Annotated in this window: 84 protein-coding genes and 2 pseudogenes (2 of these 86 cut by a window edge); 39 read left to right on the top strand and 47 right to left on the bottom strand. The window is 71.3% G+C overall.

Going from position 1 to position 115,343, the window contains the following annotated elements; all coding sequences use genetic code 11:
- The 3 genes from WMF27_RS47010 to WMF27_RS47000 form a co-directional block, all read left to right on the top strand.
- Window positions 1–3,883 carry the 3' portion of a cellulose synthase gene (locus WMF27_RS47010; protein WP_437762342.1) on the top strand. The gene continues 1,643 nt to the left of window position 1, outside the view, so only the last 3,883 of its 5,526 coding nucleotides appear in the window; the start codon falls outside the window, past its left edge; it ends in the stop codon at window positions 3,881–3,883.
- 609 nt (window positions 3,884–4,492) lie between these two features.
- Entirely contained in the window at window positions 4,493–6,034 is a 1,542-nt protein-coding gene (locus WMF27_RS47005; RefSeq protein WP_437762343.1) for a serine/threonine-protein kinase, read from the top strand.
- A gap of 137 nt (window positions 6,035–6,171) precedes the next feature.
- Window positions 6,172–8,580: a hypothetical protein gene (locus tag WMF27_RS47000; protein ID WP_437762344.1), complete on the top strand. Its 2,409-nt coding sequence runs from the start codon at window positions 6,172–6,174 to the stop codon at window positions 8,578–8,580.
- Between the two features lie 96 nt (window positions 8,581–8,676).
- Here the strand turns inward: WMF27_RS47000 and WMF27_RS46995 are convergent, their stop codons facing one another.
- The 5 genes and pseudogenes from WMF27_RS46995 to WMF27_RS46975 form a co-directional block, all read right to left on the bottom strand.
- Window positions 8,677–9,609 carry a Uma2 family endonuclease gene (locus WMF27_RS46995; RefSeq protein WP_437762345.1) on the bottom strand — a complete coding sequence of 311 codons (933 nt, stop codon included), beginning with the start codon at window positions 9,607–9,609 and terminating at the stop codon, window positions 8,677–8,679.
- Between the two features lie 131 nt (window positions 9,610–9,740).
- A pseudogene (locus tag WMF27_RS46990) lies at window positions 9,741–10,127 on the bottom strand (pesticin C-terminus-like muramidase); the annotation flags it as partial.
- 73 nt (window positions 10,128–10,200) lie between these two features.
- On the bottom strand, window positions 10,201–10,692 hold the full coding sequence (locus WMF27_RS46985; RefSeq protein WP_437762346.1) for a hypothetical protein: 492 nt from the start codon (window positions 10,690–10,692) through the stop codon (window positions 10,201–10,203).
- A gap of 103 nt (window positions 10,693–10,795) precedes the next feature.
- Window positions 10,796–15,598, bottom strand: coding sequence for a hypothetical protein (locus WMF27_RS46980; RefSeq protein WP_437762347.1), 4,803 nt, complete (start codon window positions 15,596–15,598; stop codon window positions 10,796–10,798).
- A 65-nt stretch (window positions 15,599–15,663) separates the two neighbouring features.
- Window positions 15,664–16,599, bottom strand: a complete 936-nt coding sequence (locus tag WMF27_RS46975) for a hypothetical protein (RefSeq protein ID WP_437762348.1) — start codon at window positions 16,597–16,599, stop codon at window positions 15,664–15,666.
- A gap of 656 nt (window positions 16,600–17,255) precedes the next feature.
- On the opposite strand from WMF27_RS46975, the gene WMF27_RS46970 reads away from it, so the two are divergent.
- The 17 genes from WMF27_RS46970 to WMF27_RS46890 all read left to right on the top strand — a co-directional run bounded on the left by WMF27_RS46970 (window position 17,256) and on the right by WMF27_RS46890 (window position 37,344).
- Window positions 17,256–17,753, top strand: a complete 498-nt coding sequence (locus WMF27_RS46970; protein ID WP_437762349.1) for a type VI secretion protein — start codon at window positions 17,256–17,258, stop codon at window positions 17,751–17,753.
- Between the two features lie 79 nt (window positions 17,754–17,832).
- Window positions 17,833–19,176: a type VI secretion system baseplate subunit TssK gene (gene tssK, locus WMF27_RS46965; protein WP_437762350.1), complete on the top strand. Its 1,344-nt coding sequence runs from the start codon at window positions 17,833–17,835 to the stop codon at window positions 19,174–19,176.
- Between the two features lie 20 nt (window positions 19,177–19,196).
- Complete coding sequence (locus WMF27_RS46960; protein WP_437762351.1) at window positions 19,197–19,973, top strand: DotU family type IV/VI secretion system protein; 777 nt, start codon at window positions 19,197–19,199, stop codon at window positions 19,971–19,973.
- On the top strand, window positions 19,970–23,977 hold the full coding sequence (locus WMF27_RS46955) for a type VI secretion system protein (protein ID WP_437762352.1): 4,008 nt from the start codon (window positions 19,970–19,972) through the stop codon (window positions 23,975–23,977). The genes WMF27_RS46960 and WMF27_RS46955 overlap by 4 nt, the downstream gene beginning before the upstream one ends.
- Before the next feature lie 28 nt (window positions 23,978–24,005).
- Window positions 24,006–25,064, top strand: a complete 1,059-nt coding sequence (tssA, locus tag WMF27_RS46950; protein ID WP_437762353.1) for a type VI secretion system protein TssA — start codon at window positions 24,006–24,008, stop codon at window positions 25,062–25,064.
- Between the two features lie 134 nt (window positions 25,065–25,198).
- Complete coding sequence (gene tssB, locus WMF27_RS46945) at window positions 25,199–25,705, top strand: type VI secretion system contractile sheath small subunit (protein ID WP_437762354.1); 507 nt, start codon at window positions 25,199–25,201, stop codon at window positions 25,703–25,705.
- 32 nt (window positions 25,706–25,737) lie between these two features.
- Window positions 25,738–27,225, top strand: a complete 1,488-nt coding sequence (gene tssC / locus WMF27_RS46940) for a type VI secretion system contractile sheath large subunit (protein WP_437762355.1) — start codon at window positions 25,738–25,740, stop codon at window positions 27,223–27,225.
- 121 nt (window positions 27,226–27,346) lie between these two features.
- Window positions 27,347–27,835: an Hcp family type VI secretion system effector gene (locus tag WMF27_RS46935; RefSeq protein WP_437762356.1), complete on the top strand. Its 489-nt coding sequence runs from the start codon at window positions 27,347–27,349 to the stop codon at window positions 27,833–27,835.
- 53 nt (window positions 27,836–27,888) lie between these two features.
- Window positions 27,889–28,350 carry a type VI secretion system baseplate subunit TssE gene (gene tssE, locus WMF27_RS46930; RefSeq protein ID WP_437762357.1) on the top strand — a complete coding sequence of 154 codons (462 nt, stop codon included), beginning with the start codon at window positions 27,889–27,891 and terminating at the stop codon, window positions 28,348–28,350.
- Entirely contained in the window at window positions 28,347–30,149 is a 1,803-nt protein-coding gene (gene tssF / locus WMF27_RS46925; RefSeq protein ID WP_437762358.1) for a type VI secretion system baseplate subunit TssF, read from the top strand. The genes tssE and tssF overlap by 4 nt, the downstream gene beginning before the upstream one ends.
- Window positions 30,113–31,195 carry a type VI secretion system baseplate subunit TssG gene (gene tssG, locus WMF27_RS46920; protein ID WP_437762359.1) on the top strand — a complete coding sequence of 361 codons (1,083 nt, stop codon included), beginning with the start codon at window positions 30,113–30,115 and terminating at the stop codon, window positions 31,193–31,195. The genes tssF and tssG overlap by 37 nt, the downstream gene beginning before the upstream one ends.
- Window positions 31,196–31,287: 92 nt before the next feature.
- Entirely contained in the window at window positions 31,288–32,319 is a 1,032-nt protein-coding gene (locus WMF27_RS46915) for a DUF2169 family type VI secretion system accessory protein (RefSeq protein WP_437762360.1), read from the top strand.
- On the top strand, window positions 32,319–33,371 hold the full coding sequence (locus tag WMF27_RS46910; RefSeq protein ID WP_437762361.1) for a hypothetical protein: 1,053 nt from the start codon (window positions 32,319–32,321) through the stop codon (window positions 33,369–33,371). The genes WMF27_RS46915 and WMF27_RS46910 overlap by 1 nt, the downstream gene beginning before the upstream one ends.
- Before the next feature lie 32 nt (window positions 33,372–33,403).
- Window positions 33,404–33,784: a DUF4150 domain-containing protein gene (locus WMF27_RS46905; protein WP_012241942.1), complete on the top strand. Its 381-nt coding sequence runs from the start codon at window positions 33,404–33,406 to the stop codon at window positions 33,782–33,784.
- 209 nt (window positions 33,785–33,993) lie between these two features.
- Complete coding sequence (locus tag WMF27_RS46900) at window positions 33,994–34,977, top strand: hypothetical protein (RefSeq protein ID WP_437762362.1); 984 nt, start codon at window positions 33,994–33,996, stop codon at window positions 34,975–34,977.
- Window positions 34,978–35,165: 188 nt separating this feature from the next.
- Window positions 35,166–36,551, top strand: coding sequence for an IS4 family transposase (locus WMF27_RS46895; RefSeq protein WP_437943692.1), 1,386 nt, complete (start codon window positions 35,166–35,168; stop codon window positions 36,549–36,551).
- A 502-nt stretch (window positions 36,552–37,053) separates the two neighbouring features.
- Entirely contained in the window at window positions 37,054–37,344 is a 291-nt protein-coding gene (locus WMF27_RS46890) for a DUF4150 domain-containing protein (RefSeq protein ID WP_437769919.1), read from the top strand.
- A 208-nt stretch (window positions 37,345–37,552) separates the two neighbouring features.
- Here the strand turns inward: WMF27_RS46890 and WMF27_RS46885 are convergent, their stop codons facing one another.
- The 5 genes from WMF27_RS46885 to WMF27_RS46865 all read right to left on the bottom strand — a co-directional run bounded on the left by WMF27_RS46885 (window position 37,553) and on the right by WMF27_RS46865 (window position 44,240).
- Window positions 37,553–38,107, bottom strand: coding sequence for an imm11 family protein (locus WMF27_RS46885; protein WP_437762364.1), 555 nt, complete (start codon window positions 38,105–38,107; stop codon window positions 37,553–37,555).
- Window positions 38,108–38,125: 18 nt separating this feature from the next.
- Window positions 38,126–38,977 carry an AHH domain-containing protein gene (locus WMF27_RS46880; protein ID WP_437762365.1) on the bottom strand — a complete coding sequence of 284 codons (852 nt, stop codon included), beginning with the start codon at window positions 38,975–38,977 and terminating at the stop codon, window positions 38,126–38,128.
- Between the two features lie 300 nt (window positions 38,978–39,277).
- Window positions 39,278–40,858 (bottom strand): ATP-binding protein, encoded by a 1,581-nt coding sequence (locus WMF27_RS46875; protein WP_437762366.1) that lies wholly within the window; start codon window positions 40,856–40,858, stop codon window positions 39,278–39,280.
- Window positions 40,859–40,991: 133 nt separating this feature from the next.
- Window positions 40,992–42,233 carry a TIGR02270 family protein gene (locus WMF27_RS46870; protein WP_437762367.1) on the bottom strand — a complete coding sequence of 414 codons (1,242 nt, stop codon included), beginning with the start codon at window positions 42,231–42,233 and terminating at the stop codon, window positions 40,992–40,994.
- 48 nt (window positions 42,234–42,281) lie between these two features.
- Window positions 42,282–44,240, bottom strand: coding sequence for a type VI secretion system Vgr family protein (locus WMF27_RS46865; RefSeq protein WP_437762368.1), 1,959 nt, complete (start codon window positions 44,238–44,240; stop codon window positions 42,282–42,284).
- 275 nt (window positions 44,241–44,515) lie between these two features.
- Between WMF27_RS46865 and WMF27_RS46860 the strand changes: the two genes are divergently transcribed.
- The 5 genes from WMF27_RS46860 to WMF27_RS46840 all read left to right on the top strand — a co-directional run bounded on the left by WMF27_RS46860 (window position 44,516) and on the right by WMF27_RS46840 (window position 50,571).
- On the top strand, window positions 44,516–45,289 hold the full coding sequence (locus tag WMF27_RS46860; protein ID WP_437762369.1) for a hypothetical protein: 774 nt from the start codon (window positions 44,516–44,518) through the stop codon (window positions 45,287–45,289).
- Between the two features lie 356 nt (window positions 45,290–45,645).
- On the top strand, window positions 45,646–47,730 hold the full coding sequence (locus WMF27_RS46855; protein WP_437762370.1) for a serine/threonine-protein kinase: 2,085 nt from the start codon (window positions 45,646–45,648) through the stop codon (window positions 47,728–47,730).
- Window positions 47,731–47,826: 96 nt separating this feature from the next.
- The gene (locus WMF27_RS46850; protein WP_437762371.1) at window positions 47,827–48,930 is read left to right on the top strand and encodes a serine/threonine-protein kinase; all 1,104 of its coding nucleotides are present in this window, start codon (window positions 47,827–47,829) and stop codon (window positions 48,928–48,930) included.
- A 7-nt stretch (window positions 48,931–48,937) separates the two neighbouring features.
- A complete protein-coding gene (locus WMF27_RS46845; RefSeq protein ID WP_437762372.1) occupies window positions 48,938–49,561 on the top strand; it encodes a hypothetical protein in 624 nt (207 codons plus the stop codon).
- An 8-nt stretch (window positions 49,562–49,569) separates the two neighbouring features.
- Complete coding sequence (locus tag WMF27_RS46840; protein ID WP_437762373.1) at window positions 49,570–50,571, top strand: MBL fold metallo-hydrolase; 1,002 nt, start codon at window positions 49,570–49,572, stop codon at window positions 50,569–50,571.
- 5 nt (window positions 50,572–50,576) lie between these two features.
- On the opposite strand, the gene mobA is transcribed toward WMF27_RS46840, so the two are convergent.
- The gene (gene mobA / locus WMF27_RS46835; RefSeq protein WP_437762374.1) at window positions 50,577–51,332 is read right to left on the bottom strand and encodes a molybdenum cofactor guanylyltransferase; all 756 of its coding nucleotides are present in this window, start codon (window positions 51,330–51,332) and stop codon (window positions 50,577–50,579) included.
- 202 nt (window positions 51,333–51,534) lie between these two features.
- On the opposite strand from mobA, the gene WMF27_RS46830 reads away from it, so the two are divergent.
- The gene (locus WMF27_RS46830; protein ID WP_437762375.1) at window positions 51,535–52,593 is read left to right on the top strand and encodes a hypothetical protein; all 1,059 of its coding nucleotides are present in this window, start codon (window positions 51,535–51,537) and stop codon (window positions 52,591–52,593) included.
- A gap of 319 nt (window positions 52,594–52,912) precedes the next feature.
- Here the strand turns inward: WMF27_RS46830 and WMF27_RS46825 are convergent, their stop codons facing one another.
- Window positions 52,913–54,799, bottom strand: coding sequence for an FAD-binding oxidoreductase (locus WMF27_RS46825; RefSeq protein ID WP_437762376.1), 1,887 nt, complete (start codon window positions 54,797–54,799; stop codon window positions 52,913–52,915).
- A gap of 232 nt (window positions 54,800–55,031) precedes the next feature.
- Here WMF27_RS46825 and WMF27_RS46820 point away from each other — a divergent pair, with 232 nt between their 5' ends.
- Window positions 55,032–56,363: a CapA family protein gene (locus WMF27_RS46820; protein ID WP_437762377.1), complete on the top strand. Its 1,332-nt coding sequence runs from the start codon at window positions 55,032–55,034 to the stop codon at window positions 56,361–56,363.
- 184 nt (window positions 56,364–56,547) lie between these two features.
- Here WMF27_RS46820 and WMF27_RS46815 read toward each other — a convergent pair whose 3' ends face one another.
- Window positions 56,548–57,513, bottom strand: a complete 966-nt coding sequence (locus WMF27_RS46815) for an NAD(P)-dependent alcohol dehydrogenase (RefSeq protein WP_437769920.1) — start codon at window positions 57,511–57,513, stop codon at window positions 56,548–56,550.
- A gap of 363 nt (window positions 57,514–57,876) precedes the next feature.
- Complete coding sequence (locus WMF27_RS46810; RefSeq protein ID WP_437762378.1) at window positions 57,877–59,001, bottom strand: glycoside hydrolase family 11 protein; 1,125 nt, start codon at window positions 58,999–59,001, stop codon at window positions 57,877–57,879.
- A 25-nt stretch (window positions 59,002–59,026) separates the two neighbouring features.
- Here WMF27_RS46810 and WMF27_RS46805 point away from each other — a divergent pair, with 25 nt between their 5' ends.
- Window positions 59,027–59,299 (top strand): hypothetical protein, encoded by a 273-nt coding sequence (locus WMF27_RS46805; RefSeq protein ID WP_437762379.1) that lies wholly within the window; start codon window positions 59,027–59,029, stop codon window positions 59,297–59,299.
- Between the two features lie 278 nt (window positions 59,300–59,577).
- Here the strand turns inward: WMF27_RS46805 and WMF27_RS46800 are convergent, their stop codons facing one another.
- The 5 genes from WMF27_RS46800 to WMF27_RS46780 all read right to left on the bottom strand — a co-directional run bounded on the left by WMF27_RS46800 (window position 59,578) and on the right by WMF27_RS46780 (window position 65,817).
- Window positions 59,578–59,826, bottom strand: coding sequence for a hypothetical protein (locus WMF27_RS46800; RefSeq protein ID WP_437762380.1), 249 nt, complete (start codon window positions 59,824–59,826; stop codon window positions 59,578–59,580).
- Window positions 59,827–59,859: 33 nt separating this feature from the next.
- Complete coding sequence (locus tag WMF27_RS46795; protein WP_437762381.1) at window positions 59,860–60,702, bottom strand: hypothetical protein; 843 nt, start codon at window positions 60,700–60,702, stop codon at window positions 59,860–59,862.
- Between the two features lie 60 nt (window positions 60,703–60,762).
- Window positions 60,763–62,607, bottom strand: a complete 1,845-nt coding sequence (locus WMF27_RS46790) for a vWA domain-containing protein (protein ID WP_437943691.1) — start codon at window positions 62,605–62,607, stop codon at window positions 60,763–60,765.
- A gap of 274 nt (window positions 62,608–62,881) precedes the next feature.
- Window positions 62,882–63,853: a type II secretion system protein GspC gene (gene gspC / locus WMF27_RS46785; RefSeq protein WP_437762383.1), complete on the bottom strand. Its 972-nt coding sequence runs from the start codon at window positions 63,851–63,853 to the stop codon at window positions 62,882–62,884.
- A 404-nt stretch (window positions 63,854–64,257) separates the two neighbouring features.
- A complete protein-coding gene (locus WMF27_RS46780; RefSeq protein WP_437762384.1) occupies window positions 64,258–65,817 on the bottom strand; it encodes a BNR repeat-containing protein in 1,560 nt (519 codons plus the stop codon).
- A 425-nt stretch (window positions 65,818–66,242) separates the two neighbouring features.
- Here WMF27_RS46780 and WMF27_RS46775 point away from each other — a divergent pair, with 425 nt between their 5' ends.
- Window positions 66,243–68,684, top strand: a complete 2,442-nt coding sequence (locus WMF27_RS46775; protein ID WP_437762386.1) for a TonB-dependent receptor domain-containing protein — start codon at window positions 66,243–66,245, stop codon at window positions 68,682–68,684.
- 73 nt (window positions 68,685–68,757) lie between these two features.
- Here the strand turns inward: WMF27_RS46775 and WMF27_RS46770 are convergent, their stop codons facing one another.
- The 8 genes from WMF27_RS46770 to WMF27_RS46735 form a co-directional block, all read right to left on the bottom strand.
- The gene (locus WMF27_RS46770; RefSeq protein ID WP_437762387.1) at window positions 68,758–69,735 is read right to left on the bottom strand and encodes a sialate O-acetylesterase; all 978 of its coding nucleotides are present in this window, start codon (window positions 69,733–69,735) and stop codon (window positions 68,758–68,760) included.
- A 550-nt stretch (window positions 69,736–70,285) separates the two neighbouring features.
- The gene (locus WMF27_RS46765) at window positions 70,286–71,530 is read right to left on the bottom strand and encodes a molybdopterin molybdotransferase MoeA (RefSeq protein WP_437762388.1); all 1,245 of its coding nucleotides are present in this window, start codon (window positions 71,528–71,530) and stop codon (window positions 70,286–70,288) included.
- 25 nt (window positions 71,531–71,555) lie between these two features.
- Entirely contained in the window at window positions 71,556–72,140 is a 585-nt protein-coding gene (locus WMF27_RS46760; protein WP_437762389.1) for a Uma2 family endonuclease, read from the bottom strand.
- Window positions 72,141–72,217: 77 nt separating this feature from the next.
- On the bottom strand, window positions 72,218–74,071 hold the full coding sequence (locus WMF27_RS46755; RefSeq protein WP_437762390.1) for a DUF2330 domain-containing protein: 1,854 nt from the start codon (window positions 74,069–74,071) through the stop codon (window positions 72,218–72,220).
- A 137-nt stretch (window positions 74,072–74,208) separates the two neighbouring features.
- Window positions 74,209–75,294 (bottom strand): ABC transporter ATP-binding protein, encoded by a 1,086-nt coding sequence (locus tag WMF27_RS46750; RefSeq protein WP_437762391.1) that lies wholly within the window; start codon window positions 75,292–75,294, stop codon window positions 74,209–74,211.
- Window positions 75,295–75,421: 127 nt separating this feature from the next.
- On the bottom strand, window positions 75,422–76,300 hold the full coding sequence (locus WMF27_RS46745) for an ABC transporter permease (RefSeq protein ID WP_437762392.1): 879 nt from the start codon (window positions 76,298–76,300) through the stop codon (window positions 75,422–75,424).
- A 13-nt stretch (window positions 76,301–76,313) separates the two neighbouring features.
- Window positions 76,314–77,408 carry a polyamine ABC transporter substrate-binding protein gene (locus WMF27_RS46740; protein WP_437762393.1) on the bottom strand — a complete coding sequence of 365 codons (1,095 nt, stop codon included), beginning with the start codon at window positions 77,406–77,408 and terminating at the stop codon, window positions 76,314–76,316.
- Window positions 77,409–77,480: 72 nt separating this feature from the next.
- Window positions 77,481–78,326 (bottom strand): ABC transporter permease, encoded by an 846-nt coding sequence (locus tag WMF27_RS46735; RefSeq protein ID WP_437762394.1) that lies wholly within the window; start codon window positions 78,324–78,326, stop codon window positions 77,481–77,483.
- Window positions 78,327–78,670: 344 nt separating this feature from the next.
- Between WMF27_RS46735 and WMF27_RS46730 the strand changes: the two genes are divergently transcribed.
- The 7 genes from WMF27_RS46730 to xylB all read left to right on the top strand — a co-directional run bounded on the left by WMF27_RS46730 (window position 78,671) and on the right by xylB (window position 85,112).
- Window positions 78,671–79,120, top strand: a complete 450-nt coding sequence (locus WMF27_RS46730) for a DUF2203 domain-containing protein (RefSeq protein ID WP_437762395.1) — start codon at window positions 78,671–78,673, stop codon at window positions 79,118–79,120.
- Between the two features lie 11 nt (window positions 79,121–79,131).
- Window positions 79,132–79,707: a GTP cyclohydrolase I gene (gene folE / locus WMF27_RS46725; RefSeq protein WP_437762396.1), complete on the top strand. Its 576-nt coding sequence runs from the start codon at window positions 79,132–79,134 to the stop codon at window positions 79,705–79,707.
- A complete protein-coding gene (locus WMF27_RS46720; protein ID WP_437762397.1) occupies window positions 79,704–80,390 on the top strand; it encodes an SDR family NAD(P)-dependent oxidoreductase in 687 nt (228 codons plus the stop codon). The genes folE and WMF27_RS46720 overlap by 4 nt, the downstream gene beginning before the upstream one ends.
- Before the next feature lie 123 nt (window positions 80,391–80,513).
- On the top strand, window positions 80,514–81,179 hold the full coding sequence (locus WMF27_RS46715; protein ID WP_437762398.1) for an LON peptidase substrate-binding domain-containing protein: 666 nt from the start codon (window positions 80,514–80,516) through the stop codon (window positions 81,177–81,179).
- 113 nt (window positions 81,180–81,292) lie between these two features.
- Entirely contained in the window at window positions 81,293–82,291 is a 999-nt protein-coding gene (locus WMF27_RS46710) for a hypothetical protein (RefSeq protein WP_437762399.1), read from the top strand.
- A 151-nt stretch (window positions 82,292–82,442) separates the two neighbouring features.
- The gene (locus WMF27_RS46705) at window positions 82,443–83,453 is read left to right on the top strand and encodes a zinc-dependent alcohol dehydrogenase family protein (RefSeq protein WP_437762400.1); all 1,011 of its coding nucleotides are present in this window, start codon (window positions 82,443–82,445) and stop codon (window positions 83,451–83,453) included.
- A gap of 102 nt (window positions 83,454–83,555) precedes the next feature.
- A complete protein-coding gene (gene xylB, locus WMF27_RS46700) occupies window positions 83,556–85,112 on the top strand; it encodes a xylulokinase (protein ID WP_437762401.1) in 1,557 nt (518 codons plus the stop codon).
- Between the two features lie 403 nt (window positions 85,113–85,515).
- Here the strand turns inward: xylB and WMF27_RS46695 are convergent, their stop codons facing one another.
- The 4 genes from WMF27_RS46695 to WMF27_RS46680 form a co-directional block, all read right to left on the bottom strand.
- Window positions 85,516–86,835: a DNRLRE domain-containing protein gene (locus WMF27_RS46695; protein WP_437762402.1), complete on the bottom strand. Its 1,320-nt coding sequence runs from the start codon at window positions 86,833–86,835 to the stop codon at window positions 85,516–85,518.
- A 313-nt stretch (window positions 86,836–87,148) separates the two neighbouring features.
- Window positions 87,149–87,958, bottom strand: coding sequence for a metallophosphoesterase family protein (locus tag WMF27_RS46690; protein ID WP_437762403.1), 810 nt, complete (start codon window positions 87,956–87,958; stop codon window positions 87,149–87,151).
- A 6-nt stretch (window positions 87,959–87,964) separates the two neighbouring features.
- The gene (locus WMF27_RS46685; protein ID WP_437762404.1) at window positions 87,965–88,930 is read right to left on the bottom strand and encodes a diacylglycerol/lipid kinase family protein; all 966 of its coding nucleotides are present in this window, start codon (window positions 88,928–88,930) and stop codon (window positions 87,965–87,967) included.
- A gap of 409 nt (window positions 88,931–89,339) precedes the next feature.
- Entirely contained in the window at window positions 89,340–92,009 is a 2,670-nt protein-coding gene (locus WMF27_RS46680) for a protein kinase domain-containing protein (RefSeq protein WP_437762405.1), read from the bottom strand.
- A gap of 58 nt (window positions 92,010–92,067) precedes the next feature.
- On the opposite strand from WMF27_RS46680, the gene WMF27_RS46675 reads away from it, so the two are divergent.
- Window positions 92,068–92,997: an FHA domain-containing protein gene (locus WMF27_RS46675; RefSeq protein ID WP_437762406.1), complete on the top strand. Its 930-nt coding sequence runs from the start codon at window positions 92,068–92,070 to the stop codon at window positions 92,995–92,997.
- Window positions 92,998–93,225: 228 nt separating this feature from the next.
- Window positions 93,226–93,882, top strand: coding sequence for a hypothetical protein (locus WMF27_RS46670; protein ID WP_437762407.1), 657 nt, complete (start codon window positions 93,226–93,228; stop codon window positions 93,880–93,882).
- Between the two features lie 67 nt (window positions 93,883–93,949).
- Here WMF27_RS46670 and WMF27_RS46665 read toward each other — a convergent pair whose 3' ends face one another.
- The 12 genes and pseudogenes from WMF27_RS46665 to WMF27_RS46610 all read right to left on the bottom strand — a co-directional run bounded on the left by WMF27_RS46665 (window position 93,950) and on the right by WMF27_RS46610 (window position 106,663).
- Window positions 93,950–94,234: a hypothetical protein gene (locus tag WMF27_RS46665; protein ID WP_437762408.1), complete on the bottom strand. Its 285-nt coding sequence runs from the start codon at window positions 94,232–94,234 to the stop codon at window positions 93,950–93,952.
- Between the two features lie 84 nt (window positions 94,235–94,318).
- Window positions 94,319–94,975 (bottom strand): hypothetical protein, encoded by a 657-nt coding sequence (locus tag WMF27_RS46660; RefSeq protein ID WP_437762409.1) that lies wholly within the window; start codon window positions 94,973–94,975, stop codon window positions 94,319–94,321.
- Window positions 94,976–95,282: 307 nt separating this feature from the next.
- Window positions 95,283–95,585, bottom strand: a pseudogene (locus WMF27_RS46655) (hypothetical protein); the annotation flags it as partial.
- Window positions 95,586–96,008: 423 nt separating this feature from the next.
- Complete coding sequence (locus tag WMF27_RS46650; RefSeq protein WP_437762410.1) at window positions 96,009–97,718, bottom strand: cytochrome-c peroxidase; 1,710 nt, start codon at window positions 97,716–97,718, stop codon at window positions 96,009–96,011.
- A 370-nt stretch (window positions 97,719–98,088) separates the two neighbouring features.
- On the bottom strand, window positions 98,089–98,364 hold the full coding sequence (locus WMF27_RS46645; protein WP_437762411.1) for a hypothetical protein: 276 nt from the start codon (window positions 98,362–98,364) through the stop codon (window positions 98,089–98,091).
- A 324-nt stretch (window positions 98,365–98,688) separates the two neighbouring features.
- Complete coding sequence (locus tag WMF27_RS46640) at window positions 98,689–99,555, bottom strand: carbohydrate ABC transporter permease (protein ID WP_437762412.1); 867 nt, start codon at window positions 99,553–99,555, stop codon at window positions 98,689–98,691.
- Entirely contained in the window at window positions 99,552–100,433 is an 882-nt protein-coding gene (locus WMF27_RS46635) for a carbohydrate ABC transporter permease (RefSeq protein ID WP_437762413.1), read from the bottom strand. The genes WMF27_RS46640 and WMF27_RS46635 overlap by 4 nt, the downstream gene beginning before the upstream one ends.
- On the bottom strand, window positions 100,430–101,737 hold the full coding sequence (locus WMF27_RS46630) for an ABC transporter substrate-binding protein (protein WP_437762414.1): 1,308 nt from the start codon (window positions 101,735–101,737) through the stop codon (window positions 100,430–100,432). Before WMF27_RS46630 ends, WMF27_RS46635 begins: the two co-directional genes overlap by 4 nt.
- A gap of 17 nt (window positions 101,738–101,754) precedes the next feature.
- A complete protein-coding gene (locus WMF27_RS46625; protein WP_437762415.1) occupies window positions 101,755–102,864 on the bottom strand; it encodes an ABC transporter ATP-binding protein in 1,110 nt (369 codons plus the stop codon).
- A gap of 9 nt (window positions 102,865–102,873) precedes the next feature.
- On the bottom strand, window positions 102,874–103,677 hold the full coding sequence (locus tag WMF27_RS46620; RefSeq protein WP_437762416.1) for an HAD family hydrolase: 804 nt from the start codon (window positions 103,675–103,677) through the stop codon (window positions 102,874–102,876).
- 250 nt (window positions 103,678–103,927) lie between these two features.
- A complete protein-coding gene (locus WMF27_RS46615; protein ID WP_437762417.1) occupies window positions 103,928–105,259 on the bottom strand; it encodes an aspartate kinase in 1,332 nt (443 codons plus the stop codon).
- 138 nt (window positions 105,260–105,397) lie between these two features.
- Window positions 105,398–106,663, bottom strand: a complete 1,266-nt coding sequence (locus tag WMF27_RS46610; protein WP_437762418.1) for a YkgJ family cysteine cluster protein — start codon at window positions 106,661–106,663, stop codon at window positions 105,398–105,400.
- A gap of 464 nt (window positions 106,664–107,127) precedes the next feature.
- Between WMF27_RS46610 and WMF27_RS46605 the strand changes: the two genes are divergently transcribed.
- Window positions 107,128–108,588 carry a DUF4215 domain-containing protein gene (locus tag WMF27_RS46605; RefSeq protein ID WP_437762419.1) on the top strand — a complete coding sequence of 487 codons (1,461 nt, stop codon included), beginning with the start codon at window positions 107,128–107,130 and terminating at the stop codon, window positions 108,586–108,588.
- A 75-nt stretch (window positions 108,589–108,663) separates the two neighbouring features.
- Here WMF27_RS46605 and WMF27_RS46600 read toward each other — a convergent pair whose 3' ends face one another.
- The 4 genes from WMF27_RS46600 to WMF27_RS46585 form a co-directional block, all read right to left on the bottom strand.
- Window positions 108,664–110,250 carry an MSCRAMM family protein gene (locus WMF27_RS46600; protein WP_437762420.1) on the bottom strand — a complete coding sequence of 529 codons (1,587 nt, stop codon included), beginning with the start codon at window positions 110,248–110,250 and terminating at the stop codon, window positions 108,664–108,666.
- A gap of 251 nt (window positions 110,251–110,501) precedes the next feature.
- Window positions 110,502–111,005 (bottom strand): hypothetical protein, encoded by a 504-nt coding sequence (locus tag WMF27_RS46595; protein ID WP_437762421.1) that lies wholly within the window; start codon window positions 111,003–111,005, stop codon window positions 110,502–110,504.
- 770 nt (window positions 111,006–111,775) lie between these two features.
- On the bottom strand, window positions 111,776–115,111 hold the full coding sequence (locus tag WMF27_RS46590) for a DVUA0089 family protein (RefSeq protein ID WP_437762422.1): 3,336 nt from the start codon (window positions 115,109–115,111) through the stop codon (window positions 111,776–111,778).
- A 159-nt stretch (window positions 115,112–115,270) separates the two neighbouring features.
- Window positions 115,271–115,343: the final stretch of an NAD(P)-dependent oxidoreductase gene (locus WMF27_RS46585; RefSeq protein ID WP_437762423.1), read on the bottom strand. It continues 569 nt past the right edge of the window; the window shows 73 of its 642 coding nt (coding positions 570–642); its start codon lies off the right edge, out of view; the stop codon is at window positions 115,271–115,273.

Raw genomic sequence — 115,343 nt, 5'->3', positions numbered from 1 at the left:
CAACAGCTCGGTCTTCGACGCGCTCTCCGCCCTGCTCACGCCGGACGCCCTGGCCGTCGAGGAAGATCCGCGCGGCGTGCAGGCGCGGCTCGACCTGTACACGCAGGCCGCGAGCGCGACGGAGGACCCCACGCGCAAGATCGGGCTGCTCGAGAAGCTCGTCTCCATCTGGGAGGACGAGCTCGCCCAGCCCGCCCGCGCCGTGGAGGAGATCGAGAAGATCCTCGCGATCGACCCGGAGCGGCGCGCCGCGATCCTCGCGCTCCAGCGCAACGCCGCGCGCGCGGGCGACGCGCAGCGGCTCGCGCGCGCGCTCTGCGCCGAGGCCGAGCTCACGAGCAGCCCGCGCGAGCAGCGCAGGCTCCTCCTGCGCGCCGCCGACGTCACCGAGCTCAGGCTCGGCGATCGCGACCGGGCCTCGTCGCTGGTCGATCGCGCGCTCGCGATCGATCCGGCCGACCCCGACGCGCTGCGCGCGCGTATCCGCCTCGACGAGCGCGCCGGCCGGTACGAGGAGGCGCGGCGCGCGCTGCTCAAGCTCATCCAGCGCGACCCCGCGGGAGACGCCGCGTTCAGCCTCTGGCTCGACGTCGCGGGGCTCGACGAGCGGCGGCTCAAGCGGCCGCACAGCGCCGTGGAGTCGTACCGCGAGGCGGCGCGGAAGCGGCCCGCTCACCCGCTGCCCCGGATCGAGATCGCGCGGCTCCTCCGCGAGACCGGCAACTACGAGAAGCTCGTCGAGGTGCTCAGCTCGCTCGCCGACGAGGCGCAGCGGCCCGACGACCACGCGCGGCTGCTCTTCCAGGCGGCCGAGGTGCAGGAGCTCGCCCTCGGGCGCGATCAGGACGCCCTCCGCCTCCTCGCCCGCGCCGACGCGGCGCTCGCCCCGGGCCAGCACGATCCGGCGATCCTCGACGCGATGGAGCGCATCTACGTCCGCGCCGGCGGCGCAGGCGTCGGCGTCGGCCTCGGCGCGCCCGTCGCGCAGCGGCCCGCGACCGGCGCCCGCGCGCCCAGCCTGCCGGGGATGTCCGCCTCGATGATCGCGAGCGAGCTCGCGGGGCTGTACGCGCGCTGGCTCGAGCGCAAGCCGCCGGCGCTCGTGGATCACGCGCTCCGGATCTCCCTCGCGCTGGTCCTCGCGGACAGCAGCCCGCGCCAGGCCGTCGAGATCCTGGAGGGGCTCGTCGGGGTGGTGCCGAACCACGTCCCGGCGCTCCGCATGCTGGAGCAGCTCTACCGGCACCTCGAGGCGCCGACGTCGCTCGCGACCGTCCTGCGCGCGGAGGCCGACGTGTTCACCTCCGCCACCGCGCGCGGCGGCGCCCTCTGGGAGATCGCGTCGCTCGAGGAGCAGCTCGGGCCGAGCGCCGCGCTCGAGGCGCTCGCGCGCATCGTGAAGGAGGCGCCCGACGACGCGGCCGCCCACATGGCGATCCTCCGCATCGCCGCCAAGGCGAGCCCCGCGGATCCGATCGCGCCGCGGGCGCAGGCCCTCTTCGCCAGCGCCATCCGCGACAGCCGGGAGCTGACGCCCGATCCCATCGCGCGCGCCCTCTACAGCGTCGAGGAGGCGCTCCTCGCGGAGGCGCAGGCCGACGCGGACCCCGCCGCCGCCCGCGCGGCGCTCGCCGGCTTCCGCAACGCCCTCGGGCTGTGGCCGGAGAGCGTCATCGCGGCGCGCGGGCTCGATCGGCTCGCGCAGCGCCTCGGCGACCGCGCGAGCGTGATCGCGGCCCAGCTGGCGCTCGCCGACCTCGTCCTCGGAGCGCCCGCGCGCGCGATGCACCTCGTGCGCGCGGCGGAGCTCACCGCCGAGGACGCGTCCCCCGAGGGCCGCGCGCGCGCGCTCGAGCTGTACGAGAGCGCGCTCCGCGCGGATCCGAGCTGCGTGGCCGCGGCGCGCGCGCTCGCCAGGGAGCTCGCGGGCGACCCCCAGCGGCTCACCGACCGGCTCGGCGAGGCGCTCGGCAAGGCCGCGAGCCGCGAGGCGATCTCGCTGCTCGGCACGGAGATCGCCCGGTCGGTGCTGCAGCACCACGGGCGCCCGGGCGCGATCGACGCCGGCGTGGGCATCGCGGCCGTCCGGCGGGTCATCGAGGCGATCCCGAACGACGCGGCGGCGCTGCTCCTGCTCGCGCGGCTGCTCACCGCGCAGCGCGTCTGGCTCGAGGCGCGCGACGCCCTGAAGCGCGCCGTGGCCGCGGCGACGGACGCCGAGACCAAGATCGCGGCGCAGTTCCTGATCGCCGACCTGTACGAGGGGCCGCTCGCGAACCCGGCGCTCGCCCAGGACGCGCTCCAGGCGGTCCTGTCGCTCGACGCGCAGAACCGGCCCGCGCTCGAGCGGCTGCACAAGCTCGGCGTCACGCGCGGCGACCACGCGCTCGCGCTGCGCGCGCTGGGGCGCCTCGTCGAGCTGTCGCCCGACCCGGGCTCCCGCGTCGAGGCCGCCCTGCGCCTCGCGGACGCCTACCGCGACGCCGGCGACACGGCCGGCATGGTCCGCACGCTGTGCGACGCGATCGTGAGCGCGCCCGGCGGCGACACGCGCGGGTGGGTGGCGCTCGCCCGCCTGTACCGCGTCGACACGAGCGAGGGCGCCGCGGCCTACGCCAGGGCGCTCGCGCAGCTGCTCGAGGTCGCCGAGTCGCGCCGCATCCCGGCCGATCCGCGCTGGCTGACCACGCTCGGCCTGCTCGAGTCGACCCTGCTCGTGCGGCCTCGCGACGGGCTCGCGCGCCTCCAGCAGGCCGTCGCGCTCCCGGGCGCGCCGCCCGAGTCGCGCACCGCGCTCGGCCGCGGGCTCGAGGCCGCGGGGCGCAACGCGGAGGCGGTCCAGGTGCTGCGGGACGTCCTGACGCCCGATCCGGAGGTCTTCACGCGGCTCCCGGACCTCGGCCCGGCGCTCGCCGCGCTCGAGGCCGCGCTCGCCAAGGACGGGCGCGCGGAGGAGCGGATCACCGTGGAGGAGGTCCGCGCCTGCCTCGGCGAGGTGTCGCTGGACCGCATGGCCCGGCTCAGGGGCCGGCGCGTCCCCTCGGAGGCGCCGTACGTCGGGGCCTTCGCGGGCCCCGAGATGGGCCGGCTGCTCCTCCCGGAGGCCCGGAGCCCGTGGATCGACGTGGCGCTCGCGATCGCGCCGATCGCCGCGAAGGCGATCCGCTTCGAGCTGAGCAACTTCGGCATCAGCTCGCGCGAGCGGATCAGCCCGCGCGACAACCACCCGACGCGGCATCTCGCCGAGCGGGTGGGCCGCGCGCTCGGCGTCGAGGCGTTCGAGCTCTACCTCGTCCCCTCGTGGCAAGGAGCCGCCCGCGTCTTCCCGGGTGATCCCCCTGCCCTCGTCGCGCCGACGTCGTTCATGGAGCTCCCGGAGCTCGAGCAGACGTTCGCGCTCGCCCGCCTCTTCGCCCGCATCGCGGTCGGCTTCACGTTCCTCGACGAGATCCCGGCCGAGGCCACCGACGGCCTGCTGCTGGCGTCGATCCGCACGATCGATCCCGGCTTCGGGTCGGGCGCCATCTCGCCCCCGCGCGAGCACGCCGCGCAGCAGATGCTCCCCGGCGTGCAGCGGGCGATCGGGCGCCGCCAGCGCAAGATGCTCGAGGAGCTCGCGTCGAACGTCGCGGTGTCGTACGACGCGCGCGCCTTCGTCCTCGGCCTGCGCCGGAGCGAGCACCGCACCGGCTACCTGCTCTGCGGCGACGCGCTGGCCGCGATCGACTACCTCCGCCGGTACGATCGCGACATGGCCCGCTCGACCGAGGAGCCGCGCCTGCTCCTTCAACACCCGGTGTCGAACGAGCTGCTGCGCTACGCGCTCTCGGCCGAGGCCTTCGCCGAGCGCCGGCGCGCTGGCTCCATCTGGCCCGCCGTCTGAGCGGCACGCGCCCGCTGCGGATACGGGCCCATCTCGACGTTTTCGGTGCTCGGCGTATGGGAATACGCCTGCGCGCCGAAAACGCCGATCTGGGCCCGTCTCCTGTGCGGGCGCGCGCCGCTCGGCGAGGCGCGTTCCGGGGCGGATGAGCTCGGCGAGGCGCGTTCCGGGGCGGATGAGCTCGGCGAGGCGCGTTTCGGGGCGGATGAGCTCGGTGACGTGGGGGCTTCACAAGGGATGAGCTCGGCGGGGGGCGCGCCACGATGCACGATAAACGAGCGGTGGTGACGCGGCTTGGCATGGTGTGTTTCATGACCGGTGAAGTTCGATGTCGAGAAGATATCGGTGCTTCTGCGGTAACAGGGACGTACAGGGGGCCGGTGATGTTATGTGGCTCCCGGGGGTCGCGGTGGGCAGCCGAACATCCGTGTTGAAAAGATCACCGCGCTTTTGCGGCGACAGGGACGTACACACGAGCACCTATGTCGCATGACGCGCCGGGGTGAGCGGTACTGCGTCGAACACGTAATTGTCCGACCGGAGCGGTGTTTGGGCGTCTGAGGCGCGCGGAGAAGGTCGGGAGGACGGCGCGTGGTATCCTGATCTCGCGTGAGCAATCCGCTGATGCCGGGCGCCCTGGTGGCAAGTCGCTATCGGGTCGATCGCCAGCTGGCCGAGGGAGGCATGGGGGTCATCTGGGCCGCCACCCACCTCGCGAACGGCGAACGTGTGGCGCTGAAGCTGCTGCGCCCCGGCGCGGCGGAGGACGCGTCGACCCGGCGGCGCCTCGTCCGGGAAGCGCGCGCGGCGGCGGCGGTCGATCACCCGAACGTGCCATCCATCCACGACGTGCTCGAGCTCGACAACGGGACGCCGTTCCTCGTCATGGATCTGCTCGAGGGGGAGTCGCTCCGCGACAAGCTGCTGCGCGAGGCGCAGATCCCGCTCCCCGAGCTGTCGCGCATCCTGCTGCCGGTCATCTCGGCCGTCGGCACCGCGCACGCGCTGGGGATCGTCCACCGCGACCTCAAGCCCGACAACATCTTCCTGCTCACGCCCGACGCGGCCTCGCCACGAGGCGCGCCCGGCGCAGCCGCTCACGCCGCCGCGGAGCCCCCGAGCGGCGCGCCGGCGCCCGGCTCCGCGGACCCCGCGGATGCGCCGGGGGCCGCGCAGCACGACGCCCGCGTCAGGGTGCTCGACTTCGGCATCGCCAAGGTCACCGCGGCGCCCGGCGAGACCAGCTGGTCCTGGGGACGCACCGGGAGCGGCGAGATGCTCGGGACCCCGTACTACATGTCGCCCGAGCAGATCCTCGGCGAGCACGACGTGGATCACCGCGCCGACATCTGGTCGCTCGGCGTCATCCTCTACGAGTGCCTCACCTCGGTGCGGCCCACCGAGGCCGAGAACATGGGCAAGGTGATGAAGCGCATCCTGACCGGCTCCATCCAGCCGATCGGGGAGAGCGCGCCGACGCTGCCCGCCGACGTCGCGGCCATGATCGATCGCATGCTCAGCCCGGACCGCGCGCAGCGCCCGGCCGATCTCCGCGAGGTCGGCGCGCTCCTCGAGCGCTACGCAACCGTCGCCCTCCGCCCCTTCGGCCCCCCGGCGGCGCCCAGGGTTCCGGAGAGCGACTCGCTCGTGCCCAGCGCCCGCGCCAGCGACCCGCTCGTGCCCAGCGCCCGCGTCAGCGGCTCGCTCGCGCCCGACGGCCGCATCAGCGACGCGTTCCCGGCCAGCACCGCCGATCTGGACGGGGAGGCGTCGACCGCGACGCTGCGCGCAGGCAGCCTCCTGCCGGCGCCCCCCTCGAGCAACCGGCTGCGCGCGCGCGGCGCCGGAGCGGCCTCCCTGGAGGCGCCGCCCGACGCCGCGGCGCTCTCCTCGCCGGAGACGGCCGGCGCCGTCGCCGCGCTCGCCGGAGCGGTCGCCTCGTCGGCGCGGGCGCGCCACGCGAAGGGCGCAGGGATCAAGCTCGTCGCCGCCGGCGTGCTCATCGCCGCCGGAGCAGGCCTCTCCCTGCTTCGCTGCTCCGCCTCGTCAGCGCAAGAGTCGCCCCGCCCCCCCCGTCATCGCGCCAGCGACGCGCGCTCCATCGAACAAGGAGTGATCTGGTCGACTCCGGATCTGCCGGAGAGCCATTGAGGGAGCTGCCTGAACGGGCCAGTGTCGAGCTCGCCAAGATCCGGTTGTGACGCGATACGCCAGCGTCCTGCCGGGTCGGATTCCTGTTGCGCCGGGATCTTGAACGCGGCGACGCTCCCTCACCTCAGGAGAGCGTCATGCCCAGCGATGTCATCGTCCGGATCCGTTCGCCCCGAGGGTTCGTCGACCTGCCTGGCGCCGTGGATGCCGTCGGGCCAGCCGCGTCCTCCGCCTTCGAAGAGCGAAAGTCCGCGCCAGGCATTCACCTGCTCGCGGTCGCGGTGAGCGACAGCGATTATGCCATCTCGCTCTCGGCGCCTGTCCCCGGGGACAGCATTGCGGCGCTCCGGGAGGGCGAGGGCAGGTCGGTGCTCATCGTGTTTCCCGGCCACTCGCCCGTGCGCCGGCGGCTGCGCGCCCTCGCCGTCTCCAACGTCGAGGTCGTTCCGGATCCGGGCGTGGCGTCGCAGGCAGCGCCGATCGACCTGAACGCGGGGCGCGAGGGCGCCGCGCCGCTCTGGCTCCTGCCCGCCGGGGTGTTCAGCGCGAGCCCGACGCTCGGCCCCGACGGGCCCGCCGCCCGCGACGCCCTCGTCACCGCGGCCCGGTGGATCTCGTCGCGCCGGACGAGCACCCTCACGCAGCTCTTCCCGCCGAGCGCGTTCCACCCGGAGGAGCCGGCGCGCAAGGAGCGGCTCTCGGTGCGCCGGGGCGCGGCGCTGCTGGATCAGGCGCGCGCGGCGCTCGATGTCGCGGCCGTGGGCGGCGACGAGGCGAGGCGCGATCCGACCGCCGCGGCGACCCTCCGCTCGGCGGCGACGACCATCCTCTCGCACCTCATCGCGACGTCGCTGGACGACCGCGGCTTCGCGCCGGTCGCGGAGCGCGCCGCCGAGGAGATCCTCGCGCTCATCGAGAGGGAGGCGGGCGACGAGACGGCCCGGCCGGCGCTGCGCGCGCACGCGATCCACCTGCTCCAGCTGCGCGCCCCGGGGCTCACGGCGGCCCAGCAGGAGCGAGCGCGGGGGCTCGTCCGCGGGCTGCTCCGCGAGGCGCCGCCGTACGACGAGCTCACGGGACCGTGGAACCTCGCGATGTGCGGCGCCTCGGAGTTCCACGAGGGCGAGTGCAACATCCTCGTGTCGACCCACGGCTTCAAGGAGATCGCCCTCCCGCCCGAGGCGCCCCCGCCGCCGAACGGCTGGAGCCCTTACCGCGCCTTCGAGGCCCCCTTCAAGACGCCCGCCGGCGAGCCCATCCGCGTCTTCGCCCGCGCCGCGACCCCGCGCGACGAGAACCTCGAGATGGGGATGGCGTTCTTCATCGGGCTGCTCATCAACCGGCACGCCCAGCTCGGCGCCTTCGACCTCCGCGCGGCCGCGGTGCAGGTGAAGCAGGAAGGATACAAGCTGATGATGAACTCGCAGTGCGCGGGGCTCACCACGCGCTTTGCCGTCTCCCAGATGTTCCCGGACGCGGACATCTACTCTTCGTGGGGCTCGACGTACTTCAGGACCGGATCGGACGGGGTGGTCACCTCGTCCGAGGGGGTCGACTGCTTCGTCGCCGCGCTGCGCGGGATGAGCAAGCGCGCGTCGCACGCCGAGCTCGACGCGCGCCTCCGGAAGGCGCAGTGGCCCCACCCGCAGGCGCAGATCGCCGGGTTCTCGCAGTTCGTCGGGCCCTCGCACCCGCTCGTCGTCGCCCGCTACTCCGACGTGAACCGGGACGGGCGCGCGGATTACTACGACGGCTTCCTCGACTTCCAGCTCGCGGACATCGCCGAGGACATCGAGGCCTCGATGACGCCGCGCGACCCGGGGGTGAGCGCGTCGCAGATCGGCGGCGACGGCGCGGCGGGCCTCAACTGGGCGGCGGGCAGCCTCAATCGCGTCGCGCAGTACTCGGACATCTGGGCGGGGCTCGCGGGCCAGAGCGAGCTTTATTATGCCTTCCAGCCGGGGGGCTTCTTCAGCCACCGCGAGCCGCCCCACGACGTGCCCACGGGCGGCGCCGTGCAGCAGGATCTCGGGCGGCTCCCGGCCGTCACCCGCTTTCAGCGGAGCAAGGAGGCGCTCGGCGGCCTCTCGGTCGAGGTCATGTTCCACAGCCACCTGAGCCACGCGGCCAAGGAGCTGAAGCGCCTGCTCTGCGCGGCCGACGCCATGCGCCGCGCCTTCGATCTCGGCCACCTCTCGGGCGAAGGGGCGCTGTCGACGCCGAGGGGACAGCGCTGCGCGATGCTGCTCACCATGGCTGGACTGCTGGAGTTCCCGGCGGACCAGAACTTCATCGACGGGCTGTGGTCGATGGCGCTCAAGGCGCTGCGGCTCCCGGAGGTCTCGCGCAGCGCGGTGCGCGCCTGCATCACCGAGGAGGACCACGAGCTCTCGAACTACTACGGATCGCGGCGCGGGCTGGCGCAGCTGCTCTCGGCGCTCGAGAGGAGCGATCCGGGTGCTTTTCAGCAGCTCGGGAGCGAGGATCCGCTCGTGGGGAGGCTTTCGGAGATCGAGCTTTCGGCCGAGGGGAAGCCGGAGAGCTGAGCTTGAGAGCGCAGGTCGGGGGCTGAGGCGATCGTCGCACGCGTCGTGCTGGCGCAGCTCGTGACGGCCGGACGGAGACAGGGCGAGAGCGCAGCGCTACCGAGCGCGGGCGAGCAGCGCCTCGAGCTCCCGGATCCGCCGCTCGGCAGCCTCGCGGGCCGCGCGCTCGGCCTCGGCGTCCCGCTGCGCGGCTTCGGCCTTGCGCTGCGCGGCTTCGGCCTTGCGCCGCGCGGCTTCGGCCGTGCGCTGCGCGGCTTCGGCCGTGCGCTGGGCGCGCGCGGCCTCCCGGCGGGCAGCTTCCTTGGCGGAGCGCTCTGCCTCTTCCGGGGTCAACCAGCGCTCCGCGCCGGCCTCGTCGGTGCTGAGGTCGAACGACGCGCCGGCCGGCGTCCGCGCGGCGTGAAGCCAGCCCCGGAGGAGTTCCGACCATGCGGGCCCCTCGCCGGCATGCACCTGCGCGAACATGGCGTCGTCCACGCGGCGCCAGATCTGGATTCGGAACGGGCCGCCGTGGGCGCGCGGGCCCTCATGGAACGGATCGAGAATCCACAGCTCCTCGACGCCGCAGGCCGCATATTTCTGCGGCGCGATGACGTAGTCCTTCGTCGGGTGCTGCGCGCTGACGATCTCCACGGCGAGCCGCGGCGCGACATGGCCCTTCTTCCAGAGCCTCAGGCTGCGCACCGCGTCCCCCTCCGGGGGCGGCGGCTCGACGACGTAGACGTCCGGGTCGACCCCGAGCTGCGGGTGCTGGCGGTCCCAGCGGACGGCGAGGTTGCGGCCTATCTTCACGGTGCGCTCGGCACGGGCTGCCCAGCCGAGCAACAAGCCGCGGATGCGCTCGCTCAACAGATCGTGGGGGCTCGACTCGGGCACCGTCTCCTCCGTCAGCACCCAGCGCTCGAGGTCCGGGACGACCTCGGAGCGGCGGATCACGCGGAGGGACGGCGGCATCGGCCCAGAAGGTAGCACGGGGCCGGGGGCGTGCTGCGCGGCGGGCAAGGTCGGCGGAATCCTGGGTGCGGTCATGGCAACACCTCCCCCCGGCGCGGGAGGGACCGCGCTGCGGGGTGTCTCTGTTAAGGAGTTCCGGGCATGCGGGGCGGGTGATTTCGGAAAATGCGTCGCCGCGTCGTGAGCGCCCGACCGACGCCATCCGGTCAACCGGCGAGCTGCAGGCAGGCTGGCCGCAAACGGCTGGACGACCTGTTGCCCGACACGTGGGCGCGGGCGTCGCTCGCGGCTCCGGCCGCCGGCGGCGCTGGCGCGTCCTGAACGACGCAAAGCTCGCCGCCGGCACCGAGGGGGCAGGGAGAGCACCTCGCCGACCCTCCCGCGATGGCGTCGGCCTCGGTCCTGGTGATCCTGAGAGGGTGCCGGTCGAGGTAGAGCTCGGCGGTGACGGTCTTCTTCCCGAGGTAGGGGGTGAGCTTGCCGATGAGGACATCGGGCAGGCCCAGCGTGCGCAGATCGCCCAGGCCGCGGGCGCCGAGGTCGAAGCCGGTGGCGATGGTGACGCCGCTCTGGCTGCTGCTCATCACAGGAACATAGCCGTCAAGGCGCTGCCCTCATTCAAGCTTGGCGATGAAGCGGAAATCGATCTCGTGCATGCCGAAGCTCCTATACAGCGACGAGCAGGCAGTCGTACGAGCCAGGGATGACATACTGGATACCGCCGCCGCGCGCGGTGTAGTGGCGATACACGCCGACGGGGAGGAGCTCGCTCCAGGTATCGACGACGGGGGCGGCATAGGACTCGAGGACCTCGACGAGCGCGCGCACCCGGAAGCGCTGGAATCGGCGATCGTGGGGGTTGACGCCGAGCGAGTGCAGGTTGGCCCCGACCTTGGTGTAGAAGAGCTTGAAGGGGCTCTCGGTGCTTCGACGGAAGGCCGCGATCTCGGAGTTGGGCTGGAGCAGGACGCGTTTCACGGGCTTGTGGAGATCCATGCCGCGGAGGAACGCGAGCATCGTGCGGCGGTCGAGCCCGGGCATGCGCTGGTGGAAGAAATCGAGCGCCTCGACGAGGCCCCGGCGGGTGAGCGGGGCGTCGGTGATGCGTAGGTCCCTGAACCACTGCTCGTATGCCTTACCTTGGAAATGGGCGCTCATGAACATCCTCCCGAGCCGATGAAGGCTTCCGTGTGGCCAGGCGCTGGGATTCGACACTCCCAAGGCGAGTCAGGCATCACATGCCCAGGAAGGACACCGTTCCTCACGGCATGCTGGCGATGGCGACGGAGCTGAAGCCCGTGCCGGCACCGACCCCGACGGCGGAGGTCCAGCTGCTGCAGGCGCCGGAGGTCATCGCGGTGCACCGCGTGTGGCGAATGCCACCGGATGTGCCGGTGCCGCCGCCGGTCGAGTCGAGCACGTAGGCGAGCTCCACGGAGGCCGCCGCCGAGGTGCCGGCGCCGACGCCGCGGGCCAGCGCCGGAGAGCCCACGACGCGGATGCCGCTAACAGGCTCCGTCGGCCCCGACCAGCTGCCGCTGCCGCTCGGGTCGAAGAAGCTCGTGAACAACCTTCCCGCTGTCCCGCTGGAGCTCGACCGATAGGCCGCCACGGCACGCCCCCCATCGAGAGCGGCGAGCGCGACCTGATGACCCGTCGTGTGCGAGCCAATCCGTGTCGGCGTGCTCCACGTCATCCCCGTGCGTCTCGTCCAGTGGATCTCCCCGCTCGACTTCACGAAGACCACCAGCAGATCAGCCCCGCCCTCACCGTGCAAGGTTGTGATCGAGGCCGGCACATCTGGTGAGATGCTTGTGCTGGGTAAGATTTCAGCGGTCCATACATTGACCAAATCCCTCTCCCTGACACGTAGCTGGCGCGTCTCATCGGTCGCGCTACCAGTCGTATAGACCACCGCCGGATGGCCCGATGGTAGCACCGCGATGTCAGGCGCCAACACGGACGCGGTTCCAGACATTTCCTCCCCCTCAGCAGAATTCCAGGCACCGCCGGAGAAATAGTTGTACCGGTACTTAAGGCCCATATCTCCGCTCACCAGGAACGCTGCATTGATAGAGTGCGGTTCGGAGCTGAGCGCCGGCCAGGCCAGGATGTTGAGGTCCCCGCCAACCCCCGCTGCGAAGTCGGTCCAGCTCCCGTCCGCGTAATCCCATCGCGTGTACCGCAGCTTGTTGAGGCTCGGACCCGAGCTGCCACGAACCAGCCCGATCCCTCCCTCCAGGTTCAGCGCCACAGCCACGCGGCTCGCCGTCTGCGCATCGGCGATCGTCGCAGTCTGCCAGCCTTCGCCGGGATGGAAGTGGGCGCCGAGGATCCCGTTCGCGCCGCCGAGCAGCACCACGGTGTGCGCCTGGCATGTGCCGGGGATCATCAGGTTTCCCGTGCAGAAGGCCCCAGCGACGCATTGCGAGTCGTCCGTGCAGCTCATCAGACACGCGTCACCCGCACAGGCGTAGAGGCCGCATGGCTCAGTGTCCGCCGGGCAGGCAGCTGACGTGCCGGTGCACCGCTCGTCCACGTCGCACTCGCCCGCCGCCGCGCGGCACACCGTTCCGTTCGCCCTCATCGCGTCGTTCGGGCACGCAGCGGCCGACCCGTTGCAGGTCTCCACCACATCGCAATCGCCCGCCGACGCGCGGCACACCGTCCCGCTCGGCACACGCGCGTCGTCCGGGCACGCAGCGGCCGTCCCGTTGCAGGTCTCCGCCACGTCGCAATCGCCCGCCGCCGCGCGGCACACCGTTCCGTTCGCCCTCATCGCGTCGTTCGGGCACGCAGCGGCCGTCCCGTTGCAGGTCTCCGCCACGTCGCAATCGCCCGCCGCCGCGCGGCACACCGTCCCGCTCGGCACACGCGCGTCGTTCGGGCACGCAGCAGCCGTCCCGTTGCAGATCTCCGCCACATCGCAATCGCCCGCCGCCGCGCGGCACACCGTCCCGCTCGGCACACGCGCGTCGTTCGGGCACGCAGCGGCCGTCCCGTTGCAGGTCTCCGCCACGTCGCAATCGCCCGCCGACGCGCGGCACACCGTCCCGCTCGGCACACGCGCGTCGATCGGGCACGCAGCGGCCGACCCATTGCAGGTCTCCGCCACGTCGCAATCGCCCGCCGACGCGCGGCACACCGTTCCGTTCGCCCTCATCGCGTCGTTCGGGCACGATACGGCCGACCCGTTGCAGGTCTCCGCCACATCGCACTCGCCCGCCGACGCGCGGCACACCGTCCCGCTCGGCACACGCGCGTCGATCGGGCACGCAGCGGCCGTCCCGTTGCAGGCCTCCGCCACGTCGCAATCGCCCGCCGCCGCGCGGCACACCGTGCCGCTCTGCACCCGCGCATCGCTCGGGCACGCAGCGGTCGCCCCATCACACGTCTCCGCCACATCGCAATCGCCCGCCACCACGCGGCACACCGTTCCGGTCGGCCTCACCACATCGACAGGGCACACGGCGGTCGCCCCATCACACGTCTCCGCCACATCGCAACCGCCCGACACCGCCCGACACGTCGTACCGGTCGGCCTCACCACATCGCTCGGGCACGCGGCCGTTGCCCCATCGCAGGTCTCCGCCACGTCGCAGTCGCCCGCGACCGCGCGGCACACCGTTCCGCCGACCCTCATCGCATCGGCCGGGCACACGGTGCTCGACCCGTCACAGATCTCCGCGACATCGCAGCCGCCCGCCGCCGCGCGGCACACCGTGCCGCTCGGCGCACGCGCATCGCCCGGGCACGCAGTCCCCGCCCCATCGCAGGTCTCCGCCACATCGCAGCCGCCCGCCGCGGCGCGGCACACGGTCCCGCTCGCCCTCACCGCGTCGCCCGGACACACGGCGCTCGATCCATCACAGGCCTCCGCGAGATCGCACGCCCCCGCCGACGCACGGCACACCGCGCCGGACGGCCTCACCGCATCGCCCGGGCACGCTGGGCTCGTCCCGTTGCACCGCTCCTCCACGTCACAGCCGCCCGGCCCCGCCTCACGGCACACCGTCCCGCTGGGCCTCCTCTGATCGCTCGGACAAACCGGGCTCGTACCGCTGCACGTCTCCGCGATGTCACACTCGCCCTCGGCCTCGCGGCACACGGTGCCGCTGGGCAACCGCGTGTCGCCCGGGCACGCCGCGTTCAGGCCGCTGCACATCTCCGGCACGTCACACCCGCCGGCGGACGCGCGACACACGGTCGTGCTCGATCGGAACACATCGTCCGGGCACACCGCCCCCGTACCGGTGCACGTTTCCGGCAAGTCGCAGTCGCCCGCCGCACCGCGGCACACCGTTCCGCTCGGCTTGAATGCCTCGGCGGGGCACGCCTTCGTCAGCCCGTTGCACGCCTCGGCGACATCGCAGTCCCCCGTGCTCGAACGGCACACGACGCCCGCGTCACGCACGCCGTCCGCAGGGCACACCGTGCTGGCGCCGTCACACAGCTCGGCGACGTCGCAAACATCCGTGGCCCCGCGGCACATCGCCCCGGCCGGGCTCGGAGAGCAGGTACCCAGGTGGCCGGCGACGTTGCACGCCTGGCAGTCGCCCGGACTGCCGTTACCGCACGCCGTCTGGCAGCACACGCCGTCCACGCAGTAGCCGTCCGCGCACTCGGATGCCGACGTGCACGGCTCCCCAGGGCGAAGCTGGTCGGTGCACGCGTCGCCTCTGCAGCTGAAAGGAGCGCAGCTCTGGTTGCCCCGGTCCACGCACGACCCGCTCCCATTGCACGTGTCCGCGAGCTCCAGCGTGATGCCGTCGGCGCTGCAGGTCGCCTCCCTGCACGCCGTCGTCGCCGGGTGCTGCTGGCAGGCGCCTGCACCGTTGCAGAAGCCCGTGTTGCCGCACGTCGCCGGTGCCTGGGAGTTGCACTCTTCATCCGGGTCCCGATCGGACGCGATCGGTCCGCAGACACCGTCCTGTCCGATGCCTCGCAGTGACGTCGTGCACGCATAGCAGAGAGCCGAGCACTCAGCGTCGCAGCACACACCGTCGACGCAGTGAGTGCTCTCGCACTTCACGTCCGCGTCGCAGGGCTCACCGAGCCCCTTCTTCGGCTGGCACCTCGTCCCCGCGCAGATGGAGGTCTTGCAGTCGGCGTCATCCCGGCACATCTCGCCGACCTCGCACTTCTCGAGGCACGAGCCGCCGCAGTCGATGTCGCTCTCGTTGCCGTCCAGCGCGTTGTCCGGGCAGCAAAAGGGGCCCTCGTCGACTTGCCCGTCGCAGTTGTCGTCCTCTCCGTTGCACACCTCGGCGTCGCTCGTCGCCTTGGGCAGGCATCGGATGCTGCCGTCCTCGGCGTCGCACTGGGTGGTACCTGCGCTGCACCGGGCAGAGAGCCCCGTCTCGCAAGGCAACCCGACGCCGGGCAGGTCGTCGGTCACGCCATCGCAGTCGTTGTCCAGGTTGTCGCAGCGCTCCAGGCTGGGGAGGACATCATCCTTGCAGTCGCCCCAGCGACCCTCGTTGCAGTGCTGCCGGCCATAGTTGCACGGATCATGGCCGAGCGTGCCTTCCGGCCCTCTGTAGCAGAACTGCTCATCACCGTCGTTGCAAGGGCACCCCTCGTCGACCTCGCCGTCACAGTCGTTGTCCAGCTGATCGCAGAGCTCGGGCGTCGGCATGATGGCCCCCACGCACTGCCCCCAGACGCCGTTCTGGCAGGCCTGGGTCCCCTCGCGGCAGAGACCTCTCCCCTGGCCCAGGGTGTCCTGCGACGCGGGGTAGCACAGCTTCTCCGCCCCGTTCTGGCAGGCGCAATCATCCTCATCGATGGCGCCGTCACAGTCGTTGTCGAAATTGTCGTTGCAGGTATCGCTGGGCTTCGGTTCGAGCGGTGGACAGGTGGCGGGTAGCCCGAGATCGTCGCACGCGTCGAGCAGCACCCAGCAGATCCCTCGGCCCTCATGGCACGAGACGGGAGGGAGCTCATCCGCGTTGGGATCGTTGCACGGATTGTGCTCGCTCTCCGTGTCGACGCCCAGGAGGTCGGCGCAGCTGGCGACCGTCGCGAGCACCCAGAACGCGAACAGCACGAGGCCCGCCGGCATGCTCGGCCCCCTGCCCGTGCGGCGCCGTGCCCCACCCGAGCTCGCTCCCCACCCAGACCCGCGCATCACCATACCCACCTCATCCCGGCGACAGCCTCGCGCGCGCTGCCCCCTGCCCATGGCTCCGGGTCCGCCGCGGCCCCCAGGCGACGCCGTGGTGCCTGACCCACGCGCGCAGGCACCGGCTCCGTCAGAAGCAACACCACCGCCACCCCGAGCGCGCCCAGGCCGACCCCGAAGCTCGCGGTGCTTATTGGGCTCGCGACCGCCGCCGTGTGGATCGCTTCCTCCCCCGTCTTGTTGCAGAAGCTGTCGCGGCAGTTCTCCGCGATGGTCTCCTTCTGGCTCAACGTCACCCAGCCTGCGATGGATCCGGCGACGACCCCTGCCAATCCCACGCCCCCCGCGATGTACATGCCGAGCCGGCGTCCTGACATCCCGTCGTCGATGGATGGAGGGAGCAACACCGGCACAGGCTCGAGCGGCCGGCTATATCGCACCGTCTTCGCCTCATCGCCGGGCTGCGCCACCGTCAGATCGATCGTCAGGCGCTCTTTCCGGTTCACGAAGAACCGCCTGTCCCGCGGCGGCCCCCCGGGCGGCTCGGTCCTCACCCACTGCTCTCCCGGATCGACCGGCATCGGCACCCCGAGCACCACCGGCACGGCGTCCGGGCTCGCCTTCGACGACCGCGTCACCTTCGTCCCCTTCGGCGCCGCCTCCGGCAGCCGGAACGTCACCCGGGGGATGTCGGCGTCGAGCCGCTCCCGCCTCTCCAGCGCGAGCTTCTGCCGCGCCGCCTCGTCCTGCTGCTCCGGAGGGGACAGGCGCTCGAGCGCGTCGAGGTATTCATCGTAGTGCAGCGCCGCCGTGGCGATGCGCCCCGCCCGCTCCTCGCACTCGGCAAGATGAAACAGCGTCCGCGGCCGCTTCTCCAGCCGATAGCTCTGGCGAAGCAGAGGACACGCCGCGTCGTGACGACCGGCCTGAAGGTCTGCCATCCCTTTCTCGAAGAGCTGCTCTGGATCGCTCGCGCTGGCCGGCGCCGTCGACCCCAGCAGCGCGCCCCCCAGCAGGACTGCCGCCGCATAGCTGCCAGACCGACGGCCGAGAGAACGACGCGGCGAAGAGGAGAGTTGGTCGGACCCTGCGCAGGTCGAAGCGGGCATCTCAGGTGCTCCATCAAGGTGGCAAGAAGGTCGTGGCGCCTCCGCGCCCGTCCTGCGCAGCCGGCATCTCCTCCACAACCAAGTCCCCGCTGCATCTTACGTGGGTGCCTAGCGCGGGCCAACGGAATAGTGCGCGGTCACGAGCCCCATGGCCGCCGGCTCGCGCGGCGCGAGACCGAACCCGTCTCCTCTCGTGCGAGGCCCTCCGAGGTCGTTCCTTCCTCGGATTCCTCAGACCCCGACACACCGCGCCGGCCCTGCACACATGAACATCTCGACACGAAGAGGTATTTCGTGTGTCGGACTCGTTGCCAGTGCGCCTGAAGCATTCCGCGCGCACAGCACCGAATCAGTCGGCGCCGTGCCGTTCGACGCGGCGCTCACGCCTCGTTGCAGCAACCGGGTGAGCGCCTCGCCCGCATCGGCCGCTTCACCGGCCTCTGCAGTTTTTTTCCATGCGCCGCGCGCCCCCAGTTACCATCGCTTCCATGCCGTACCCGACCGGCGTCCGGGGGCGCCGGCTATCGTTCCGCCGCCCCCTCGGGGCCCTGCTGGCGGCCTGCGCGCTCATGGGTTGCGGGGGCGGGGTGGTCGCTACTCGCCTTCTTCTCGAGATCCGCATCGCCGCGCTGGCGAACCAGAATTCCCCGATCCCTGTCACGCTCCTGGCTGTCTATGACACGAAACTGTTCGAGCGCCTCGCCGAGATGTCGGCGAAGCAGTGGTACGAGCAAAGGGATCAGCTCCGGCGTGATTTCCCTGGCGGAGACGCCTTCACGGAGTGGGAATGGGAGTTCGTGCCGGGGTACACGCCGCCTCCGGTCGTGGTGGAGATCCCGCGAGACGCGAAGCCGCTCGTGTTCGCGAATTACCGCGCGCCCGGATCCCACCGCATCCGCCTCGGCTCCCAGCAGCGGATCCGGATCGAGCTGCAGGACGGGGACTTCGCCGTGACCACCCTCGAAGCCCTGGAGCAAAACCGATGACCGCGGGCAAGCTCCCGACGCGCCACGCCACGGGCAGTCACGCTGCCGGGCAGCCCCGCCTCGCCAGGAGAGCTCACGCATGAGGCGCGCCGCCGAGGTGCCCGCCGCCGTCCAGTGGCACGACGGCATGCTGCTCTCGCCGCAGCACTTCCAGGAGGCCGCACGGCGCTCGGAGCGCCTCCTCGATTACCACCTCGGGCAGCTCCACCCGTTCCATTACGGGGTCCACCACCTCGAGATCGACGCCGGGCTCCTCGCGAGCGGCACGCTGCGCCTCCTCGAGGTCGAGGCCGTGCTCCCCGATCACCTCGTCGTCCATCACACCGCGCGCGATCCCGAGCTCCAGGTCGACCTCAAGCCCCACGCCGCCGAGCTCGCGTCAGGCCCCCTCACCGCGTACCTCGCCGTCCCCAAGGAGCACCTCGGCGGCGCCGCGACCGGGGGCGACCTCGCCCGCTATCGCTCGATCGAAGGGGCGCCGGTCCCGGACGACAACACGGGAGAAGAGCCGCTCCCGATCCCGCGCCTCGTCCCGGTGGCGCGCCTGCTCGTCGCAGCGGCGCCGCCGGCCCGCTTCGTGTGCCTGCCCATCGCGGAGGTGCGGCGCGAAGGCGAGGCGTTCGTGCGCACCGAATACCTGCCGCCGAGCATGTCCGTCCCGCTAACCTCCCCGCTCGGCGCGATGTGCGGCCAGATCACCGCGCGGCTGCGTGAAAAGGCGCTGCGGCTCGCCGACAGGCTCAGCGCGCATTCTCGCAGCAAGGAGCGAGACGTGCTCGAGGAGCTGCGCCGGCAAATCCACGCCCTCGTCACCGCGTTGCCCCCCTTCGAGGTCGTGCTCGGCACGGGCAGATCTCACCCCTACGCCCTCTACCTCGCGCTCTCCTCCCTCGTCGGCCACCTCGCTGCCCTCGCCCGCATGCCGGTCCCGCCCGTCCTGCCCGCTTACCAGCACGACGATCTGCGGGTCACCTTCGGCACCGCGCGCGACCACGTCTTCCGCCTCGTCGACGAGGGCATCCTGGAGTCGTTCACGGCTCACCCCTTCGACTTCGGCGACGGGCGCTACCAGGTGGAGTTCCAGCGGCGCTTCGCCGGGCGGCCCGTGCTCGTCGCCGTGCGCGGCCGCCGCGGGGCGCAGGAAAAAGACGTCGTGAGCTGGGTCGAGGGCGCGCTCATCGGCTCGGCGCGCCGCGCGCGCGAGATGCAGCAGAGCCGCGTGCTCGGCGCCGGACGGCGGCGCGTCGATCGCCACGGGGATCTGATCGCGCCCGCAGGGACCGTGCTCTTCGAGCTCGAGCCGTCGAGCCCTTACCTCGATCTGGGCGAGCCGCTCCTCATCTTCAACACGGGAGATCCCTCCGCGGCCGCCGGGCCTGCAGAGCTCGTCCTGTATGTGAAAGCGACCGACGAGCGAGCATGACGGCAGGAGCTACAGCCACCGTGGAGACGCCACGACGGGAGGCCCCGGCCCCTCTCCAGGGGAGCCCCGTGCAGGCGCTCGCGGGGAGCACGCTCCTGCTCGACGCCTTCCATGCGTTCTACGCCGAGGTCGTGCGGCAGCGACAGCTCGTCACCCTCGCGCACGGAGGGCTCGCGCCAGGCATCGAGACGGTGCGGCAGCGCCTCGTCGACTTCCTGGAGACCCAGGCCGTCTCGCTCGGCCGCAAGCTCACCAAACACGAGCTCCGGGCCTACGACGACGCCCAGTACGTGATGGCCGCCATGGCCGATGAGCTCCTCCTCCAGGCCGAATGGGACGGGCGGTACGCGTGGGCGGAGCGCCCGCTGGAGGCGCACATCTTCCACACCTACGTCTCCGGCGAGCGCATCTTCCGCAAGCTCGACGACGTGCTCTCCGGGCACGACGCGGCCCCCTCCGCGCTGCTGCTCGTCTACCTCGCCGCCCTCGCGCTCGGCTTCCAGGGCAAATACCGCGCGCTCGGCCTGCGCGACAAGCCCGAGCGGTACCGGCAGGACCTGGCGCTCCACCTCCAGCGCGTCGATCCCACCCTGGCCACCGGGCTCACCGAGCTCTGCCCCCAGGCCCACGCGCACACCCTCGGGGGCTCGTCGCGGAGCCGGCTGCCGTCGCTGCGCGCCGGCGTCGTCCCGCTCGCCGTCGTCGCGGGCTTGCTGGTGCTCGCCGCGCAGGGCGTCTGGCTGTACCGCGTCGATCGCGTGGTCGAGGAGCTCGACCGGATCGAGGGCGCGCCGTGACGTGGCCCCTCGCGATCGCCCTCGCGCTGCTCGTCGCCGCGCTCGTCGGTCTGGCGCTGCTCCTCCGCGCGCGGCGCCGGCGCCGCGCGGCAGGCGCCGCGCCGACCGACGATCTCGAGCGCGAGATGGCGCGGCTCTTCACCGCGGCGCGCGCGGCGCTCAGGGCGTCGCCCGACGAGATCCCGTGCTTCCTCGTGCTCGGCGCCGCCGGCGCCGGCAAATCCACGCTGCTCGCCGGCGCCGGGCTCACGCCGCGCTCCGGGACGACCGCGCGCTCGCTGGGCGATCCGTCGACCTGCCAGGTGTGGCTCTTCGAGCGGGCGATCTTCGTCGAGCCGGCGGGGCGGCTGCTCGAGAGCGAGCCGCAGGGCGGCGGGGCGCCTCACGGGTCCGGCTTCCGCGCCGTCCTCGAGGCGATGCGGCGCGCGCGCTCCGAGCGGCCCGTCGACGGGATCCTCGTCGCGCTCTCCGCCCGCGACCTGCTCGACAGCGACGGCGCGGCGCCGGCCCAGCAACGGGAGATCGCCCACCTGCGCCAGCGGCTCGACGAGGCGCAGCAGCACCTCGGGATGCAGGTCCCCGTCCACCTCGCGATCACGCAGAGCGACCGGCTCGCCGGGTTCGACCGCTTCGCGCACGAGCTCGACGCCGATCTCCGCCAGGCGACGCTCGGCTGGGCGCAGCCGGGCGCCGCCTGGGTCGAGAGCACCGCAGGCCTCGTCGACGAGGCGCTCGGCGGCGTCGGCGCAGCGCTCTCCGCGATGCAAGCGCGCCGCCTCGCGGCGGACCGGCCGTTCGTGACGGGCGTCGAGGCGTACTTCCTCTTTCCGGACGCGCTCCTCGCGCTGCGCGAGCCCCTGAGGCGGTCGCTGGAGGACCTCCTCCGCCCGAACGATGGCGGCGAGCCCGTCGCGGTCCGGAGCCTGTCCTGGGTCGGCCTGGAGCCGCCGGTGCAGCCCGAGCCCGCGCAGCCCGCGACGCCATCGGAGAGGCCGGCCGGGCGACGGGCGCTCTTCGCGCGGGATCTCCTCGAGAGGAAGGTGATCGCCGAGGCCTGCCTGGCGCGCCCGACCCGCCTCACGCTGCAGCGCCGGCAGCGCGTCGTGCGGGCGCTGAGGATCGCCACCGTCGCGCTCGCGCTCCTCTACAGCGTCTTCCTCGGCCTCGAGAGCAACCGCCTGGAGCGCCACGCCGCGTCGCTGCTCCCCTTCCTGAGCGACCTGGCGGCGAGCCTGCGCCACATGAAGCTCGAGGACCCCAGCGCCGACCCCTCGGGCGCGGTGCGCGCGGAGCGATCCGTCCGCCTGCTCCAGGGGCTGAGCGCGATCGAGGGCACGCGGCTCCGCTCCGCGCTCGTGCCCGGATCGTGGCTGAGCGGCATCGACGCGCGGATCGAGCAGGCGATCGCGAGCGCCTACGAGCGGGTGATCCTCGACGCCTTCCGCGTCGGCCTCCACGCGAGGACGGGCCCGCTGTTCGGGGAGCCCCCCGCGCTGCTCCCCGCGGGCGCGGAGATCGCCGCGGCCACCTTGGAGCGCACGCCGGAGTACGTCGCGCTCGAGGCCTGGCTGCGCGAGGTGGCCGCGTTCGAGGGGCAGGTGGCGCGCTTCGAGACGCTCGTGGCCGGACCGCCGAAGGATCCCACGACCGAGGCCGGCGACGCGCGCGTCCAGAGCGTGGCCGATCTGGCCGAATCCGTCCTCCAGCACAGGCTCCCGCCCGCACGCACGACGGCCTACCAGCGGCGCGCGCTCCTCGCCATCCCGCCCCTCGCGGCCTTCGGCCTCGACGCGTACCGCGATCCGGCGCGCGCCCGGTCCGATCGCCTCTTCAGCCAGCTCTACCAGCGCATCTCGCGGACGCTCGACGAGGCCGCGCTGCGCGCGGACGTCGACGCGCTCGTCCGGGGGCTGAAGGAGCTCGAGCGCGGCGGCCCCGAGTACCGGTCCGCGAGCCTCGCCGCCCTGCACGACGCGATCGCGCGCACCGAGGCGCGGCTCGGCGCGCCCACCCTCTCCTGGGTCGCGGCCGACAGGCTCCCGCCGAACGCCGCGCTCGATCGCCTGCTCGCGGCGGTCCGCACCTTGAAGCTGCTCGGCGATCCGGCCTACGGCCTGGTGAAAGACGACGGCGAGGGGCGGCTCTTGCTCCTGAAGAGCTACCTGGGGGGCGCAGAGACAGCGCTCTCGGGGCCGCTGCTCGTGCGCAAGGAGGGCGAGGTGCAGCTCCAGCTCTCGCCCTTCGTCGCCGCCCTCAAGGAGCCCTCGACCGCGCTCCTGCGCCAGCGCTTCATGGAGCCCGTCGACAACGTCGATCCGCTGCCGGCGACCCTCGACGACGCGCGCCTGAGCTGGAACGTCGAGGAGCTCAAGGAGGGCGCGAAGCGCCTCAAGGAGTACGAGGCGTTCGCGCAGGAGGAGGGGCTCAAGCGGTTCCCGGAGAAGGTGCGGGGCACGCTCGGGGAGCTCGCCCTGCGCAACCTGCGGGACAACGTCCTCGCCGCGGTCGGCAAGGCCGCGCGCCGGGAGATGGCCCCGCCTCCGAGCGAGTCGCGCCGCGTCGAGACGGTGCGCACCGACGTCGGCACGCTCGCGCTCGCGAGCGAGCCGCTGCGGGAGATCCTGGCGGCCGCGGGGCGCCTCGGGCTGGAGGAGGTGCGCGATCGCGTCCGCGCACTCGTGCGCGGCCAGGGCGCGTACCTGCTCACCCTCGCCAGCCGGACGCTCGAGGCCGACGGGCTCTACGAGGTCAAGAACGGGACGTTCCTCTGGTGGAACGGCGAGCGCAGCCCGGCGTTCGAGGCGTTCGGCCTCGCCGACGGCGACGGGGCGCAGCTCGCGGAGTACGCGGTGGCGCAGCGGGGCCGGGCCGACGCCTTGACCCGCGCGCTCGCCGAGCCCGTCCTCGGCTTGCTGGAGAGCGCCGAGGTCGCGGCCGATGCCCGGTCCGTCAACGGCATGGCGCCGTGGCAACACATCGTCGGGGCGCTCCGCGATTACGAGGGAAAGAAGGCCGGCAACAGCGTCGCCGCCCTGGAGCGCTTCCTCCTCAACGACCTGCCCACGGTCACGTTCGAGAACTGCATCGCGCAGATCGAGCGCGTGCCGGTCGACGTGCGCTCCGACGACTACTTCGCCAGGCGGCGCCGGCGCATCCTCGTCCTGCTCCGCGATCGGTGCGCCACGCTCGCCACGGAGGAGATCCGCACGAAATACCCGAGCCTGCGCCGCTCGTTCCACCGCTCGCTCGCGGACCGCTTCCCCTTCGCGCGGCTCGAGCCGGGCGTCGAACGGGAGGACGCGAACCCCGACGACGTCCGGCTCTTCCTTCAGAGCGCGAGCGACTTCCGCAAGCGCTTCCGGCCCGTGCTGTCGCTGCGCGGCGGCGCCGCCGCCCGCGACGTCGTGCGCTTCCTCGACCGCATGGAGAAGGTGCGCGAGTTCCTCGCGCCGATGTGGGCGCAGGGGGACGCGACGATGGACGGCTCCTTCGACGTCACGACCGCCTTCCGCGTCAACCAGGCGCGCGAGGTGGCGGGCAACCAGATCGCCGAGTGGAGCCTGCGGATCGCCGAGGAGCGGCTGTTCCTGGGCGGGCCGAAGCCAACCGCCACCTGGCGGCTCGGCGACCCGGTCCAGCTCACGCTCCGGTGGGCGAAGAACAGCCCCGACATCCCGTCGGTCGAGCAGAACGCCGGCGCGGTCGCGAAGGAGCGGACGGCGACCTTCGAGGCGAGCGGCCCCTGGGCGCTCCTCCGGCTCATCGCGATGCACACGCACGCCGCGGAGGAGGCGGAGCTGAAGAAGGAGGACGCCGTCGCGAACATCCTCCAGCTCGTCGTGTTCACGATCCCCGATCCCGCCGGCGGCTGGCTGGAGCGGGCCGGTACGACCGGCGGCTCGGCCCGGGTGTTCGTGCGGCTCGGCCTCGTCGGCAAGGAGAAGGACAAGCAGCTCAAGTACCCCGATTTCCCGACGACCGCTCCGGTGCTCGACAGCGAGTAGCGCGGCAGCAGCGACGAACGAGGCACGCATGGCAGAACGCACCATCGCAATCGACATCGAGCGCCTCCTCGCGCCCATCTCGCAGGCAGCGCCCGCCGGGGCGCCGCTGCGCTACGAGGGCACCTACGATCGCGTCCGCGAGGCCCGGCGCGAGGACGATCCGACGCTGCCGCAGGGCGTGTGGGCGACGCGCCTCAAGGCGGCGGACTGGAAGCTCGTGGCCGAGCTCTGCGCCGAGGCGCTCGCGCGGCGCTCCAAGGACCTGCAGATCGCCGCCTGGCTCACGGACGCGTGGGCGCAGATCGGCGGGATCGGCGCGGCGGCGCCGGGGCTCCGGCTGATCGCGGAGCTCTGCGATCGCTACTGGGACGCGATGTTCCCGGCGCTCGACGACGACGGCCTCGAGGCGCGCGGCGACCTCGTCGGCTGGCTGGACGAGGCGCTCGCGCGGCGGCTCCGGATGGTCCCGCTCCTCGAAGGCAGCGACGACCGCCCCCCCTGCACGCTCGCCGACTGGGAGAGCGGCCGGATGGACGGCGGCGGCCCGGCCGAGGGCGCGCGCTCGGCCGAGCCCCTCGCGGCGCGGCTCTCCCTCGTCGATCGCTCGCGATGGACAGCGCTCCAGCGCGACGCGCGCGCCGCCCTGTCCGCGGCCGAGGCGCTGGAGCGGAGCCTCGCGGCGAGGATGGACCGCCCCCCGGTCCTCCACCGGACCCGCGGCGCGCTGCGCCTGCTCGGCGCCGCGACGGCGTCCGCCCTCGGCGAGCCCGCTGACGCTGACGACGCGCCGGCGCCCGCCGCGGGAGAGCCCCCAGCGCAGAGCGCGGAGGACCCGGCGCCCGCGCGGGGTCCGGGCCCGGTGATCCAGAGTCGGGTGGAGGCGTATCGCCGGCTCAACGAGGCGGCCGACTACCTCCTTCGCACGGAGCCGCACAGCCCCGTCCCGTACCTCGTGAAGCGCGCGATCTCCTGGGGGAACATGTCGCTCGCGGAGCTGCTCGGCGAGTTCGTGTCGAGCGCCGACGACCTCGTCGCGATCTACCGGCTGCTCGGCATGCGCGGCCGGGAGGAGGGCGACGCCGGATGATCTCATGAGACCGCCGGCGCCGGCCCGATCCACCGATCGGCCCCCGGCCCGGCCGCGCGAGGGTGGATTGGCCCCGGGGAGAGCGTCCGCGCGAGATGCACGCTCGACCGAGGCCGCGGGAGAAAGGAACGACCATGGCAGAGAGCAAGCAACAATGGCTGAGCAGGAACCGCCCGCCTCGGGTGCAGATCACCTATGACGTCGAGACCGGCGGCGCGATCGAGAAGAAGGAGATCCCGTTCGTCGTCGGGATCATGACGGACCTGTCGGGCACCTCCGAGGCGCCGCGGCCCAAGCTCAAGGACCGCAAGTTCGTGGAGATCGATCGCGACAACTTCAATGAGGTCCTCGCCGCGGTGGCGCCCGAGGCCACGTGCCTCGTCGACAACAAGCTCACGGACGAGGGCGGCAAGCTGAAGGTCAGCCTCTCCTTCAAGAGCATGGATGACTTCCGGCCCGAGCAGCTCGTGGAGCAGGTCGAGCCGCTCCGCGCGCTGCTCCGCGCGCGCGAGCGGCTGAACGATCTGCTCGCGAAGCTCGAGGGCAACGACGATCTGAGCGGGATGCTCAAGCAGGTCGTCGAGGACACGAAGAAGCTCGAGACGCTCAAGCAGGAGCTCGAGAAGGGCCGGGGCGGCTGAGCCGCGATCTTAGGACGGGAAGGGAGAGAGCCATGGCGGAAGAGAGCACCCAAGCGGTCGGCTCGGCGGCGGCAACGCCGGCCGAGGAGATGAGCCTCATCGACCAGATCCTCGCGCAGGGGATGGTCCGCGGCGCGGCGGAGCCGCAACGAAAGCACGCGCGCGATCTCATCGATGAGTTCGTGAACCAGGTCCTCGACGAGAAGGTGAAGGTCGGGAGCGACACGGTGGCGGCCATCGAGGCGCGCATCGCCGAGATCGACGCGCGCATCAGCGCGCAGCTCGACGCCATCCTGCACCACAAGGAGTTCCAGCGGGTGGAGGCGCGCTGGCGGGGGCTGAACTACCTCGTCATGAACACCGAGACCTCGACGCGGCTGAAGCTGCGCGTGCTCAACGTGAAGAAGGACGAGCTGCGCAAGGACTTCGAGGCCGCGGCGGACTTCGACCGGAGCGCGGTCTTCAAGAAGGTCTACGAGGAGGAGTACGGCACCTTCGGGGGCGCGCCGTATGGCATGCTCGTCGGCGACTACGAGTTCGATGGCACGAACCCCGACGTCTCCCTCCTCACGGAGCTCTCCAAGGTGGCGGCCGCGGCGCACGCGCCGTTCATCGCGGCGGCGTCGCCCGAGCTCTTCGACATGCCGAGCTTCACCCAGATCGGCGTGCCCGGCGACCTCGCGAAGGTCTTCGAGAGCACGCAGCTCATCAAGTGGCGCGAGTTCCGCGAGTCGGAGGACTCGCGCTATGTCGGGCTGGTCCTACCGCACGTCCTCATGCGCCTGCCGTACGGGCCGAAGGGCGTCCCGGTCGAGGGGTTCAATTACGAGGAGCAGGTCGGCGAGGGCGACGGGAACTTCCTCTGGGGGAACGCGGCGTACGCGCTCACGCAGCGGATCACGAACGCCTTCGCGCTCTACGGCTGGTGCGCCGCGATCCGCGGCGTCGAGGGCGGCGGCCTCGTCGAGAACCTCCCGCTGCACACCTTCAAGACGAGCGAGGGCGATATCGTCGCCAAGATCCCGACCGAGGTCGCCATCACCGACCGGCGCGAGAACGAGCTGTCGGAGCTCGGCTTCATCGGGCTCTGCTACAAGAAGGGGAGCGCGCAGGCGGCCTTCTTCGGCGGCAGCACCACCAACAAGCCGAAGGCGTACAACCTGCCGCAGGCGAACGCGAACGCCCGGCTGAGCGCGCAGCTCCCTTACATCCTCGCTGCGTCCCGGTTCGCGCACTACGTCAAGGTGCTCATGCGCGACAAGATCGGGAGCTTCGGCTCGCAGGAAGGCGTCTCCAACTACCTCAACAACTGGATCGCCGACTACGTGCTCCTCAACGACGGCGCAGGCCAGGAGACCAAGGCGCGGCTGCCGCTGCGCGAGGCGCGGGTCGACGTCTCCGAGGTCCCCGGCAAGCCCGGCGCGTACCGCGCGGTGGTGTTCCTGAAGCCGCATTTCCAGCTGAACGAGCTCACGGTCTCGATGCGGCTCGTCGCGGAGCTGCCGCCGCCTGCGGCGTGACGAGGAGCGGCGCGCGCCGCGTACGTGCGTGCGTAGAAGATGGCCGCGCTCGCGGAGGCGCCTCGCGATGAGGCCCGGCCGCGCGCGGGCTGCGCAATCGTGGATAGAGGAGGGATGAACCATGCAGAACGTCTATTGGGAAATCGATGGCATCAAGGGCGAGAGCACGTCGGCGCAGGGCAAGGACATGATCGAGCTCCTGTCCTTCAATCACGGCGTGTCCATGCCGCTCACGGCCGGGCCCTCGAACACGAGCCGCGCGAGCGGCCGGTGCGTTCACAACGACTTCACCGTCTCCAAGTACCTCGACATCGCCTCGCCGACGCTCAACCTGAAGTGCTGCGGCGGCGAGGACATCAAGTCGATGAAGGTGCACATCTGGAAGGCCGACGCCGCCGGGGCGCCGCACAAGTACATGACGTACACCTTCGATAGCTGCATCATCACCTCCGTCTCGGTGACGGGCGGCGGGGATCAGCCGATCGAGAGCGTCACCTTCGGCTACAAGAAGATCACCTGGGAGTACGCGCAGCAGAAGCAGGAGGCGCCGGGCGGGGCCAAGGGCAAGAGCTCGGCGAGCTTCAGCCTCGAAGAGAACAAGGGCAAGTGATCTCGCGGGGCCGAGGGCGCGCCGCCGCCCCGGCCTCGTGACGAGGACGCGAGATGGACGAGAGCTGGGGCGCGGCGGACGCGGGGCGTGTACCGCTCTTCGACCGCCTGGTCGACGACAACCCATCGCAGCGCAGCGAGGCGCGGCCGAAGCGCAGCCACGACCTCGACGCGCTGCGCGCCTCGGTTCTCCGCGAGCTCGAGCGGCTGCTCGGCACGCGCTGCCCCGTGCCCGGAGACGTGGCCCTCGCGCGCCAGCGCACCGTGATCGACTACGGCCTTCCCGACCTGGAGCTCGGCGGCCGCGACGTCGTCAAGGAAGACCGGTTCCGCGTCGCGCGGCTCGTCCAGCAGACGATCGAGGCGTACGAGCCCCGCCTCGCGCGGGTCGAGGTCGAGCTGCTCCCTCCCGCGGACGGCGACGCGCGGTACCGCGTCGCCGTCCGCGCGCTGCTCGTCACCGAGCGGGTGCGCGAGCCGCTCAGCTTCACCCTGCCGCTGCCGGAGGTCGGGTGACGACGACCGACCACGACGCCGAGCTGCTCGATCTCTACGCCCGCGAGCTCGCCTACCTGCGGGAGCGCGGCGCCGAGTTCGCCGCGGCGTACCCCAAGATCGCCGCGCGCCTCGGCCTGGAGGGGCGCCACTCGGCGGATCCGCACGTCGAGCGCCTGCTCGAGTCGTTCGCGTTCCTGACGGCGCGCCTCCAGCGCCGCCTCGACAGCGATCTCCCCGAGCTCACCACGTCGCTGCTCGGCGTCCTCTATCCGCCGCTGCTCTCGCCCATCCCGTCGATGGCGATCGCGGCCTTCGAGGTGAGCCCCAGGGACAGCAAGCTCACCTCGGGCCACGTGATCGAGCGGGGCACGCCGCTCTTCGCGGAGGCGCACGGGGGCCCGACCTGCCGTTTCCGGACGTGCGCCCCGGTCACGCTCTGGCCGATCGAGATCGAGGCCGCCGGCTTCGGCGCGCCCGAGGCGCTGGATTTGCCGCCGGGCTCCGGCGGCGTGATGGCGGCGCTCCGCATCCGCCTGCGGAGCGGCGGCCCTCCGCTGCGCGCGCTCGGGGTGCGGCGGCTGCGCTTCTTCCTGAGCGGCGGTGGCCTGAGCGGCTATCGCCTGTACGAGCTGCTCTTCGGCCACACGCTGCGCGTCCTCTGCGCCGGCGAGGGCGGCAGCCGGGATCTCGCCGAGGCGCGGCTCCACCCGGTCGGCTTCGGGCCCGACGAGGAGGCGCTCCCCTACCCCGTGCACGCGTCCCCCGGGCACCGGCTGGTCCAGGAGTACTTCGCCTTTCCCGAGAAGTTTCTCTTCTTCGACGTCGAGCTGACGCACCTCCCCGAGGGCACGGCGTGCAGCCTGCTGTTCCTGCTCGACCAGCGCCCGCCCGCGAGCCTCGTGGTGCGGGCCGACACCTTCCGGCTCGGCTGCGCGCCGATCGTCAACCTGTTCTCCCGCACGACCGAGCCGATCCGGGTCGATCACCGCTTTCCGGAGTACCGCCTGGTCGCGGACGCGCGCCGCGAGCGCACGACCGAGATCCACTCGATCCACAAGGTCACGGCGACTGCGCCGGGCGAGGCGGAGCAGGTGGAGTACGCGCCGTTCTTCTCCTTCACGCACCACGCCGAGGGCGCGGGCCCGCGGGCGTTCTGGCAGGCCCGCCGCGTCGCGACGTCGCGCGAGGACGTGCCCGGCACGGACGTGACGCTGTCGTTCGTCGATCTCGACCTCTCGCCTCGGAGGCCCCCATCCCGGGTCGTGTACGCCTCGGTGCTGTGCACCAACCGCGACCTCCCCGAGGAGCTGTCCGCCGGCGTGTCGCTGTCCCTCGAGCGTGGGGCCGCCATGGGCCGAATCACCTGCCTCACCAAGCCGACCCCGCAGCGCGATCCTCCGCTCGGCGGACAGGCGCTCTGGCGGCTCGTCTCGAACCTGTCGCAGAATCACCTCTCGCTCTCGGGGCCGGGCGGCATGGACGCGCTGAAGGAGATCCTGCGCGTCTATCTCTTCGCGTCGATCCCCGAGGCGGAGCGCCAGATCCAGGGCATCGTCGGCGTGTCGGCGCGCACCGTGACGCGGCGGATCGGCGCGGACGCGTGGCGCGGGTTCTGCCGCGGGACGGAGGTGACGCTGACGCTCGACGAGGAGCAGTTCGTCGGATCGAGCCCGCTCTTGTTCGCGGAGGTGCTGAGCCGATATCTCTCGCTGCATGCGCACATCAACTCGTTCACGGAGCTCGTGCTGAGGAGCACGGGGCGCGCGGAGGTCTGGAAGCGATGGCAACCGATGGCAGGCGCGAAGGCGCTTCTGTAGGCGAGGAGGACTGGCTCTTCGCCGAGGGCCGCCGCTTCGACTTCTTCCAGGCGGTGGCGCTGCTGGAGGCGCGGGCGGAGGGCTGCCGGAGCGTGGGCGAGAGCTCCGAGCCCGCGGCCGAGGCCGTGCGGCTGCGCGGCGCGATCGACCTCGCGTTTTCCGAGACCGACGTGGCCGGGATCGAGCGCCCCGCGCGCGAGGGGGAGCCGCCGGTGCTGACGGCGAGCTTCATGAGCCTCGCGGGCGCGCTCGGGCCGCTGCCGCCGCCGTTCGCGGAGCTCGTGTACCAGCGCGCGGCGCGGCGCGACCTCGCGCTGCGCGATTTCCTGGACATCTTCAACCACCGCCTGCTCTCGCTGGTCTACCGCATCCGCAAGCGGCACCGCATCGGGCTCGGCGTGGCGTCTCCGGAGCAGGACGACGCCGCGCGGTACCTTTATGCGTTGATCGGCCTCGGGTTGCCGTCGCTTCGCGGGAGGTTACCGGTGAGCGACCGCGCGCTGCTGGAGCCGGCGGCGCTGGTGGCGCGGGAGGTGCGGCCGATCGGGGGGCTCACGGCGCTGCTGCGGCACCACCTGCGGGTGCCGGTCGAGGCGGCGCCGCTGACGGGGGCGTACCACCCGATCGAGGAGAGCGATCGGACCGCGATCGGGCCCTCGGGGCGCAACCGGGGGCTCGGGCGAGGGGCGCTCCTGGGGCGGCGGGCGTGGGACCAGGAGGCGGGGTTCGAGCTCGTCGTGGGGCCGCTCTCGCTCCGGGATTACGTGCGCTGCTTGCCCGGCGGGGACCTGCTCGAGCCGCTGTGCGTGCTGACGCGGTTCTATGCGGGTGATGCGCTGAGCTTCACGGTGCTCCTGCGCCTGCGCGCCGGGGAGGCGCCGGCGGCGCGCCTCGGGAGGCGGCACGGAGCGCGCCTCGGGACGACGGCGTGCCTCGGCGGGGGCGCGCGGAGGCGGGAGCCGATCGAGAAGAGGCTGCGGGGGGCGGCGCTCCGGGATGCTGGCGATCCGGATGCGGGCCTGGGCGCCGCGCCGCGGTCTGGTTGAGGAGCTCGGTCGACTCGCGCTCTGGCCCTCCGCTCGCCACACCGACGCTCGCCACACCGACCCGACCCACTCGCTCTTCACGCCGAACTCCCATGCTCCAGCTCAGGAACAACACCGCGTTCAAGGCGAACATCGCGCTCTTCCCGGACGCTCGCGGGGTGGACACGCTCTACGTCGCGGTCCGCGCGACCTTCGCTCTCCGGGGCGGAGCGCTGCGCATCGCCGAGGCGCAGGAGCCGCTGAAGCTCGCGGACGAGTACTGGGGCGAGCCCGGGCAGACCAGCCTGAAGCACGCCGCCGATCTCCACCTCGGCAAGCCGGCGACCGACGTGGTGCTGCTCGGCGAGGCGTGGGCGCCGCGCGGGCGCCCGGCGCCTTCGGTCGATGTGTCCCTCGCCGTCGGCCCGGTCGCGAAGGTGCTCCGCGTCTTCGGCGACCGGGAATGGCGTGGCCCGCTGGATCTTCGCATCTCTCCGCCGGTCCCGTTCGAGCGCATACCGCTCGTCTACGAGCGCGCCTTCGGCGGCGTGCTGAAGTACGATCCCGAGAAGGGTCCGCTGGAGATCGATCAGCGCAATCCAGTGGGTATCGGCTTCGGCCTTCGGAGCGCGCCGCCCGAGAAGGCGGTGCGGCGGCTGCCCAACCTGGAGGACCCGGCGCACCTCGTCTCGGGCACGCGCGACCGCCCGCCGCCCGCGGGCTTCGGCTTCATCGCGCCCTCGTGGGAGCCGCGCAAGCGGTATGCGGGGACCTACGACGAGGCCTGGCAGGAGTCGCGGGCGCCGTACCTGCCGAAGGACTTCGACGCGCGCTTCTTCAACGCGGCCTCGCCGGGTCTCGTCTGTCCGGGCCACCTGCGCGGCGGCGAGTCGGTCAAGGTGCAGAACGCCTCGCCAGATCCCTGGGATGTGCGGCTGCCGCTGTGCGATCTCGACGTGAAGGTCACGATCGAACCCAGCGTGGAGCGGCCGCCCATGCGGCTTCAGACCGTGATGCTCGAGCCTGGCGAGGGGCGGCTCGGGATCGTGTGGCTGGGCGAGGTGGGTTGCGACAAGCGAGCGCTCAAGGTGAAGCTGGTGGAGATCGACGCGAAGCGGATCGAGCTGAGCGGACGGAGGTCGTGATGGCGGCGCCGGGCGCGGACATCCTGCGGGTCGGCATGGTGAGCTCTGTCGGGCTGAGCGCCGAGGTGACGAGCGCGGCGGTCCGGGCGGGGATCGATCGGTTCCAGCAGAGCTCGGTCCTGGATCGCCGCTTCAATCCGCTGGTCATGGCGCTCGTGGCGACTCCGGATCTGCCGCCGCTCGCGCCTGCGCTCGAGGGGATCGCCGGACTGACCGCTCGGCAGATCCGGATGCTGCGGCTGGCCGGCCCGGCGCTGCGCGCATGCCTCGAGGACGCTCCGCCCGGACCGGCGGCGGTGCTGCTCGCGGGGCCCGAGGCGTTCCCGGGAGGCCGTCCCGCGCCGATCGGGCCGGTTTTCCTGGAGCACCTCGCTGCGCAGGCGGGGGTGAAGCTCGATCTGGCGCGCAGCCGGGTGTTCCCGGCGGGGCGGGCGGGGGTCTTCCTGGCGCTCGCCGCGGCGCTGGAGGGGCTCTCCGCGCGCCGGTATGATCGCGTCGTGGTGGGCGGCGTGGATACGCTCCTCGACTTGTACCTGCTCGGGACGCTGGACCTCGAGGAGCGCCTGCGCGCGGCGGAGATCTTCGACGGCTTCATCCCGGGGGAGGGCGCGGCGTTCCTGCTGCTCACGCGGCCGGGCTCGGGGCGCACGCCGCTGTCGCGGCTCGTCTCGGTGGGCACGGCGGAGGAGGAAGGGCACCGCTATACGACGGCGGCGCCGTACCGCGGTGAGGGGCTGGATGCCGCGCTCAAGACAGCGTTCGCGGCGGCGCCTGAGGCGCCGGTACGGACGGTGTACGCCGGCTTCAACGGCGAGAGCTTCTTTGCCAAGGAGTGGGGGGTGGCGGTGGCGCGGCACAAGAAGAGGATCGCCGAAGACTTCGTGATCGAGCACCCGGCGGACTGCGTGGGTGACGCGGGGGCGGCGCTCGGGGCGATGCTCGTGGGGCTGGCGGCGATGTCGCTGGCAGAGGGCCGCCGTCCGTCACGCTGTCTGGTGTGGGCGTCGTCGGATCTGGCGGCGCGCGGCGCGGCGATCCTGGACAGGGAATGATTCGGTAGCGGAAGGGACTGGAGGAGCGAGCGATGGGAACGAAGGTGTTCGCCAACATGCGCGGGGTGGTCCACAAGCAGAGCGGCGGCATGAGCATGGTGTTCCCTGACGTCTGCAAGACGCCGACCCCCGGCGGGCCGGTGCCGATCCCCTATCCGAACATCGGGCAGGCGTCGGACACGTCGGACGGGCCAAAGAAGGTCACGTGCGACGGGAAGATGCCGATGGTGAAGGGGGCGAAGTACTCGAAATCGAGCGGCGACGAGGCGGGGACGGCCGGCGGCGTGATGAGCTCGTGCAACCGGGGGGAGTGCGAGTTCATGCTGTACTCGTTCGACGTGAAGTTCGAGGGGAAGAACGTGTGCCGGCTGGGGGACCCGCTGTTCCATAACAAGAAGAACATGATGGGATGACCTGGACGCGCGATTCGAATCGGTACAACGACCGAGGATAGACATAATATCGACCAATCATCCAATCATCTGCTGCAATCAGAGCCACGATAGAGCCAACAAGCGGCAACCGTTTATCTTGAAGCATCGCTCCTAAGAGGCGATAGAACAATCCCGGCGTAATGCATTAGCCAAACCGAGATCGTTCGAACAATCACAAGAAAATCTCTATGTACATCAGCGACTCAGTAGGAGAGAACGGGAAGAACGACGTCAACGATGTCAAATTTGTTCAGGAAATTCTGAACATGATCGCCAGCAAGGATGCTCACATGCCAACGCTGACGGTGGATGGGAAAGCAGGAAAGAAAACCAGCGATGCCATCAACAAATTGCAACGCATTTATGTAAAACTGAAGACACCAGATAACCGCATCGATCCGAATGGGCGTTCGGAAAAAACCCTAGTGGCAAATGCGCTGGCGATCGACAAGGCGTCCCTTGCAGAGCTGGTAAAGAAGCACCAACGCAAGGAGGTCAGTCCGGCAGTTCATCAAAAAGGCCCCAAGACCATCACCTACCGCGTCCACGCCAGGAGGGTTCTCTCAACCTACACGGAAAACATCGTTAAACTTGCCATGACTTATGCCGGCATCAACAAATGCGACATTTCCAGCACCATACGCACGTTCGACGATCAGGCGAGAATTATGTACGAAAATTGCTTCGCCTATCGGGCAGCGAGTTCGGTCGAATCCCTGCGTGCGGCGCGCGGCTGGGGTTATGCTGCACCTGGCAAGGAGGTGGAGAAAGTCTACTACAGCAAGAAAACCGCCGGTAAGGAGGCAACGACCGCGGCCATGAAATCCAAAATTGAGGAGCTGTACAGACAGGGTCAGCAGGTATCCCTGCATTGCGTATCCCAATCGGATTACTTCAGGAAGAATGTACTGGACATTCCTTATAACAGCGTTGATGGCAATAAGCGGAAGGACCTCGAGGTGGCGCTGATGGGCATGGCTCAGGAAGTAAAGAACGCGAGACACGCAAAACCCATACCAGGAGAACCTTATGTGAGCCGGCTAATCATCGAAGACAAATGCTGGCATCTTGAAATCGATCAGACACACAAGCAACTACCCAATCAAGCTCGGTCCGCAATCGGCGACTTCACTTGCGGCACATTCATTTGCGCATTAGATCAGTGGTTTTGAATTTCGGCTCTTCAGTGAAAGTGGAGCCGATTGATTTGGCCGATTTTGCACGACTGCGACAGGGCGGCGCAGACAGGAGCAAATGCGCGCTGCAGCGTAACGGCGGGCGGTGGCAGCAGGGCAACGGGGGTCTCAGGATCCTACACATCTCGCTTGATGTGTACTGGGCGACGTGATCAAAGCTGCGGATGGGTTCACCTGCAGCAGAGCACGCAGCGGCACTCGCCGAGGAGATGAGCGACGCGCACTTCGGCGATGCGCGGCTTTCGAAGCGCCAGAGCAAGCTGGTGCAGAAGCTGGCGCAGGCGCCGGACAAGAGCTTCCCCTCGCTCTTGTCCGACAGCGAGCTGGAGGCGGCGTACCGTTTCTTCGGCAACGACGCCGTCACGCCCGCGGCGATTCTGGCTCCGCATGTGCGCGCCACCCTCGCGCGCATGGAGGCCGAGCCGGTCGTGCTCGCCATCCATGACACCACGACCCTCTCCTTCCGCTCCGACGGCCAGCGGCAGGGGCTCGGACGGCTGCGCTCCTCGGGGCAGACGTTCTTCGCCCACTTCACGCTGGCGGTCAGCGGCGATGGAACGCGCCGCCCGCTCGGCGTGCTCGATCTGAGCACGCACGTGCGCGACGACGGCACGACGGACAACGAGCACGACCGCTGGGGAGAGCAGGTGGAGCGAGTCGCGGCCCTGGGCGCTGCTCCGCACGATGTGGTGCACGTCATGGACCGCGAAGGAGACGACTACGGCCTGTTCGCGCAGCTGTTGAGCGCACGGCATCGGTTCGTGATTCGGCTCGCGCACAATCGCCTCGTCGAGGCTGACGCCCTCGGAGAGGAGGCCAAGCTCGAGCAGGCGCTCGCGCATGTTCAAGCGGTGGCCGTACGCGAGGTAGAGCTTTCGCCGCGGCCGGCGGGCAATCGCAGCCCTCAACAGAAACGGCTGCATCCTCCGCGCGCAGGACGCTTGGCCAAGCTCGCTCTTGGAAGCACGCGCGTGACCCTGCGGCGACCGAGATCCCAGCCGCGCGAGCTGCCTGCGACGCTCTCGCTCCAGGTCGTACGCGTCTGGGAGCTCGAGCCGCCGCCGGGCGAAGCGCCGGTCGAGTGGGTGCTGCTCACGAGCGAGCCGGTCGAGTCCGTCGAGCAGCTGACGCAGCTGGTCGACTGGTACCGGGCGCGCTGGATGGTGGAGGAGTTCTTCAAGGCCCTGAAGACCGGATGCGCCTACGAGAAGCGCCAGATCGAGGACCTGCACGGCTTGCGCAACGTGCTGGCGCTCTTCGCGCCCATCGCCTGGCAGCTATTGCTGCTGCGCAGCGAGGCTCGGCGCGCTCCGGAGCAGCCCGCGACCGCCGTGCTCACGCCCACCCAGCTCGAGGTGCTGCGGGTCTTCGCGCGCAAGCCCCTGCCCGAGAACGCCACGGCCCGCGATGCCTTCCTGGCAATCGCCGGGCTCGGCGGACACCTGCGGCGAAACGGCGAGCCCGGCTGGCAGACCCTGGGCCGTGGTTACGAGCAGCTCCTCACCCTCGTCCAGGGCTGGAGCGCCGCGAGGGAGGTGGGGAAAATATGATCAATCCTGAGACGGGGGTATGCGTTCGGTAGAGCCCATCCTGACGCCGAGCGGGCCAGGGACATAGGCTTGCCGTGCGATGCGAGAGCGACGGAAGGGCGCCAGCAACGGCGGCGAGACCAGACTGAGGGGCCTCGAAGCGACGACCGAGGAGCGCACCGCCGGCGACGCTGGCGTGCGAAGGCGGCACCCCGGCAAGGCGAGCGCGTCCGCCGCAATCGATGGCGCAGAGCCGGCGCTGCTGCGGCACAAGGAGCGGATCGCCGAAGATTTCGTGATCGAGCACCCGGCGGACTGCGTGGGCGACGCGGGAGCAGCGCTCGGGGCGATGCTGGTCGGACTGGCGGCGATATCGCTGGCAGAGAGCCGCCGTCCGCCACGCTGTCTGGTGTGGGCGCCGTCGGATCTGGCGGCCCGCAGCGCGGCGATCCTGGACAGGGAATGCTCCGGCGAGCGGAAGGGACTGGAGGAGCGAGCGAGGGGAACGAAGGAGTTCGCCAACATGCGCCGGGTGGTCCACAAGCAGAGCGGCGGCATGAGTATGGTGTTCCCCGACGTCTGCAAGACGCCGATCCCCGGCAGCCCCGTGCCGATCCCCTATCCGAACATCGGCCAGGCATCCGACACGTCATCGAGCGGCGATGAGGCGGGGACGGCCGGCAGCGCGATGAACTCGTGCAACCGGCGTGAGTGCGAGTTCATGATGTATTCGTTCGACGTCAAGTTCGAGGGGAAGAACGTGTGCCGGCGGGGGGACCCGCTGCGCCATAATAAGAAGAATATGATGGGGTGAATGGACGACAAGGTTCAGAACATCGGCCTTGTGGCAGATTGGTGCTATGGCATGATTTGTCCGGCCATCGAAGAAGACGCCCTCACCCCTAGCCCTGCGTAGATGCGCCAGCATCGAGCGCCCCCGCGCCGGAGATGCGTGGCGCGCTCGACGCGTAGATGCGGGGGATTTCACGAAGGACTCAGCGACGGGGTCGCTGGCGCGGCGCTTACTGCACCTTGAGCTGTGCCGCAGAGATCCCCCAGCCCTCCGGCGGGGCCTCTCGCCGCAAGGCCGCGATCACGCTCTCGTGAACGACGAAGAACGTCGGATTGTCCGGGATCCGGAACATTCGAAGATCCATCGCCTTCGCACGGGAGATCGCAACCTCGTCGAAATCGACCAGCGACGGCATCGCCCCTGGTCCTGGCATGATCTCGTCAAATTTCGACGCCTCCCTATCCACGGCGTTGACCATACCAATCACGTTAAACGCGACATGCGAGGACCACTCCTCCTGCGTCTCCGCGTTCCGCAGGAGCGCCGAGAAGATCTGCATATTATCCACTCCGACCTGTCGGAGCACCTCCACCAAGCGCTTGCTCGCCACTGGAATGGTGCTGCCCATGAGGTGGCCCAGCGGGACGCCCGTCGGATGGTTCACCTCGAACACCAAAGGGTCCGGCAGCGGACTATGAATGGGCACCCCGCTCAAGAAGTCCACATTGTCCGGAATAGGAGGGTTCTTTCGAACACCATAGAGCGCATAAATATCCGACTCCATTGACCAGTACATATACCCCTACAGTGACACGAGGCCATTGGGTGGCACCACGACGGCGTTGTTCAGGGACTTCGTGTAGTTAAGCGCGTAGCGCGAGACAAAGATCTTCCAGTGCTTCGCGTCGCCCGTCACTTTCTTCCTAACAACCTTTGAGAACCGGTCCATCACTTGGTTCACCCGCACGCTTGGCTGAACCTTTTCCTTCTTTCCGCCTCCCTCCTCCTCGCACAGAGGGCAGCAGTGCGACCAGCCCGCCATCCGATTGGCCATGTCCTGGAGCATGGCTTTTAAATAGTCATCATACTTCTGCGGAAAGATCATATCTGGATCCGGAATGGAGTGATGCCCCTTGTGGAACTGGCCCTGTTCTGCCGCCATCGGCGCCCACGCGAGCGTCGTCTTATCGGGCCTCGATCCCCAGTTTCCTTTCTTGTACTTCTCGGGGATGGAAGGCAACCAGGCACCGTTATCAGCATTGTTGACAGAGTAGCCAGTATCGCGCTCGATTCTCTCACCACGGATGAGCCAGTGCTCCATGGGGCTGCCGTCCAGCGCCTGCTTACCGCTGATCAGATGGTGCGCTTCATAAGAATACGCATCATGTTCCGGAAGCGTAAACGGTTCGACGGGATAGGGCTGGGGGTCTGATTTGCCCTGCTGGTCTTTCTCGCCTTGCTTGGGCCGTGCGCTGCTCTGCCTTGTTGTGAGGCAGCTCGGCTCCTCCATCACGGCACCTAGGACGCCCGAGTTGTTCTCTTTGCCTCCGTAGGTCGTGTAAACCTTGGGGGTCTCGCCGGGACAGAACGGACACTCGGGATCTTCGTCCGAGTGGGCTCGGGGGGGGCTGATGATCTCGCCGATCTCTGACATGGCTTCGGACGCATCCTACCAGGTTCTCCCTCCGGAAGGTCGTGGCCCATCACGGGAGGACCATCGGCACCGGGCTCACGCACGCCGAGCAGGCCTTCGACGCAGGGTTCCGGGATCGAGACATCGTCGGCGTGGAGGCGGGGATCCTCGACGCAGATCACTCGGTCCACTGCATGGCGGTCGCCGAGTCGCCCCTGCCCGGCTGTAAGGGTACACGGGCGCCCAGTTCGCCGTCGCGAATGCGAACGCCCCATGCGACCTCGATGGCAACCCTCCCACAGGCCCGTCACCCTCCAGCCCTCACGCCCAGAGCAACGTAACCCGCCTCCCCGACGGCGTCTTCGCCTCCTCGAACCGCGTGCGCGCGTCGATCTCGCCCGCCTCCTTGCGCCGGTCGAAGATCACGAGCACCCCCTCGTCGAGCCCGATCTGCGCGAGGTACCCGTCGAGCTGCGCCAACCCCTTCGGCAGCGGGCTCTTCTCCCCCTCGCGCCAGACCTTGAGCTCCAGCGCCGCGCGCTGCACGGCGCGCCGCCCCTCGGCGTCGCGGTAGGGCCAGCGCACGAGCAGGTCGATCCTCCCTCGGCCGAGGCCGTACTCGCGGTCGATCGTCCCACCGCCGTTCACCACCCGCTGCAGGAAGGCCATCAGCACGATCTGCGGCGCCACCTCGTGGTAGCCCAGGCTCCCGGCGAGCGCCTCGCCATGCTCCCGCCAGAACGCCGCGAACTCCTGGAGCAGCCGCTCCACATCGAGCCGGCCGTCCGGGAGCACGAAGCGCCTCGGCTCGGCCAGGATCACCGGCTCGACATCGCCCGCGAGCACCCGGGCGATCACCTCGCGGTAGATAGGGTTCGCGACGCGCGCGGGGTTGTTCGAGGCGAGCAGCCCGAGGTCGCGAGCGTACTGGAGATCGTCCTGGTACGTGTCGCCGCCGGCCGACAGCGCGCCCGCGACGAGCGGCTCGATCACGCGCCGGATGCGCGGCTCGTGCAGCCGCGCGACGAGCGAATCGAGGTGCGTCGCGCGAGCGAGGATGAGCCGCTCCTTCGCCTCCTCGACGTGCGCCACGGTGATCGGCTCGTCCGGCGGGACGGCGAGCTTCTCCACGATCTCCCGGGCGAGCGCGTTCACCAGCCAGGGCTGGCCGGCCGTCAGCGCGAACGCGCGCTCGGCGGCCTCCTCCGTGAACCGCTGGCCGGTCTCGGCGGTGTGCTGACCGTACAGGTCGCGCACCTCGTCGCAATCGAAGTCGCCGACCCTGAGCGATTCGATCTTGATGTTGAACGGGCTCGCCGTGCCGAGCCGGCCTGGGTCCCCCCCGCTCGCGGCCTTGTACTCGCGCACGTCGCGCAGGCCGCACAGCACCACCGAGGCGGGAAAGTCCACTGGACGGTTCGAGAAACCGGCCCGGAGCTGGCGCAGCACGCTGATCAGGCTCTGGCCTCGCAGCGCATCGATCTCGTCGAAGAACAGCACCAGCGGCCGCGGACACGCGCGCGCCCATGCGGACAGCTTCGCCCGGAGCAGCCCCTCGTCTCCCTCGAGCGACATCGGCGGCGGCCTGAGCTCCGCCGGCAGCTCCACCTCCGCTTGGAGATCGATCTCCCGCAGGATCGCCCGCTGCGCCGCGCCGATGTCGTCGCCCCACGCCTCGCCCTCCTCGCACGAGAACAGCAGCGCCGCGAAGCGCCCCGCCGCCGTCAGCCGCCGCGCCAGCGCCCGCAGCGCCGTCGTCTTGCCCGTCTGCCGCGGCGCGTGCACCACGAAGTAGCCCATCTGCTCCACGAGGCCGGGCGCCTCGGGCAGGCGCCGCTCCGCCGGGATCATGTAGTGCCAGTCCGGGCGGCAGGGCCCGGCCGTGTTGAAGCGGCGCGCCATGCGCGGAGCTTGCGTCCCGCCCCCGCCCGGCCGCAAGGCCCGGCCGCACGCAGGCCCACGAGCGCGCCGCGCGCGCGGCCGGCCTGGCACGCTCATCCCCTGCGCGCCGCGCTCTACCTCTACACGCCGAGCGCTACACCCCAAGCTCCGCCCGCTGCGCCTCCCCCCGCGCACGCACCTCGAACACCCCTAGCCGCGGCCTCAAGAAGCACCGCTCGATCGCCGCCGCCGCCCTCGCCGGCTGGCTCCCGCGCCGCAGCACCTCGTTGAGCCCCTCCAGATCGACCCCTCTCCCCCAGAGATGTCTCTTCCCCGCCGCGAAGTCCCCTCGCCGCCGCGCCCACCACCGCCCCACGGCCGCCGCATCAGGCCACGGCAGCCCGTCGTCCGGATCGGGCCCCACGTCCTCGTCCTCCGGATCGTCGCTCGGCCCAGCCTCCTCGAGCGCGGACCCCTCGAGCTCCTCTCTCACCAACTCCACGCCCGTGATCAACGACAGCGCCCCGCCCGCCAGGCGAGCCAGCCTGGGCGCGCTCATCCGTTCGACGAGCCACGGCACGTGCGCCGGATCCCCGAGCGCCCCCACCCCCGCGATCGCCGCCCGCGCCATCCCCGGCGATTCACCGAGCCCCCTCAGCCATCTCGCCCCCGCGTGCGGACCGAGCCGCCGCAACGCCACGCCCGCAGCCCGCTCCGCGAGCGCCCCACCGCCGGCAGCGATCTCGAGCAGCACATCCACCCCGCGCTCCTCCCCGAGCAGCGCCGCCGACCATGCCGCCCAGAACCGCACCGCCTCGTCCTCGGCGCCGAACGCCCGCCGCGCGTCGTCGATCCCCTCCACGAACCCCAGCTCCCCCAGCGCCTTGAGCGCCCTGGCCCGCAGCCGCGCGTCCTCTGCGGAGAGCGCCTCCTTGAGCGCCGGCCCCGGATCCCGCCGCCGCACCGCGCTCGCGGCGATGCCGATCGTCCGCAGCGCCGGCTGCGCCTTCGCGCCGAGCAGCGCTGGCAGCACGTCCTTCACGAGCTCCGGCGCCGCCCACCCGAGCGCCGACACCACCCCGCGCGCGATCGCCGGCGCCTCCACGCCCCGCGCGATCAACGCCGCGATCGCCCCCTGATCCCTCCGCACGAGCGCGAGCGAGAGCGCCGCGAACACCTCGCCCGCCCCCCCTTCCTCGGCCGCGGCCGCGCAGCCGTCCAACGCCGCGCGCCCGCCTCGCGCGAGCAGATCGAGCTGCGCCGCGAGCCGCGCGTCGACCTCCGCCAGGCCCTTCAGATCGTACCGCGGATCGCGCGCCGCCCCGTCTCGCTGGCTCCACAGAAATCCTGCGTTGTCCACCGCCTGCGCGAAGACCTCGGCCTCAGTGATCGACAAGGTCGCTCCTTCCGCGTCGCGACGCGCTCGCCCACGCCCGGGCGGACGTCAGTTGTTCTTCACCTCGCTGCCCTTGATCGCGACCTTCCCGTCGCCCTTCAACGTGAGATCCGCGCCGGCCTCGCCCTTCAGCGCCTTCCCAGCCTTGAGCGTCATCGCCTGCTCGCTCTTGATGGTCACCGTTTTGGCCTCGATGACCAGGTTCCCCTTCACCTTGAGGACGTGATTGCCCTTCACCTCGTGGGTGAAGTTGGCCTTGTTCGTGTGGGTCTCGTGCCCCTCGACCGTCAGGTCCCGTGTCCCCTTGACCGCGTGCGACTCATTGCCCTTCGACACGTCGATCGCGCGGTTGCCCTTCGCCACCGTCAGCAGGTCGTCCCCCTTGTCGATCGTCACCGTGCGGCTCTTCTCCACGCTGATGGTCTGGTCTCCGCCCACCGCCAGCGTCTGATCGTTATCGATGGAGATCGCCTGGTCGTGCTTGACGCCGATCGTCCAGTCGTTCTCCACGTCGACAGCCATGTCCTTCTGGGCGTGCATGTAGAGCTCCTCGCTGTCCTTCCTGTCCTCGAAGCGGAGCTCGTTGCCCGCGCTGCCCCCCTTCGACGACCGGGACAGGAGGGTGCTCTTCGTCTGCTCGCCGGGAAGCGCGTAGGGGACCGTCTGGTCCGCGTTGTACACCGACCCGGTGCAGAGCGGCCGGTCGGGATCGCCGCCGAGGAAGCTGACCACGACCTCCTGGCCGACGCGCGGCAAGTACCAGCTCCCCCACCCCTTGCCGGCCCAGGACTGGGCGACGCGGATCCAGCAGGAGCTGTTCTCGTCGCGCTTGCCGTACCGGTCCCAGTGAAACTGCACCTTGATGCGGCCGAACTCGTCAGTCCATATCTCCTCGCCGCTCTTGCCGACGACGACGGCCGTCTGAGCCCCCGCGATGATGGGCCTCGGCGTCACGCGCGCGGGGCGAAAGGGGCTCTGCATGGGCATCGCCTCGAAGGAGTTCTGGTACTCGTCGTTGTCGGCCGAGTGCGTGACGGCGAGCAGCAGGTACTCGCCGTTCACGTCGGAGCGCTCGTGCTGGACGAGCTGGAACGCATGGCCGGCCGTGAACGCGCGGCAGAACGAGCTGCCGACGAGGCGCCGGGCCACGCCCTCCTCCGCCTCGATGCGACGCGTGGCGATCGCGTCGCCGGCGCTCTTGTCGGCGTAGCCGCCGGGATACTCGAAGAGCGCGAGCTTCGCCCCGCCGCCGCTCGCCTGGCTGAGCAGCGAGGTGCTGGGCGCCTTGAAGTTGTAGTCGGTCGCCGCATACGACCCCGGGACGACCTCTCCGATGAGCTCGCAGACGGCCATCGCGTCCTCATCGCGCGTCGAGCTCTCGACGGCGCCCACGTAGCGCACGTCGCCGAGATCGGGGCAGCGCGGGTTGCCCGCGCTGTCGTCGCCGAGGATGAGGGTGTGCTTTCCGTCCTCGTGCTGGAAATAGTAATAGATGCCCTCCTCCTCCAGCAGCCGCGAGACGAACTGAAACGCGGTCTCCTGGTACTGGACACACACCTCGCGAGGAGCGTACGAGCCGGTCAGCTCGTCCTTGTAATCGGAAAAGCCGAGGTCATCGAAGATCTGCTTCACGATGTCGGGCACCGATCTGTCCTGGAAGATGCGGGAGTCCGTGGTCCTCGTCAGAAACCAGAGCCAGGGGTGGATCTCGGCGCGATAGGCGGTCCTCGGCTGGCCGCCGTCGACGTAGACACGGCCGGCCTGACGGAAGCGCGTGACGACACCGTGGATCATGCGCTCGGCCCCGCTGGAGAGGCGGATGACCGCGGTGATGCCCTGGCCGACGATGGAAGAAAAATCGATGGCCCGCTCCTCGGACAGGAGGTCGAGCTCGAACCGAAAAAGGCCGGACAGCCGCTCCTCGCCATGGATCCTGACGAGGGCGAGGGCGTCGGGGCCGAGGGGGCTATGGAGGGCGAGGATCGTCTTCGCCTGGGAGTAGGGCATCGCGCATCCTCTCGGTTCAGGGCCGGCGGTCGGGCCGAGACTACCACAGGGGCCCGCGGAGCCGCAGCGCGGCGACAGGCCCAGAGGCCATTGGCGTCCAGCGCGCGGTGTGCGACAAGGACATCGCTGCCCTCGAGAGGCGGCGCTGATTGTCTTCGCTGGCGCGGGTGCGTTGTGACCCCTTACGACGAGCTCCCCTCCCGTTTCCGTGGGCACATGACCGCGGAGCATCGCGCGTTCTTGCTCGCGAATCGCGGACGCTTGCTGGCGGACCGATGACGGCGGGGCTGACACTCCTGGCGCTGGCGGCGCTGCTCGTGGCGGCGCTCGTCGCCGAGCGGGGGCGACGGCAGCTACGGAGGGCTCTCGAGGACACGCGGCGCGCGCTCGCTGCAGGAGAGGCGGCTCATGCCGAGTCGGCGCGGGAGCGCGAGGCCGAGGCCGTGCGCCGCGGGGCGGAGGCCGCTCGCCACGCGGAGGATACGGCGCAGCGCGAGACCGAAGCAGCTCGCCAGGCGCAACACATGGCCCAGCGCGACGCCGAGGCGGCCCAGCATGAGGCCGAAGCGGCTCGGCAGGCGCAACGCGCGGCCCTGCGCGACGCCGAGGCGGCGTTGCGCGACGCCGAAGCGGCTCGGCAGGCGCAAAGCGCGGCCCTGCGCGACGCCGAAGCAGCTCGGCAGGCGCAACACGCAGCCCTGCGCGACGCCGAGGCAGCCCAGCGTGAGGCCGAAGCGACCCTGCAGGCGCAGCACGCGGCGCACGCCGCCCTGGAGTGCGCGAAGGCTATCGCAGAAACAGAGCGCCAGGCAGCGCTGGAGGAGGCCCGGCAGGCGCGCGCCGAGCGGGACTCGTTCGCGCTGGAGGTGCGGGTGCTGCGAGCGGAGCTCTCGACGGCGCGCAAGCCAGCCGAGAAAGCGGCGGAAAAGCTCGCGGGAACCTCCGTGAAGCCGAGGACGCCGAAGACATCGGAGCAGCCGGGCAAAACGAGTTGGTGGTGTCAGCAATGCGGGCGAGGAGGAACGCGGCCCGAGCGGTGCTGCAGATAGGTGGCCGATAGGTGGCCGATAGGTGGCCGACAGGTGGCCGATAGGTGCCGGAGAGTACTGCCGGACGAGCGCGGTGCCGCGCGCAGGAGATCCGTCACCGCGCCGCGCGCGCCTTCACGAGGCCGCCGCGCAAGGCCGCCGCGCACGTCGGGTCTTGCAAAAAATGGCGGCGGAACGGCTATCCCCGAGGACGGGACCTCACGCCGTGCCCTCGCAGCGCACGCCGGAGCGACCGACCCCTGTCAGTGAGCCCACATCTACCAGTGAGCCCACATCTACACCTCGACGACATCGCGCCCCCGAATGCTTGACCGCGGCTTGAGGCCGCCCTGCTCAACGTCGTACAATCGACCAGAATGAAGTTTTTCCAGGCCATCGCTCGGATGGGGCTGAAGTCGGGCGACGATCCGAAGGTGCGCCAGCACAAGAAGATCCTCACGCTCACCGCGGCGCTCAAGGCGTGCGCGTGCCCCATCTGGGTGATCGCCTATGGGGCAGCCGGGGACCACCGCTCGGCGGCGATCCCGCTCGGCTACATCGTGTGTACCGGCCTGAGCCTGGCCCACTTCGCCAGGACGAAGGAGTTTGCCGGGTTCCGCTTCCGCCAGGCGCTGCTCATCTTCGCCCTGCCGTTTCTCATGCACGCGAGCCGGGGAGGGTTCGTCGGATCGAGCGGCGTCGTCCTGTGGGCGCTCCTCGCGCCGCTGACGTTGCTGCTGTTCCACGGATCGCGGGCGTCCATCCCCTGGTTCATCGCGTACACGCTGCTCGTGATGGCCGCCGGCGTTGCCGACCCGCTCCTCTCCGGCGTCGCGCCGGAGGCGCCTCCGAGCCTCCTCGCCGGCTTCTTCGCGATGAACCTCCTCACGGTGTCGGCCATCGCGTACGCAGCGGTGCAGTATTTCGCGCGCCAGCTCGCGGAGGAGCAGGAGAAGCTCGCGGAGCTCGTCGTCTCCTCGGCGCAGGCGCTCGACGACATCGCGAGGTGGGCGTCCGCCGCGGCGGCGCAGATCGCGGAGGCGATCGGCGCCAGCGAGGTCGCGGTGTGGAAGGCCGAGGAGCAGGCGATGGTCAGCCTCACCGCGACCACCACCGAGGCGCCGCACGTCGACGCTCTGCGCCACGCCGCGCTCACCCAAGACTCCTCTCCGAGATCCGCGGATGTCGTGGTCCCCGTCCTCGGCATGTCGGGCGACGTCCACGGCGCGCTGGTCATCGTCGGCAGCGGCGTCGTGTGGAGCGATACGACCCGGCGGCTCGTCCGCTCGTTCGCGCACCACCTCGGCAGCGCGCTCGAGCTCTCGCGACTGCGCAAGGATCTCGCCAGCGCGGCGGAGCGGCGGGCAGCGACGCTCGAAGACATGGTGCGCCGCGGAATCGATATCCTGCAGATATGCCCGAGCTGCCAGCGCTGTTACGATCAGCGTGTGGAGCGATGCCTCAATGACGGCGCCGCGCTGAAGGGGCCGCGGCCGTTCCCCTATCGCGTGGCGGGGCGGTATCGCCTGACCCGGGCCGTCGCGGAGGGCGGCATGGGCAGGGTGTTCAAGGCCCACGACGAGCGGCTCGGGCGCGAGGTCGCGATCAAGACCATCAGGACAGAGCACTTCAACAACGAGGATGTGCGCGAGCGGTTCGCGAGAGAGGCGCGCCTCGTCGCGCGAATCCATCATTCGTCCGTCGTCGAGGTGTACGACTCGGGCGAGCTCGAGGACGGGACGCTCTTCATCGTGATGGAGTGGCTGGAGGGCTTCACCCTCGCTCACGCCATGAAGTCGCACGGGCCCGGGACGCCAGCCCAGGTGGCGGTGCTGCTGCGCGAGGGCGCCTCGGCGCTCGGCGCTGCGCACGCGGCGGGGCTCGTGCACCGCGACGTCAAGCCGGAGAACATCTTCCTGATCCCGTCGACGGGGCCGGGCGACTTTCACGTCAAGATCCTCGACTTCGGTATCGCCAAGGAGCTCTCCGCCGACGTGAGCGCGACCTCGACGGGCATCTTCCTGGGGACTCCGCTCTACATGGCCCCGGAACAGGCGCGCGGCAGGTCGGTGGACGCGCGCAGCGATCTCTACTCCTTCGCGGCCGTCGCTTACCAGGCGCTCACCGGACGGCGCATCGCCGCCGGAGAGGACCTCGCCACCATCCTGGCGAGCCTCTCGCGCGCCCCTCCGCCGCCCGTCTCGTCGCTGCTCCCGGGGACGCCGCCGGACGTCGACCGCGCCTTCGCGCGGGCGCTCGCGCTGTCGCCCGACGAGCGGCCTCGGGACGTCGAGGAGTGGGCGAGCTCGTTCGCCGGCCTGCTCGACAGCCTGCCCAAGCGGAGCCCGGGCTGGCGCATGTCAGGCGACGCGCCCGACATGGAGGAGCTCTCCAGCGCCGAGACGGTCCTGATCCACGAGCCCAGAGCGCGGATGCCGTCGGACATGTCCCGCGCGTCGTGATCGCGCCGCGCGCGCCTTCGCGAGGCGCCATCACGACGCGCACGTCGGGTCTTGCAAAAGGGGCGGCGGAAGGGCTATCCCCGAGGACGGGACCTCATGCTGTGCCCTCGTTGCCACCGGCGGTACGCGGATGATCACCGCTTCTGCCCGCACGACGGAGAGAAGCTGGTCGCGAGCCACGACATCCGGCGGATCCGGTCCCAGCCCACCGAGCACGTGGGCGCGATCATCGCCGAGCGGTACCGGGTGCGGGGCCTCATCGGCAGCGGCGCCATGGCGCAGGTGTTCCTGGCGGAGGACACGAAGAGCGGCGCGCCCGTCGCGCTGAAGCTCCTGGAGGCGAGGCTCCGCCGCGAGCCCAAGGTGAAGGCGCGGTTCCTCCTGGAGGCCAAGGCCGCGGCCACGGTCGTTCACCCGAACATCGTCGAGGTCCTCGATATCGGCCTCCACGATGGGTCGCCTTACCTCGTGCTGGAGTTCCTCTTCGGCGAGTCGCTGAGCTCGCTGCTCCTGCGCGAGAAGCGGCTGTCCCCGGAGGCCGGCGTGCCCTTCCTCCTGCAGGCCGCGGCCGGGCTCGGCGCGGCCCACCGCGCGGGGATCGTCCACCGCGACGTGAAGCCCGCCAACGTGTTCCTCGTGGGGGAGAAGGGCGACGCCTGGGCGGCCAAGGTCGTCGATTTCGGGTTCGCCAAGCTGTACGAGCACTCGGGGCTCACGCAGGCCGGGGTGACCGTCGGCACCCTGGAGTACATGGCGCCGGAGCAGACCGTCAGCGACCCTCCCGACGGGCGCACGGACGTCTACGGCTTCGGCATGCTCATGTACCGGATGTTCACCGGCCGGCTCCCCTTCAGCGTCGCGCGGAGCTCCTCCCCCGCCCTGGCGCCCGCCATGGACGAGGCCGTGGTGCTGGCCAACCAGCTCGTCACGCCGCCCCCGCCGCCCAACCTGGGTGAGAGCCCGGCGTCGCGGGCGCTCGAGGCGGTGATCATGAAGTGCCTGCGCAAGCGGCCGGAGAACCGATATCCCTCGATGGAGGCGCTCGGCGAGGATCTCGCCCGGCTCGGGCGGCCCGGTGCGCTGGCGGCGCGCGCGCCGATCGCCTCGCCCGACGTGTACGCGGCGCAGACGCCCTATGGAGAGCACGCGGCGCGGTTCCTCTACAAGCAGCTCGGCAGGGTGTACGGCGACGCGCCGTAGCCGCGGCATGCCCGGAGCGCGCTCCCTCGCGCGACGCCGCGCTCCCGCGCTGGCCGCTTCCGTCACCGCGCTCGGCTGGCTGCTCTGGCCGCTCGCCGCGGGCGCGTCGCCCGGCGAGCCGCGGCAGGCGGCGCCGGCGGCCGCCGCCACGGAGCTCGACATCCGCCCCACGCTGGCGTGGCTCCTCGTCCAGCTCGTGCCGAGCCCCGAGCTGTGGCTCGAACCGGGCGGGGCGCGCTTCGGGTTGCGGTGGCAGATGACGCCGCTGCTCTACTCGTTCGGGATCAACCGCAAGCTCTCGCCGTGGCGCGCCTTCATCGCGGAGCCGCTCACGCGCCACGCCGGCTCGATCGAGCTCTTCGGCTCGCCCGGGTACGTCGCCCGTCCGGGCGCGTTCGCCGATCGCTGGCTGATCCGGGGCGGCGTCCGCGCGTACTTCCCGCTCCTCGACGGCGGCGACTACCTGTCCTGCTCGCTCGGCGGGTCCGCGCTCTATGCTCGACAGCACGTGGCGGCCTCGTACGAGGCGGGGGTCTATACCCTGTTCGGCGCCCTGGGCGCGCAGGTGGCGACCACGCCGACGGCCGCCTTGCGATCGACCACGATCACGCTCAGCATCCGCTACTTCTGACGCCGCGCATGGCCACGCGCCCCTCCTCGTCGTCAGCTCGCCTCTCCGCCGCGGCGCTCCTCGCGCTCGCGGGCGTGTCCTGCAGCGTGCCCGCGCGCATCCTGGAGAGCAACGTGGCGAGGCTGTTCGCGAGCCCGCTGCCCGTGCTGGACAAGGTGCGCGCGCCGTACCGCCCCGAGGCGAGGCTCGCCGCGCTCTGGGTCGGGCACGCGACCGTGCTCGTGCAGATCGACGACCGATGGATCCTGACCGACCCCGTCTTCACGTCGACGGTGGGCCTCATGGTGAAGCGGCTCGTCGAGCCGGGGCTCGCCCCGGAGGATCTGCCGCCCATCGACGCCGTGCTGATCTCGCACATGCACCTCGACCACCTCTCGCTCGGCTCGCTGTCCCTGATCGAGCCGAAGGTCCGCGCGCTGCTCGCGCCTCGGGGCGGGCTCGTCTACGTGCCCAACCATAGCTTTGCGTCGTTCGAGGTCCCGACCTGGACGACATGGCGGCAGGGAGATCTGAAGATCACGGCCGTCCCGGTGCGGCACTCCGGCTATCGCTACGGGCTGGACCGGGACTGGATGACGGAGAGCTTCACGGGTTATGTCGTCGAGTACCATGGAATCACGGTCTACTTCGGCGGCGATACGGCCTACGACCGCGACGCCTTCGTGAAGACGCGCGCGCGATTCCCCTCGATCGATCTGGCCCTCTTGCCGATCGCGCCGGTGGGGCCGCGCGAGTTCATGGAGAGCAAGCACGTCGATCCGGCGGAGGCGGTGCAGGCCTTCCTCGACCTCGGGGCGCGGCGGATGATGGCTATCCATTTCGACACCTTCATCAACAGCACCGATACGTTCGGGGAGGCGCCCCGCGAGCTCCGGCGCGTCATGACGGCGCGCGGGCTGGGGCCGGATCGGGTGTACTTGCCCAGGCATGGCGAGCAGCGGGTGCTCATCGCGAGGGGCGAGCCCGGGGGCGCGGCGGCGGCGAGCGCGCCGGCGCCGCGCGGCGACTAGCCAGCTCAGTCGAGCTCGCGGAGCGCCGCCGCGTAGTCCTCGGGCGTGTTCAGGTTGCGCAGCGATCGGAGCGCCGGATCCGCGGCGCGGAGCCGCGGATCCGCGAACAGGAGCTCCGGCTCCGCGACAAGGGTGCGCGCCCGCTCGAACAGGGTGGAGAGCCGCAGCCTGCCCTCGGCGAGCAAGGCCGCCACCTCGCCGCGCACCGAGCACGCGTACACCGCGGCGAGCGGGTGATGGTGCCCCTCCGCCCGCGGCACCGCGATGGCGTGGCCGCCCGCCTGGAGATCCGCGAGGCGCCGCACGAAGGCGGGGTGCAGGAAGGGCGCGTCGGTCGAGGCGACGTAGGCCCGCTCGGCGAGCGGCGCGACCGCATCGAGCCCGGCCGCGATGCCCTGCAGCGGCCCGCGGCCCTCCACCGGATCGCGCGCGAACAGCACCCCCTCCGGCAACGGCGGCAGCTCCTGCCCCGGCGCCGCGACCACCACGATCGGCCAGGCCGCCTCGCCGAGGCGCCGCACCACCCGCTGGAGCAGCGCCTCGCCCCCGAACGGCAGCCATGCCTTGGGGCGCCCCATCCGGCGGCTCTGCCCGCCGCACAGCACGACGCCCGCGAGCCCGGCCACGCGGCCCGCCCCGTCGCCGTCCTCCGAGGGCGCCGTCATGAGCTGCACCGCCGTCCTGCATACCACCCTCGCCAGGAACATGCGCCCGCGGCGCGCGCCGAGCGCCGACCGCTGCCGCCGGTGCGCTCGTGCCACGGCCGGAGACAGCCCGCCGGCGTCGAGTGGACACCGGGAGCGCGCCGTCGTACCCCGCGGCCACCCGGTCGATCGCTCGCCTGGTGCACCCACGACGCCAGGCGCGGCGGAATCACGCGGGGCGAGACCAACATCGCGACGCTGCGCGCTTCAGCCGTGGTCGACCTCGGCCGCGGCGCATCGACGAGGAGCCACATCGACCATGAGCGAGGCCTGGATCCTGCCGCGAGGCGAGCAAAGCATCCTTTTTCGGCGCACCGCAGCGCCGAGCTACCGTGAGGGCGCCGCGGCCCTCGTCGAGGTCGGTCCCGTCCCCATGCCCGTGCGCGCCGTGCACCGGCTCGACATCGAGGCCGACAGGCTGGTGTATGCGCGCCACGGCGCGCTCACGGTGATCCGCGGGCTCTCGGGCGAGCGCGCGGCCAGCGTCGTCGACATCCAGGGCAATCCCGACATTCACGCGATCTTCGTCATCGACGACGTCGCCTTCACGGGCGGCGACGCGGGCAAAGGAATGCTCGGCTGGGTGGACCTCCGCGCGCCCCAGCAATGGCGCCCCATCGCGGTGCCGCGCGAGGCGTGCGCGGCTGGCAAGGGAATCGACGGGTTCGCCGTACACGGCTCGCGCCTCGTCGCCATCGACGACAGGGTACTCCCTCGCTTCATGCTGCTCGTCGACGTGACGAGCCCGCGCGAGCCGCGGCTCGTCGAGAGCCTGCCCCTGGTGGACCACGCCGCCGTCGAGCGGGTCGTCTCTGTCGCCTCGACCAGCGACACCGTCGCCTTGCTCTCCCATTCGACCTCACGCGTCGGTCCGTGGACGCACGTCGCCTTCCTCGATCTCCCTACGCTCCAGCAATGGGCGGTGCTCCACGTGAGGCGCCTGGAGGGCGGCCGGCGCTCGGCCGAGCGCTCGTACGATTTTCATGCCGTCGCGCTGCACGGCGATCTCCTCTTCGTCGCCGCGGGAGGAGACGGCATCGGCGTCCTCCGCGTCCCGCCTCGCCCGCGCGATCTCGCGCCTCGGACCCCCACGGAGCCGCCTCACCGGATTTCGTGGGACGCGAGCATTCCGATCGAGGAAATGCGCTTCGTGCCGGTCCCCAGAGGCCCGGTGATCGACGTCGTCCCCGTGGACGAAGCGCGCGCGCTCGCGGTCGTCGAGGTGCGCGCGGGCGGCATCTTCGGGCGCACGCGGCTCGACAGCGTGCTCGTCTCCGCAGGCGGTGGAGTGGAGGCGCCCCCGCCGGGGCGTGGGTGAGCAATCTCGGGCCGCTCGCCCATCGGTATCATCCATGCGCGAAGTCCCCATGCTTCCGCATGAACGGCGACTGAAACCCGAGGTCCTCGCGCGCCGCCGGCCCAGCTCCGACCAGGGATCCGGAAAGAGATTTCAACGCAAAGGCGCCAAGTCGCAAAAGATTCATGCATTTTTGCGCCTTTGCGACTTGGCGCCTTTGCGTTAAAATCTCTCTTCGCTCGGGAGACAGATCCCTGGCAGGATTTCTGACCCGCGGTGCTACCCGCTGGCGCGGCGCGTCCAGCAGCGCCGCGCACTGCCGGCGGCCGCGCCGCCCAGGTCAAGGCGAGGGCGCTCGCCCCTGCTCCTCCGCGCTCGAGAGCGCGACCTCGCCGAGCACGCCGTGGTTCGCCGCGCCGAACAGGTTGTCCGGATCGACGGCCTGCTTCACCTGCTGCATGAAGGCGCGCGCGCCGTCCGAGTAGATGTCCTTCACGAAATCCTGCCGGATCTTGCCGATCCCGTGGTGGTGGGACAGCGACCCTCCGGCGGCGAGGATCTCCTCTCGCGCGGCGTGCTCCATCTCGGCGTAATGGCGCACGGGGTCGTCGACGCCCTTGGCGTAGAAGCCGAGATAGAAATAGATGCAAACCCCCGTGGGGTAGACCTGGGTGATGCGGCCGGTGAAGAACGGCTTGCCAGGCAGGCGCCGCTGCTCGTGCTCGCGCAGGATGCGCTGGCGCACCCGGTCGTAGAGCTCGAGCGCGCGGCTCCACGGGACGCTCGTCTCGAAGCTCTCCGCGATCGCCCAGTGCTCGAACGTGAGATCGCGGATGTACGCGATGCCGAAGGTGAGCTGATAGCCGCGCTCGCCGTTCGCCGCGCCCGCCTTCATCCCGCCGTGCTGCGCCGCGATGCGGTAGAGCGTCTTCTCCTGGAAGTCGACCTCCTCCTTCGTCCCCTCGAACACGAGGGTGGCGACGGCGAGCTGGTGCGGATCGAAGCCCTTGATCCGGGTCACCACGAGCTTCTCCGCCTGGCTCTTCACCCGGGCGAGCAGCCCGGACTTCTTCGGCTTGAGCGCCTGACCGAAATGGAACTGCGTGTTGTCCATGACGCGCACGCTCGCGGGCAGCGCGCCGGCGCCCTGCAGGTCGTAGAGGAACGCGAGCCCGCGCGCGAGGTCGGGGAAGATGACGCTGCCGTAGCGCTGGACCTCGGGCAGGGGGAACAGCTTGACGACAGCGCTGGTGACGATTCCATAGTTGCCCTCGCTGCCGAACATGCAGTTCTTCGGGTTGGCGCCGACGCTCTCGCGCGGGGCCACGTGCGGCCGCTCGACCACGCCGCGCGCGGTCACGACCTGCATGTCGAGGACGAGATCCTCGATGTTGCCATAACGGTTCTTCTTCATCCCGCTCGCGTTCGTCGCGATCCACCCCCCGAGGGTCGAGAACTCGAGGCTGTCGGGCTCGTGCCCCATGGTGAGCCCGTGCTTCTCGAGCTCCGCGACGATGTGCCGCCCGGTCGCGCCCGCCTCGATGCAGGCCATGCGGTTCACGGGATCGAGCCAGAGGATCCTGTTCATGCGCCGCATGTCCACCGCGATCACGGTCCGCTCCTCGTGGATCGACAGGCGCAGGGCGTCCGTGACGTTGGTGCCGCCGCCGAACGGGACGAGGCACGCGCCGTGCTGCTTGGCGACCTCGGTGACGCGCACGACGTCGTCGTGCGACGCGGGGAACACGACGAGATCCGGGACGCGCTCGAGGCGCTCGTAGCGGATCGCCCAGATCTCGGCGCCGGTGTGGCCGTGGCCGCGCCTGAGGCGCACGAGCGGGTCCTGCGAGATCTGATCGTCCGCCAGGAAGCCGCGGAGCGCGGCGAGCAGCTCGCTCGCGACCCTGGCGTCGGGGATCCGGGGCGGGTAGTGCGGCTCGTTGCGGTTCTCGTAGGAGAGCGGCGCGGCGAGCGTGGCCGACATCCACGGGAGCAGCGACGGCAGCTCGACGTTGCTGATGCTGTACCGCGCGCCGGTCAGCACGACGCTGCCGCTCGGCTTGACGACGAACCGGGTGTCGGCGAAGCCCCAGCCGTCCTTGCGCTCCTCGTCGCGCGCCTCGTCGCGCGCCGCGGGGCCCGGCACGATGCGCGTGCTCGACGGCGTCGCGCCGCGCGAAGAGAGCAGCGTCGCGCCCGAGGGAGTCTCACGTCTTCGATTCACCATGGAGATAAGGCCTTCCAAGCAACCCGCGCACGAGCGCGCGTCCAGTCCCGAGTAGGTCGCGCTGGAGCGGGCCGGACGTCCATCGAGAGGACGCGGCCGCCGATCGACGCCGCGGCTCCTCTGGGCCCGCTCAACGCGCGGCGATGGTGGCACGAACGTCTGCGGGCGTACCACCGGATACTTGGGCGCGGCCGCGGGCCCGTGGATAATGCGCGCCGAGACGCCGCTCGCGATGCGCCCTGCCCCTTTCTTCCTCGCGATGTGCGCAGCCGCCGCGCAGATCGGCTGCGAGCGGCCCACCAACGTGGGCGCCGGGCTCGCGCCTCCGCCCGCCGTCGCGCCTGCCGCGCCGCGCGACGTCGCGGAGGCGACCCGGGAAGCCCGCGCCGCGCCGGCCGCGCCGCGCGACGTCGCGGAGGCGACCCGGGAAGCCCGCGCCGCGCCGGCCGCAACCGCCGCGCCGGCCGCAACCGCCGCGCCGGCCGCAACCGCCGCGCCGGCTGCCACCGCCGCGCCGGTCGACGCGATCACGCTCCTCGCCGGCGGCGACGTCTGCCTCGGCAAGGCGCTCGGCCAGGAGCTGCTCCGCGATCCGGCGTACGATCCGTTCGCCTCCGTCGCGGCGTTGTTCGCGTCCGCCGACGTGCGCTTCGTCAACCTCGAGAACCAGCTCAGCGACCAGGGCGGAGAGACCCAGCACCCGCGCCAGCCGCTCGTGTTCGTAGGCCCGCCGGCCGGCGCGGGCGTGCTAGCGCGCGCCCGCATCGGCGTGGTGTCGCTCGCGAACAACCACATGTGGGACTACGGCAAGGGCGCGTTCCTCGAGACGCTCGGCCACCTGGAGGGCGCGGGCGTCGCCTACGTGGGCGCCGGCCGGACGCGGCTCCAGGCATACGCGCCGGCCGTCATCGAGCACCGCGGCTTCCGCGTGGCGCTGCTGGCCGTGACCGGCATCTGGAACCAGGGCTCGCTCTGGCAGCACCCGGCGCGGGAGTTCGTTGCCGCCGCGGAGCGGGACGGGCTCGCCGCCGCGGTGCGCGCCGCGCGCAAGCAGCCTGGCGTCGACGCCGTCGTGGTGAGCTACCACGGCGGCACCGAGTACCTGGACACCCCGCTCCCGCAGGCGCGCGCGCTCGCCGGCGCCGCCATCGACGCGGGCGCCGACGCCTTCCTCGGCCACCACCCGCACGTGCTCCAGGGCATCGAGCTCCGCCGCGGCCGGCCCATCTTCTACAGCCTCGGCAACTTCCTCATGAAGGTGAAGAGGACCGGCCCCGCGGTCGAGCTCGCGATGCTCGCGCGCCTGCGCCTGCGGCGGGGCGCGCCGCCCCTCGCCGAGATCTGCCCGGTGCGCAGCGAGGGCCTCGGGACCGTCCCGCTCGCGGCCGACCCGCGGCGGGCCGAGACCGAGGCGGCGTTCGCCGCGCGGATGCGCCGCGTCTCGGCGTTCGTCAAGGGCGAGCCGGCGATCGGCCCCTTCGCCGCCGACGGCTGCGCGCCGCTCGAGCCCGCCGCGGAGGCGGCCCCCGCCTCGCCGCCGAGGGTCGCCAGCCCGATCCGCTGAACGCGGCCTGCTCATCGTGGGCAGACAGGCCGCCCGCGGTGTTGCTCCCGGCCCGCCAGCACCCACCCGAGATGGCACGCATCGCGCGTCACCCCGTCCGCCCAGCAATCTGTAGAGCGCCGCGGCGTCCAGCGCCCGTCGGCTCCTGCGCCCTGCTGGGCCGCATGGGGGTAGAATAGACCCCTCACTCCATGAGCTTCAGCACCACGTTGCCCGTCTTCTGCCCGGACGCGACGTAGGCATAGGCCTCCTGGACCGCATCGAGGGCAACGGTACGGTCGATGACGGGCCGAAAATGGCGCTCGGCGACGAGCCGGCCCAGCACCCCCAGGAACGCCTTCCGATCGACGGGTATCGGGAACACGACCCGCTGTCCGCCGAGCACGGGCGTGGCGAGCGCCAGGAATGGATTCTGCCAGCCAGGTCCGGGTTCCGAGGAAACGTACACGCCCCTGGGCGTCAACAAGCGCTTGCAGGCGCCGAACGTGCTCTTGCCGACCGCATCGAATACGTGGTCATAGACCTGGTCGTCCCGGGTAAAGTCCGATTGCTCGTAGTTGATGACCCTGCTGGCCCCGAGTGACCTCAACAGCTCCAGGTTCCTGGTGTTCCCCACCGCGGTCACGGTGGCGCCCAGGTGGACGCAGATCTGCAGAAGCGCGGATCCGATCGCCCCGGTAGCGCCGTTGATCAGCACGCGCCGATCCTTCTCGAGGCCCGCGCGCTGGGTGATGCTGTAAGCATACCAGGCGCCCTCGATGCAGGCTGCAGCCTCCTCGAAGCTCAGGCCGGCGGGCATGCGCGCGACCGAGTCCTCTGCGGAAACGACGAGGTACTCCGCATGAGACCCGACCCCCAGATCGTTCATTCCCCAGACCTCGTCGCCGACCGCAAAGCTGCGTACGCGCGAGCCGAGCGCTTCCACCCGTCCCGCGAAGTCGGTGCCGAGCGCCTTGTTCCTGGGCCTGCGAAGGCCAGTCATGAACCGCATGATGAACGGGGAGGCCGCGAGCAACGCACAGTCGGTGCGGCTCACCGTGGCTGCGTGGACCCGCACCAGGATCTCGTCATCGGTCGGCGTGGGCACTGCCACGTCTTCGAGCCGGATGACTTCCGCTGAACCGTAACGTTCCCGTCGGGCGGCTCTCATGGTCCAGTCATACGGGCGCTGCCTGAGCATGTCCATTCGGCTCGTACCTGTTGAGAATCAAGCTGGCTGATGCTTCCTCGCTCGGGCTGGCTGATGGCCATCGTGCGCGTGAGCGAGCCATCATCCTGCGTGAGCGAAAAGCGGCCCCCACCCATCATCTAACGGGAGCGTCGACACCTTGGCGCCGCGCGCCGCGCGCCGCGCGCCGCGCGCCGCGCGCCGACGCCGTCGAGGCCGCCCGCGCAGCGGGTCGGAGCGAAGCGGAGGGCCTCGATGGCGTCGAGCACGGCGCCATCGAGGCATTCGGCGGGCGTTCGCGCCGTACCCCCACGAAACGCTCAGGAGTGCCACATTCTCATTCGATCAGGGCGTCGCGTTCCAGACGCGACCAGCGGCAGTTCCATTGCTACCGGGGTTGAACACCTCGACGGCCAGGACCTGATAGGTGGGGTCGTCGCTCGCATCCAGGTTGTTCATGTTCGGGAGAGTCCAGCCGTTGTCGGCCCATGCCTTCACGTGATCGGCGAAGATGATCTTGTGGTCCTCTCCGAGGGCCTGCGCCCGAGCGGGCTTGCTCCAGTACTGGTAGAAAGTGGAGCGACCATTGATGGAGGGCTGCTGATTCCGCGTCGAGCGGTAAGTGGAATACTGGACCCCATCGCTCGTGAAGGTCTTGCCAGCGGTGGCACCCGCGCTGGGATCATAGCTCCATCGCTGCAGGATGTAATACTCCACCAGGTGCGCCGCGTTCGACGTGGGCATGCTCTTGTCGTACCCCCAGCCGTACAGAGCGATATAGCTGGCGCCGCTGTCGCTATTGAGGCGGTAGCCGATCACCCTCTTCTCATCTCCGTAATGCCACCCTGGACCACCGACATAGTTATAGCCGCCGCCCTGCCAGGTCACGCTGAACTCGCCGTTCGGGTCCACGGTCATCGATGTCGAGCCGCCATCTTTCCAGTGAGTGAAGAAGAAGTCACCGACGTGGCCCGTCGCGTGATTCGAATTGATCACAGTCTTCTCAGTGTATTGCTTAGTGTACGCTGAGTACTTGGAGAAATCGGGGAGGGGCGTGTCCACCGTACCCAGCTCTCCGTCATTGGAGAAAATAGCGAATCCCGCGATGGTGGGACTATCTACACCCTTGATCAGCTCAATCGTGACGCTGCCGTCATTTACCGCAATATCCGCGAAGGTCTCCGTGTGGCCCACGTCATGACCAACTTCGGCATAAATATCCAGATCACTAACAACGGCGTTACCTTCGATCGCAACGTCAAAGCTGCGCGAGCCAGCGCTGGTCTTATCAATCTCCGCAAAATGCAACTTCACGGTGTAGTTGCCATTGGCGGTGACCGGGATTTCATAACTGAATGAGCCCTGGCGCTCTGTTTGATAAAGCTGCCCACCAACGACAGCGTCTTGCGTGCTGTTGGTCGTACCACCGCTAGCGTATTTATCCGCCTGGTACTCCACGCCGTCAACCATTGCGCTCGAAGTACTACCGGAGTTGATGGCGACCACCAATGCGAGATCGCCACCAGACGAGCTGGAGCTGCTCGAAGATGAGCTGGAGCTGCTCGAAGATGAGCTGGAGCTGGAGCTGGAGGAGGAAGAGCTGGAGCTGGAGCTGCTCGAAGATGAGCTGGAGCTGGAGCTGGAGCTGGAGGAGGAAGAGCTGCTAGAAGACGATGAGCTGCTCGAGGGCCCTGTGGCACTGGTATCATCGCCGCAGCCTGCCAGCGCGACTGACGCGAACGCCAGCATGAACCAACGAGAGGACTGATTTTGCTTTAACTTTGTCATAGGTGTTTCCAATGTTTCCCGAAGATGCACACGAAGCGACTCGCCTGTCATGGACTCTCTGTCGCGCATTGAGACCAGGGGAACAACGACATTCGCAGTTGATCACATGGGATCACGTAGCGTCATTCGCAGAGTCCGAAGCCTCGTCCGGACACCCATGCTCTCACTGGAAGTTTACGTGGTCCTTCGACTGAATTTATACGCCATGGATCGGCCTCGACACAACGCCATTTTGCACGGTTTCCTGGCTCGCATTTCTCACCCGACGCTGGCACAGATGGGGCGGAAAATGCCAACAGGATTGAGACAGGCCGGACGAGAATCCCATGAGTGGATCGCGCAGAGAGGCGCGTTCCGGCTCCAGCCAACGGTCGTGCGACTGAGCAGGTCGAGGACGACGTACAGGCCGTAGAAGACCCCAGGCAGCGGCCCGCGCAGCTCGGTGATGTCCCACGTCCAGATCGGGTTGGGGGCCGTGGCGGTGAGCGTCGGCTCGGCGTGCTTCATCGGCGCACGCTGGGCAGCGGAAGTCCTTCCTCCTCAGGCCCCTCCGCGCCGCGCGCCGTCCACCTCGTCGACCGCCTCGAGCGCGCTCTCGATCTCGCGGACGAGCTCGTCCGCCGCCTGCTGCTCCCTGTCGGCGCGCGCCTCCACGGCCGACGCGTCGAGGCGCAGCTCCACCCGCCGCAGCACCTCCGCGACCCGCTTGCCCTCCGTCGAGGCGGCGTCCACACGCCGCCGCTTCAGCGCGCCCAGCGCGGCCTCCACGGCCGGCACGAGCGGCGCGGCCACGACCGGGTGAGCGGCCCTCAGCTTGGCCCGGGTGCGCTTCGCAAGATCGAGCAGGCGGCCGCGCGGCGATCGGGCGCGCCGGCGCTGCACGACCCACCCGATCGACGCGAGCACGGAGGCGCCGAGCAGCACGGCCGCGCCCTGCACGTAAGGAACGGCCGCGGGCGCGACGGGCGGGAGCACGGCGTCCGGCACCTCGACCGTGATGCCCCCGTGAAGGCAGCTGCCCAGCTCCTGCGCCGTCTGGAGCCGCGAGCGCGCGAGCGGCAGGAGCCGGAGCGGGAGGCACGGGGCTTCCACGCCCGCGAGCGCGCACGCGGGGGCCGGATCCCCGGTCGCGATGGCGTGGACCTCGTGCGTCGCGGGGTCGCGGCTCGTCATGTGAAAGCCGCCCTGCTCGAGGTCGACGAGCCCGCCGCTGTCGACCGACGCGCCGCCCGGCGCGCCCGCGGGCCAGGTCGTCGTCGCCGCGTCGATGACCGAGGCGTCGGTCGAGCAGACCAGCTTGCCGCGGAGGACGATCTCGCCGCCCGGCGCGACGTCGACGTGCTGCGCCGCCACATCGCGCCGGAGTGTGAATGTCTGGGTCATGTCCGCCCCTCGGCTCCGCCGGTGGATCGCCTCCGCGCCATCGTGCCCCGTGCCCCGCCCTCAGTGAAGGTGCGTCCGCGAGGCCGTCTCGAGCAGCATCGCCAGCACGAGCGGATCCCCCAGGCCGCCCGCGGCCCCCGCGTGGCCGCGGAGGCGCGCGAGGCGGGCCGCGTCCTTCAGGAAGAGCGGCTCCCCGAGCGCCTCGGCCGCGGCATGCAGGATCCCCTCCCGCTCGGAGAGCAGCGCGGCGGCGCGAGCGCGATCGCCGAGCGCGATCTGGCGGGCGGCCTCGGCCAGCGTCTCGCCGGCGGCGAAGCCCTGGATCGTGCGGGCGACCGACGGGTCGACGCTCGCCGCGCTGTCCGCGTCGCCGGTCGCGTACGCGACCCGGAGCGGCGCCTCGTCCACGACGTTCTTCTTGGCGACACGGTCCTTGTACTTGAGCTCGATCGCCGCGATGGCCCGCGTGTCCGCGCCCGCCGGGAGGCCCAGCTTGAAGAGCATGGCGTGGCTGTCGTCGCGCGAGAACGCCGGGATGAAGAACCGCATCCCGCCCTCGGCGTCGTCCTGCCGGTCCCGCTCGATGCCGTCGCGCCGCGCGGACTGCGCGTCCGCCGCGACCTCGATCGTCCGAACGCGCGCCGCCTCCACGTCGTTCAGCCGGCGCGACCCGTAGACCTGGAGCAGCTTCACGTCCGGCTTCAGCCGCACCCGCAGCTCGACCGCGGTCGCGACCGGATCGAGCCGCCTGTCGAGCTCCGTCGCGAGGGCCGGGGCGATCTGATCCGGATCGCGCAGGTAGTAGTACCCGCCCGCGCCGTCGCTCGCGATGGCGCTCATCAGCGCGCCGTCGTAGTCGGCGCCGAGCCCGAACGTGCTCGTCTGGACGCCGCCCTGGAAGGCGTCGAGCGCGAGCCGCGAGAGCCGCTCCGAGCTCGTGATCCCGGAGTTCGCGCGCCCGTCGGAGAGCAGCAGCACGACCTTCACCGCGCCCTCCGGGATGCCCGGCCGGGCGGCCTGCGCGTAGCCGAGCGCGAGGCCCTGGCCGATGTTGGTGCCGCCGCCCTCGCGGATGCCGTCGATCGTGGCCTTGATCGCCGCCCGCCGCGGCCCGACGGGCCCATCGTCGATCCTGACGTCGGCGCCGCTCGAGAAGGTGACGAGGGAGAAGTCGTCGTTCGCGTCGAGCCTGTCGACGAGCGCCCGGGCCGCGTCGCGCGCCCGCGCCATGGGCTCGCCCTGCATGGAGCCGCTCACGTCGAGCACGAGGTGCACCGACAGGTGCGGCCGCGCCGCGGGCGCCTGCGCCGTCGAGCGGAGCGCGACGCGCACGTGCACCGGGCCGCCGCCGGGCGGGACCCGCGTGCGCTCGAGGTCCGTGCGCAGGGCGAGCGCCGCGCCCTTCGGGACGTCGATCGACGGGGCGTAGCGGGCGCCGACGTCGCTGACGAGCTCGCGCCCGTCGGGCGGGACGATGCCGCGCGCGACCGCGGACTCGAACGCGGCGAGGTGGCCGCCGCCGGGGCGGTACGTGGTGGCGAAGCGGCCGTTCGGGTCGAGGCCCGCGGCCTCGGGCGCCGCGGCGCGGGCCGCGCCCTCGCCCGGCGCCGCGGTGGCCGGCGGGGCGGGGACCACCAGGCCGCCGGCGCCTGCGCGCCCCTTCCCGCCCGCCATGTCGAGCCTGGGGGCGGCGGGCCCACGCGCCACCTGGAGGGGTTCGGCGGCCGACGCCACGGCCTCGCGCTTCGCCTCGTCGGCGTTCCCCGCCGGCATGGGCGCCGGGGAGGCCTCCGACGTCGCGGGGGCTTCCTTCGTGCTGCACGCGATCCCCGCCCCCGAGAGCCCCAGCACGAGCGCGCCGCCGAGGAGCGCTCGCCTCACCCACACGATTCCGAGTTCGTTCATGGTCTTCCCCTCCCGCGGACAGAGCGGGTGCTCGGTCTGACGGGTGAGCGCCGCATCTGTTCTGTCGCCCCGCTCCGGAGCGACGGCGCCGGCCGCCGCCGGGCGCACCAGCCGGAGAGACAGCGGCGATCGACCATTGTTCAGCAGGGATCGCCCGTGCGCCGGCGGAAGGCCGCCGCCCGGCCGCCACCGCCGGCGGGTGCGACAAGGCCAGGGGGCGCCCGGCCCCGCTCCCGCGCGGAGCGCGGCGGCCGGCCGGGCCCGCCTCCTCGCCTCAGCGGATGTTGACCCTGAGCCTCGTCGGGCGGCCGTCGCGCTCGACGACGACGGAAAGGCTCTTGTCGGAGCGCATGCGCGAGTAGGCCAGCATGGCCTTCTGTGGGTCGGTCAGGTCGATGCCGTTGACCGACCTCACGATATCGCCGCTCTGCACCCCGAACGACTCGAGCACCGAGCCGGGCTTGACCATCATCTTCAGCCCGATCACCTTGTTGTCCCGCATCTCCGGCACCGCCGCCGAGGTCTGCGTCACGAGCTCGGGCTGCGCGAAGATCTTCTCGGCCGCCGAGCGATCGATGTCGATCTCCGTGTCGCTCACCCGCTGCATCCGCGAGGCGATCTCGGGCGGGACATCGCTCCTGCTGCTCGGGCGGTAGGTCGCGCGGGGCGGGGCCGGCGCCGCCGCCTGCGGCTCGGGCTCCTTCTTGCCGCCCTCTCCGCCCTTCTTTCCGAGCTGCATCTGGCAGCGCGCGCCCCCCGAGGTCGAGGTCATCCACACCCGATCCCAGGCGATGTCCTCGACCTTCCGGCCGCCGATCTCGCCGCCTCGCCGCCCGAGCGCCGTGTGTCCGCCTTCGCCCTCGAAGGCGGCGAACGACCATTCGGGGTCCTCGGACATGGCGATCAGCACGACGCGGCCCGTATCGCAGGGTGGAGCGAGGTAGGGGTCGAGCTGCGAGAGGTCCGCCGGGCCGGCGGGTGCGGCGCTCGGCGGGGGTACGAGCGGCCCTGTCGTCGAGTCGAACGGATTGCGCTCGAGGATCGGCGCGGCGCTCGGCGGGGGATCCTCCTCGGAGAGCGGCGCCTCGACAGGATCTGTGACGAGGGGGGCGGACGTCTCGCCGTCCCGCGTGATCTGGTGGGCGATGAGCTGAGATACCCCGGAGGCCTGAAAATACGCGGAGACCGCGACCAACCCTCCCAGGATGAATGCGAATCGGCGCTTGACGAACGCGTCCGGGTTCATGAGTAACGCTCCTCCTGGCCGGAGCGCGCCGGGGCTCGCTGCGCGAGTGTCCCTTGCCGCCGCGGCGTTCGCGGCAGTGCACGCCCTCGCCACCGGCAAGACCGCGCCTCAAGGCGAGCACCGAGCGTGCCTGCGCGAGAGCGAGCGCGACGCGCGTCCCCATGGGCCAGGGACTGCCGCTCTGACTGGACCGCTCAGCGCCGGTCGCGGCTCGTCCGATACGGACGCGGAGCGCGCCCCGCGGGCATCACGCGCGTCGCCCGGAGGAACAACCGGAAGATCCGTCGATCAGGGGAGAGCTGGCGGGCAACGGGGACGGCGCCACGAGCGAGCTCGCGCGCTCGCCCCGGGGAACGGGGCCGTGAAGGGCGCGCTCGGGGACCGAGGAGCGCCCTTCGCGCGGCTCAGCGGAGCGTGTACTCCAGGCCCCAGATGTCCACGGAGCTCCGCGCTGGGTAGTACACGGTGAGCTCGTCCGAGGTCTCGAGCCGGGCGGCGTCGATCAGAGGATCGGAGAAGAATCGGCCCGAGTCGGCGGCGTCGAGGAGCGTCCAGGTCGCGTAGCCGTCGCTCGGGGAGGCGCCGGCGATGCGGAGATCGGGGAGGAGCGCATAGACGTTCTCGGTGGAGGAGATCGCGAGCTTGCCCCGGAAGTTCTGGACCACCTTCAGGCCGATGCCGTGGCGCGCCCAGGTCCCGTCGGTGTCGCGGAGATAATGGAAGAACTCGCTGCGCGTCCGGGCGCTGGTGAAGTTCGAATTGTCGGCCTCGGCGTCGGGGAGGTGCGAGAGCAGCACATGGACACGGCCGCTCGCGTCGACCGTCATGTGTTCCTGGTTGATGAGCCCTCGGTTCTGGCCGATGGGCCACACCGAGAGGCCCGTCGTGCTCCGTGTCACGAAGGAGGCGCCGGTCGCCGCGACCGTGGCGCCCGCGTTGTTCTTCCAGGTGCGCCCGTGATCGTCGCTGTAGACGTACAGGAGATCGTGGTTGGTCGTCGCGTCGGGCGTGTCCCGCCAGCACCACGCCGCGTGCAGGCGCGAGCCGCCGCGCGTGTACGACAGGCCGTGCAGGTAGGCGTTCATGCTGGCGTCGGTGCCCTCGATGTACTCGCCGAGCGCGGTCCAGGCGTGCGCCGTGGCGTCGTACTCCCACAGGTGCTCGTCGCCGCTGCCGCTCTCGCCGATCCGGGCGCTCAGGAGCATCCTGTCCCCGCCGGGCTCGGTGACGAACCGCGGGTACGTCACGAGGGACACGCGGGTCGATCCGACGAGCGCGCTCGAGACGGCGCCGAAGCTCGAAGCGGCCCAGGCCGCGCCTTCCGGGTCCGTCAGGAGACCCGTGACCGAGCGGCGGTAGTGCAGGTTGCTGCCGTGGTGATCGAACGCGAGGTGCAGCGTGCCGTCGCCCGGCGCGATCCCGAGAGAGATCGTGTTGTGGGCGTCGTCGGCGCTCAGCCGGTAATCCTTGAAGTCGAACTTCTCCCAGGCGCCTGCCGCTCCGCCGGGGCTCGCCGGCAGCCGCCGTCGCGCGAGGACGACGTTGCGGTTGGTGTTCCAGAAGGCGGTGTACTGGAAGCCGCCGAACGACACGATCGCGTCCTGCTGGAACGACTCGCCGTTCAGGTAGCCGCCGTAGGACACCACGGTGAGCCCCGACTCCGCGAGCTTTCCCTCGCCGAGCTTGACGATCCCCGGCGCGACGGGCTCCGCCCCGCCGCCGCCGGTGGTCGTGCTGCTGACGGTCGCGCTGCCGCTCGTCGCGCCGCTGGTCGTCGTGCCGCCTCCCGCGCCGGTGGCTTCGGAGGTCGTCGCGACCGCGCCGCCGCCGCCCGGGTTCGCGCCGCCTGAGCCAGACGAGGTCGACGACTCGGGCGTCGAGGGGCGCTCGCCATCGCTGCAGCTCGTCAACCAGGCGACCGGCGCAAGGACGGGCAGGATGGAGAAGATAAGTCGGAGGGTCATGCGTTTGCCCGAGGATACTGCCGTGCCGCGGCGGTACCAAGCGAGGCAAGCGGTGGTCGTTGAAGGATTCACGGCAGATAGCTCTCCAGCAATCGCATTGCGCTGTCATCGCCCACCGGCCAGAGCGGTCCGAAGAGGGCGCTCCGCAGGGAGACCTGGCAGCGCGGCGTGGTGTTCGAGCCGGTAAGGGGGGAAGTGAGCGGTCGTTCGGCGTAGATCATGGCTGGAGCCGGCGATCGACCTCCGGGACACCCCCGTCAGACGAGAGCGTTCCGATGCGACCGGTTCCGCGGGAAGCCCATCAAGACGCCGGCGCGAGCGCCGTTTACATGAAAACTATCATAATTTCGATTACTTGGCCGCCACGCTCTGCGGCGCATCGCCCCGCGCCGGTCCTCGCTGAGCGGCCCCTCCGCGGCGCGGCGATGCGCTTCCTCCGGCGATCCACGGCAGCCGCAGCGCTGCTCGCGAGCGCGCTCGCGCCGTGCCTCGCCGCCGCCGCGCCCGACACGCCGCTGCCCCACGCAAAGCCGCCTGCGGAGCCGTCCAGCGATGCGCCGCCCGCGGAGCCGTCCGGCGATGCGCCGGCCGCGAAGCCGTCCGGCGACGCGCCGCCGGCAGCGCTCGTCCCACCAGCGCCGCTCACGCCGCTCGGCGCCGACTACCCTGCCGGGGCGCATGGCGACGCGACGGTCCGCCTCGTCCTCACGGTCAACGCGGACGGGACCGTCCGCTCCGCGGTCGCCGAGGATGGCGTGGAGCCGTTCGCATCGGCCGCCGTGGCCGCCGCAACGTCGTTCCGCTTTGCGCCGGCCACCAGGAGCGGCGCGCCGGTCGCCGCCAGGATCCGCGTCGAGGTCCGCTTCACCGAAGCCGCATCGCCCGCGCCGCCCGACGCCTCCGCAGCCGCGCCGCCCGGCGCCTCCGCGCCCGCGCCGGAGCGCCCGGCCACGGCAGCCGGGCCGGCGCCGCGCGCGCCGCGCGCGATCGAGGTCACCGTGCGCGGCGAGCAGCCGGCGCCCGGCGTCTCCAGCTTGAGCCGCGGCGAGGTCAGGATCATTCCCGGCGCGTTCGGCGACCCCTTCCGCGCCCTCGAGGTGCTCCCCGGAGTGACCCCCATCGTCTCGGGGCTGCCGTTCTTCTACGTTCGCGGCTCACCGCCAGGCAACGTCGGCTATTTCCTCGACGGCATCCGCGTCCCGTACCTCTACCACCTCGGGCTCGGGCCCTCCGTGGTCCATCCCGGCATCGTCGATCGCGTCGACCTCTACCCTGGCGGCTACCCCGCGCGTCACGGTCGGTACGCCGGCGGCATCGTCGCGGGCGAGACGACGCCGCCGCTCCCGTACTGGCACGGTGAGGGCATGCTGCGGCTCGTCGACGTGGGCGGGCTCGTCGAGGGCCCCTTCGCCGGAAACCGAGGGGCCGCGCTCGTGGGCGGCCGCTACTCGTACACGGCGTTGCTCCTCTCGCTCGCCGCCCCCGAGGTCGCGCTCGATTACTGGGATTACCAGGCCCGGCTGTCCTACGAGGTCGTCCCGGAAGGCCGGGTGAGCCTCTTCGCGTTCGGCGCCCACGACTTCCTCGCGAGCGAGGAAGACGGCGAGGAGACGACCCTCTTCGACACGACATTTCACCGGCTCGATCTCCGGTACGACCAGGCCTATGGCCAGGGCAGCGCGCTGCGCGGCGCGCTGACGCTCGGCCACGACGAGACGGGGATCGAGGACGGCCAGAAAGCGCTGACGCGGAGCCTCGGCGCGCGCCTCTCGCTCGCTCACCGGCTGCGCGACGAGACGATGATCCGCGCCGGCATCGACGCCGTGGTCGACGACAACGAGCTCGATCTCGGGACCGGCGCCGACGCCCCTCCGGGCGGCGTCGCGCCGGACGGTGACGACGACGTCCCCGCCGACGATTTCCTCTTTGGCCACAGCCGCGTCGACCTCACGGTGGGCGGCTACATCGAGTCCGACATCGCGATCACCCCGCGCCTGCGCATCACCCCCGGGCTCCGGCTCGATCTCTACCACTCGGACGGCACGGTCGCGCTCGCCGTCGATCCGCGGCTCTCGGCGCGGCTCTCGCTCGGGCGGGGGGTGACGTTCGTGCAGGCGCACGGCATCGCCTCCCAGCTGCCGAGCTTCGTCGTCCCGATCCCCGGCGTCCGCCCGCGCCTCCAGGACGGCCTCCAGCGGAGCTTCCAGTCGAGCGCCGGCGTCGAGCTCGCGCTGCCGGAGGACATCACGGCCACGGTCTCGGTGTTCCACAACGCGTTCTTCAACATGACCGACGCGCTCGGCGCGCTGGGCCTCGAGTCGGTCGAGGACGCCTTCACGCTCCGCGCGCTCGGCGCCGCGACCGGCGTGGAGCTGTCGGCCCACCGGCGGCTCACGAAGCGCGTCGGCGGGTTCGCGTCGTACACGCTGTCGCGCTCCACGCGGAGCATCGGCCGAAGCCAGCGAGTGAGCTCGTTCGACAGGACCCACGTGGCGAACGTCGCGCTGACCTACGACTTCGGTCGCGGGTACAGGGCTGGCGGGCGCTTCGTGTTCTACTCCGGGCTCCCCCAGAGGATCGGCGGCGCGACGCTCCCGCCGATCAGCGGCGTCCCCGGGGGCTCCGGATCCCTCGCCGGCGAAGCGCCGCGGTGGGAGCGGCTGCCGCCGTTCTTCCGCCTCGATGTCCGCCTGGAGAAGCGCTGGTCGATCGGGAAGTCGGGCTGGCTGGCGGTCGTCCTCGACGTGCTCAACACCACGTTATCGAAGGAGACCATGCCGGGGATGTGTGATGCGTTCTCGCCGTGCAAGCCGACGACGTTCGGGCCTGTCACCGTCCCGAACTTCGGCCTGGAGGGCGGGTTCTGACGCCCCGGAGGCGGGGCGCCCCAGGCTGGCGGCGGCCCGCGCCCGCTCCGGCGGGAGGAGAGGAGGCCTCAGGTCACCACTTCAAGGCTTCGATCATCTTCTCACCATAACGCGTGCCCATGAGGACGACGGACGCATGATCGAAGTGGTACTGATCCATGACCTTGGTCCCCTCCTGAGAGACCCAGTATCCATCAGGCAGCATGTCGGCCGCCTGGCGCACGAGGTTGTTATGCGAGCTGCAACATCCGCCCGCAGGCAGCTCCCCGAGGATGAAGGGAACGTCGTAATCGACGCCCCAGGCTGCCTTCATCTCGTTGTAGAGCTGAACGACCTTGCCGGGCCATGAGCTCTGGCCGGTGTCGGTCTCACCCTGGTGGAAGATGATGCCCGCGAAGCGCGCATTCTCGGCCGTCTTCGCCTTGGCGATCTTGTTCAAGATCGTCTGGTGATGTGAGCCACCGGAGATGAACGTGTTGATCGACTCACCGCTCTCAGCGGTACCGATCAACCCGATCGTATCCCCCTCACGCAGCTTTCCGAGCAGGGTCTTGCCGAACCAGATGCCTGGGTCGACCGACGTCGACAGGTTGATTCGCGATTCACCAGGGCAATCGCTGAGCGGCGGATTGGCCAAGTTCCACTGTCCGGCCGGCTGGTTGCACCCGCCGAGGACCTTGAGCCGCTGGTCGGAGTTCTGGTCGCTGGCCTGTTTGGGCGCGACGCCAGCCATGTTCGACTGGCCCATGAGCATGAAGATGTGGAACGTCGGAGTCGAGCTCGGCGCGCCGCCGGTGCCTGCCCCGCTGCTGTCCGATCCAGTCCCCGCGGTCGTGCTGCTCGTGGCGCCGCCCCCGGTCCCCGCGGTCGTGCTGCTCGTGGCGCCGCCCCCGGTCCCCGCGGTCGTGCTGCTCGCGGCGCCGCCTCCGGTCCCCGCGGTCGTGCTGCTCGCGGCGCCGCCTCCGGTCCCCGGACCGGTCCCTCCGGTGTTGTCGGTATCACCGGTCGCGCCGGGCGAAGAGGACTCGCCACAACCCGACGCAGCGAGCATGGCGAGCAATGGGAGGAGCAGGAATCTGGCAGTGCCTCGGAGTGTGCGGTTCATCTGGGTCATGGTCATTACCTCGTCGCGCCCGGTCGCGATCAGAACACAAGAGCGGAATTGGGGGGGGCCGGCCGTGCGATGCCAACAGGACGAACGTCGCCCGCAAAGCGCTCAGCGCCGAGGCCTACCCTATCGCATCTTGGGTGCCTGGCATCCAGGATTCGGCCCGGGATGGCGCGCGGAAAGACCGCTGTCGATGGATTCTTTCATCGTCGGCGGCGCTCGTTCTCCCTGCCCCTCAAGCGCGGACCGGCCCTCTCGAAACGAAGCGGTTTCATGGTCCCGGATCCCGGAAATTTGAAACGGACGCGCCGCGCTGGCAACGCAGGTGACTCATCACGAGGCAACCGCGTTGCCCTCGCACTTCCCCGCGATCGCTGGGAAGGCCGCCAAGCGCTCATCGATGCCGTTCGGACCACGCTCGGCATCCCGGTGAAGCACGCCAGCTCGACTTGCACGCGGCTCCGCCCGGCGGCAGACCCCGCCGCCCCTCGCCTCACGGGTCGTAGAGCAGCACCTCGACCTCGGCGCCCTCGCCGATCACCGCCTCCTCGGCCTGCACGATGACCACGCCGTCCGCGCGCGTCGTCGACGACAGGATGGACGCGCCGCTCGTCGCGATCGGAGACACCCGATCTCCCTCGACACGCACCCTCACGTAATCGACGCGCCCGGGCTGGGAGACGATCGCGCTCGCCACCACGCACCGCCGCCGCCGGTGCGGCCACGCGCGCGGCAGGCCGCCGAGGGCGCGGATCGACGGGCCGGCGAAGAACTCGTAGGCGCAGAGGCACGACACCGGGTTGCCCGGCAGCAGGAACACCGCCCGCCCCCCGGGCAAGAAGCCGAACCCGGCGGGCTTCGCGGGGCGCATCGCGACGCCGTGGACCACCACCTCACCCAGCTCCGCGAGGACGAGCGGCGCATGGTCCTCCGAGCCGACCGACGACCCGCCGGAGATGAGCACCACGTCCCCGCCCGCCCCCTCGAGGGCGCTGCGCACCGCCTCGCGCCGGTCGGGGACGTACGTGACGGCCACGTCCGCCGCGCCGTCACGGCGCGCGAGCGCCGAGAGCACCAGGCTGTTCGTGTCGACGATGCACGCCCCGCTCGGCGCGCTCCCCGGCGGCAGGAGCTCGTCGCCCGTGATCAGGATCCGCACCGACGGCCTGCGCACCACGCGCACCTCGGCGACCCCGGTCGAGGCGAGCACGCCGACGTCCTGCGGGCGCAGCCGGCGCCCCGCCGGCACGACCTCGGCGCCCTCGAGCACGTCCTCGCCGATCGCCGCGACGTGCTTGCCGGACGGCACCGGCTCGCGCGCCCGCACGACCGCCGCCCCGTCGCGGCCCACGCCCTCCTCCGCGCGCTCCGCCACCAGCACCGCGTCCGCCCCCTCCGGCACCGGCGCGCCGGTCGTGATCCGCACCGCCTCGCCCCGGCGGATCGCGCCCGCGTGCGGGCGCCCGGGGAGCGACGCGCCCACGAGCGCGAGCTCCACCGGCGCGGAAGCAGCCGCGCCGGCGGTCGCCTCGCCGAGCAGCGCATAGCCGTCCATCGCCGCGCGGACGAAGTGCGGCACGCTGATCCGCGCGCGCACGGGCTCCGCCGCCACCCGCCCGGCCGCCTCGCCGATCGGGGCCAGCTCGTCGGCGAGCCGCTGGATCCGCAGCTCCAGGATCTCGAGCGCGCGCTCGACCGCCGTGTGCTCGCGAAAACCCCGCATCCGGACGTCACGCATCGGCTCTCCGTGGAACGACGGCCGCTCAGACCGCCGCGGAGGCCTCGAGCGCGCCCCGGTACACCTCGTCCACATCGAGCAGGGCGTCGATCGACGCGAGCCGCGCGCGCTCGCCGGGCCCGGCCTCGTAGAGCGTCCACGTGCCGTCCTCGTTGCGCCGGAAGACCTCGATCCTCCGGTGCGCCTGGGAGACCAGGACGTACTCCTTCAGCGAGGGGATCCGGCGGTAGTGCGCGAACTTCTCTCCCCGATCGTACGCCTCCGAGGCGTCCGACAGCACCTCGACAAGCACCAGCGGGTTGACCACGGCGTCCTTGTCCTCGGGATCACGCGCGATCGGGCCGCAGACGACGCTCACGTCGGGGTAGGTGGCGAGGCCCGTGGCGCGCACGCGCACGCGGAGGTCGGACGAGAACACCTCGCAGGGGCGCCGGCCGAGCTGCGCGCCGAGCGCCACGGTCACCCGCGCCGCGAGCCGCGCGTGCTCCGGCGTGCCGCCGGCCATGTCGAAGACCTCGCCGCCGAGGAACTCGTGCCTGGTCGGGCTCGCCCGCTCCTGCTCGAGGTACTCGGCGTAGGTGAAGGAGAGCCGGCGGGCGGGCGCGTTCACGTCATGACCTCGCCCGGGAGTATGCCACGGGAACCGCCCCCCCGGTGCGCCCCCCTCCCGGAGCGCCGCCGCGCGGCCTACCGCCCGCCGCGCGAGCCGCCCTTCCGCGGCCGGCTCGCGCGGCGGAGGGGCGCGATCAGCGCGAACATCCCGAGCGCCATCACCGACAGCTTCGGCCCGCGCTTCTTCCGGGCGCTCGACTTCCGCTCGCCCGCGATCGAGCAGTCCTCCGACTCGGCGGAGTCGTCGGTGTCCCCGCTGCAGCCGTCGTCCTCCGCGTAGTACTCGTCCTCGGACTCGCTCGTGTCCCCGCTGCAGCCGTCGTCCTCCTCCGCGTAGTACTCGTCCTCGGACTCGCTCGTGTCTCCGCTGCAGCCGTCGTCCTCCGCGTAGTACTCGTCCTCGGACTCGCTCGTGTCCCCGCTGCAGCCGTCGTCCTCCGCGTAGTACTCGTCGTCGTCGGCGTCCTGCGGTTCGACGTCGTCCACGACCACCGTATCGGCGGTCCCGGAGCAGCCGCAGCCCACGTCGGCGGCCGGCTCGTCGTAGTCATCGTCCGGCGGCGGGTTGCCGACGCCCGACGAGCCGCTGGCCGGGCCAAATCCGCCGCTGCCCGGCCCGCCGCCCAGGCCGTCGGGCCCGCCCACGCCCGACGAGCCGCCCGCGCCGCCCTCGCCGGAGCACTCGTCCACGAGGACGCGCCCGGCCCGCACGACGGGCGAGATCGCGGCGCCCTCCCCGAAGGTCAGCGGCCAGTCGGCCCCGGGCTGCCCGGCCGCGAGCCGGAGCGAGACGCGGGTCAGCCACACGGACGACGGCGCGAGCCCGGAGAGCCCGACCGCGAGATCGTCGGCCGCCGGACCGCAGCGCAGGAGGTCGGGATCGGTCTCGTCCCTCCGGGGCGCCTCCGCGCAGTCCAGCGCGCCGTCGACCACGCCGTGCGCGGCGCGCGGGCAGCTCGCGGCGACCTGGAGGCTCGACTCCAGCGCGGCCGCGGCGACCGCGGCGCACGTGCCCGGCGCATCGCCGATGTCGCCGTACGCGCTCGCGCGCGCGAAATACGCCTCGATCACGCTGTCCACGCTGTCGCTGCCCAGGGAGATGCGGCGGCTCAGCGCCTCGTGGCCTGCGCCCTCGACGAGCGCCCCGTGGAGCCCCGCCTGGCCGAGGGCCCCGGCGCGGAGCTCCGCATAATCGCTGCGCTGCGCGCTCGCGTCCCAGCGCAGCGAGGCCGGCGGGAGCGTCACCGGCGCCGCGCCCGAGAGCGCGCCCCGGCCGTCGCCGAGCAGCCACGCCGTCACCTGCACGTCGCCTGCGCCGGCCCCGGCCAGCGACAGCGGGAGGATCGGCTCGCCGCCGCCCATGGCGATGCGCAGCGTCCTCGTGACCGCCGCGCCGCCGGGCGCGTCGAAGCGGGCCGCCGCGAACCGCATCCCTTGCAGACCCCCGAGCTGCGCGGCCGCCTCGGAGGACAGCGCGAGCCCGGCCGACGCCGCCCAGCGCGCGACGGCGTCGGCGTCCTCGAGCACCGTCACCTCGACCGGCTCGAGCGTGGCCTCGTGGGCGAGCCGCCCGACCGTCTCGAAGGGGTTCGGCGCGCCCGCCTCCCCCGGGCAGTACGGGTCGACGCCCTGGGGCGGGAGCACCCGGGGCGCCGTCGCCGCCTCGAGCGCCTCGAACCACGCGTCCGAGCTCGTGTCGAGCGCGGCGAGCGGCGGCACCGGAACGACGAGGGCCACCGGCCCGCTCGCGCCCTGGAACCGCAGGCTCGTCCAGAGCGTCGTGCGCTCCGGCCCGGCCGCGACGGCGACACGCTGCTCGACCGACGCCTGTCCGGCGCCGGGCAGCCACGCCCCCGCGGCGAGGGCGTCGCCGGAGAGCGAGAGAAGGACCGAGGAAGAAAGAGCGACCGCAAGCGACCGTCGGGGCATGCGAGGCCGATTGGCAAGCAGCATGCCCCGCAGAGTACGCCTTGTTCGAGGCCGACTTCCACGCGGCCGCGTCCGGATGAGAACGGTGGTTCACGACGCCCCGGCGCCACACGGGCGCGACGGCCGGCCGGCGAGGATCACCCCTCGTGGACGATCACGATGTCGTCGGGGTGGAGGTGGCAGAACACCCGGTCTCCGACGTGCAGCGCCGCCTGGCCGGAGCTCTCGTTGGCGACCACCGCCGTGAGCGCGAGGCCGGCGTCGGTCCGGAGGCGCAGCTGGTCGGTGGCGCCCTTGAACAGCTCGTCCTCGACGCGCGCCTCGAAGCGGTTCTCCGGCGCGCCCTGCGGCTCCCTGCGGAGCGCGATCTTCTCCGGCCGGATGGAGACAAGGGTGCTCCCGGCCCCGCCCGCCAGGTGCTCGGCGTTGACGAGGAGCTCGAGCCCCCCGTCGAGCTGGACCCGCGCCCGCTCGCCGCTCCGCGAGAGGACGGTCGCGCGGAGGATGTTCGCCTGGCCGATGAAGCTCGCGACGAACGTCGTCTTGGGGCGGTGGTAGATCTGCGATGCGTCGCCGAGCTGCTCGATCCGGCCCTTGTTGATCACGGCGATGCGGTCGCTCATGGTGAGCGCCTCTTCCTGGTCGTGGGTCACGAACACGAAGGTGATCCCCAGCTGCTTTTGCAGCGCCTTGAGCTCCACCTGCATGGCGTGCCGGAGCTTCGCGTCCAGCGCCGAGAGGGGCTCGTCGAGCAGCAGGACCTTCGGGCGGCACACGATGGCCCGCGCGAGCGCGACCCGCTGCCGCTGCCCGCCGGACAGCTGCGACGGCTTGCGCTGCTCCATGCCCCCGAGCGACACCAGCGCGACCGCGGCCCGGACCCGCTCGTCGATCTCCGCCCGGGGCACCTTCTTCATGCGCAGCCCGAAGCCGATGTTCTCCTGCACGGTCATGTGAGGGAACAGCGCGTAGCTCTGGAACACCTGGTTCACGTCCCGGCGGTACGGCGGCTCGTGCGTGACGTCCTTCCCCTCCAGCAAGACGGCGCCGCTCGACGGCGTCTCGAAGCCCGAGATCATCCGGAGCAGCGTCGTCTTGCCGCACCCCGAGGGGCCGAGGAGGGTGATGAACTCGCCCGCCCTGATCTGGAGGTCGACCTCGCTCACGGCGTGGAAGGCGCCGAATCGCTTGGTGACCGCGCGGAGCTCGACCATCACATCCATCGATTCACCTCGGAGGGCCGGCAAAGCGCGCGGGGGAGGCGGAAGAGGCGGAAGAGGCGGAAGAGGCGGAAGAGGCGGAAGAGGCGTAGACGAGCGGCGCTGCGTCCCCCCGCGCGACGGCGCCGCATCAGGCCTCCGGCTCCTTGCGCAGGCCGAGCAGGAAGAAGAGCGAGAACAGGAGCAGGAGCGCCATGCCGAGCGCGGCGCCGAAGGGCCAGTCGCGCGCCTGACCGAACTGGTTCTGGATGACGTTGCCGATCATCGGCACGCGCGATCCCCCCATGAGATCCGTGATCGCGAACATCCCGAGCGCCGGGATGAACACGAGCAGGACGCCCGCGAGGATGCCCGGGCGGGTGAGCGGAATGATGACGTGCGAGAACGCGGACACGGGCCCCGCGCCGAGATCGAACGCCGCCTCGATCAGGGCGTTGTCGAGCTTCTCGACGCTCCCGTAGATGGGCAGGATCATGAACGGCAAATACGAGTAGACGAGGCCGATGACCACCGCCGTCGGCGTGTACATGATGTCGAGGGGGGTCGAGATGATCCGCAGGTAAAGGAGCAGCCCGTTGAGGAGCCCCTCCGACTTGAGGATCGACATCCACGCATAGGTCCGGATGAGGAAGCTCGTCCAGAACGGCACCATCACCAGCATGAGCAGCCGGTTCCGGACGCCCTCCCCCGCCCGCCCGATGAAGTACGCCACCGGATAGCCCGCGACGAGGCAGATCGCGGTGGTGATGGCGGCGTACTTGATCGAGCTCAGCAGGATCTTGAGGTAGGTCGGGTCGAAGACCCGGGCGTAGCTCGACAGCGAGAGCTCGAAGACCACCTGCCCGAGCTCGTCCCGCTCGCAGAAGCTGTAGACGAGCATGATCGCGGTGGGCGCCACGACGAAGGCGAAGAGCCAGAGCAAGAGCGGGGCGAGCAGCAGCCACCCGCGGACGCCCGGCCTCCGCCGGGCGCCCTGGAGCTCGACGACCTGCCCGGTGGCCGTGTTCATGACGCCCCGCCGCTCACTGCGACGCCTTGAGGTCGGTCACCAGCTTGTCCACGTCCGCGGCCACCTTGCCGATGTCGTGGAACGTCTCCATCCCCGCGAGCGGCGGGTAGCTCGCCGGGTTCGCGAGCTGCTCCGGCGTGAGCAGCTTGCGCGCCTCCGCGTTCGGGTTCGTGTAAGGGAACTTGTCCGAGATGAGCTTGCTGACCTCGGGGCGGAGGATGTAGTTCATGAACATCTCCGCGCCGATCTTGTTCTGGGCGCTGTCGGGGATCACCAGGCTGTCGATCGCCTTGTGCGTCCCCTCGAGCGGCAGGACGAACTGGAACTTGTCCTTGTCCTCCTGGTAGAGCAGGGCCGCCTCCCCGCTCCAGACGACGCCGATGTCGACGTCGCCGTTGAGCAGCGCCGTCTTCGGGCTGTCGGAGTCGAACACCTTCACGAGCTTGATCCACTCCGCCAGGGTCGGCTTGATCTTCGCGAGGCTCTCCGGCGTCACGTCGTTGACGTTCATCCCCATCGTCACCATGACCCAGGAGACCATCTCCCGGTTGTCGTTCAGGGCCACGATGCGCCCCTTGTACTTCGGCTGGAACACGTCCTTGAAGCCCTTCACGGGCTCCTTCACCTTCTGGGTGTTGACGACGATGCCCACGACGGTGGCCATCCACGGGACCGAGTACTTGAGCTCCGGGTCGTGCGGCTGGTTCCTGAACGCGGGCGCGATGTTCTTCAGGTTCGGGATGCGCGATGGATCGAGCAGCTGCAGCTTCTTCTGCCGGATGAGCGCCTCGACCGCGTACTCCGACGGCTGGATGAGGTCGTACCGGGTGCTCCCCGCGAGGAGCTTCGACAGCATCTCCTCGTTCGAGGCGAAGGTCTCGTAGTTGACCTTGATCCCCGTCTCCTTCGTGAAGCCGTCCAGGACCTCCTGCGGGACGTACTCGGACCACCCGAAGAGGTTGAGCTCGTCGCCGGGCTTCGGCTCGGGCGCCGCGGCGCTCCCCGAGCCAGCCGCCTGCTGCGGCGCCGGGCTCTCCTTCTTCCCGCAGCCGAGGAGGCAGAGGAGCGGGACGAACATCAGTATCAAGAGCGCTGAGATGCGTTTCATTGGCCTTTTCCTTGTCTCGCCTGCGCCGGCGCAGGCCCCCGCGTTCGCGCCGCGCGCCGCTCCCCTTCAGCTTCAGCTCTCGTCGGGGAGCCGCCTCGCGGTGCCCTTCAGCGACTCGGCGATCACGACGAGCATCGCAGTCGCTACGATGAACACCGTCGAGATCGTGTTCAGCATCGGGTTCAGACCGACCTTCGCCATGCCGAACACCTTGATCGGCAAGGTCTCGGACTTGGGCCCGCGGGTGAAGTAGGTGACGATGAGCTCGTCCATCGACAGCGTGAACGACATCAGCGCACCGGAGATGATCGCGGGCAGAAGGTAAGGCACCATGATCAGGAAGAACGCCTTGAGCGGCGTCGCCCCGAGGTCCAGGGCGGCCTCCTCGAGCGACGGGTCGAGCCCCGCGAGCCGCGCCTGGACGGCGATCAGCACGAACGGGAAACAGAAGGTGACGTGCGAGATGACGACCGTCGTGAAGCCGAGATCGAGCTCCACCGTCTTGAAGAAGATGAGCAGGCTGATCCCCATGATGATCTCCGGGATGATCATGGGAATGAAGATGAGCGTCGTGATCGACCGGAGCGCGGGGAACCTGTACCGGTAGAGCAGGAAGGCGCCCGCCGTGCCGAGGGCGACCGAGAACGCCGTCGTGATCGCGGCGATGATCACGCTGTTGCTCAGCGACTCGATGAGCGGCGACCGCCGCTCGTCGCCCAGGTGGGCGACGAGCTCATCGAAGAGCTGCCGATACCATTTGAAGGTGAACCCCTCCCACACCACGCTCATCCGCGAGTCGTTGAACGAGTAAGCGACGAGGAGCAGGATCGGCAGATACAGGTAGAGGAGGACGAGCCCGCTCCAGCCGCCAAGGAGCCAATTCGACAGCTTGATGCCCGACATCGTCCGGAGTCGCATGCGGCGGCCTCGCGATCCGACAGGATCGCCGCGCGAGCTTATCGCTTGCAGAACGCCGCGCGCAACACATTGCCGAGTGGAGAGGAAGGGCGCGACGCACGTGATCGCGGCCACGCCGGCTGTCGTTCGCGAGGACGCGCCGGCGCCGGCCGCACGCCCGCGCGCAGACCTCACGCCCCCCCGAGCGCCCCCCCGAGCGCGCCCTCGCGCGCGCTGCATGCGGAGCGCGCGCTGCATGCGGCGGGCGCGGCGGCTCCTTCCGTAGAAGCCCTTGACACCGCACTCTCCTCCGCTTACCGGCCCTGCATGACCGGGTCGTCGCGCCGCCCTTCAGGTGAGGTCCCGTGAGCACCTCCCGCATCTGGACGATCGAAGAAGCGAACGCGCTCGTCCCGCGGCTCTCGTCGATGATCGGCCGGCAGCTCGCCCTGGCGAGCGACGTCGAGCGCTGCTGGCAGGAGCTCGTGCAGGCCGTGCAGCGCCCGGCCGCGACGCCGGATCAGCTCATCGAGATGGCGCGCAACGGCAGCGAGCAGGCGCGGGCCCGCGAGCGCGAGCTCTCCGAGAAGATCGCCGCGTACGAGTCCGGGTGGCAGGAGATCGAGGAGCTCGGGGTCGTCGTGAAGGACCAGCGGATCGGCCTCTGCGACTTCTACGGGCGCCTCGACGGCGCCCTCGTCTGGCTCTGCTGGCGCTACGGCGAGCCGGCCGTGGAGCACTACCACGGGCTCGAGGCCGGCTACGCCGGGCGCAGGCCGATCACCGCCGAGAGGCGCCGGCAGCTGCTCAACTGACGAGGCCCGCGGTGATCGATCGGAAGAGAGCGGCGTGGGCGATCGAGGAGTTCCTCCGCGCCCTCGGGCGCGACGTCGAGGGGGACCTCGCGGGCACGGGCGAGCGGGTCGCCGACGCGTGGGCCGACGACCTCATCGAAGGCGAGGCCATCGACGCGGCCGCGGTGCTCCGCGAGGGCGCCATGGAGACAGGCCCCTTCGAGCGCGGCCTCGTCGTCGCCCGCGACCTCGCCGTGACCACGATGTGCCCGCACCACCTGCTGCCGGGGCACGGCACCGGCACCATCATCTACCTGCCGGGCGCGCGGGTCGCCGGCATCGGCACGCTCGCGCACGTCCTCGACGCGCTCGCGCGGCGGCTGACCCTGCAGGAGCGCATCGGCGGGCAGCTCGTCGAGCTCCTGGTCCGCGAGCTCGGCGCGCGCGGCGCGCTGTGCAAGCTCACGCTGACGCACACGTGCCTCATCGCCCGCGGCGAGCGCAAGGCGGGCGCCCTCATCGAGACCCTCGCCGTCGCCGGCGAGCTCGCCGAGCCGGGCCCCGAGCGCGATCTCGCCCTCGCCGCGCTCTCCGGGGGGAGGGCGTGACCGACGTCGCGGTCGTCACCGGGCCGGGCCGCGGCATCGGCCGGGCGACGGCGCTCGCGCTCGCGCGCCGCGGCCTCTCCATCGCGCTGCTCGGCCCGCCGAGCCCGCGCCTCGACGAGGTCACCGACGAGGTCCGCCGCCTCGACGTCGCCGCGCTCCCGGTCCCCTGCGACGTCGCCTCCGAGGAGCAGGTGGCGCGCGCCTCCGCCGAGGTGGTGGCGTGGCTCGGCGCGCCCCGCGTCGTCGTGAACAACGCCGGCATCGTGAGCCGCGGCGCGAAGGTCCACGAGACCGCGCCCGCCGCCTGGGACGAGGTGATCGCGGTCAACCTCCGCGGCCCCTTCCTCATCTCGCGCGCGTTCCTCCCGGCCATGCTGAAGGAGGGGCGCGGCCGCCTCGTCCACGTCGGCAGCATCTCCTCGACCCTCGCGTGCCCCGGCAACGCCTCGTACGCCGCGTCCAAGTGGGGCCTCATCGGCCTCTCGAAGAGCCTGGCCGAGGAGCTGCGCGGGACGGGGCTCCAGTCCGTCGCGGTGCTCCCCGGCTCGGTCGACACCGACATGCTCGTCGGGAGCGGGTTCCCCGCGCAGATGAGCGCCGACGAGGTCGCGCGGCTCCTCGTGTACGCCGCGCTCGACGCCCCCGACGCCGTCACCGGCTCGGCCATCGAGATGTTCGGCTGACGGCGCGCCGCGCGCGCCTCCGCGAAACGCGGGAACGCGCGAAGGGGACGGCGGACCGCCGAGCCCGAGTGCATGTGCGTGGCGCCGCCACACCCGACCCCCCCGCGTGCTACCCTGCGGCCCGTGGACACGACGCCTCCGCGCCCGGGCGACCTCAGTGCGGCCTTGCCCGAGCTGCCGCTGTTCCCGCTGCCGCAGACGGTGCTCTTCCCCGGCGCCCTGCTGCCGCTCCACATCTTCGAGCCGCGCTACCGGGCGCTCGTGCGCGACGCCCTCGGGACGCACCGCATCCTCTCCGTCGTCCTCATCACGGACCCCCGCGCGATCGACGCGCACGGCCACCCGGCCATCGCGCAGGTGGCCGGCGCCGGCGAGATCATCGATCACGCCGAGCTGCCCGGGGGCCGCTACAACATCATGCTGCGGGGCCGCGCCCGGGTCCGCCTGGCGGAACGCCCGTTCGTGCCGCCGTACCGCACGGCCGCGGCGACGGTCCTCGAGGACGAGCCCGGGGAGGTCTCGGCCCAGGATCACGCCGCGCTCATCTCCACCGCGGCCTCGTTCGCGGCGCTCGTCCGGGATCGGGACAGCAATTTCGAGTTCCGGCTGCCGCGCGACGCGGCCACGTCGCTCGTCGCGGATCTCTGCGCCCACCACCTCATCCTCGACGCGCGGGAGCGGCAGGCGGCGCTGGAGACCCTCGACGTCGTCGCGCGGGTGCGCCGCGTGACCGAGGCGCTCGCGCTCCAGCAGCTCGCGCTCGCCTCGGCGACGCGCGACGTCAACTGAGACCCGAAGCGCCGGCCTGCCCGCATGGGCCGGCGCGGCGCACCTGAACACGGGTCCAGAAGAGGCTCCGGGGCGGATGCGGTCGTCCCAAGATCGAGTAGGCTGCGCCGCCTATGGCGACCTCTCGTTCAACGGAACCCTCGGCCCCGATCATCGTCAAGCACCCGGGGTGTCCCCAATGGGGACTCGGATACCTCGTCGAGGAGCGCGACGAAAAGCGCTTCTACGATTTCGAGGATGGCCTCAATCACTCCATCGCCAAGGCTTTCTGGTCGAAGCTCGAGCCGGTGCAGCTCGGCGACGACGAGGCGAGCGCGCTCGAGGCCAGGATCCGCGGTCTCCGTGACCGGCCGTCGGCCGCCGCCAAGAAGCAGCGCGCCCGCGTCGTCGCGCCGCCGGTCACGAGCTTCGACGAGCAGGTCGCGAGCTTCGAGTCGCAGTTCGAGGGGGGGTTCGGGGGTCCGCAGTTCATCGCCGAGGAACGAGGCGCCGCCGGGGGCGTGGGGGCCGAGGGCCCGGCGAGCGGGGCGAAGAAGAAGAGCAAGGCCTTCAAGCAGGGCGCCATCGAGACAGCGCGCGCGCTCCTCGCCAAGGGCGAGCTCGAGGCGCTGCTCGCGGCGGGCAACCTGAACGATTTCATGGAGCGGATCACCAAGGTCCACAAGGCAGCGACCGGCCTCCTGCACCCCCTCGGCGATCTCATCCCCTTCAACAAGATGCCGGCCGAGCACCACCGCGCCTACGCCGAGGCGGTCGTGGATCTCCTCTATGGCCCGGGCGACTACGCCGCGCGCTTCGACCGGCTGGCCGGCGTGCTCGCCGCGGCCAAGGTCGTCACGTGGCCGCTCGTCACGATCCTCGGCGCGCTCGTCTACCCGGGCGAGCACGTCTTCGTGAAGCCCTCCTTCTACGAGAAGCAGGCCGCCGTGCTCGGCTTCGATCTCGCCTACGATCGCGCGCCGAGCGCCGAGGGGTATGCCCGGATGCAATCGCTGGCGCGCGAGCTCGAGCGGCGCCTGCGCGAGCGCGGCCTCGCCCCGCGCGATCTGATGGACGTCTACGCGTTCCTCTGGCGCACGATCTCCCCGTCCAAGCCGGCCACGAAGTCCTGACATCCCGCGTCAGGCCGCCCTGCGCGACGTCGTGCGACGCTGCGCGGGGCGGTCCCCGGCGCCGCGAGGCGGCGCGGGGGCGGCCGGCGGCCCTCGACCCTCGACGCGCGGCGCTGGCCCGCTTATGCGACCTTCCCAAGGAGGGTCTCGCATGAAGGCTGCCGTGCTCGAAGCCGTGAAGAAGATCGCCGTTCGCCATGACGTCGCCCCGCCTCGGATCGGCCCGCGCGACGTCCTCGTCCGCGCGAAGGCGTGCGGCATCTGCGGGACCGACGTGCACATCTGGGAGGGCGATTTCTTCCCGACCTTCCCGCTGATCCCCGGGCACGAGCTCGCCGGCGAGGTGGCGGCGGTGGGCGACGAGGTCGAGGGTCTCCGGCCCGGCGATCGGGTGATGGTCGACCCGACGGTGACCTGCGAAGAGTGCCACTTCTGCATGATCAACCGGCAGAACCACTGCCTGAAGTGGAATGCGGTGGGCGTGACGCGCGACGGCGGCTTCGCCGAGCTCGTCCGGGTCCCCGCGAAGAACTGTTATCGCTTCGAGCGCGTCTCGTTCAGCGAGGCCGCCTTCTGCGAGCCGCTCGCGTGCGTCGTCTTCGGGCAGGATCGCGCGCGCATCGAGATCGGCTCGGAGGTCCTCGTCCTCGGCGCCGGCCCGATCGGCCAGCTCCACCTCCAGGCGAGCCTCGCGAACGGCGCCGCCGCGGTCACCGTGGTCGACGTCGTCGAGTCGAAGCTCGACCTCGCCCGCCAGCACGGCGCGACCGAGGTGGTGCTCGCCGACAACGCGCTCCAGGCGAAGCTCAAGAAGATCGCGCCCTACGGCTTCGACGTCGTCATCGACGCGACGGGCATCGCCCGGGTGCTCGGCGACTCGGTCCAGTACGTCAAGAACGGCGGCCGGTACCTCGTGTTCGGCGTGTGCGGGCCGCAGGACAAGGTCGAGATCTCGCCGTTCGAGATCTACCGGCGCGATCTCGAGATCATCGGCAGCTTCGCGATCAGGCGGACGTACGACCGGGCATTCAAGCTGATGGAGCGCGGCGCGATCGACGTGAGGAAGCTCCTCTCGGAGGCGATGCCGGTCGAGGAGCTCCCGCGCGGCCTCGAGATGATGAAGAAGGGCACCGCGCCCATGAAGCTCCAGGTCGTGTTCTAGCCGCGCGGCCTGCGCGCTCACAAATCTTAGGATTTTCTCGATTAGTTAAGAGTCGTTACGAAGATCACCGAAGTAGACGAAACTGCAAAAAGGACGCTTTCCATGGCCATCGTGATCGGAATCGACGTCGGGACCAGCGGCCTCAAGGCCATCGCAGTCGAAACGGAGCGCGGCGCGGCGGTCGCGTCGGCGCACCGCGAATACCCGCTCTCCACGCCGCACGCCGGGTGGGCCGAGCAGGATCCCGAGGACTTCGCCGCGGCGGCGCTGAGCGCCCTCGGCGAGCTCGCCCGCGCCCTCGGCCCGCGCCGCGACGACGTGCGCGCGATCGGGCTGACGGGGCAGATGCACTCGGCGGTCTTGCTGGACGAGGCGCAGGCGGTCATCCGGCCTGCGATCCTGTGGTGCGACACGCGCACCACGGCCGAGTGCGAGGCCATCCGCGCGAACCCGAAGGTCGGCGACGCGGGGCTCGCGCGCCTGGTCGGCAACCGCGCGCTCGAGGGGTTCACGCTGCCGAAGCTGCTCTGGCTGCGGGCGAACGAGCCCGAGGCGTTCGCCCGCGTCCGCGCGGTGCTCATGCCGAAGGATTTCGTCGGCTTGAAGCTGACGGGCGAGCTCGGGACGGACGACAGCGACGCGAGCGGCACGCTGGCGTTCTCGCCCGGGGATCGCTCGTTCAGCGCCGAGCTCCTCTCGGCGGTCGGCGTCCCGCGCGCGGTGTTCCCGCGGTCGGCGCCCTCGAACGCGCCGCTCGGCCAGCTGAAGGCCGAGGTCGCGGCCGCGACGGGGCTGCCGGCGGGCATCCCCGTCGTGCGGGGCGCCGCGGACAACGCGGCGGGCGCGGTGGGGCTCGGCATCGTGCGCCCCGGCCGGGCGATGGCCTCGGTCGGCACGAGCGGCGTGATCCTGGCGCACACCGACTCGTGGATCGTGGAGCCCGAGATGCGGCTCCACAGCTTCTGTCACGCGGTCCCGGGCCGCTTCTACCTGATGGGGGTGATGCTCGCCGCCGGCGGCGCGCTCCGCTGGTACCGCGACGTCCTCGGCGACGGGGAGCGCATGGCGGCCGAGCTCCGCAAGGTCGATCCGTACGAGATCATCTCGGACACGGCGTCGACGGCGCGCCCGGGCGCGGGCGGCGTCGTCTTCCTGCCGTACCTGATGGGCGAGCGCACGCCGCACAACGACGCGGCGGCGCGCGGCGCGTTCGTGGGGCTGAGCGCCCGCACGACGAAGGCCGATCTCTCGCGCGCGGTGCTGGAGGGCATCACGTTCGGGCTCGCGGACTCGCTGGACCTGATGCGCGGCGTGGGGCAGACGAACGGCGCGTCGGCGGTCTCGATCGACGAGATCCGCCTGACCGGCGGCGGGGCGCGCAGCCCGTTCTGGCGCCAGCTGATGGCCGACGTCTTCGAGGCGCCGGTGGCGATCACGACGTCGACCGAGGGCCCGGCCTACGGCGCGGCGCTGCTCGGCGCGGCGGGCGCGGGGCTGTTCGCGTCGGTCGAGGAGGCCGCGGACGCGTTCGTCCATGTCGTGTCCCGGGTCGCGCCGGACGCGGCGCGCTCGGCGCGGTACCGGGAGATCCACGCGGTGTACCGGGGGCTCTACAACGACCTGCGCGGGCGGTTCCGGGAGCTCGGGCGGCTGGCGTGATGGGGTGATGGGAGCCGGGCGGCTACGGTGGGCGTGAGGGCTTGCCGGGTCGCCCGGCGCCCGGAGAGGGGGTTCTCCGCGCGGGGTGGGGGCCCCGCCGAACTCGCCTGAGTCATCCCTCCTCCGGCGGAGCCGGAGGAGGGATGACTCAGGCTCAAACATCGGCCCATCCCCCACCCCGCGCGGAGAACCCCCTCTCCGGGCGCCTACCGCTCACTTGATTCACCCGCCAGACAGACATCGGCCCATCCCCCACCCCGCGCGGAGAACCCCCTCTCCGGGCGCCTACCGCTCACTTGATTCACCCGCCAGACAAACATCGCTCACTTGATTCACCCGCCAGACAGACATCGGCCCATCCCCCACCCCGCGCGGTGCTGGGACGAGCTCGGATGACGCGGGATCAAGGCGCCTTCGGCAGATAGCAGAGGTGCATCCACGGTTGCTGATTCGATGGGAGATCGCTGGCGAAGAGCCGGATCTGCTCGCCGTCGTCCGAGCGGAGCAGGATGCCGTAATTCTCCGTCTTGCCGCGAAGCCAATCCAGGACGAGACTGGTCACGTCGAACGAGAGGCGGCCACCCTCCTTTACAATGGCCTTCACGTTGCCGGTGACCGCGACCGGAATGGGATCGAACCAATCCCCTGCGAAGGAAGCCCAGGATTCGCTCTCGTCCCAGTCCCTCACCACGCGGTGCACGGAGATCGCTGCCGGCCCGCTCGTGGTCGCCACCCCCAGCCCGACGCGCGCCGTGAGGAGCGTCGCCCGCCGGGGGACCGAGGCGAGATCGAAGCGGAGCAGGGCGCGGCGGACCGCATCGGTGCCACGCGGCGTCCCCACGAGGAGATCGACGCGCTCGCCGAAGCTCTGATCGGGCTGGTCGCTCGCGATGTACGTATCGCGGACCTGGCCGGGAGTGACGCCGCCGCGCATGATCAGGCGTTCCTCGAGCGTGGATTCCTTGCCAGCGAGCACCTTCTCCACGAACTCGTCGCGGACGCCAGCAAAGGCCACGCGCGCGAGCGCACCCGAGGCGTCGCAGAAATTGGATCTGGCGACGAATGAGCTCACGCCCGCGACGACCTCGACGCCATTCTGCACGATCAGCGCTGGACCGCCGCTGTCGCCGTAGCACACGCCGCCTTGTGCGTTCGTCTGATCGACCACGATCGTGAGCGGCTCGACCTCGCTGACGCGCGCTTCGACCCGCCGGCGAATGGAGTTCTGCACCGGGGTGCCGCCGTACCCCACGACGGTCAATGCGCTTCCGACCGTCACATCGTCCGGCGCCGACGCAAGCGGGATCGGCGTGACATCGAGATCGTCCGCGCCGCTGGCCGTCACGACGCAGACATCATAGTCGTGGTTGAACGGGTTGTAACAGGGGTGGAGCTTGACCGAATCATCATCGACATCGAGCGTCATCGACGGATCCAAGAAGTCGGGGCCGATCAGGACCTTCTTGGGAGGGGGGAAGCAGCAGTGCGCGGCGGTGAGCACGTAGACCTTGTCGCCATCGGCGCTCCGGCGAACGATGGTGCCGCTGCAGCCTCGGTCGAGGGACACCACCGCCGTGTGCGTGCTGTCCGCCCGGGCGTCGGCGCCGACGATCGCTGGCCGCTCCTCCCCGCTCTCCTCGCGTGCGCCGTTCTCGGTCGGTTGCGCGCAGGCTGACAGCAAGAGCGCGGAGATGACCAGCTGGGCCACCGTGAGAGTTCTCATGATTCGACCTCCCCCCAGACCACCGAACACTCGGCCGGCGCGCGCGACGCCATCACGCGTTCCCGACCGTTCCCGACGTGCATCCGTCCGAGAGGAATCTTGCTGGCGGTCCGGGCGCTGTCAATCGATCGAGCAGCGCATCCGCGCTCGCACCGCAGCCCGCGCCGAGCACGAACGGCGGATCCGATCAGCTTGAAAGCTCATTTCCACCCATCTCGCGACGAACGAGACGTCGTGCATTCTCCGGAGATCGCCCATTTCCCATCGCGAGCGCATGCCGCCCGATCCAGCGCAGGAGTCGAGCGCGCCAAGCCTACGCCGCCCGCACCCAGCCGCGCGACGTCTCCTCGAAATGCTCGGCGCTCGCGATCCCGAAGAATCCGTCTTCCGGCTGCCAGAAATACCGCTCGATATGGATCTTCCTTCCATCGACGCGGATCACATTGAAGGCGTTCCGCTCGCCCCGGCCGCGCGTGGAGGTCGCGGTGCCGGCCTGGACGATCAGCGAGGAGTGGCCGCCGACCTCGAAGCGCTCCGCGGAGTGCCCCGTGTGGCTCATGTGCAGGTGCCCCGACAAGATGACGTCGACGCCGCAGCCCGCGAGCGCCGCCATCGCCTGCCTCGCGCGCCCGACGATCGCATGCGGCGAGTTCTCCGGCAGATCGAACGGGTGGTGCGTGACCACGATCTTCGTGATCTCGGGCCCCAGATCGCACATCCTCGCCTTGATCCCCTCGACCTGCCGCGCGTTGATGCGCCCCTCCTTGATGGTCAGCGAGCGCGCGGTGTTGATGCCCAGGACAGCGATCTCCGCGTCGAGGTGGAACGGCGAGAGGTCGTCCGTGATGTGGCTCCGGTACCTGTCGAGCGGGCGGAAGAACCGGTCGAACAGGTTGTAGAGCGGGACATCGTGGTTGCCAGGCACCACGATCTGCGACGAGGGCAGCGCGTCGAGGAAGGCGCGCGCCTCGGCGAACTCGGCGTCGCGCGCCCGCTGGGTCAGATCGCCGGAGATCACGACCACGTGCGGCTCGAGCCCCCCTATCCTGTCGATCAGCGGGCGGAGGATGGCCTTGTCGACGCGGCCGAAGTGCAGATCCGACAGGTGCACGAGCGTGCGCACGGCGCCTCATCCCCCCAGCGCCGCGACCGGGCGAGATGGGTCCTCCTGCCGCCGCGAGCCCGCGCGGAGCTCGGACGACAGCGGCACGATGACGCGGAGCGCTGCAGGCCGCACGCGATAGCAGAGCGGCGGCGTCATCCTGAGGACCTCGCCGTCCGCAGCCACGTGGAGGCGGCGGTGGGGCGCCTCCACCCGGAGCTCCGTCGTTCGCAGGATACTGAAATCGTTCGATTGATGAATGCGCCCGACGACGGCGCTGGCGATGAGCTTGAGCGTGGAGAGGCGGCTCTCCGCGTGCGCCACGCAGACGCCGAGCTCACCCGAGCACGGCGGGCGCTGGCGGCCGATGTCCATGTCGCCAAGCTTGAAATCGTTGTTCGCGACGAACACGAACGGCGTCTCCAGCTCGACCTCCTGCCCATCCAGGAAGAGCCGGAGACGGACGCGCTCGTGCCGCCGGATCCCGGAGATGGTCGACAGCGCCAGGGCCATCCACTTGTTGAGCCCACGCCGCTTCCGGAGCGCCTCGCGGGCGCGCACGATGCCCGGGTAGATGCCCAGCGTCGAGTTGTTCACGAAGACCCGGCCGTTGACCTCGCCGACATCGACCCGGACGCGCCGCCCCTCGACGAGCGCGCGCACGGCGCCCTCGAGGGCCAGCGGAACGCCGAGGTGCTTGGCGAAATGGTTCACCGTGCCGAGCGGAAGGACGCCCATCGTCTTGTCCGTGCCGGCGATCGCGGCAGCGACGGTGTTCACCGTCCCGTCGCCGCCGCCGGCCACGATGAGGTCATGAGGCCCGCGCGCCACACGGCAGGCGAGCTCCCCGAGCTGCTGCCCCTTCTCGGCGCACAGCACCTCCGCGGCGAGGCCGCTCTCTTTCAGGAGCTCCCCGAGCCGCGCGCGCTGCGCCGCCGCCCGGTTCGACCGGGAGGAGCAGTTCAGGAGGACCGTTATGGATCGATGCTTCACCGTCGCGCTCCCGGCATGGGGCAAGGGCCCATGCCCACCCGACAGCGAGAAAGCAGATCGCGCGCCACCTCCCCGCGGCGAGCGGCCGCGGCGCTCCGGCTCCGCCACGCGGCGCGTGGCGTGGCGGATTGCCACGCTCGCCCCAGCTTCTCCGCCCGCTCGGTGAAGACACCCCGCCCGGAGTGCCCACAGAACAGCCCGCCGAGGACATGCCCCGAACGGGAGACCTCCGGCACGGCAAGGTCGCTGACGACAGGCAAGTGGCCCTTCGGCATCCCGTGGCAAGGGGCGTTGTTCCCGTGGCGCGGGTCCTTCGTGACATCCGCCAGCGCTGCGATGCGGGCCCAGCAGCCAGGCGCGGCCGATCGCCGCGTACGACCGCATCCCGCTGCGCGCCGGCGGCCGCCGGCTACCCGCCAGCGACGACTGGCCGGGCGAGACGGAAGCCCACGGCGCTGAAGCGATCCTCCGGGCGCGCGGCGAAGCGACCTGCCGCGCGGCACACAGCGGGGGGCCCGGAGCTCCACGCACCCCCGCGGATCGAGCGGAGCCCCGGAGCCGCCGCGTCCGCTGGCTTTAGGCGCGCGATGCGGTCGACCACCGTGGGGCCGTCGGGCATCCACAGCTCGGCGCACCAGTCGCGGATGTTGCCCGCGAGGCCCCGGGCGCCGTGGGGGCCCTCGTCCGTCGGATGGTCGTCCACCGGCGCCGGGCTCGCGGGGCCGGGGCGGCCCCCCACCATGCAGGCCCACGTCGGCTCGGGCTCGTCTCCCCAGGGGAAGAAGCGCCCGTCGACGCCGCGCGCGGCCTTCTCGCGCTCGAGCTCGCCGACGAGGCGCCACGGCGCGCCGGTGCGCGCCGCCAACCAGGACGCGTAGGCGACGGCGCTGCGCCAGTCCACCGAGGCGACCGGGTGCCGCGCCTGCTCCGCGCGCGCCTGCGGGCCGAGCACGAAGCGCCCGTCCCCGTCGCGCGCGAACAGCGGGATGTCCACGTTGCCGGCGATCGCGCGGGCCGCGCGCGGGCACGCCGCCGTGGCCTCCGCCTCGCGCCCGCGCGCGAGCAGATCGTTCAGGAAGGCGAGGTACTCGGCCTGCGTCACCGGGTGCCGCCGCACCACGAAGCCGTCGACCCAGATCCGGCACGCCGGCAAGCCGTCGCCGGCCTGCGGGTCTCCGCCGGCCGAGAAGAAGCCCGCCGGCACGTAGACGTCCTCTTCGCCGAGCGCCTCCGAGGGCAGGAGGGGCACCACGAACGGCTCTGCGCCGCCCGGACGCACGCCGTCCCAGTGCTCGCCGCGGCCGATCTTCACGGGGTACGACGCCTCGCGGTACCCGGGCGCGCGGATCGAGAGCAGGTAGCTGCCGCGCGCGAGCGGGACCTCGCAGAGCGGCGTGTGACCGAGGAGGCCCTGGGGCTCGGCGTGAAGCCTGCGCTCCTTCTCGACATAGCGGAGCAGCCAGACCTGCGCCCCCTCGGGGTCGGTCCGCAGCGAGAGGGCCCCGGTGCCGCGGAGCAAGACCGCGTGCCGCTCGCGCGCGTGCGCCCTGAGGAACGCCTCGGCGCGCGCCGCGGCCTCGGCGTCGCGGGCCTCCTCGGCGGCCCGCAGATCGGCCAGGTGGGCGTCGGCGAGCGCCGCGTGCGCTTCATCGAAGTCCGGGGCCTCGTTGAGCGCGGCGCGGAGCTTCTGGTGCCACGTCGCCTCGTCCAGGGCGGCGGCGCGGTCGAGCGCGCGCGCCTCGTCCTCGAGCGCCCACCCCTGCGCCTTCTCGGCGGCGGGCGCGAACGAGTCGAGGCGCCCGAGCACCGCCTTCGCCTCGGCCCGGAGGGCCCGGGCGCGCGCGCGCAGGCCCTCGATCTGCGGCGCCAGCGCGCGCGACTCCTCGACCAGGGCGCGCGCCCGCTCGCGACGGCGGGCGCCGTCGAGGAAGCCGCGGATCTCCGCGGCGAGCACCTCGGCGCTCGCGTAACGCGAAGGCGGCTCGCGCGCCATCGCCCGCTCGCAGATCGCGATGAGATCCCGGGGGATCGGGTCGGGGCACCGGACGGCGAGCCGCTCGGGCGACCGCTGGACCACCTGCGCCAGGACGGCCAGCGCCGTCCCCCGGAACGGGGGCTCGCCGCAGAGGAGCTCGTACAGAACGGCCCCGAGGGCGTACACGTCGCTGGGGGGCCCGAGCTGCTCGGCCTCGCCGCGCGCCTGCTCCGGCGGCATGTAGACCGGCGTCCCCAGGACCAGGCCCACGTGCGTGTGGTGGCCGCTGTCCGGGAGCGCGTCCGCCAGCGCGCCGCGCGCTGTCGCGCGGGCGATGCCCCAGTCCATCACGAGGACCTCGCCGAACTCGCCGATCATGACGTTGTCCGGCTTGAGATCGCGGTGGAGGACGCCCTGGCCGTGCGCGTACGCGACCGCCTCGCAGACGCGGACGAAGACGTCGAGCACGCGGCGCAGCGCCTCGGGCGAGGGGCCCGCCTCGCCCGAGGCGTGGAGCGCGCGGATCAGCGCGCTCAGCGTGCGGCCGCGGACCTCCTTCATCGTGAACCAGAGCTGGCCGTTCGGGAGCATCCCGCAGTCGTGGACGGGGACGATCCCTGGGTGCTGAAGGCACGCGGTGAGGCGCGCCTCGTCGAGGAAGCGCGCCCGGCCGTCCGCGTCGTCTTGCCCCTCGACGCGCAGCAGCTTCATGGCGAGCACGCGGCCCATCACGCGATCGCGCACGCGCCGCACCTCGCCCATGCCCCCGCGGCCGATGAGCCCGAGATCCTCGTAACGGTCCCAGGGCCACGCCGCGACCGGCGCGTGGACCGCCGGAGGCGCGGCGCTCGGGCAGCGCTCGGCCGCCGCCGGCGCGTCCCCGGTCAGCCCGGGCGCGCCCCCGGCCGCCGCCGGCGCCTCCCCGTTGGGCCCCGGCGCGCCCCTCGGCGCCGCCGGCGCGTCCCGGACCAGGGTCGCCGGCAGCTCCTCCGTGAGGCCGCGCGCGGCGTGCTCGGCGAGCGCCCGCTGGATCTCCGCGCATGCCGAGGGAGACAGGTGCAGCTCACCCGCCAGCTTCCTGAGGAGTGCCGCGGGATCGCTCATGGGGGCCTCGCCTTCGACGCCGTTGATGTGGTCGGCGGCAGCATCTTACGCTGCATCCATGGCGGTCTTGAAGCATGAAGCCGACGGCCTTCGCGTGACGCTCCCGGCGCGCGCGCGGGTCGGCCGAGCGCGCGACTGCGCCGTGCGCCTCCGGGACCGCTGCGCCTCCGGCGAGCACGCCGTCCTGTTCTGGGACGGGGCGCGCTGGTGGATCCGCGACCTCGGCAGCACGAACGGCACGCACGTCAGCGGCCGGCGGCTCACGTCCGCCGAGCGGGTCGCGCTCGACGCCGGGACGGAGCTCGTGTTCGGCGGCGACGCCGAGCGCTGGACCGTGGAGGAGGCCGGCGCGCCCGTCACGAGCGCGCGGGCCGAGCTCACCGGCGAGGTGCGCGCGGCGGAGGAGGGCCTGCTCGCGCTGCCGGACGCCGCCGACCCCCGGGTGACGCTCTTCGAGGATCAGCACGGCGCCTGGCAGATCGAGATCGACGGGAGCACGCGCCCGGCCGTGGATCAGGAGCGCATCGAGGCCGGCGGCGCCTGGGTCCTGCGCGTCCCGCCGCAGGCGCTCGACGCCGCCGTGCCGACGACCGCGTCGAGCGCGGCGAGCCCCAAGCTCCTCGGCCTCACCGTCCTGCGCTTCGAGGTGAGCCACGACGAGGAGCACATCGCCGTCGCCCTGGTGCAGGGGGAAAAGGTCATCCAGCTCGCCGCGCGCGCCCACCACGAGCTGCTCCTCATGCTGGCGCGCTCCCGGCTGCGCGACAGGGAGGCGGGGCTGCCCCCGGCCGAGCGCGGGTGGCGCTACGTCGATGACCTGATCGGCAAGCTGCGGCTCGACCTCCATCACCTCAACGTCAACGTCTTCCGCGCCCGCCAGCAGCTCGCGCGCGCGGGCGTGCTCGACGCCGGCTCGCTCGTCGAGCGCCGGACGACGTCGCGGCAGATCCGGCTCGGCACCGAGGCGGTCGAGGTGGTCCGGTACTGAACATCGGGCCGCGGCCGGAGCGCGCCGGCCCTCGCGCGTGACCGCCTGTCATCGACGCCGCGGCCGGGAGGATCCAGGTTTCCTCTCGTCGACGCCGGGTGAGGCCGCGCGGGTCGCGCGTCGTGAACACGCACGCGCGATCGCGCCGCCGCCGGAGCGCGGGCTGGGCAGGGCCTGCGCGCTGCGATCGATGCTGTCGTGATCGTCATCCCAGGAGAGAGCGCAACCATGAGCAACGATGCAGACTCAACGTTCGGTGCGCCCGCCGCCGGCGCTTCCATCTCGACGCGCGGCCCCTCGAAGGCCAAACCAGGCTCCGGTGTGACCGACCAGATCCCGCCGGACGTGAGGCTCAGGATCTTCTCGAACGCGGATCTCGTCCGGATCGTGGCCCTCGGGAGCAACGGTGTTTCCAATGGCCAGCTCAGCTTCCAGGCGCAGACGGAGTACTGGCGGTGGGCGAGCACGCTCACCTTCTCGAACACACTGACCTTCACGTCCGAGGTGATCCCGAGCTTCACGGCGCCGGCGCTCGACGCGTTCCTGGACGTCGTGAGCACGAGCAACCAGTTCACGGCCCCCCGGAACACGACCCAGGGCGACTGGACCCAGGGGACGCGCTCCGTCCCGGGGACCCGCACCGGGTACCTTTACCGGTTGCCGAGCCCCGACAACAGCCAGGTGAAGATGGGAGTCCTGTTCGAGAAGGACAACCAGACATCGGCCCTGATGGCGGTCGCCTGGTACGTGAAGACGCAGGCGCCGAGCAACGGCCTTGCGTTCAACAAGAAGATCTTCACGAGCACGCTGACCCGGGTGAGCGGGACGCACCCGAACGCCATCGAGGTGGGCACCTGGTATTATCTCCTGATGGGCACGCCCTGACCCAGCGCAGGCGCGAGAGGCGGCGCGGCGGGGTCGCCTCTGGGCCCTCTGGATCGCGCGCGCCGCCTCAGAGGAGCGGGGTAGAGCGCCGCTCCGGCTCGCGAAGGGGGATATGCAGCTCGCGCTGGGGCACCGGGACGACGATCCCCTCCGTGTCGAGCCGCTCCTTGAAGCGGCGCGTGAGCTCGAGCCGCGCCGGGAAGAAGTCGGCGCCGAGCGATCGCACGCTCCGCGCGGCCCAGGCCGCGGCCGTCCACCCGACGACCGCGATGAGCAGCGCGCTCGAGACGCCGGGCCCGTGGCTCTTCAGGAGCTCGTACGGCGTGTCCCACGTCGAAATCCCCTGCTCCACGGCGCATCCTCCTCGGCTTCGGCGCAGCGCGCGACGCCGCGCGCGGCCCAGCGCCGGGCTGTCTCCGCGCGCGGCCGGCGGGAGTCAACCGGCGAACGTGACGAGGCGGCGGAGCCGCTGCGCCGCGAGCTCCACGCCGTTCACGAGGCCCCGGAGGAGGTGGGCGACGACGTCGTCCTTCGCCGCCCGCGTGGCGCGCATCGGGCGCGCCGCGAACCACGCGAGCTCGTCGGCGACCGCCTCGACCAGAGGCCTGCGCATCGACAGCCAGCGCGCGCACCACGCGGCGAGGGGCGTGTCGCCCTCCACGGTCGCGACGTACTGGAGCAGCTCGACGAGGTCGACGCCGTGCCGCATCCCGAGGAGCGTGCCGCGGTAGGACCTCTCGGTGCTGAGCAGGTGATCGGCGAGGTGATCGCGCAAGGCCGAGAAGGCCTCGCCCACCATGCTGCCGCCCGCGCTGACGGGCAGCCCGCGCTCGCGGAGGAGCGGGCGGATCTCCGACAGCGCGGCCTCCGCGTGGGTCGAGACCGCCCGCATGGCGCGCGCCGGCGGCACATCGCCGAGGCGCTCCGCCTCGATCCGCGGATGGATCATCGCCGAGCGCTCCGTCTGAAACAGCTCCCGGACAAGGCTCGTGAGGAACGCGCGCCCTCTCCGGCTCTCTACCTGCGGCCCGGACTCGTCGCCCAGCAGGCCGCCCTCGCCATTCGTCGCTCCGTTGCTCTGAAGCTCCTGCATGGTCGCCCCCTCTCCTCTTCTCGCCGGGGCGTCAGGCCCCGCTCGCGGCGCGCCGCGCTCCGGTCCTCGCCCCCGAGCTCGTCTTGCGCGAGGCCCCGCTCGCGGCGCGCCGCGCTCCGGTCTTCGCCCCCGAGGTCGTCTTGCGCGAGGCCCCTGCCCCGCCGCGGCGGGCCGTGCCCTGCGCGGCGCGGGGGCGGCCGCTCGTCGACGTGGCCGAGGAGCTGCGCGAGCGAGCGCTGGACGCGGCGCTCTTCTTCGCCCTCGCCCTTGCCGGCGCCTTCTTCGCGGCCGTGGTCCGTCCGGCGCTCGCCGCGGCGTTCCGCTTGCGGGTCGCCGCCGCCTTCTTCGCCGCCGCGCTCCTCGCGGCGGCCGGCCGCGCCCTGGACGCGGCGCCTCCCTTGCGGCCCCCCTTTTTCGCCGGCTCCTTGTTCACTGGCTTGCCCACCCCCGATCCCGACTTCTTCCCCCCGCCGGTCATCTTGTTGACGGTCGCCCAGGCCCGCCGCTCGGCCTCTTCCTCGGAGACCCCGCGCTTCTCGTACCCCTCTTCGATGTGCTCGGCCTGCCGCTTCTGCTTGGTCGTGTAGCTGGATTTGTCGCCTCTAGGCATGGTGCCCTCCTTGCGCCTGCTCCACCTCGCGGGTCGGCAGCTTCGTCGGAAACGCCGGCTTGCCCCGTCGTGAGAGCGTGAGAATCGCGAGATCGTGCGAACGTATGAACGTGCGGAAACGTTCGGAAACGTTCGGAAACGTTCGAAAAAGACAGACCGTGCGTGTGGCCCGGGTCCATCGAGCCGCGATGTCTGTTGCATCGGTTGCGTCGGTTGCGCCTGTGTCGATGGACGAGCAACGGCTGTGCCGCCGGAGAGCGCGGCGCCGGCCGCCGGCGGCGCGCCCGGGCCGGGCGCCCCGTCACACGCGGTTTTCCCGCTCCGCTGGTTGCCGGGTGATGGGGGCTCGTCGCGTGGCAATCGGCCCCGGATGTCGAGGAACGCCTCGGTCGTACCGCGCGAGGAGCGCGGCGCGCCGGAGGCTCAGAGGGACTCGAGGTAGGCGACCAGATCGTCCAGCTGCGTGGCGGTCAGGCCGGAGATGTCACCGTGCTTGTCGCCTCCGCACAGCGGGTCGAAGCGATCGTGGAGCGTCGCCGCGCAGCCGTCGTGCATGAACGGGGCGCGCCCGGCGATGCCGAGGAGCGAGGGCACCTGCAGCCGCTCGCCCTTGCCCACGTCCTCGTTCCGGTTGTTGGTGAGCATCGGGCCACCGTGGCACTCCGCGCAGCCCACCTGCTTGTCATGGAAAAGCACCTCGCCCCGCGCCACGGCGGCGTCGTCCTCGGGCGGCGACGCCGGGAAGGCGGGCAGGCTGTCGATGTAACGGGCCATCAGGTCGAGCCGCCGGGCGCCGGGCTGCTGGCCGCCCATGCGGGAGACGAACACCTCTCCCATCAGGCCCGCGAGATCCTGCAGATCACCGCTCCAGTGGAGGGGCGCCGTCTTCAGGATGCCGCCGCCCAGCGCCTGCGTCCGCCGCAGGCCCACGGGATCGAAGTCCCACGTCCGCCCGTCCTCGTGCCCTTCGGGGTGGCACGACGCGCACGCCACGGCGCTCACGCCGTTCGGCGGGCGGTGGAACATCTCGTGGCCGGTGTCTTTCACGCTCGCTCCCGGAAGCGCGATGGTGCGCCGGCCGACCAGCTCCAGGGCTGCCGGCTCGCGCAGCTGCACGACGATCCCGCCCTGGCCGTCGAAGGCCACGGCGACAGGCTGCCCGCTCAGCGCGTTCACGGTGACCTCCGGACTGCAGCCGTTCATCTCGGCGTCGCGCTCCAGGTTGTCGACGGTCGCGCTCACGACGCTGCGTCTGCCGGCCGCCACGATGGCCATCCGCGCGCCGTCGGGCGCGACAGCGATGTCGACAGGCAGCGAAACATTCGGGATCGCGGCCGCGGGCAGCGAGGGGATCGATGTGTCAGGAACGTCCGCCGGGTCGATCCTGCTGACCGCGGCGTGCACGATGTTCCCGTCGCAGTCGGCAGACTGGTAATAGCCGCCCGGGCTGAGGGTGACCTTCGACGACATCGCGCGCTGATGCACCATCAGCGCACCTCCGCCGGCGAGCGGCGCCATGCGCCAGGCCACGGACGGCGCATACTCCGAGTTGGCGAACCCGTTCGAGTAGAAGACGGGGAGCGTGCGGCGCGAGAGCACCGCGCCGTCGGGGCCCACAACCAGCGTCTCCGCGGACCTGAAGCGGCTGACCAGGAGCCGGTCGCCCTCGACCACGACGTCGCGCAGGTCGGGGGCGAGGCGGAGCTTCCGGACGGCGGGGCCGCCGGAGGCCGGGAGCGTCACGAGCTCGCCGCCGGCGCAGGCGACGTGGATGGCGTCGAGCGAGGCGTCGTAGGCGACCCCGCGCGGCGCGCGGCAGACCTCTCTGCGCGCGATGACCGACCGCGCCTCGACATCGAGGGTCACCACCGCGCCGGCGCGCCGGAGCGCCACGTGGACCCGGCCGCTCGCGTCCTCGACGAGGCGCCCGGGCTCGTCGCCCCGCTCCAGCAGGACCTCCGCCGGCTCGCCGCCCTCGAGATCGACGATCCAGACGCGATCGCGGTCGGCGTCCGCCGCCACCGCCGTGCGACCGTCGCCGGCGACGATCAGCGTTCCGCCGCTGATGGCCGGCGGTGGCACCTCCGTCACCGTGATCTGCTGATCAGGGCCGTCGACAGGGGCCCCGGCCACCGGGGTTGGATCCCCCGGGCCGCACGCCGTGAGAGCTGACGAGAAAACGCCCGTGGACAGGAGCCCTGCCACGACAAGAGAACGAGAAAGGCGCAGACGCATGGGTTCCTCCGTTCGCCGCGTGCGCGAGCTTAGCAAGAAGGACTCCAGCCAGATGTCGGGATTTGGACGGCGGCGATCCCGCGGGCGGCGCGCCGTCCGGAGGTGGGAGCGGGAACGCGTGTTCTCGGGCGAGGCGCGAAGGGCGTCACGCGCCGCGCACGCCGGGGCGGGGCTCGACCCTGGGGTCGCGACGGCGCCACGGAGGGCGCCGAGCAGCCGGCTGGATGGAGGCCCGAGCTCGGGAGACCCGAGCCCGGGAGGAAGGCTGTCAGCGGTAGTCGCCGTATCCCAGCTCGTGCTCCAGCTTGACCAGCTTGTTGTACAGGCCGATCACGAGCAGAGACGGCGCCCACTGGCCGATGAAGTTCGCGATCTGCTTCTTGCCGGCCAGCATGCAGCCGGCCGAGATCGCCATCGAGCCGATCGCCAACCCGAGATAAGTACCGGACGGAATTCTGCCGGTCCTCTCCTCGATCTTCGTCGTGATCCTGCCCTCTTCCTTCTGGACCATCTGCTTCTGCATCATTGGCTCGGTGGTGGTCATCGTGGCTCTCCTTCCGCAGCGCCTGGCCGGCGCTGCCCTGGCCGGCGCTGCCGCGGCCGGCGGGAGCCGGTGCGACGACCGGGCCAGAAAAGAGGGCGTCCGGACGAGAACAAACCGCGCAGCGCTCTCTTCTACCGCCGACGCTGCGGCGCGCTGTGCCCTCCAGTCGACCGCCGCCGGAGCGAAGCGCAGGGCGGCCTCGACAGCGACGATGGCAGGGCTCGATCGCGCCCGACGCTCACTGCCACGTCGATGCACACGCCGGCTGCTCGACCGCTCGACCGCCGGCCTCCGGCGCCGGGCCTGCCCGGGCGCCGGCGCCGCTCAGATCCGCGCCGTCACCGCGCGCAGGATCTGCCGCTGCGCCGCCGCGAACACGAGGAGCACAGGCAGGCTCAGGATCACGTTGCCGGCCATCACGAGGTGCCAGCGGACCCCTGTCCCCTGCTCCCGCAAGAGCGCGATCGCGAGCGGGAGCGTGCGTACCTGGTCGTCGGTCGTCATGACGAGCGGCCAGAAGTAATCGTTGTAGTGAAAGACGAAGCTGAACAGGAACAGCGCCGAGAGCGTCGGCCGCAGCATCGGGCCGAGGATCAGGTAGACAATCCTGAGCTCGCCAGCCCCATCCATCCTCGCCGCCTCGATGATCTCGTCAGGGACCGAGAGCAGCGCCTGGCGCACGAGGAACGTGCCGAGCGCGCTCACCCCGAAGGGCAGGATCAGCGCCCCGAACGTGTTCACGAGGCCGACCGAGCCGAGCATCGTGAACACCGGCACGAACGTCACCTGCGCCGGGATGAGAAGGCACGAGAGCACCAGGACGAACGCGGCGCTCCGCCCCACGAACCTGAGCTTCGCGAGCGCGTAACCGGCCGGGAGCGCGAGGGCGATCTGCAAGAGCGCGATGGCCGTCGCCATGAGCACGGTGTTGGCGAAATACCGCATCACCGGCACCGCCTGGAGCACCTCGCGGTACGCGCCGAGCTGGAAGGCCTGCGGCAAGGGGTAAGCCGGAGCGCGGGTGATCTCGGGCAGCGTCTTCAGCGAGGTGATCGTCATCCACGCATACGGCCCGAGCCACACGATGGCCACCACGACGAGCACGGCGTCCGAGACGAGGCGGCGCGAGCGCGAGTACGTGTGCGAGTTGAAGAGCCCCGCGCGGGCGCCGCCGCTCTGCCCCGCCGTCACGACGGCCGCCTCCCCTGGCGCGGCGCGCCCGCGCGGAGCGCCCAGAGCTGCAGGACCGTCAACAGGAGCAAAAAGACGAAGAAGATCACGATCATGGCGCTGGCCCGGCCGACCCGCAGGTTCACGAAGACGTGCTCGTAGATCGCGTAGACGAAGAGGGTCGTCGCTCTGACCGGCCCTCCCTGCGTCATCACGCGGATCACGTCGAACGCCTGAAAAGAGAGGATGAGGCTCGTCGTCGCCACGAAGGCGGCGCTCGGGCGGAGCAGCGGCCACGTCACGTGGCGGAACCGCCGCCACGGGCCGGCGCCGTCGAGCGCGGCCGCCTCGTGGAGCGCGCGGGGGATGTCCTGGAGGCCGGCCAGGAAGATGACCATGGCATAACCGGTGATCTTCCAGACGCTCACCGCGGCCAGCGCGAGCAGCGCCGAGCGGGGATCGCCGAGCCAGCTCATCGTCGGCAGGCCGAGCCAGCGGAGCGCGACGGTGAAGAGCCCCTCGGCGTCGAGGATCCACATCCAGAGCAGCGCCACCGCGACCCACGACACGACATAGGCGCTGAACACCGCGCCCCGCACGAAGGCATAGACAGGCCCAGGTCGATCGAGCGCCACCGCCAGCGCGAGCCCCAGGGCGCCGGAGAGCGCCACAACGACGGCGCTGTAGCCGAGCGTGCGGAGCAGCGTGCCGGCGAGCTCGCCGCTCTCGACGAGGACCTCGTAGTTCCGGAGCCCGACGTACCGCGGGGGCGTGAGCAGGTCCCACGCAAAGAAGCTGTTCTTGGCCGCGAGCAGGAGCGGGATCAGGAAGAACACCGCCAGGAAGGCCGCGGTGGGCAGGAGGAGCAGGTAGGGCGAGAGGGGGTGCTTGGGCTTCATCGCTCGCGCGCCGCGCGGACGGCCTCGGAGAGGGTCTCGGCGGCGTCGCGCGGGGCGAGCACCGCCTCTTCGAGCCGGGGCTGCACCGCCTCGCGCTGGACGCGGAACAGGTCCGGAGACCAGGGCCAGGGCGCGGCGTGCGCGAGCTGGTCCACGGCGACGCGGTCGTTCGGGTGCGCGGCGTAGTAGCCGCCCTGCCGGAGCACCTCGAGGCCGCGGCGCGAGACGGGGATGTAGCCCGTCCGCGTCGCGAACGAGTTCGCCTGCTCCGGCTGCATCATCCAGCGCAGGAACGCGAGCGCCGCCTCCTGCGCCGCCGGCGCGGCGCCGCGCGGCATCACGAACATCGTCCCGCCCGTGGGCACCGAGGCGCGCACGTCGCGCGGCAGCGGGGCGGCGCCGACCTCGAACTTCCCCGCGCCCGCCTGGCCCGCGTTGTCCTCCAGGTACCGGAGGAACGCGGTCGAGGTCCAGATCATCGCGACCCGGCCTGCCAGGAAGTCGGTGTTCGTCACCTGCCACGCGTTGTAATCGCGCCCGGGCGGCGGCTTCATCGTGCGGTCCTCGTGCACGAGGGTCTGCCAGAACCGGAGGGCGCGCACGCCCGCCTCCCCGCCGAGCGTGGGCGTGCCGTCCGGGGCCACGACGTCGCCGCCCGCTTGCCCGACGAGCGCGGCCCAGAACCACCAGTCGACCGGGCACTCGAAGCCCCACCGCCGCGTGCTCTCGCCGTCGCGCACGACGAGCCGCGCGGCCGTCGCGCGGAGCTCCTCCCAGGTCGTCGGCGGCGACAGCCCGAGCTCGCGAAACACATCCCGGTTGTAGTAGGCGATCGGCGTCGATCGGTTGAACGGCAGGCACACGAGCGGGCGCTCGCCGCCTCCCACGAACGTCCCCGACTGGCCGAGGGCCTCGACCACGTCGAGATCGCCGCCCGGGGCGTCGGCGAGGAGCCGATCGAGCGGCTCGAGCACGCCCGCCTCGGCCAGGTAGGGCACCACCTCGCCGACCACGTGCGTCAGGGCGGGCGCCGCGCCCGCGGCGAGCGCGGTCCGCAGCTTGGCGAGCGCCTCGAAGTAGTCGCCCTGGTACACGGCGTCGATGCGGTAGCGGCCCTGCTCGCGGTGGAACTGATCGACGAGCGACAGGAGCACCTCGCGGTTCTTGCCGCCGTACGCGAACCACAGCGAGGCCTCGGCGCCCGCGCCGGCGACGCGCGCGCGCCGCGCGCAGCCCATCGATCCCGCCGCGGCCGCGGCGAGCGACGCGGCGAGCGCCCGGAGCGCGTCGCGCCGCGAGCGCACGGCGCGGCCTCCCCCGCTCATGACGCCGCCCGCGGCGGGGCGATCCGCGCGCCGGAGCCCGCGTCGAACCAGAGCACGTCGCGCGGATCGAGCCGCGCGCGCACCGCCTCGCCCGGCGCGGGCGTCGCGAAGCCGTGCGCCCGCGCCCGCAGCCGCGTCCCGCCCGCGTCGAGGTACAGGAACGTCTCGGCGCCGAGCGGCTCGGCCACGACGACGCGCGCCTCGACCTCCACCTCGCCCTGCGCCCCCGCGCCGGCGTGCGATCCGCGCCCCGGCGCGACGCGCAGGTGCTCGGGCCGCACGCCGGCGATGGCCCGGTCGGGGAGCGCCACCCCCGGCGGGGCGGGCAGCGAGAGCGCCGCGCCCTCGTACCGCTCGCCGGAGCGCTCGAGCGGGAGGAGGTTGATCGCCGGCGTGCCCAGGAACCCGGCCACGAACGTGTTCGCCGGCGCCTCGTAGATGGCGCGCGGCGGGCCGACCTGCTGGAGCTCGCCGGCGCGGAGCACGGCGATGCGGTCGCCCATGGTCATGGCCTCGACCTGGTCGTGGGTCACGTAGACCGACGTCGTGCCGAGGCGGCGCACGAGCGCCGCGAGCTCGACCCGGAGCTCGGCGCGCAGCGCGGCGTCGAGGTTCGAGAGCGGCTCGTCGAAGAGGAACGCCGCGGGGGCGCGCACGATCGCGCGCCCCATGGCGACGCGCTGGCGCTCGCCTCCGGAGAGCTCGCCGGGGCGCCGCTCCAACAGGTGGCCGATGGCGAGCAGCGCCGCCGCCTCCTCGACGCGGCGCGCCCGCTCCTCCCGCGCGACCCCGCGCATCCTGAGCGGGAAGCCCATGATGTCGCGCGCGGTCATGTGCGGGTAGAGCGCGTAGCCCTGGAAGACCATGGCCACGTCGCGGTCCTCCGGCGCGACGCGGCTCACGTCGCGCCCGCCGATCGAGACCGTGCCGCCGTCGGGGCTGTCGAGGCCCGCGATCAGCCGGAGCGCCGTCGATTTGCCGCAGCCCGACGGGCCGACGAGGACGAGCAGCTCGCCGTCGTCGACGTCGAGATCCAGGCCGGCGAGCGCGGGGCGCTCGGCGCTCGGGAACCTTCGGGTCAGGCCTCGGAGCGAGAGGGTGGCCATGGCAAAAGCTCAGGTGGCGAGCAGGACGAGCCCGGGGATCGAGTCGGCGACCGCGAGCAGCTTGGGGCTCGGGGAGACCGCGACGGGCACCCGGGCCGCCCGGAGCAGGGCGGCGTCGTAGGCGCTGTCGCCGAAGGCCGCGAGCACCGCGAGCTCGGGGAACATGCGCGCGAGGGCGCGGGTCTTCCCCTCGCCGTAGGTCGCGGGCGCGCCGAGCTCGGGGGCGAGCCGGCCCTCGCGGACGGCCGGGGTCATCGCGGCGATGCGCTCGGCCGGGACGCCGAGGCGCGCGACGGCGCGCTCGATCACGGCGCGCGGCGACGCCGAGACGACGACCACCGGGACGCCGCGCGAGCGCGCCCAGCCGAGGATCGGCAGCAGCGCCGGCCGGATCCGCCCGGCGTGGCCCTTCTCCTCGAGCACGCGGTCGACGAGCGCCGCGAGCTCGTCCTCGCGCCACCCCGCGAAGGCCCAGGCCATCATCGCGAAGGCCCTGTCCTCCGGGTAGCGCTCGGCGTTGAACGCCGCGTAGAGCGCGCTCGCGATCTCGTGCGCGCCGCCCTCCGCGGCGACGCCGAACGCCTCGGCCTCGCGGCGCAGCGCCGCCTCCGCCTCGGGCCGCGCGCAGCGCCCCGCGAGGAACGCCTCGAAGAGGTCGACGCCCACGTCCCCTTCCCAGAGGGTGCCGTCCGCGTCGAACGCGAGCGCGGGGCGCGTGGCGTACGTGCCGAGCGCGGCCTCGATCCGCCGCAGGATGTCCGTCGTGCTCTCGCGCGGGATCGTCGCGCCGCCGTCGAGGTGTGCCGCCGTCATGGTCTCCCCGGGGCCGGACGCCTGGTCCGACCGAGGCCTACGCCTACTGCGGCGCCCGCGTCGCGTCACGCCTGTCCACGTCGCGTCACCCGGCAGGAACGCCGATCGTGTGGAGGATTCGAGAAAAAACAACAGGGAGACGGGGAGGCGAGGAGGAAGAGAAAGAAAATAAACATCTCCCCGTCTCCTCGCCTCCCTGTGAAATCTCTCCTGTTTCTCGAGGTTCAAACGGTCCGGCGCGCCAGGGGCGTCACCGCGCCTTCTCGAAGAGGGAGTGGTGCAGGACGCCGACCGCGGAGGCGACGTGCGCGTCCTCGATGACCATCGACAGGTTGACGCTGCCCATGGCGTAGCTGAGCATCTCGACGTTGACGCCGGCCTCGGCCATCGCGTCGAGCACCTGCGCGGCGACGCCCTTCTGCCTGGGCATGCCCTGGCCGACGATCACGAGGGTCGTCCGGTTGGGCAGGACCTCGCAGGCGCCGAACTGCTCGAGCTCTGGGAGCGCGCGGCTGAGCTTCCCGAGGTCGTCGGTGGTCATCGAGACCGAGACCTCGGACGTGGTGATCACGTCGATCACGACCTCGTGCCGGGCCAGCGCCGCGAGCACCTGCGCGAGGAAGCCGACCTCGCCGAACATCCGGGTCGAGCTGATCTTGAGCACGACCTGCCGCTCGCGGTAGGCGATGCAGGTCACGGCCGGGGACGCGGCGTCGGTGTCGAAGTCGATGACCGTGCCGGGGTGATCCGGCCGGTTCGTGTTGAGCACCCGCACCGGGATGCCCTTCTCCATGGCGGGCAGGAGCGTGGAGGGGTGCAGGACGCGGGAGCCGAAGAACGCGAGCTCCGCGGCCTCTTCGAAGCGCATCGTGGGGATGTTCCGGGCCGTCTTCACGACGCTCGGGTCGGCGGTCATCACGCCGTCGGTGTCGCTCCAGATCTGCGCCTCCTCGGCGCCGAGCCCCGCCGCGACCAGCGTGGCCGTGAGGTCGCTCCCGTTGCGGCCGACGGTCGTGATCTCGCCGGCCTCGTTGCGACCGACGAAGCCGGTGACGATCGGCACGATCCCCTCGGGGACGCGCTCGGCGAACGCGGCCTTGATCCGGGCGTCGAAGCCGGGCAGCGGGCGCGCGCGGCCGAAGCTCGCGTCGGTGATGAAGCCGAGGTCCCAGACGTCGTAGGCGCGCGCCGGCACGCCGCTCCTCGCGAAGAAGTCCGCGATGCAGCGCACGGCCATGCGCTCTCCGAAGCTCGCGATGTAGTCGAGGCTCCTCGGGCTGAGCTCCTTGACGAGGCTGATGCCGCGCAGAAGGTCGGCGATCTCCTCGTAGAAGGGCGCGAGGAGGTCGGGCGCGCAGCCGAGCGACTCGGCGACCGCGCGCTGCTTGTTCACCGGGACGGAGGGATCGAACCGCCCCGTGGCGGCGGTCTTGGCGGCGTTGATCAGCGCGTCGGTCATGCCCTTGTGCGCGGAGCTCACCACGACGGGGCGGCGGGCCAGGCGGGCTCTGACGATGTGAAGGACCTTCTCGATCTGCGCGCGGCTCTCGACCGAGCTGCCGCCGAACTTCATGACGATCATGCGCGTGCCTCCATGGGCCAGCTGGGCCCGGTGGGCGCGAGAATAGTCGCGGCCGGCGGTTAGGCGAGCCCGGCCTGACGTTGACGCGAGGTGCTAAGAGCCTGTCTCGGTAGGCGACCCGACCAGGCGACGAGGGGCCTACGCCTCGGTCGCAAGGAGGGCCCGGAAGCTCTCGCGCTTCGTGAGCAGCAGCCAGCGCAGGTTCTTCATCAGCGTGCCTTGCTCCGAGAGGGCCGCGTGGCTCAGGAGGACGAGCTCGGCGACGCTGATGCCCTCCCGCACGTCCTCCAGGGACACCTTGACCCTGCCATCCGCCGCGGCGCGGCAGCGCGCGAAGCGGGAGATCACGACGGTGGCCAGCGAGAGGTCGAGCACGGCCGCCAGGAGGTGCCTCGGCGCCGAGAAGATGTGCCGGCGCTGGAGCACGAGGCGCAGGTAGTCCTTCACGGCGGCCCCCTCGTCGCCGCCGAGGAAGCGATCGACCGTGCTCACCCGCTGGAGCTTGAACGGCCTGGGGACGAACATCATGTCGACGGTGCCTCTCCCGAGCATCCACGCGGCCTTGTTCCCGAAGCTGCGCAGCGCCTGGAGCTCCGTCCAGGAGGCCTTCTCGACCCGGTGGGGCTCGCGGACCCGCGACGGATAGCAGAGGTTGCCGAGGAGATAGGCGAACAGCACCCGCGCATAGAAAGAGGGCTTCTTGCGGGGCGCGAGCGGCTCGGGCTCCTCCTTGCCGGCCTGCCCGAGGGCGGCGTCGACCGAGGCGTCCGTCGCGCGCCCTTGGCCCTGGGGGAGCGCGCGCTCGAACGCCGCCGTCCAGTCGTAGAGCCGCGCCAGCGTCGACGCCGGCGACGCGCCGGTCGCGAGCTGCTCTTCCCAGTGCCTCGCGGCGCGTAGATAAAGCGGCTGGGTGAGGATCACGCCGCTCAGCGTCGCCAGCGCCGTCGACATCCGCTCCGTGTCGCCTCGCTGCTGGAGCTTCGCCTTGAGCTGGCGGTCCACGGGCTTGCCGTAGTTGTCGCGGATCGACGGGCACAGCTGGGAGAGCTGCGCGACGACGACATCCTTCTCGTCGCGGACGAACCCGAACGGGAACGCCTGGCACGACTTCGGGATGTACTCGTGGCCGAACCGCTTCTGCATGCTGCAGAGCATGTCGTCGTCGAGGAAGACGCACTGGAGCTGGCGATCCCGCTCCCGCACGGGCAGCACGCCGCGCCCGATGACGAGGGCCCCCTCTTCGCCGACGCGCTCCCGCACCCAGGGCTCGGCGAGGTACCGCCTGGCCTCGTCGCCGCTGAAGCGGATGTTCCACGGCATCCGGCAGCACCGAGCTGGGCAGTCGCGGCACTCGAACTTCTGATTCGGGGGGTGGCTCGAGGGAACGATGAGCTTCGTCGCCATGGGGCGGCGGGACGATACAACGCCACGGCGATCTGCGCTCGATCCCCGCGTGCCGCGTGTCCATCGCGCCCGACGCGGCGCAGCGAGCCAGTGGGCTCAGGCGTGGCGGCGGCGATCGGCGAGACGACGCGAAACGAGGACCGACAAAAAGACAGCGCCGCCGGGGCCTCAGGGGGGCGAAGGCCGCGCCGGCGGCGCTGCCTCCCATGAAGCACTGACCGTGCCATCCGGACGACCCCTAGGCAGCACCCCGAATTGCGGCGATGCGTCAGGGACATCCCCTACAAGGTTTCGTTTTTGAAACGTCACGGTCTCAGCATTGCACGATTGTAAGGGTTCTTTTCTTACCACCGCATTTCGCTCCAGACGTAACAATTCCAGTCAATCCAGGCTCTTTTTGCTGTTGTCGCAAGTTTTGCTGCGTTCCGTGGTCGAGCGCTGTACCTCTCTTCGAGGAGAACAACATGCGACTTGCTCTTCCCCTGTCAGCGGTCACGGCGATGTCTCTCGCGCTCGCCGCGTGCGGCGACGACGACGAGATCTCACCGTTGGGAGCGGCGTCCGGCGCAGGCGGCCAGGGCGGCCAGGGCGGCCAGGGCGGTGACGACGGCGAGGGCATCGCGCCGGACGGGAAGGCGGACGGCGAGGCCTGCGCGGTCAACGAGGACTGCCTCGGCGGGCTCTGCTTGACCGAGGAGGATTTCGGCTGGGCGGGCGGCTACTGCACAAGGCTCTGCGACACGGCGCTCTTGCCCTGCGGGGAGGGCTCCGAGTGCCTGCCGCAGGGCAGCTTCTCGCTCTGCCTCAAGTCCTGTGAAGAGGCGTCCGACTGCGGGAGGGCGGGGCAAACGTGCGTCGACGTGACCGACGACGGGTGGACGATGTGTTTTGGCGGCTGCGACGACGACGCGCAGTGCAAGAGCGCCTGCGACAAGGACTCCGCGTTCTGCGTCTCGTCGGGTGAGATCTGCGACAGCGCCGAGGACGAGGACAAGGACGGCCTGCAGGACTGCGAGGAGCGCGACTGCTCGACGAACGCGGCCTGCGTCGAGGGCGTCGCCGCAGCGTGCGCGGAGGCCACCGACGTCTCGGAGGGCGGGAGTTTCACCGGCACGACGGAGGCCGGCACCAACCTGTTCGCGGCGCTCTGCCCAGGACTCATCACGTCCGTCACGGGCACGGGCGTGCGAGAGCGGGTCTTCCGGTTCGTCGCGCCGGCGAAGGGCGCGGTCCAGATCGCCGCGACGGCGACGGCGCCGGAGGCCGACTTCGACTGGTACATCCGGGAGAGCTGCGACGACGAGACGACGCTGCTCGGCTGCGTCCCCGCGTTCGCGCCGGAGGACGCCCCGCTGGAGCTGCTCACCGAGGCCGGTCAGACCTATTTCATCTTCATCGAGGGGAAGAACGGGATGGACGCGTCGTACACGCTCGACGTGTCCTTCGCGGCGGAGATCTGCGGGGACGGAGCGCGCGTCGGCACGGAGGAGTGCGACGACGGAAACGCCGTGGAGGACGACGTGTGCAGCGGCCAATGCGAGGTGAACCTGGAGCCCCTGTGCGCGGCCGCGGCGACGCTCACGGAGGCAACGACGGTGGGCGACACCTCCGAGGGCACGCAGGGCGTCACGGCGTCGTGCGGCGGCGAAGGCGGGGAGCTCGTGTACCGGTATACCCCGGAGGCGAGCGGCGAGCTGACGATCACCGCGACGCCGGAGGGCCACGCCGATGTCGTCCTCTACGCGCGCAGCGACTGCGCAGACCCGAGCAGCGAGCTCTCCTGCATGGATGATCCCCGCGAGTCCGGGTGGCCCGAGTCGATCAAGGTGACGGCGACGGCAGGCCAGCCGATCGACATCTTCGTCGACAGCTACAACGCCGCCTCCTCGGGGCCGTTCACGCTGACCATCGCCCCGGCGGAGTGACCTGAAAAACGCGGACCGGCCGTCCAGGAGGCTCCGCCTCCGGACAGCCGGGAGATCGCGCTGGCGCTGCGCTCGCTACCGCAGCGGGAGCGGGGCCTCCTTGCCCTTCATGCTGGGCAGGTCGGTCACCTGGAGATCCGCCGTCGTGACCTCGCCCGCATTCACGTGCACGCCGGTCCCGATGCTCGTCGACTCGACGTTGACGATGTAGCCGCCGGTCGGGAGCCCGGACGCGCGGAACGAGCCGTCCTCCGCGGTGACGGGGTAGAACATGCCGATCGCGCCGTCGTCCCCGATCTGGGTGGCCATCATGAGGCGAGCCCCCGGGAGCGGCTTGCCGCCCACCGTGACGCGGCCGCGGATCTCCCCGGTGCCCCGGGGCGCAAAGGAGATGTCATGCTGCGTGGTCTTCCCGTCCTCGATGCCGACCGCCGCGAGCATCACCTCCTCGCCTCGCCGCATCATGACGCGGAGCTCGCCCGGAGGGATCTGGTCGAAGTGGAAGGCGCCATCCTCGTCGCTCACCGTGTTCACGAAGCCGATCGGGCGGTGCATGAGCGTGAGCCGGGCGCCGGCGACGGGCTTGCCCTCGGCGTCTCGCGCCACCCCGGAGAGGCTGCCGCCGGGCGACATCACGAGCTTCACCGGCTTCAGGCCGTCGCAGCCCGCGACCTCGATCTCGGTCGAGCTCACGGCGTTGCTGCCGTCGTAGCCGCGGACGACGATCGTGCCCTTCGGCACGTGCGGCAGGCTGAAGGAGCCGTCGTCCTCGGTCTGCGCCTGCGCGGCGGCCTCCATGGACAGGCTGCTCAGCTCGCCGACGGCGAAGAGCGACTCGGCGTCCACGTACACCCCGGGCAGCGGGGCGCCGGACGAGTCCACCGCCTGCCCGCTCAAGGTACATCCCGTCGAGAGGGTCAGATCCATCTTCTCGACGTCCCCGGCGCGCACGTTGACGTTCGTCGAGAACGCGGGCGCGAACTCCGCCGCCGTCGCCCTGACGACGACGTCCCACGAGGGCAGCTGATCGACGCGGAACGAGCCGTCCGCGCTCTCGAACGTGCGAGAGAACAGGGGCGGCGTCGCCGGCGTCTCCGCCGTCACGGCCGAGAGGACGTCGATCGAGAAGCGGCGCACGGGCTCGCCCCGCTCGTCCAGCACGCGCCCCTCGATGACGCCGCTCTTCGGCAGCACGAGGCTCACCGCCTCGCCGGGGCGCGCCGTGGTCGACGTGGTCCCGTACCCATCGACGCTCGCGCTCAGCTGATAGGTGCCGTCCGGGAGCGTGAGCTCGAACCGCCCGCCGTCGTCGCTCTTCACGGAGCCCGCGGTCGAGAGCACGTTGCCGGCGACCTCGAAGGTCATGGCGACGACGGTCGCTCCGGCGAGGGTGTTCCCGTCCGTGCCATAGACGAGGCCGCTGATGGTGGGCCGCGCCTCCTCCTTCGCCGCCGGCGCCGGGCCGCGCACGAGCGCCCTGTTGCGGTAGCGGACGTGCTTCTCGGCCCCGGCGGCCGGGACCCTCGCCCCGGCGGTCTGCTCGTCCCCGGAGCGGAAGGCGAGGAAGAGGGCGACGCCGGCGAGGGCGGCCAGGAGCAATCCGGCGGCGATCCACGAGGGCCGGCGCGAAGGGTTCCGTTGCGACGAACTCGGTTGCATCATTGTTCCTCCAGACAAGTTGACCTGGCTAGAGCCCTCGAGCCGGGAGCTCGGCAGAGGCGGAGAAGAGAAAGGGGCAACCGGCGTTCCGCCGGCGCCCCCTCCTCAATCCGCACGACGCGATCGACGAGCGCCTCCCCGACCTGCCCGGGGCCGTTACTAAGGGCTTTCTGCAGGGAGGCTCTCGCCGATCGGTCGGACGCCGGGCGCCGTCTCAGAGCCCAGTGAAGACCGGTCTCAAAAGCACGCCGTCATCAGTAGCAGTGCGGGGCGTACGTGACCGGCACGGGCATCGACAGCGCGGAGTAGAACTGAATCGTGGCCTTGATCGTGCCGGTGAAGTCGTCCTCCATCCCGACGAAGTTGCAGATGGGCGCCTTCTGGAGCCGTGAGGTGATGCCGGAGCTGGGCGGGAACGCCACGGTGTTGGGCGAGATCGGCACAGAGGGCAGGAGCGAGATGCTCCCGTCCGTGAAATAGAAGGAGTTCCAGTCGCAGTCGTTGCTCCCGATCGTCGTCGCCTGGCGAAGGAACATGTTGGCGGCGACGGCGGCGCCCGGGGCCGCCACGACTCCCCACTTGCACACGTAGCCGCACTCATCGTTGAACGGGGTGCCCGCCTGCTCTGCCAGCTGGCAGACGGTCGTACCGACCGGCACCTTCCTCAGGCCGGTCTTCATCGAGACGTTGTAGATGCAGTCGTTCCGGATGGCGAAGGCGCTGCCCGAGATCGACGTGACGGTTGCGAAAGCGAGCACCCAACGAGCGAAATTCTTCATGAGAAATACCTCCGAGGAATCGAATCTGTGGTGAAGTTTGATGCAGATACCTATCCAGATCGTCACCCAAGGGATGCAATCCCCCGGGGCCAGCGCCAGGAGAGCGGTGCCCCGACGGGAGCGACGCACGTCGTCGTCGTCCCGTCACGGTCACGCTCCCGGAGGAACCCGCCCCGAGGTCATGACGCGAACAACAGGAGACTATTCTCCCCGCGGTCTCACGCAAGCACTTTTGACTGGCATCTTTCCGGTCAAAAACAGGACGGAGTTAGAACCAGGGAGAATACCGGCACTCCTCGACAATAAACTCATGTCCTCTGCCTCGAACGCACCCCGCGGGCTCCTACATCCAGCCGAAGTATCACGCACCCGCGCCGAGAGAGGCGGTGTACGCCGGCGCCGCGAGGCGCGGCCGAAGGCGGGAATCGCCGGGCGGCGCCAGGGCGGGCGCGCGGGCGAGGCACAAGGCAGCTCCGGGCCGCCCCCGGCGCTCGATCCACCTACCGACGCTTGTGGGTATGGCCCCCCCATGCGGCTCCGATGAGCACCGCGGAGCCACACCGCGCGGCGGCGCGACGGAGCGCGGCAGTCTCGCGACGATGGGATATCGAGACATCGAATCAAATCATCGCGCGGCGGCGGGTGCGTCCCGGCCTCCCGGCGGCGCCTGGCGCGCGCCGCCGGGGGCGCGCCGTCCCGGCCGGACGGGGCCACCGGTGATCCCGGACGTCCGGCGGCGTCCGCGCTCGTCAGCGGAGCGTGACGGCCAGCCGGTACGCGAAGAGGGCCGCGGTGCCCGAGGCGCCGGACGCGGCGCGGACGCGGAGGAAGTACCGCCCCGCCGGTAGCGCGTGCGCCCCGGGGTGGCGCGGGGCGTCCCCGGTGCCGTCGAGGATCGAGCAGTTGCCCCGGCCGCCGTCGTCATCGTCCGCGATGAGCGAGCCCGCGGCGTCGAGCAGCGACAGCCGGCTGTCGATCTCGAGCGACTCGCACGCTTCCTCGCCGCCCTCGATGATCTCCGCGCGGATCGACCGGCCCTCCGGGACATCCACGGCGTAGAAGTCGAAATCGTCCGTCGTCCGCGCGCCGGCGATGAACCCGTCGAATCCGACGGATTTGCTCGCGGTGGCGAGGGTGCCATTCGGCTCCTCCTCGGCGCCCGCCGGCGCGAGGATCTTGGCCTGGAGGAGGTAGAGCGGAAATTCCGCGCCGCCCTCGCGCGCCGCGACCTCGACGTCGTGGTCGCCGGAAGGCAACGCCACGACGAGCGCCGAGCATCCGCCGATGCCGCCCGCGTACGCGGTGTCGGAGAGCCCCTCGTCCGTCGCGACCGTCCCGCCCGCCGCGTCGAGCACGCGGAGCGTCGTGAGGAGGCCTCCCGCGCAGTCCGCCGCGGTGCCGTCGAAGACCTCGAGGCGCACGACCGAGGCGACAGGCAAGCTCAGGCGGAACACGTCCCTGTCGCCGCCCGCGGCGAGGCTCGCCGCGAGGAGCGCGTCGCCCGAGATCACGAGCTCGCTCGCCCCGGCCTGCGCGGGGGTGTCGTTCGGCTCGATCTCGGCGGTCACCGCCTCGAGCTGGCAGGCGGGGCTGCACCCGTCGCCGCCCGCGGCATTGCCGTCGTCGCACCCCTCCGGCGCGTCGAGCAGGCCGTCGCCGCAGACCGGGAGCCTCTCGCAGCGGGCGCTGCACCGCGCGCCGCCGTCGCACTCCTCCGCGCCCTCCCTCACGCCGTCGCCGCACGAGGCGTCGAGCGAGACCCGCAGCGTGTAGCGGGCCCCCGGCTGCTCCGGGAAGCCGCTGACCCGGACATGGTATATCCCGGGATCCAGGCGGCGCGCCGCGGCCCCGCCGGGGCTCCTCGAGTCGATGAGCGAGCAGGCGCCGATCCCGCCGTCGTCGTCGGAGGCCAGCACGGTCGCCCCGTCCGGCGAGAGGAGGGAGAGGACCGTGTCGACGCCCTCGGCGCACCGCGCGGGGCCGCTCGAGTCGAAGGTCTCGAGCCGGAGATCGGAGATGGTCGTGAGCCGCAGGGCGAAGAGATCGACATCGCCGTCCGGCTCGATCGCGCCGGACACCAGCGCTCCCGGCGCGACAGCCCCGTTCGCCTCGGCCTCGGCAGGGGTCGAGTTGGGCTCGATCTCGGCGATCGCCCCCTCGATCCGACATGCGGCGTCGCAGCCATCCCCACCTCCGGTGTTGCCGTCGTCGCAGACCTCGGGCTCGTCGATGAAGCCGTCGCCGCACACCGGGACGCGCTGGCACGTCGCCCCGCACGCGGCGCCGCCGTCGCACTCCTCCAGGCCCTCGACCACGCCGTCGCCGCAGAGGGCCGTCGTCCGCGCGCGCACGGTATATGCAACGATGGAGTCTCCCCCATCGTCCTGGACGCGCACGTAGTAGACGCCCGGCGCGGTGACGGCGGCGCGGATCCGGGAGCACCTGGCCTCGCCGCCGTCGTTGTCCTCGGCGATCACGGCGCCGTCGGGCCCGAGGAGCTGCACGACGGTGTCGATGCCGCGGCACGAGGCCGGGCCGGTCGCGTCGAAGGTCTCCACCTCCAGCTCGGCCAGGCCGGGGACCTCGACGGCGAAGAAGTCGAGCTCTCCCGGCGGAGAGATCGACGCGGCGAACAGCGCCCCCGCCGCGGTCGCCCGACCCGCGGTGGCCTCGCCTCGCGCGTCGTTCGGCTCGATCTCCGGGAGGGTCCCCTCGAGCTGGCACGCGGCGCTGCAGCCATCTCCGCCCTCGGTCCCGCCGTCGTCGCACGCCTCGCCGCCGTCGATGGCTCCGTCGCCGCACACCGCGATCCGCGCGCACTCCGAGGAGCACCGCTCCCCACCGTCGCACGCCTCGCCTTCCTCGATCACCCCATTGCCGCAGAGCGAGGTGAAGGCGATGAGGAGGTCGTACCCGGGGATGGATGCGTCGTTGTTGAACTCCTCGACGGTCACATAATACGTGCCCGGCTGGAGCCGTGTCGCCCTGTCGTCGACGCTCCAGTCGATGAGCGAGCAGGCCTCGGGGCCGCTGTCGTCGTCGCTCGCCAGCACCGTCGCGCCGTCCACGTCGAGCAGCTGGAGGAAGGTGTCGACGCCCTCGGCGCACGCGTTCAGCCGCCCGGGGCTGAACGTCGCGAGCTGGACGTCCGCGAGGCCCGGCACCTCGAAGGCGAAGACGTCGAGTTCGCCGAGGGGCTCGATCGCCGCCGAGACGAGCACGTTCGGCCGGAGCACGGCGCGCCCGCCCGCCTCCGCCGCGGTGTCGTTCGGCTCGACCTCGGGAGAGCGGAGCTCCAGCTCGCACGCGGCGCTGCAACCGTCACCGCCGGTCGTGTCGCCGTCGTCGCAGAGCTCCGGATCCTCCAGCACGCCGTCGCCGCACACCGAGGTATCCAGCGTGAGGGAGAGCGTGTAATCGAACGTCGCGGGCTCCGCTTCAGGGGAGATCTGCACCCGGACGAAGTACTCGCCAGGGCTCAGCTTGCGCAGCGCCAGGAAAGAACAATAATTGTCGTCGGCGACATCGTCGTTGTCCTCGATGCTCGCCAGGCTCGCGTCGAAGATCGTCACATGGGTGTCGACGCCGAGCGAGCTGCACGTCGTGCCCAGCGGGCCATCGAGCGTCTCCGCCTTGATGCGCCCGACCGACCCCTCGGGGACGGTCACCGAGAACACGTCCACGTCGGATCCGGGGTCGATGAACGCGCGGATCCGACCGCCGGGCGCGATGGCGAAGGCGTCGTTGGCCGAGGCGAATTCGTCGTTCGGCTCGACCTCGCAGCCGGGCTCGACCTGACACGCGCGCGAGCAGCAATCGCCGTCCTTGTCGCCGCCGTCGTCGCAGGTCTCCGCGCCGCCCTCTCCGCCGCTGCCGCCTTCTCCGCCGTTACCGCTCTCTACGCTGCTGCCACCTTCGCCGCTGTTACCGCTCTCTACGCTGCTGCCGCCCTCTCCGCCGCTGCCGTCGACTGCGGGCGCCTCGATCTTGCTGCGGTCCGCTGCGACGAGCAGCTCGCACCCGGTCAGGGCAATCGGCGCCAGACCGAGGAACCATGGGAGAGCCGTCCTGGGAAAGGAGATCATGTATTCTGAGGCCTCTGCTCGGCAGCGTCGCGAGGATCACGGCGATCGCGCCATTCGTGGCGATCACCGCAGGCGCGCCGCAGGCTGGCCACGACGGCGGGGGCGGCAGCAGACCGATGCTCCGCGGCTGCGTCAAGAGATGACGACCGCGCCGCGTCCTCAGTACGTCACGACGATCGCCTTGTGGAGGTACTCTTCGCTCTCCAGCTGGGAGAGCATGAAATACGCCAGG

Origin of the sequence: Sorangium sp. So ce281 (assembly GCF_051527395.1) — a bacterium.
GTDB lineage: Bacteria > Myxococcota_A > Polyangia > Polyangiales > Polyangiaceae > Sorangium > Sorangium cellulosum_B.
Note: the sequence above shows the minus strand (reverse complement) of the source record. Positions and strands in the feature narration are given on the sequence as shown.

What these genes read in the sequence shown, in the direction of transcription:
- WMF27_RS47000 (WP_437762344.1), top strand. Translation starts at nt 6,172, where the DNA reads ATGCCCAGCGATGTCATCGTCCGGATCCGTTCGCCCCGAGGGTTCGTC.
- WMF27_RS46995 (WP_437762345.1), bottom strand. Translation starts at nt 9,609, where the DNA reads ATGACCGCACCCAGGATTCCGCCGACCTTGCCCGCCGCGCAGCACGCC.
- WMF27_RS46985 (WP_437762346.1), bottom strand. Translation starts at nt 10,692, where the DNA reads ATGAGCGCCCATTTCCAAGGTAAGGCATACGAGCAGTGGTTCAGGGAC.
- WMF27_RS46980 (WP_437762347.1), bottom strand. Translation starts at nt 15,598, where the DNA reads ATGCCGGCGGGCCTCGTGCTGTTCGCGTTCTGGGTGCTCGCGACGGTC.
- WMF27_RS46975 (WP_437762348.1), bottom strand. Translation starts at nt 16,599, where the DNA reads ATGGCAGACCTTCAGGCCGGTCGTCACGACGCGGCGTGTCCTCTGCTT.
- WMF27_RS46970 (WP_437762349.1), top strand. Translation starts at nt 17,256, where the DNA reads ATGCCGTACCCGACCGGCGTCCGGGGGCGCCGGCTATCGTTCCGCCGC.
- tssK (WP_437762350.1), top strand. Translation starts at nt 17,833, where the DNA reads ATGAGGCGCGCCGCCGAGGTGCCCGCCGCCGTCCAGTGGCACGACGGC.
- tssA (WP_437762353.1), top strand. Translation starts at nt 24,006, where the DNA reads ATGGCAGAACGCACCATCGCAATCGACATCGAGCGCCTCCTCGCGCCC.
- tssB (WP_437762354.1), top strand. Translation starts at nt 25,199, where the DNA reads ATGGCAGAGAGCAAGCAACAATGGCTGAGCAGGAACCGCCCGCCTCGG.
- tssC (WP_437762355.1), top strand. Translation starts at nt 25,738, where the DNA reads ATGGCGGAAGAGAGCACCCAAGCGGTCGGCTCGGCGGCGGCAACGCCG.
- WMF27_RS46935 (WP_437762356.1), top strand. Translation starts at nt 27,347, where the DNA reads ATGCAGAACGTCTATTGGGAAATCGATGGCATCAAGGGCGAGAGCACG.
- tssE (WP_437762357.1), top strand. Translation starts at nt 27,889, where the DNA reads ATGGACGAGAGCTGGGGCGCGGCGGACGCGGGGCGTGTACCGCTCTTC.
- tssG (WP_437762359.1), top strand. Translation starts at nt 30,113, where the DNA reads ATGGCAACCGATGGCAGGCGCGAAGGCGCTTCTGTAGGCGAGGAGGAC.
- WMF27_RS46915 (WP_437762360.1), top strand. Translation starts at nt 31,288, where the DNA reads ATGCTCCAGCTCAGGAACAACACCGCGTTCAAGGCGAACATCGCGCTC.
- WMF27_RS46910 (WP_437762361.1), top strand. Translation starts at nt 32,319, where the DNA reads ATGGCGGCGCCGGGCGCGGACATCCTGCGGGTCGGCATGGTGAGCTCT.
- WMF27_RS46905 (WP_012241942.1), top strand. Translation starts at nt 33,404, where the DNA reads ATGGGAACGAAGGTGTTCGCCAACATGCGCGGGGTGGTCCACAAGCAG.
- WMF27_RS46900 (WP_437762362.1), top strand. Translation starts at nt 33,994, where the DNA reads ATGTACATCAGCGACTCAGTAGGAGAGAACGGGAAGAACGACGTCAAC.
- WMF27_RS46895 (WP_437943692.1), top strand. Translation starts at nt 35,166, where the DNA reads ATGGGTTCACCTGCAGCAGAGCACGCAGCGGCACTCGCCGAGGAGATG.
- WMF27_RS46890 (WP_437769919.1), top strand. Translation starts at nt 37,054, where the DNA reads ATGCGCCGGGTGGTCCACAAGCAGAGCGGCGGCATGAGTATGGTGTTC.
- WMF27_RS46885 (WP_437762364.1), bottom strand. Translation starts at nt 38,107, where the DNA reads ATGGAGTCGGATATTTATGCGCTCTATGGTGTTCGAAAGAACCCTCCT.
- WMF27_RS46880 (WP_437762365.1), bottom strand. Translation starts at nt 38,977, where the DNA reads ATGTCAGAGATCGGCGAGATCATCAGCCCCCCCCGAGCCCACTCGGAC.
- WMF27_RS46875 (WP_437762366.1), bottom strand. Translation starts at nt 40,858, where the DNA reads ATGGCGCGCCGCTTCAACACGGCCGGGCCCTGCCGCCCGGACTGGCAC.
- WMF27_RS46865 (WP_437762368.1), bottom strand. Translation starts at nt 44,240, where the DNA reads ATGCCCTACTCCCAGGCGAAGACGATCCTCGCCCTCCATAGCCCCCTC.
- WMF27_RS46860 (WP_437762369.1), top strand. Translation starts at nt 44,516, where the DNA reads ATGACGGCGGGGCTGACACTCCTGGCGCTGGCGGCGCTGCTCGTGGCG.
- WMF27_RS46855 (WP_437762370.1), top strand. Translation starts at nt 45,646, where the DNA reads ATGAAGTTTTTCCAGGCCATCGCTCGGATGGGGCTGAAGTCGGGCGAC.
- WMF27_RS46850 (WP_437762371.1), top strand. Translation starts at nt 47,827, where the DNA reads ATGCTGTGCCCTCGTTGCCACCGGCGGTACGCGGATGATCACCGCTTC.
- WMF27_RS46845 (WP_437762372.1), top strand. Translation starts at nt 48,938, where the DNA reads ATGCCCGGAGCGCGCTCCCTCGCGCGACGCCGCGCTCCCGCGCTGGCC.
- WMF27_RS46840 (WP_437762373.1), top strand. Translation starts at nt 49,570, where the DNA reads ATGGCCACGCGCCCCTCCTCGTCGTCAGCTCGCCTCTCCGCCGCGGCG.
- WMF27_RS46830 (WP_437762375.1), top strand. Translation starts at nt 51,535, where the DNA reads ATGAGCGAGGCCTGGATCCTGCCGCGAGGCGAGCAAAGCATCCTTTTT.
- WMF27_RS46825 (WP_437762376.1), bottom strand. Translation starts at nt 54,799, where the DNA reads ATGGTGAATCGAAGACGTGAGACTCCCTCGGGCGCGACGCTGCTCTCT.
- WMF27_RS46820 (WP_437762377.1), top strand. Translation starts at nt 55,032, where the DNA reads ATGCGCCCTGCCCCTTTCTTCCTCGCGATGTGCGCAGCCGCCGCGCAG.
- WMF27_RS46815 (WP_437769920.1), bottom strand. Translation starts at nt 57,513, where the DNA reads ATGAGAGCCGCCCGACGGGAACGTTACGGTTCAGCGGAAGTCATCCGG.
- WMF27_RS46810 (WP_437762378.1), bottom strand. Translation starts at nt 59,001, where the DNA reads ATGGTTGACGGCGTGGAGTACCAGGCGGATAAATACGCTAGCGGTGGT.
- WMF27_RS46805 (WP_437762379.1), top strand. Translation starts at nt 59,027, where the DNA reads ATGGCGACCACCAATGCGAGATCGCCACCAGACGAGCTGGAGCTGCTC.
- WMF27_RS46800 (WP_437762380.1), bottom strand. Translation starts at nt 59,826, where the DNA reads ATGAAGCACGCCGAGCCGACGCTCACCGCCACGGCCCCCAACCCGATC.
- WMF27_RS46795 (WP_437762381.1), bottom strand. Translation starts at nt 60,702, where the DNA reads ATGACCCAGACATTCACACTCCGGCGCGATGTGGCGGCGCAGCACGTC.
- WMF27_RS46790 (WP_437943691.1), bottom strand. Translation starts at nt 62,607, where the DNA reads ATGAACGAACTCGGAATCGTGTGGGTGAGGCGAGCGCTCCTCGGCGGC.
- gspC (WP_437762383.1), bottom strand. Translation starts at nt 63,853, where the DNA reads ATGAACCCGGACGCGTTCGTCAAGCGCCGATTCGCATTCATCCTGGGA.
- WMF27_RS46780 (WP_437762384.1), bottom strand. Translation starts at nt 65,817, where the DNA reads ATGACCCTCCGACTTATCTTCTCCATCCTGCCCGTCCTTGCGCCGGTC.
- WMF27_RS46775 (WP_437762386.1), top strand. Translation starts at nt 66,243, where the DNA reads ATGCGCTTCCTCCGGCGATCCACGGCAGCCGCAGCGCTGCTCGCGAGC.
- WMF27_RS46770 (WP_437762387.1), bottom strand. Translation starts at nt 69,735, where the DNA reads ATGCTCGCTGCGTCGGGTTGTGGCGAGTCCTCTTCGCCCGGCGCGACC.
- WMF27_RS46765 (WP_437762388.1), bottom strand. Translation starts at nt 71,530, where the DNA reads ATGCGTGACGTCCGGATGCGGGGTTTTCGCGAGCACACGGCGGTCGAG.
- WMF27_RS46755 (WP_437762390.1), bottom strand. Translation starts at nt 74,071, where the DNA reads ATGCCCCGACGGTCGCTTGCGGTCGCTCTTTCTTCCTCGGTCCTTCTC.
- WMF27_RS46750 (WP_437762391.1), bottom strand. Translation starts at nt 75,294, where the DNA reads ATGGATGTGATGGTCGAGCTCCGCGCGGTCACCAAGCGATTCGGCGCC.
- WMF27_RS46745 (WP_437762392.1), bottom strand. Translation starts at nt 76,300, where the DNA reads ATGAACACGGCCACCGGGCAGGTCGTCGAGCTCCAGGGCGCCCGGCGG.
- WMF27_RS46740 (WP_437762393.1), bottom strand. Translation starts at nt 77,408, where the DNA reads ATGAAACGCATCTCAGCGCTCTTGATACTGATGTTCGTCCCGCTCCTC.
- WMF27_RS46735 (WP_437762394.1), bottom strand. Translation starts at nt 78,326, where the DNA reads ATGCGACTCCGGACGATGTCGGGCATCAAGCTGTCGAATTGGCTCCTT.
- WMF27_RS46710 (WP_437762399.1), top strand. Translation starts at nt 81,293, where the DNA reads ATGGCGACCTCTCGTTCAACGGAACCCTCGGCCCCGATCATCGTCAAG.
- WMF27_RS46705 (WP_437762400.1), top strand. Translation starts at nt 82,443, where the DNA reads ATGAAGGCTGCCGTGCTCGAAGCCGTGAAGAAGATCGCCGTTCGCCAT.
- xylB (WP_437762401.1), top strand. Translation starts at nt 83,556, where the DNA reads ATGGCCATCGTGATCGGAATCGACGTCGGGACCAGCGGCCTCAAGGCC.
- WMF27_RS46695 (WP_437762402.1), bottom strand. Translation starts at nt 86,835, where the DNA reads ATGAGAACTCTCACGGTGGCCCAGCTGGTCATCTCCGCGCTCTTGCTG.
- WMF27_RS46680 (WP_437762405.1), bottom strand. Translation starts at nt 92,009, where the DNA reads ATGAGCGATCCCGCGGCACTCCTCAGGAAGCTGGCGGGTGAGCTGCAC.
- WMF27_RS46675 (WP_437762406.1), top strand. Translation starts at nt 92,068, where the DNA reads ATGGCGGTCTTGAAGCATGAAGCCGACGGCCTTCGCGTGACGCTCCCG.
- WMF27_RS46670 (WP_437762407.1), top strand. Translation starts at nt 93,226, where the DNA reads ATGAGCAACGATGCAGACTCAACGTTCGGTGCGCCCGCCGCCGGCGCT.
- WMF27_RS46660 (WP_437762409.1), bottom strand. Translation starts at nt 94,975, where the DNA reads ATGCAGGAGCTTCAGAGCAACGGAGCGACGAATGGCGAGGGCGGCCTG.
- WMF27_RS46645 (WP_437762411.1), bottom strand. Translation starts at nt 98,364, where the DNA reads ATGACCACCACCGAGCCAATGATGCAGAAGCAGATGGTCCAGAAGGAA.
- WMF27_RS46635 (WP_437762413.1), bottom strand. Translation starts at nt 100,433, where the DNA reads ATGAAGCCCAAGCACCCCCTCTCGCCCTACCTGCTCCTCCTGCCCACC.
- WMF27_RS46625 (WP_437762415.1), bottom strand. Translation starts at nt 102,864, where the DNA reads ATGGCCACCCTCTCGCTCCGAGGCCTGACCCGAAGGTTCCCGAGCGCC.
- WMF27_RS46620 (WP_437762416.1), bottom strand. Translation starts at nt 103,677, where the DNA reads ATGACGGCGGCACACCTCGACGGCGGCGCGACGATCCCGCGCGAGAGC.
- WMF27_RS46615 (WP_437762417.1), bottom strand. Translation starts at nt 105,259, where the DNA reads ATGATCGTCATGAAGTTCGGCGGCAGCTCGGTCGAGAGCCGCGCGCAG.
- WMF27_RS46610 (WP_437762418.1), bottom strand. Translation starts at nt 106,663, where the DNA reads ATGGCGACGAAGCTCATCGTTCCCTCGAGCCACCCCCCGAATCAGAAG.
- WMF27_RS46605 (WP_437762419.1), top strand. Translation starts at nt 107,128, where the DNA reads ATGCGACTTGCTCTTCCCCTGTCAGCGGTCACGGCGATGTCTCTCGCG.
- WMF27_RS46600 (WP_437762420.1), bottom strand. Translation starts at nt 110,250, where the DNA reads ATGATGCAACCGAGTTCGTCGCAACGGAACCCTTCGCGCCGGCCCTCG.
- WMF27_RS46590 (WP_437762422.1), bottom strand. Translation starts at nt 115,111, where the DNA reads ATGATCTCCTTTCCCAGGACGGCTCTCCCATGGTTCCTCGGTCTGGCG.